Below are 105917 nucleotides of genomic sequence, written 5' to 3' on the forward strand. Positions count from 1 at the left end.
CGGCAACAACCGCGCCGACACGTTCGCCGGCAACAACGACGCCTCCTCCGGATCCAACGCCAACCGCAACTCGGCACCGCCGTCGACGGCGCGGATCTCCGAGACGCGGCCGATGACCATGCCGCGCGCCTTCACGTCGGAGTCCGGCATCAGCTGGTTGCCGGTGGACGCCGCCTCCAGCACCACGTCCACGGTGGATTCGAAGGTCCGCTGGTAGGTGGCGATGGAGAAGCCGAAGAACAGCACGATGACCATCAGCAGCGACAGGCCGAGCAGCCTGCGCCGCACCGTGAACAGCGCGTTGCGAGTACTCATCCCGTGATCCGAACCGTCGTCGTGGTGCCCCAGATCGCGAGGCTGAGGAAGAAGTCGAGCAGCGCGGTCGTCACGATCGCCGTGCGCACCGCGCGGCCCACCGCGACGCCCACCCCGGCGGGACCGCCGCTGGCGCGGTAGCCGTAGTAGCAGTGCGTCATGATCACCACGACGCTGAAGATGAGCACCTTGCCGAACGACCACAGCACGTCCTCCGGCGGGAGGAACAGGTTGAAGTAGTGGTCGTAGGTGCCCGCGGACTGCCCGTAGAGCTGCACGGTCACCGTGCGCGCCGCCAGGTAGGAGGTCAGCAGGCCGAGCACGTAGAGCGGGACCACCGCGACGAACCCGGCCATCACCCGCGTCGTCACCAGGTACGGCAGGCTCGGGACCCCCATGACCTCCAGCGCGTCGATCTCATCCGAGATCCGCATCGCCCCCAGCTGCGCGGTGAACCCGGAGCCGACCGTCGCCGACAGCGCCAGCCCGGCGACCAGCGGCGCGATCTCGCGGGTGTTGAAGTAGGCCGAGACGAACCCGGCGAACGCCGAGGTTCCCAGCTGGTTCAGGGCCGCGTAGCCCTGCAGGCCGACCACGGTGCCGGTGAACAGCGTCATGCCGATCATCACGCCGACCGTGCCGCCGATCACCGCCAGCGCCCCGCTGCCGAAGCTGACCTCGGTCAGCAGCCGCAGGGTCTCCTTGGAGTACCGCGTGACCGACTTCGGGATCCAGGCGAGCGTCCGGAGGTAGAACGACATCTGGTCGCCCAGGTCGTCCAGCAGCTCCAGCGGCCGCCTGGCCAGCCGCTTCGCGCGCTGCGTCATCGTCGTCACGACCGCTCACATCCCCTTGGGCGGCACGACCTGGAGGTAGATCGTGGTCAGGATGAAGTTCACCGCGAACAGCAACAGGAAGGTGATCACCACGGCCTGGTTGACCGCGTCGCCGACGCCCTTCGGGCCCGGCGGCGGGTTGAGCCCGCGGTAGGCGGCCACGACCCCGGCGAGGAAGCCGAAGATCAGGGCCTTCAGCTCGGAGATCCACACGTCCGGCAGCTGCGCGAGGGCGTTGAAGCTGGCCATGTAGGCGCCGGGCGTCCCGCCCTGCATGATCACGTTGAAGAAGTAGCCGCCGAGCACGCCGACGACGCTGACCATGCCGTTGAGCAGCACCGCCACCAGGATCGCGGCGAGCACCCTCGGGACCACCAGGCGCTGCACGACGGAGACGCCCAGCACCTCCATCGCGTCGATCTCGTCCCGGATCTTGCGGGAGCCGAGGTCGGCGCAGATCGCCGAGCCACCGGCTCCGGCGATCAGCAGCGCCGTCACGATCGGGCTGGCCTGCTGGATGATCGCGAGCACGCTCGCGCCACCGGTGAACGACTGCGCGCCGATCTGCCGGGTCAGCGAGCCCAGCTGCAACGCGATCACCGCGCCGAAGGGGATGGCCACCAGGGCCGTGGGCAGGATGGTCACGCTGGCGATGAACCAGCACTGCTGGATGAACTCGCGGAACTGGAACGGCCTGCTGGGCATGTGCCGGACCACGTCCAGCGCCAGCGCGAACAGCCGGCCCGTCTCGCGCAGTCCTCCCGCACCGGGGAAGGAGCGCGCGCGGCTCCCCCGCGACCGCGTGGGCGGTGCGCTCACTGCTCACCACCTCTGCGGCGTCCGAACCAGCGGCGGCGGGCGCTCACCGGTTCCTCGTCCGGCTGCGATCCGCCCGGTAACGGCTGGTCCCCGGGCCGCGGACGCGGCCGGGGCGAGGGGCGCGACGGACCGCGGCCGCGGGGCGCGTCCGGCTCCTGGGCGGCCGCGGGGGCCTGCGGAGTCGTCGGCCGCTCGCCCCGCTCCGGCGCCGGGGCCACCCGGTCCTGGGGCGTCGGGTCCTGGGGCGCCGGGTCCTGGGGCGCCGCCTGCCGCGGCACCCGCGCCACCTCGGTCCGCGCCAGCGAACCGCTCATCGCCGGGGCCGTCGCGGCACGCACCCCGTAGTGCTCCCGGTCCTGCTGCGACAGGCTCTTGAGGATCTCCTGCTGCGCCGCCGGGGTCAGCGTGTGCAGGTTCGCCATCACCCGGTCCTGCCTGCGCCGCACCGCGGTGCGCTCCGGCAGTCCGGGGGTGACCTCCAGCTGCGGCATGATCTGCGGCACCCCGGACTCCCCGCGCAGCTCGGCGAGCTCGGCGGCGGCCTGGCCGGCGTCCTTCTCCTCGCTCATCCCGATCGGGCCCTGGCGGCGGCCGTTGAGGAACTGCTCCACCACCGGCTCGGTCGAGGTCAGCAGGACCTCCCGCGGGCCGTACATCACCAGGTTGCGGCGGAACAGCATCCCGATGTTGTCCGGCACCGTGCGGGCGGTGTTGATGTCGTGGGTGACGATCAGGCAGGTCGCGTCGATCTGCGCGTTCAGGTCCACGATCAGCTGGTTCAGGTACGCGGTGCGCACCGGGTCCAGCCCCGAGTCCGGCTCGTCGAACAGCAGGATCTCCGGGTCCAGCACCAGAGCCCGGGCCAGCCCGGCGCGCTTGCGCATACCGCCGGAGATCTCCCCGGGGAGCTTGGTCTCGGCCCCGATGAGGCCGACCATCTCCATCTTCTCCATCACGACCTGCCGCACCTCGGACTCGTTCTTCCGGGTGTGCTCGCGCAGCGGGAACGCGATGTTGTCGTAGAGGTTCATCGAACCGAACAGGGCGCCGTCCTGGAACAGCACGCCGAACAACTTCCGGATCTCGTAGAGCTTGCTCTCGGAGCAGTCGCAGACGTCGACCCCGTCGATGATCACCGAGCCCTGCTCGGGCTTGAGGAGACCGACCAAGGACTTGAGGAACACCGATTTGCCGGTGCCGGAGGGACCGAGCAGCACGCTGATCTCACCGGTGGGCAGCGTCAGCGTCACGTCGCGCCAGATGGTCTGCGCGCCGAAGGACTTGGACAAGCCCTCGACCCTGACCTCGACACCCATCCGGTACCTCCGCGTTCCTTCGCTGGCCGCGTTTCGCCGGCTTTACGCCGCCCGGTGCAGCAGTGCACCCGGACGGGGAGCCTCGCATATGTGACCCGACTAACCGAGGTCAGGATCATCACACCTGGACAACGAGCGAGCCGCGCACAGGTTACTCACGAGTTCACTTGGATTCCCAGACCTCGGCGCCAACCGTTCCGAACTGTCCGGATTCCTCTTTCCGCAGACCGAAAAAATCAATGAAAATTGCACGGAACGCGAAAAGGCGGGCACCCGCGGTGGGTGCCCGCCTTCTCGTGCCGCGCGATGTTCGACTCGCACCGGAAACCGGTGGGCGCGAACGGATCGGGTGTACCGATTCCGCTGCGTCGAATCGTGATCCGATCGTTCGCGGCGGCGGAAGCGCCGACCGCCCGGATCCGGAGATCCGGGCGGTGCGAGATCACTTCAGGGAGATCTTGGCGCCGGACTCCTCCAGCTTGGCCTTGGCCTCGTTGGCCTTGTCCTTGTCGACCTTCTCCAGGATGGCCTTCGGGGCGCCCTCGACGAGCTCCTTGGCCTCCTTCAGGCCCAGACCGGAGACGACCTCGCGGACGACCTTGATGACCTGGATCTTCTTGTCGCCGGCGTCCTCGAGGACGACGTCGAACTCGTCCTGCTCCTCGACCTCGGCGGCAGCACCGGCGGCCGGGGCGGCCACGGCCGCGACCGGGGCGGCGGCGGTGACGTCGAAGGTCTCCTCGAACTGCTTGACGAACTCGGAGAGCTCCAGCAGCGTCATTTCCTTGAAGACGTCCAGCAGTTCGTCGTTGCTCAGCTTGGCCATGACGACGTTCCTTTCAGATCTGCGCTCGCCTCGGCGAGCGGGTGCGATGTGCGGGCGGGATCCCGGCGCGCGCGGAGCGTTCCGGGCCGGGACGGATCAGGAGTCCGACTCGGCGCCCTTCTTCTCCTGCAGCGCGGCGGCCAGGCGAGCGACCTGCGAGGCCGGGGCGGCGAACAGACCAGCGGTCTGAGTCAGCTTGCCCTTCAGCGCACCGGCCAGCTTGCTCAGGGTGACCTCGCGGGAGTCCAGGTCGGCGATGCGCTCGACCTCGGACACCGAGATCGCGCGGCCGTCCATGTAGCCGCCCTTGATCACCAGGGCCTGGTTGTCCTTGGCGAAGTCGCGCAGCGCCTTCGCCGCGTCCACCGGCTCGCCCTCGATGAAGGCGATCGCGGTGGGGCCGACGAACAGGTCGTCGAGGCCTTCGACCCCGGACTGCTCGGCGGCCCGCTTGACCAGGGTGTTCTTCGCGACCCGGTAGGTCGTGCCCTCGCCGAGGGCGGTGCGCAGCTGGCCCAGCTGCGCCATGGACAGCCCGCGGTACTCGGTCACCACAGCGGTGGTCGCGGTGGTGAACCGGCCCGCGATCTCGTCGACCGCGTCGACCTTCTCCGGCTTTGCCATGTTTCGCCTCCTCTCTTCTGACGACTCGGAATCCGCGAACTGCGGATTCGTCGCCGGTGTGAGGATCCCGAGGAGACGAAAAACGCCCCGGCGCAGCAGGCACGGGGCGATCATCAGCACCGGCGCTGCGGAGCGCTCGGGTGCCGCCACGTCCTCCTGCGCGGGCCGCCCGCATCGCAACGGGACCTTCGTTCCCCGCACGAGGCGAGGAAGACCAGCGGTCTTGGGTGGAACTGCCGCCAGCGTACTCGAACCCCCGGCGCCCCGGACGGCCACCCCCGCTGCTCAGCACCGGTACCCCGCGCGTCGATCTCCGCGCTTGCCCGGCACGGCAAGATGTCAGGCGTGGCCGACCCGAACGAGTCGCACCGCGACGACCGATCCCCCCGCCCGGAGCCGACGCCGAACACCCCCGAGGTGGTGGACGCGGAGCTGGTCGACGTCCAGCCCGGCCCGCGCGCCAGCCCGGCGAGCCCGCCCGCCGACGAGGAGCAGTTCCGGCAGTACCAGCAGTTCCTGGAGTTCCAGAAGTTCCAGGAGTGGCAGCGCGGCCAGGGCACCGCCCCCGGAGCCGCGCCACCACCACCGGCCGGGGCCGCACCGCCCGCGGAGCCGCCGCGCCCCCAGCGCCGGCCGCTGTGGCGCAAGGCGCTGGGCGTCATCTGGTCGGTCGTGCGCCCGCTGGCGCGTCGGCTGCTGTTCCTGGCCGTGGCGCTCGTGCTGCTCCTGCTGCTGCTCGGCTGGGCGGTCCAGCACTACTTCGGCGCGGGCGGCGGCGGAGGGGGAGGCGGTGGCACCGGAGGGGTGCCGCAGGAGGCGGCGCCGGTGACGCCGGAGTCCCCGCAGCGGGTGATCCGCGCCTTCTACGGCTACATCGCCCACCAGCCCGAGCAGGCCTGCGCGCTGTTCACCGAAACCGGCAAGTCCGCGTTCGCCTACCACTTCCAGAGCGGGGACTGCGCCACCGCCGCGAGCAGGGCGCGCGCCCAGGTGACCGAGCCGAACGCCTTCGGCAGCCCCGGGTTCACCAACGACGTCATCCAGCTCACCGGCACGCAGGCCCTGGTGGACTCCTGCTCGCTGCGCGTCTCGGGCGGCCCGCCGCTGGGGAAGTTCTCGATGAGCAAGCAGCCCGACGGCGGTTGGCAGATCGACAACTACGAGCCCGTCTCCTGCTCCTGAGACGCGAAAGCGGGCCGCCCCGGAATGGGACGGCCCGCTCGCTGCGAACTGCGGATCAGGCAGGAGCCTCGGTGAGGTTCCGGGTCGCGCCCGGGTCCACCGGGATGCCCGGGCCCATCGTCGTCGTGAAGGTGACCTTCTTGACGTAGCGGCCCTTGGAGGTGGAGGGCTTCGCACGCAGGATCTCGTCCAGCGCGGCCGCGTAGTTCTCCACCAGCTGCGCGGTGTCGAACGAGGCCTTGCCGATCACCAGGTGCAGGTTGGCCTGCTTGTCCACCCGGAAGCTGATCTTGCCGCCCTTGATCTCGGAGACGGCCTTCGTGACGTTCGGGGTGACGGTGCCGGTCTTCGGGTTCGGCATGAGCCCGCGCGGGCCGAGCACGCGCGCGATCTTGCCGACCTTCGCCATCTGGTCCGGGGTGGCGATCGCCGCGTCGAAATCGAGCCAGCCGCCCTGGATTCGCTCGATCAGATCTTCGGAGCCGACCGCCTCCGCACCCGCGGCTTCGGCCTCAGCGGCCTTGTCGCCGGTGGCGAACACGATGACCCGAACGGTCTTGCCAGTGCCGTGCGGCAGGTTCACGGTGCCGCGGACCATCTGGTCGGCCTTGCGGGGGTCGACGCCCAGCCGCAGTGCCACCTCGACGGTGGGGTCCATCTTGACCTTGGCGGTCTTCTTGGCCAGCTCGACGGCCTCCAGCGGCGCGTACAGCCGCGCGCGGTCGACCAGCTCGGCGGCCTGCTGATATGCCTTGCTGCGCTTAGTCATTCCCTGTCCTTCATGGTGGATCAGTCGTGGTCGCGTAGGGCTGCGCGAGCCCTCCCACAGTGCCGGGTTCGTCAGCCCTCGACGGTCAGACCCATCGACCGGGCGGTGCCGGCGATGATCTTCGAGGCCTGGTCGATGTCCTTGGCGTTGAGGTCGACCATCTTGGTCTGCGCGATCTCGCGAACCTGGTCCGCGGTGATCTTGCCGACCTTGGTCTTGTGCGGCTCACCGCTGCCCTTCTGCACACCCGCGGCCTTGAGCAGCAGCTTCGCCGCCGGCGGGGTCTTGAGGGCGAAGGTGAACGAGCGGTCCTCGAACACGGAGATCTCGACCGGCACCACGTCGCCGCGCTGGCTTTCGGTGGCGGCGTTGTAGGCCTTGCAGAACTCCATGATGTTCACGCCGTGCTGACCCAGCGCCGGGCCGACGGGCGGAGCCGGGTTGGCCTGGCCTGCCGAGATCTGCAGCTTGATGATCGCTGCGAGCTTCTTCTTCTTGGGCGGCATCTCTAGCTTCCTGTGTCTTTCGGTGTCCGTTCGCCCGACCCGAGCACGGGCCGGGCACGGGCGGGGACCACGACGGTGGCTTCGCCCGTTCCCCGCGGCAGGTCCTGCCTGGTCCTGCCGCGGCCGCCGGAATCCCCTCTTCGACCCGTCGCGGGACGCGCGGGGAACCGGTCAGATCTTGGAAACCTGGTTGAACGACAGCTCGACCGGCGTCTCCCGGCCGAAGATCGAAACCAGCACCTTCAGCTTCTGGTTGTCGGCGTTGACCTCGCTGATCGTCGCCGGCAGCGTCGCGAACGGGCCGTCCATGACGGTGATCGACTCGCCGACCTCGAAGTCCACCTCGACCGAGGGCTTCGCCGCGGCAGCGGGCTGCGCGGACTTCCTGCCCTCCGGCTTGGCTTCCTTCTCCGCCTGCGGCGCGAGGAACTTCAGCACGTCGTTGATGCTCAGCGGCGAGGGCTGCGAGGTCGCACCGATGAACCCGGTGACGCCCGGGGTGTTGCGGACCGCGCTCCACGAAGCGTCGTTGAGCTCCATGCGCACCAGGATGTAACCGGGCAGCACCTTGCGCTGCACCAGCTTGCGCTGGCCGTTCTTGATCTCGGTGACCTCTTCGGTGGGCACCTCGACCTGGAAGATGAAGTCCTCGACGTCCAGCGTCTGGGCGCGGGTCTCCAGGTTCGTCTTCACCTTGTTCTCGTAACCGGCGTACGAGTGCACGACGTACCACTCGCCCGGGGCGCGGCGCAGCGCGGCGCGCAGCTCCTCGACCGGGTCCACCTCGACCTCTTCGGCCTCGGCTTCCTCGTCGGTCTCCTCGGTCCCGTCCGCGTCGGACTCCGACTCGGCGGTCTCCGACTCGTCGCTGTCCGCGGCGGACTCGGCGGCCGCGGCCTCCTCGCCGGACTCGGCGGCGGTCGAACCGGTGTCCTCGACGGAGTCGGCGCCGCGAGCGGAGTCGACCTCGTCGGCTCCGGTCGACGCCTCGGCCTCGGCCGACGCACCTGTCCGGCCGGTCAGCTCCCGGTCCTCCTGGGAGGTCCCGTCTCCTGCTGAGGTCACAGTGGGTCTCGCTTCCTCTCGTGCGTTATGCGCCGGGTCGATGGCGCGACAGCGGCCCGCTGTTCGCCGCGGGCCGTGGCGCGCTCAGCCGAACAACCAGAGCACGCCCTTGGCGAACAGCACGTCCAGACCGGCCACGAACGCCACCAGAATGCTGACGAACACGAGCACCACGAGCGTGTAGGTGATCAGTGCCCGGCGTGTCGGCCAGATGACCTTGCGCAGCTCGGCGACGACTTCCCGCAGGAAGCGCCACACCTTGCGGAACGGCGAGACCCGACCCTTCCGGCCGTCCCGTGACGGAGTCGGCCGGCCCTTCGACTCGGTCGTGCGGGTGGCACCGGAGTCCGGTCCGCCCGCCCGATCACCGCCCTGCCGGGCGGAAGCACGGGAGGAGCGGCGCTCGCGTCGTGCGGCGGCGCTGGAGGGCTGAGCAGCCTTGTCCTGCTGCTCGTCCGGCCCCTGCTCGCGGTCGTCGCTCACGCCTGCATCCTCCGCTCACCGTGTGCATCGACGCAGGGGTGACAGGACTCGAACCTGCAACCTGCGGTTTTGGAGACCGCTGCTCTGCCAATTGAGCTACACCCCTTCGCGGCCGTCGGCCGCGACGGAACACACGATACGCCACGCCCGAATTCGACCGCTGTCGAGCTCGGGTGCGGGTTCACCGGCATCCCAAGACGGGAAGTGTACGGGACGCTCCCCCCACCGCCGCACGCGCGTCCGGCTAACCGGAGAAGCCCAGGCGGGGAGCGTGCCGCCGAGCTCCGGCACCTTTGCGAAGATGCCGTCATGGCCACACCAGCAGAGCAGTCCCAGCCCACCACGCCGCCGTCCCGGGTCTCCGCCCGCGTCGGGGGGATCAGCGAGTCCGCGACCCTGGCGGTCGATTCCAAGGCGAAGGCGCTCCGGGCCGCCGGGCGACCGGTGATCGGCTTCGGCGCCGGGGAGCCGGACTTCCCCACGCCGGCCCCGATCGTCGAGGCCGCCGCCGCGGCCTGCTCCGACCCCCGCAACCACCGCTACAGCCCGGCGGCCGGGCTGCCGGAGCTGCGCGAGGCGATCGCGAAGAAGACGCTGCGCGACTCCGGGGTGACCGTGGAGCCGAGCCGGGTGCTGGTCACCAACGGCGGCAAGCAGGCGGTCTACCAGGCCTTCGCCACCCTGCTCGACCCGGGCGACGAGGTGCTGCTGCCCGCGCCGTACTGGACGACCTACCCGGAGGCCATCACCCTCGCCGGGGCGGCCCCGGTCGTGGTGCCGACCGACGACAGCACCGGCTTCCTCGCGAGCGTCGAGCAGCTGGAGGCCGCCCGCACCCCGCGCACCAAGGTGCTGCTGTTCAACTCGCCGTCCAACCCGACCGGCGCGGTCTACCCGCCGGAGCAGGTGAAGGCGATCGGCGAGTGGGCGCTGCGGCACGGCATCTGGGTCGTCACCGACGAGATCTACGAGCACCTCGTCTACGGCGAGGCGCGGCACTCCTCGATCCTCGCCGAGGTGCCCGAGCTCGCCGAGACCTGCGTGGTGCTCAACGGCGTGGCCAAGACCTACGCCATGACCGGCTGGCGGGTCGGCTGGATGATCGGCCCCCAGGACGTGATCAAGGCCGCGACGAACCTGCAGTCGCACCTGTCGTCCAACGTGGCCAACGTGTCGCAGCGGGCCGCGCTGGAGGCCGTGAGCGGGCCGCTGGACGCCGTCGCCGAGATGCGCGCCGCGTTCGACCGCAGGCGGCGCACCATCGTGCGGATGCTCTCCGAGATCCCCGGCGTGACCTGCCCGGAGCCGCAGGGCGCGTTCTACGCCTACCCGTCGGTGCGGGAGCTGCTGGGCAAGGAGATCCGCGGCGTCCGACCGCGGACCAGCACCGAGCTCGCCGAACTGGTGCTCGACCAGGCGGAGGTGGCGGTCGTGCCCGGGGAGGCCTTCGGCACGCCCGGCTACTTCCGGCTGTCCTACGCGCTCGGCGACGAGGACCTCGCCGAGGGCGTGGGCCGCATGGCCGAACTGCTGCGCGAGGCCCGCTGAGCGACTCCCCGCGAAACCGGCCGCCGCCGGGATGCCGGTGGCGGCCGGTTTCGCCGCCCGCATCCCGGCGGACGCGGCGCAGGGCGCCGATCAGCCCCGCGGGGGGCGGACGATCGCGCTGGCGCCGCCCAGGACGCCCTGGTCGCCGCTGCGGGCCGAGATGGAGACCTTCACGGTGCCGTCCTCGTTGACCGCGGCGACCTTGCCGGTCAGCTCCACCCGCGCGCCGATGCCGTCGTCCGGCACCACGACGGGCCGGGTGAACCGCACCCCGTAGTCGATGATCGCGCCCGGATCGCCGGTCCACTCCGAGACCAGGCGCCCCGCCAGCGCCATCGTGAGCATCCCGTGCGCGATCACGTCGGGCAGGCCCACCTCGGTGGCGAACCGCTCGTTCCAGTGGATCCGGTTGAAGTCCCCGGAGGCGCCCGCGTAGCGCACCAGGTCCTCGCGGGTCACCGCGACCTCCAGCGCCGGGAGCTCGTCGCCCTTGGCGACCTCGGACCACCGCACCGTCATGCCTGCTCCCCCTGTTCCGCCGTGCCGCGCGCGACCAGCGTCGAGATCGCCGTGCAGACCGGCTCCCCCTCGGAGGTGCCGATCTCGGCCCGCACCGTCAGGAAGTCGTTGCCCGCGCGGGCCTTGATGTCGTCCACCACGACGACCGTGCGCAGCACGTCCCCCGCCCGGATGGGCCGGTGGTGGGTGAAGCGCTGGTTGCCGTGCACGACCTTGCTGTAGTCCAGGCCCAGCGCCTCGTCGGCCACCACGGCGTCGTGCGCGCGCATCGACAGCAGCACCGCGAAGGTGGGTGGCGCGATCACGTCCGGGTGGCCGGCGGCGCGCGCGGCGGCCGCGTCCCGGTGCAGGGGGGAGGTGTCCTTGATCGCGTCGGCGAACTCGCGGATCTTCTCCCGGCCCACCTCGTAGGGCTCCGTGGGCGGGTACTCACGTCCGATGAATGACTGGTCTAGCGGCACGAACGCAGGCTACAGATCGACGCGCGGGCGAACGCCACCAGACGCGAAGAACCCGCCGCGGCGAGCGCCGGGCGGGTTCTCCGAGTTCGACTGGAGCGCTGGTGTCAGCGGGTCTCCTTGTGAGTGCGGTGCGTCCCGCAGTGGGAGCAGAACTTCTTCATCGCCAACCGGTCCGGGTCGTTGCGCCGGTTCTTGTTGGTGATGTAGTTGCGGTTCTTGCACTCCTCGCAGGCCAAGGTGATCTTGGGGCGAACGTCGGTGGCGGCCACGGAGGTGCCCTTCCTCTCTCGTACTGCGTCCTAGGAGGCTCGCTCGACCAGCGTGGGCGAACCGAAGTGGTAGCGGTGGCCGGACTTGAACCGACGACACAGCGATTATGAGCCGCTTGCTCTACCGACTGAGCTACACCGCCGAGGACAACCTGTCAGGTTCTTCACCGAGGTTACCTCATGCAAAACAGCCGCAGCACCCAGATCCCCGAGCACCGCGACTGTTTTCCGAGCCCCAATACGGAATCGAACCGTAGACCTTCTCCTTACCATGGAGACGCTCTGCCGACTGAGCTATTGGGGCATGTCCTTGCGGAGCGATTAGAACTCTACACACCCGCCCCGGGAGCCCCGCACCGGGGGTCCCCTTTCGGGGAAGTCCCAGCTCAGCCACCGCGGAACGGGCCCGGACGCGTGGAGCGGCGCGCTCCGGACGATCAGTGCACGAGTGTGAGGACGGTCTCGGACTTGGCGCCCCGGGCCTTCACGGTCCGGGCCTGCAACCACGCCTCCAGCCGGTCCTCCGGCAGCGGACGGGAGATCAGGTAGCCCTGCGCGATGTCGCAGCGCATCCCGACGAGCTGGTCCCTCGCCGCGTCGTCCTCGACGCCCTCCGCGACCACGACCAGGTCCAGGGAGTGCCCGAGCTCGACGATGGTGCGCACGACCGCCATGTCGCTGAGGTCGGTGCCCATCCCCAGCACGAAGCTCTTGTCGATCTTGACCTCGTCCACCGGCAAGGTCCGCAGGTACGCCAGCGAGGAGTAGCCGGTGCCGAAGTCGTCGACCGCCAGCACCACGCCCAGCGCGTGCAGCCGCCGCAGCACCGGCATGGAGCGCTCCGGCTCCTCCATCACCGAGGACTCGGTGAGCTCGAAGGTGAGCAGCTCAGCGGGGACGTCGTGGCGCTGGAGCGCCTCGGCGACCCGGTCCGGGAAGGACTCGTCGTTGAGGTTGCGCACCGAGAGGTTCACCGCGACCGACATCCGCAGGTCGCGGTCCATCCACTCCCGGACCTTGATCAGCGCGCGCTCCATCACGAAGGAGGTCAGCGCGTCGACCAGACCGGTCGCTTCCACCACGGGCACGAACTCGTCCGGATCGAGGCGGCCGTACTCGGGGTGCCACCAGCGCACCAGGGCCTCGGCTCCGACGACCTGCCTGCCGGGCAGCGCCACCTTCGGCTGGTAGTGCACCTCGACCTGCCCGGTGTCCAGCGCCTGCCGGAACTGGGTGACCAGCTGGAAGCGGCGCAGGAACACCTGGCCCATCGCCGGGGCGTAGCCGCGGATCACGTCCTTGCCGTTGCGCGCCGCCCGCACCGCCACGTCGGCGTGCTGCAGCAGCGTGTCGATGTCGTTCTCGGCGTCCGCGTCGGCGGGCGCCGAGGAGGCGAAGCCCGCGACGCCGCCCGCCTCCACCACCAACCGGTCCAGCGGGTAGGACTCGCCGATCACCTCGCAGAGCCGGGCGCCCACCTGCTGCGCCTGCTCCTCGGTGCGGTCGGTGAGCAGCACGGCGAAGGAGTTCGCCTCCAGCCTCGCGAGCGGCACCTCCGTTCCCAGCTCGCCGAGCATCCGCTGCCCGGCCGCGACCACGATCCGGTCGCCCCAGGCGTAGCCGAGGGCCTCGCTGACCGTGGTGAGCAGGTCCAGGTCGACGCGCACCACCACGGCGGTGCGCCCGGCCCGCAGCTCCTCGGCCGCCATCTCTCGGAAGCCCGCGCGGTTGAGCAGACCGGTCAGCAGGTCGTGGTAGGCGTCGTGGCGCAGCCTGGCCAGCAGCCGCCGGTTGTCCATCGCGGTAGCCAGGTGGCTGGCCAGGGTGTGCAGCAGCCGCACGTCGGCGCGCCCGAAGCCGCGCCACCGGCTGACCCGGTCGTGCGCCTCCACCGCGCCGAGCAGCTGGCTGGCGCCGCGCAGCGGTACCACCAGGGATTCGTAGGCACCGCGCATCCGCAGCGCGCGGCGCACCTCGTCGGGCGCTTCGAGCGTGCGGAAGGAGCGGACGTGGCTGCCGGGCAGCTGCAGCAGCGGGTCGTCGCGCAGCGCGTGCGGGCCGGCGAGCCGGGCCGCCTCCGGCAGCGGCTCGCCCGCGACCAGGGTGCTCACCTCGCCGCGCGGGTCGAGGCGCAGGCGCAGCACCACCCGCGTCGCGTTGAGCTGCTCGCGGATGCGCTCCGCGACCGGTTCCCACTCGGTGACCGAGGTGGTGTCGTCCTCCGGTTCGGGGTTGCGCACTGCGGCCTGCCCGGACCGCGCCACGCTGAGGCTCACGTCGCTGAGCGCCTCCAGGTCGCGCTGCTCCCGCAGCAGACCGGAGTAGGCCCGGTAGAGGCCGACGACGGCGACCGCGACGAGCGCCACCAGCAGCCAGCCCCAGCGGGTGCTCTTGGCGACCTCGTAGCCGATCAGGCCGACGGAGGTGTTGAGCAGGCCCACGGCCAGCGTGCGCACGGAGAGCCGCCCGGCGGCGCTCATCCGCATCGCCCCGCCGAGCACGCTCAGCGCGGCCAGCGCGAACGCGCAGCTGATCAGGGGGGAGGTGAGGGTGCCGAGCACCGGACCGAACCAGTCCGGGGCCTCCCGCGGCATCGCGCCCTGCACGGCGCGGGCGACCGCGAACGGCACCGCGATCTCCAGGCACATCACGCCGGCGTTGTAGACGACGTGCGTGGCCGCGCGCCGCCCGACCTGGGCGCCGAGGCCCGCGAGCAGGTTGGCCGCGAGCACCACTTCGAACGGCGCGGTCAGCAGCCCGAGGATCAGCGGGATCTCGGTGAAGGAGATGGTCCAGCCGACGCGCTTGACGTCGACGTCGATGGTGAGCTGCTCGGCGACGAGGAAGCCGATCGCCAGCAGGGGCCCGATGTAGAGCAGGCTGGAGTCGTACCGGAAGTCGAGCCAGAACGAGGTCAGCCCGGAGAACAGCAGTCCCGCCATCAGGGTCATCAGCGAGAACGCGGTGAACGTCCGCCTGCGCGCCGGATCGACCTCGGCCCGCACCGGCGGACGCGGGGTGTTCAGCGTCGCCTCCGGATCGAGGGTGTGGTGACTCTCGATCATCCACCCTCCTCCTGTCCGGCGACACGAATGTCGCACCGGATTGCCCAGCCGATCGTGACTCACGACGGGCACCATTGGCCAGGCCCAAGGACCCGAGCACGCGGCGTCAAGATCCCTTCCCGGGCGGCTCGCGAGGCGTGGACCAGCCCGCCCACCTGCGCGAACATCGAACTGACCAGCGTCTTCGGGCCGGAACATCCTCGCGCGCCGGGTGTCGACTTGTCGCCCGCGACGCGTTCCGCGCGATGTGAAAAAGCCCGCAGCAACCGAATCGCGTTCATGCGGAGAGTATCCACTTGACACGATCTGTGACCGAAATTCCGTCAATCGGAGTAACGACTCAGCACAACCCGAGTTCGTCCACGTAATCACGCAGCGCTCGATCGAGATCCGCCAGCCCCGACTCCTCGGTCGGCAGGTGGCCCGCCCCGTTCAGCGACGCGAACCGACCCGCCGAGCCGAGCCGTTCGTAGAACTCCGCCGACAGCCGCGGTGGCGTCCACCGGTCCTCCGCCGGATGGGCCAGCAGCACCGGCGGCCCCGCGTAGTCCTCGGGCTCGGCCGCGGGCGCGGCGATGATGAGGCTGCGCAGGAACCCGAGCGACATCCAGAGCCCACCGCCCAGCGGATCCGCCCAGATGGCGTGGGCGAACTGCGCGTGGTTCGACATCGCCGCGATGTTCACCAGCCAGCGCACCGGTGCCCACGCCGGCGGCAGCGGCACCGGAACCGACCCGGGCAGCAGCCCGAGGAGCCCCGCCCAGCGACCCGCTTCGGGCGTGGTCGCCAGCATCCGGCGCACGTCCTCCCGGCGCGGATCGGCGAGCCCGGTCGCGACCACCCCCGCGATCGAGCCGTCCGCACCGGCGCGCGCGGCGACGTCGTAGGCCAGTCGCCCTCCCGACCCCACGCCCATCAGGACGACGGGGCGCTCGTCCGCTCGCCGTTCCGCCGCCACCAGGTCGGTGACGCACCGCAGCCAGCTCTCGTAGGTCGCGGGCCGCACGCCGCGGGAGGTCAGCCCGAACCCCGGCAGGTCCGGCGCCAGGAATTCGAGGTCCGCGAGCGCGGGCAGCCTGCCGTAGGGCGAGAGCATCCGCCCGTACCCGCCGATGCCGTGCAGCGCGATGACCTTCGCCGGAGCGTCCGGCCGCGCGATCCGGTCCAGGTGCACCTGTCTGCCCCGCCAGGGCCACCAGCTCTCCGCCGGGAACGACCCGCCGACCGGTTCTCCGCCCGGTGTGACGTCGAGGCTGAGCCCGCTGGGGAAGAACTCCTGGTAGCGGAGCCAATGCCGGTGCTCCGCGTAGCTGGGACCGACGACGTTGTCGGATCCTGGTTCGGATACTGCTCGCACAGCTCGACGGTACGGAGTGGACGACGCCATGCGCATCAGCCACGAGCAGGCACGCTACTGGTTCCAGCAGGCCGCGGTCGCGCGGTTGGCGACGGCCGACCCGGAGGCCCGACCGCACCTGGTCCCGGTGACGTTCGCGGTGCGCGGCGACGTGCTGGTGACCGCCGTCGATCACAAGCCGAAGTCGACCACGGCGCTGCGCCGGCTCCGCAACATCGAGCGGAATCCCCAGGTAGCGCTGCTGGTCGATCACTACTCGGCGGACTGGGAGCAGTTGTGGTGGGCCCGGGCCGACGGCCGCGCGGAGGTCCGTCCGGCCGAGCGGCACCCGGAGCTGGTCGGTGCGCTCACCGCGAAGTACGAGCAGTACCGGCACCACCCGCCCCGGCTCGACCTGATCGTCGTCCGGGTGGAGCGCTGGAGCGGCTGGCGCGCCGCCTAGTGATCATTATCACCGACCGCGCCGGCCCGTTCGGGTCACCAGCGTCCCGCGCACCAAGCACCCGCTGGTCCCCGGCGGGGAGCAGCGGCACCCCCGGCCGCCGGCGCAGGTGGCCAGCTGCCCGCAGGTCGCCTCGGGATCCACCACCTCGCCCTCGTGCGCGCGACCTCGGCCCGTCGCGCCGTCCCGCCATCGGCCGGGTCCCCTCGGTCGGCCGCCTGGCCGCTCCGGGCGGGCGCTGCTCCGCCGCCCGGCCTCGTCGGCGGACGGGCGGACTACGCTCCGGTGCGTGTCGGAAGAGCAGGTGCCCACGGCCGAGTTGTCCCGCCTGGCGACCGCGCTGGACGTCCTCGACGAGCGCGCCGCGCTCAACCACCGCTACCGACGGCTGATCACCGACTCCCGCGCGGCGCTGGCCACCCCGCGGATCCGGGCCACCCAGGCGCGCGGCATCGCCAAGAAGCTGATGGTGCTGGCGCGCGCGGCGGGGCCCGGCTTCCCCGACGACCTCCCGGAGCCCGAGCGGGCTGCCCTGCGCTCCGGGCTCGCGCAGGCGGACGAGCTCGTCTTCCACACCTGATCACCACCGGGGCGAGACCTCCCCCGAGCGATCCGCTTCGCGCCGCGCGGCTCCCGGTGCTCGTGCTCGTCGCCGCCCGCAGCGGTGCCGGGCCGGGCCGTGATCACCCGGTTCCGCTCCGTCCGGCGACCGCGCATACTCCAGGGTGCTCGTCCCCCCAGCAGAGGAGGTTCCGGTGGCACCGGAGCGCCAGTCCGACCAGCCCGGACTCACCGGAGAACCGGACACCAGCGGGCCCAGCGCGGCCCGGATGTACGACTACTACCTGGGCGGTTCGGCGAACTTCGCCGTCGATCGAGCGGCCGCCGACGAGCAGCTGCGCGTGCTGCCGAGCGTGGCCACCACCGCGCGGGCGAACCGGGCGTTCCTCAGCCGGGCCGTGCGCTTCTGCCTGGACCAGGGCGTGAACCAGTTCCTCGACCTGGGCTCCGGCGTGCCCACGGTCGGCAACGTGCACGAGATCGCGCACCGGCTCGACCCGGCGGCCCGGATCGCCTACGTGGACCGGGAACCGATCGCCGTCGCGCACTCCCGCAGGCTGCTCGGCGACGAGCGGCGGGTCACGGTCACCCAGGCCGACCTCACCGATCCGAGGGCCGTGCTCGACGCCCCCGGGGTGGCGGGCCTGCTCGACTTCGCACGGCCGGTCGCGGTGCTCGCGATCAGCGTGCTGCACTTCGTGCGCGACGACCAGGTTCCCGGACGCGTCCTCGCCACCTACCGGGACGCCTGCGTCCCGGGCAGCATCCTGGCGCTCTCGCACACCACGATCGAGAACCTCGCCCCCGACACCGTCGACCTCGGTCTCGCGATCTACCAGCGCACCTCGACCCCGGTGTTCCCCCGGCCGATCACCGAGGCGTCCGCACTGCTCGACGGTTACGAGATCCTCGATCCCGGAGCCGTCCCGGTCACGCGGTGGCGCCCCGACACCGAGGCGGACGCGGCGGCACCGGTCGCGAACACGTGGGCGGCGGTGGGGATCCGGCGCTAGACCGCCTCGCCCGGGATCTCCTCGTACCGCTCGCGCAGCTCGGTGAGCCCGGGGTGCGCGGTGGGCCACACGACGTCGTCGGCGGAGCGGATCGGGCGGATCCCGGTGGCGGCGTTCGTGGCGAACGCCGCCTCCGTCCCGGCCAGGTCCGCGAGCGTCAGCGGCTCCTCCACGTCCGGCTCGCCGAGGGCGTCGCGGAGCAGCGCCATCGTCACGCCGGGCAGGACCTCCGCGCGCGGCCACACGATCCGGTCTCCGCGGACGAAGCCGATGTTGGAGGTGGCGAGCTCGGAGACGGTGCCGTCGAGGTTCCGGAAGAGGACGTCGTCGAACCCAGCGCGCCGCGCGAGGCGGCGGTGCCGCATCGCGCCGAACAGGCCCACGTGCTTGATCGACGGTTCCTCGCGCCGGTGCGGGACCGAGCGCAACCGCAACGGCGCCGGAGCACCGCGCGGCGCCGGCCGGGTGGTGACGAGCACGGCCGGTTCCGCGTCCGCGCCGATCGAGCCGAGGTCCAGCGCGGGGTCGTGGATCGTCACCCGCGCCACGACCGGACAGTCCACATCGGACACCACCCGGCGGAGGTGGTCCCGCACCCGTTCCTCGTCGAGCTCGACCCCGAACAGCGCCCGGCAGTCCCCGGCGAGGCGGCGCAGGTGCAGGTGCAGCCCGCGCACCCTGCCGCCCTCGACCAGCATCGAGGTGAAGTGCCCGTAGTTCGTCAGGGCCAGCACCTCGAGGTGCTCCGGGCGCACCGGGGATCCGTTCAGCTCCACGCGGGCAAGCATCGCAGCCCGCAGCGGCCCGGCGGGTCACGGCTCCGCTCGGCCGCCCAGGTGACGGCTGAGGAACCGCTCCAGGGTGCGGTAGAGCTCGACGTTGCTGTCCGGGTTGATGAACCAGTGGCCTTCGCGCTCGTTGAGCAGGTGCTCCACCTCCGCGCCGCGAGCGCGCAGCGCGTTGACGATCCGGTCGGAGTGGCGGCGGGCGACGCGAACGTCGTTGGCCCCGTGGACGAGCAGCACCGGCGCGCGAACGTCCTCGACCCGGCTGATCGGGGAACGAGCGAGCATGTCGGCCTCCTGCACCGGGTCGTCCGGGTCACCGATGTAGCGGAGGTACGAGTTCTGGACGCCACGCCGGGCCGCGGGGATCACCGAGCGGACCAGGTCGGGCAGGTCGGACATGCCCGTGTAGCTGACCGCGGCCGCGAAGCGATCCGGGGTGAAGGCGGCGCCGACCAGCGCGGCGTACCCGCCGTAGGAGCAGCCGTAGATCGCGACCCGGTCCGGGTCGCTCCACCCTCGCTCGACGGCGTGGTCGACCGCGTCGAGCAGGTCGTCCTGCATGCGCCCGGCGAACTCACCGATCGCGGCGCGGGTGTAGGCCTTCCCGTAGCCGGTGGAGCCGCGGAAGTTGACCTGCAGCACGGCGTAGCCGCGGTTGGCCAGGAGCTGCACCTCCGGGTCGTAGCCCCAGCTGTCGCGGTACCACGGCCCGCCGTGCACCAGGAGCACCGTCGGCAGCCCGCGCGGTTCGACGCCGACCGGCAGGGTCAGGTGGCACGGCACGCGCAGCCCGTCGCGGGCCGTCGCGGTGATCGGGGTGACCGGGGCCAGCTGCCCCGGGTCCAGCCACGGGCAGGGCCGGAACAGCCGTCGAGCGCGCCCGGTCCCGTGGTCGTAGCACCAGGTGACACCGGGATCGCGGTCGTGGGTGAAGTCCACCACCCAGCGAGTTCCGGTCGCGTCGCAGGAGACGTGGCCCAGGTCGCCGTCGGAGAGCTCCTCCAGCCTCGGCAGGACCTCGGCGAAGTCCGGGTGCAGCGCGTGGATCACCTGGCGCTCGCCCAGGTAGCGCGCGCCGAGCAGCTCCCCGGTCGCCGGGTGCAGGATCAGCGAGGAGGGGAAGCGCGGGTCCGCCTCGGGACGCGGGGTGTCCAGATCGTGCACGGGGTGGCTGTCCACTCCGGACTGCTCCCCGGTCATCAGGTCCACCCGGACGAGCCGGGTGCGGTCCGAGTCCCGCGACGACCCGATCCACAGCCCCGTTCCGTCCGGGGTGAGGGCGCGCGGGAGCACGGCCAGCGGGTGATCGTGGCCCGAGAACCGCGCGATGGGGCGGCGGTCGCCGCCGTTCCAGTTCTCGAGCAGGTGGTCACCGTCGTCGTCCAGGGAGAAGGTGAACAGCTCGCCCCGCGACGTCGGCAGCCAGTCGAGCACGTCGCCCGGGTTCTCCACGAGCGTGGTGAGCCGGCCGGTGACGAGGTCGAGTTCGTGCAGGTCGGCGAGGTCCGGTCGGCGCGCGTTCAACCCCACGTGCGCGGTGCCCGGACGACCCGGGAGGAAGTGCGCGCCGAGCACGCGGGCTCCGGGGAACGGAGTCAGGTCGACCGCCGGTTCACCGGGTGCCAACAGGTCGGCGCGGTGCAGGTGGTGGTTCTCGTCGCCGTCGGAGTCCTGCAGGAACAGCAGGTGGCGGGAGTCGTCGGCCCAGAAGAAGGTGTCGATGCTGCGACGCTCGTCGGAGGTGACGCGCTCGGCGGCGGGTCCGCCGTCGCTGTCGGCCCAGTCCGAATCCAGGTCGCGCACGAAGACGTTGAGCCGGTCCCGCCAGGGCGCGAGGTAGGCGACCTTCGTGCCGTCCGGGGAGATCCGGGCTCGGCTCCGCGCGGGCAGCCCGAAGAACTCCTGGGCGGTGATGAGCGGCGGGAGTGCCATCGTGCTCCTCCTGGGGCTGGGTCTCGGATGCCCCAGCGCACACCCGGCCGCCGCGGCCACCTCAAGCCCTCGCGGGGTGTGTCCCCCGCCACTTCCGCGCCGTTCGGGACTCCTGGAGCGGGCTGTGGCGCCCCGGGCTTCCGGAGCTCGCGCGGCCGCGGCCCCGCCCGGGCGCTTCGGATCGCCAGATCCGCGCACGGCGGGCGCGGCCGATCGGCCAGGAGTTCGGACCGATCGGCCGACCGGAGCGGCCTGCCGGGGGAAGTGCGCACCTCCCACCGGCTGCGAACGTTCCCGCCGATCGGCCTCCGCACCAGCGGTGGCACCTGGCGCGTCTCGACCGAGGGAGAAGAGCACATGCAGCAGGGACGCTCGGCGCGCGGTTCGGTGGTTCTCGCCGCCGTCCTCGTCGCGGGCTCGTTCACACCGACCGCCCTCGCGGGGCCCTCCGCCGCGGACTCCGCGACGAAGCCGCTGCGCACCAACGGGGCGGCCGTTCCGGCGCTGGACTGGGCGCCGTGCGAAGGCGGGGCCGGCTACGAATGCGCGACGGCCGAGGTCCCGCTGTCCTATCGCGACCCATCGGGCCAGCAGATCCAGCTCGCCGTGGGCAAACTCCCCGCCGCCGATCAGGAGCGGAAGCTCGGCACGATCTTCTACAACCCCGGCGGGCCGGGGAGCAGCGGCAGGTTCCCCCCAGAGCTGACCCCGGAGCTGCACCAGCGGTTCGACATCGTCGGATTCGACCCGCGCGGCATCATCGCGAGCGACGGGTTGAACTGCTTCACCGGTCCCGACGATGATTTCCACTGGATGAGTTCCTTCCCCGCGACCCCGGAGCAGGAGCGGGCCGCGATCGAAGAGACCGCGCACGGGGTCGAGCAGTGCGCCCGGAACGCGGGACCGCTGCTGAAGCACACGTCGACGGCGAACGTGGCGCGCGACCTCGATCTGCTGCGCGAGGCGGTCGGGGAGGACCGGCTCGACTACTACGGCCTCTCCTACGGAAGCCACCTCGGCACCGTGTACGCGAACCTGTTCCCGGAGCGGGTGGGCTCGGTGGCGATCGACGCCGTGGTCGACCCGATCGAGTGGACCACCGGGTACCGGCCGGACGAGGCGACCGAGCCGATGACCTTCCGGATGGGCGCCCACGGCGGTGCCCAGCAGGCGCTGCGCGCGTTCCTCGACGCGTGCGCGGACGACGAGCGCTGCGCGTTCCGGGAACCGGGTGCCGATCTGCTCGGCAAGTACGACGCGCTGCTGGACCGGTTGCAGGCCGAGCCGGTCGTGGTCCCCCAGCCCGACGGGACTTCGAGCGAGGTGACGTACCAGGCGGCGGTGATGAGGACGTGGCGCGCGCTCAACAGCGCCTCGGCATCGGCCGTGCTCGCGGGGTTCCTGCAGCAGGTGCACGAGCTCTCCCTGCCCGGTGCCGCCGGAGCGGAACCGGCCGATTCGGTTCCGGAAGCCTCGGTTCCGGCCGCCTCGCGCGGCGGCGCCCCGGGAATGGAGCAGATGCTCAGCGTGATGTGCAACGACGGCGACAACCCGGGCGACCCCGCGGTGTGGCCGGACCACGCGCGACGGGCCAACGAGGTCGGCCGCGGTTTCGGCTCGTACTGGACGTACCTGACGCTGGGCTGCGCGACCTGGCCCGGCGGGCCCGACCCGGACCGCTACACCGGGCCGTGGGACCGGGAGACGGCCTCGCCGGTGCTGGTCATCGGCAACCGGCAGGGTGATCCGGCGACGCCCTACGACGACGCGCGCAAGACCTCCGAGCTGCTGGCCGATGCCCGGTTGCTCACGTTCGACTCGTTCGGGCACGGCGCCCGCGGCGAGAGCGCCTGCGTCGACGCGGCGTTGAACGCGTACTACGGCGAGGGCGTCCTCCCCGCCGTGGGCGCGGTCTGCGAGCCGGACCGAGGCCCGTTCGACCCCGCGCCCTGACGGCCTGGTGGTCTCGGTCGCCGCGAGCGGGGGGCTGATCGGCCGGAGGTCCCGGCCGATCGGCGGCCCCGGGCGACCGGTCGGACGAGGTGCGCTCCCCTCCCCGGTTGCGACCGTTCCTCCTGACCGATTTCCGCACCAGCGGTGGCGCCGGACGGCGCGCAGCACGACCGAGGGGGAGAACACGTGCAACAGGAGCACATTCCGGCGAGCCAGGCGGTGCTGACGGGCACCGGCCTGGCGAAGCAGTACGGCGAGCACTGGGCGTTGGGCGGCGCCGACATCGCCGTGCGAGCTGGTGAAGTGCTGGCGATCGTCGGCCCGTCCGGCTCCGGCAAGACCACGATGTTGCACGTGCTCGCCGGGATCCTGCGCCCGGATCGCGGGGAGGTCGCTCTCGGCGGGCGCCGCGTCGACCAGCTCTCCGAGACCAAGCGCAGCGAACTGCGGCGGCACGAGTTCGGATTCGTGTTCCAGCAAGGGATGCTCGTCGGGGAGCTGACCGCCGAGGAGAACGTGGCGCTGCCGCTGCTGCTCGGCGGCACCGACCGGCGCCAGGCCACCGGCACCGCCCGCGAGTGGCTGGCCAAGCTGGGGCTGAGCGGCATGGAGCAGCGCCTGCCCGGCCAGCTCTCCGGGGGGCAGGCCCAGCGGGTCGCGATCGCGCGGGCGATGGCGCACGAGCCCAAGGTGATCTTCGCGGACGAGCCGACGGGCGCGCTGGACACCCGCACCGGTGAGGCGACGATGCGGGCGCTGGCGGACGGTGCGAGCCGTTCGGGTGCCGCCGTCGTCGTGGTCACCCACGACCGCGAGCTGGCCGCCCGGTGCGACCGGGTGGTGGAGATCCGCGACGGGCTCATCGTGAACGGCGCGCCCGCGCGCGGCGGGGTGGTGGCGGGATGAATCCCGTGCAACTGGCCGTGCGGGTGCTGCGGCACGACTCACGCACCCGGACCTCGGCGATCCTGACCGCCGCGGGCGTGATGGTGGCGACCGCGCTGATCCTGATCCTCACCGCGCTGCCGCACGCCGCGCAGGCGCGCTCCGAGCGTTCCTCCTGGCAGTACGGGCACCCGGGCGTCTCCGAATCGGGCGGGGTGGAGCTGTCCTCGCAGGACTGGGTGCAGGGCGAGCTGATCACGCGGCTGGACGTCTCCGGCACCGCCGGCGGTGGAGCGGGCCCGGAGCGCCCGGCTCCTGGTGAAGTGCTGCTGTCCCCGGCTCTCGCCCGGAAGGTCGCGGAACTGCCGGACAGCGCGCTCGCCGACCGCTTCCCCGGCCGCGTCTCGGGCGAGATCGCGCCGCGGCAGCTGCGCTACCCGGAACAACTCGTCGCCGTCGTCGGGCACCCGGAGGGCGCTCTGGACCAGGCCGCCGCGATCGCGACCCCCTATTCGCTGGCGGAGATCGAGGCGACCGCCGAGGACGAGCTGCTGCGGCCGATGGCGCTGTTCGGGTTGTTCGTGCTCGCGGCGCCCAGCCTCGTCCTGGTCGCGTCGGCCTCCCGGCTGACCGCGGCACGCCGGGAGCGCCGGATGGCGTCGTTGCGGATGGCGGGCGCGACCCCCGCCCAGGTGATCTCGGCGGTGGCCGCGGAGACCGGGCTCGCCGCGGCGGCCGGGACCGCGGCGGGACTGCTGCTGATCTGGCCGCTGCGCTACCTGATCGCCGTGATCCCCTGGGGCGGCGGAAGCTGGTTCCTCAGCGACATCACCCCGTCGATCTGGTCGGTGCTGGGCGTCGCGATCGGCGTTCCCGCGCTGGTGGTTGTCTCGTCCGTGCTGGGCATCCGCCGGGTCGTGAGCTCGCCGCTGAGCGCGGCCACCGAGCAGCAGCGCAGCCGGCCAAAGGCGTGGCGGCTGCTGGTCATCGCGGTGGTCGCCGGGTTGTTCGTGCTCGGCATGATGAAGTACGACGACGGCGCGGGGTTCCTGGTGCTCGTCGCCCCGATCGCCGGGGTCGTGTGGTCGTTCTCGCTGGTCGGACCCTGGATCACCGCCACCATCGGCCGCCTGTTCACCCGGTTCTGGCGTCGTCCTTCGGTGCTGCTGGCCGGCAGGCGGCTGGTCAGCGATCCGAAGGGCGCCTACCGGTCGTCCTCCGGCATGGTGCTCGCGGTGTTCATCGGCTCCCTGGCGCTCACGGCGTTGCCCGCCATGAACGCCGGACCCAGCTCGATGGGCAGCTCGAACAAGGATGACGTGATCCTCGCGGACGTGCCCAGCGGTCAAGCTCCCGAGCTGCGCCAACGTCTCGCCGACCGGTTCGCGGAGCACGGCGTGCGAGCCGCGGCCGCCAACTACGAGTGGATCCAGCTCGACGCTCCGGACGGCTCCTCCACCTACGGTCTGCTCATCGACTGCCACGCGGCTCGCGAGGTGACCCCGCACCAGCCCTCGTGCGAGGGACCGCCCGGCATCCACGCGCCGAGCGACCTGCCGACCTCCGGACTCACGATCACCCCGGCCGGCGTGGCCTCCGATGACGAGCCCCCCGCCACCCCGGTCCCGCCGGGAACTCCGGTCACCACCGAACCGGGCCTGGGGACGGTGATCGTCGATCCGGGCGCCGTGCCCGCGCTGGAAGGCTCGGGGGAAGCCACCTTGTCGGTGCTCCCGCGCACCGAGGCCGACCGGGTCGAGGCGCGCACCGCTCTGGCGCAAACGGCTCCCGGTGCGGACATCGAGTCGCTCGAGTCGCGCAACGTCGCCAGCGCGGTCATGACCGGAGATCTGCACCGGATCACGGTGATCGGGCTGTCGATCGCGGCGGTGCTCGCGGCGGCCAGCGCGGCGATCACGGCCGCGGGTTCGGTCATCGATCGGCGCCGCACGCTGGGAGCGCTGATGGCAGCCGGAACGCAGAGCCGAGTGCTGGTCCGCGCCCTGCACACCGAGGCCGCGCTGCCAGCGCTGGTCGCGGCCGGCATGGCGACCGCCGGAGGCGCGGGCATCAGCCTCGGTCTGCTCAAGGCCCTGGATCAGGACACCACGCTGACACCCTCGATCCTGGCCCCGATCGTGCTCGGCCTGCTGGTGGCGGCGCTGGCGGCGACGGCGAGCGGGCTGATGCTGCGCAAGATCGCGACGGAGCCCCTCGCCGACGAGTAGCGGAGCACTCGACGGCGGCGGCGAGCGCACCTCGCGCCCGCCGCCGCCGGTGCGCCGGAACCACGTCCGCTCGGCGACCGCTTTCGGCGCGCATTCGGCACAGACTCCCGCCACCGGCCGTGGCCAGCCGGACGCGGCGAAACGGCCCGGTGACCTTGTTCTCACAGGTCACCGGGCCGTTTCGGCTGGTGCGCCAGGTGGAGGATTCGAACCTCCGAAGCTGTCGCGGCTGGATTTGCAGGGCGCCTCCGCAGGGCTCCCACGTGCAAGCATTCCTCCGCACGTCCGGGGGCAGGACGTCGCTGTCGGGCTCATCGGGGCACGACGTCCGTGGACTGGATGCCCAGAGCGCGTGCCACCAACTCCCCGCGGCTGCGCACGCCGAACTTGGCGAAGATCGATTTCAAGTGGTCCTGCACGGTGTGGGGCGACACGGCGAGCGCGGCGGCGATTCCCGTGGACGGCAGGCCGGAGATCACCTGCCGCAGGATCTCCTGCTCCCGCGCCGTCAGCCCGTGGGCCAGCGCGAGCGTCTCGGTGATGTGGGAGGTCGGAGACGGCTGGATGACGATCGAGGCGCCCTGGTTCGGATCTCCGTCGAGCGGCGACCCCCACAGCGACAGCCACCGGCCGGCGCGGGACCGCACCCGCAGGTACGCCTCTTCTCCGCGTCCGGCTCGGGCCGCCGCGGCCACCTCGTGCGGGGGCAGCGTGCCGAGCTCGTCGAGCCAGCGGCGCGCCGTCTCGTTGGCGACGAGGGTGCGGCCCTTCTCGTCGAGCACCAGGACGCCGGGCCCGGGCGTCGCCGACGGCGCTCCCGGTGCCGCGTTGACGCAGGCTCGGCGCAGGGCCACCGCGACCGGACGCGACAGCGACCGCAGCAGCCCCGCCTCGCGTGGGGTGAAGTCAGCCCGCCCGCCGCGCCGGAACAGCGCCAGCGCGCCCCAGCACTCCCCGTCCGCGAGGAAGACGGCGCGCAACTCGTCCTGGGCGTCGATGGCCGGAAGGACAGCCCGGAGGCGTTCGCTTCCGCGCGAAGCGGCGCTGCGGCTGAGGATCCCGACGGTGCGGCCGGTGCGCGCGAGGTCGGCGAACTTGTCCACGTCGGCGACGAGGTACTCGTTGTGCGCCGCGAGCATCGCGTTGCCCGGCGGGATGCCGTCGGACAGGTCATCGGTGACCAGCATCGTCCACGGATCGATGGTGGCGAAGCAGTACGCGTCGTGGGCGATGTCCTGTCCCAGCCGCGCGATCACCCGGGCGCGGAGGGTCCGCGAGTCCAGATCGAGCCGGCAGGTCCGCGCGATGTCGCTCTCCAGCTTCGCGGCGCGCCCCGGAGATCCCCCAGGTCTCGGGGGATCGAGGCGCGCGGAGCCCCGCGCTGGGACGCCGGGCCTGGTCACGCGACGGTCACCGGCAGGGCGACGATGCCGTTCATGAGCAGGCTGGGGTGCCGTCCCGGTTCGGTCTCCGGGTCGACCAGCCGCAGTCGGGGGAACTGGCGCAGCAGGCTGCCGACGGCGATGCGGCCCTCCAGTCTGGCCAGCGGTGCGCCGAGGCAGTGGTGCAGACCGTGCCCGAACGCCAGGTGCGAGGTGGCAGCACGGGTGATGTCGAAGCGGTCCGGCTCGGCGAAGCGCTCCGGGTCCCGGTTGGCGGCCAGGAGCGACGGCAGTACGACGTCGCCGCGGGGGATGGTCACCCCGCCGACGGTGATCGGCTCGGTGGCGACTGACGGGATGGGCACCTGCTTCGGCCCGTCGTAGCGCAGTTGCTCCTCGATGACCGCGGCGAGCCGGTCGGGTTCCTCGCGCACCAGTCGCAGCTGGACCGGGTGGGAGAGCAGGGAGCGCACGGCGCCGGTGATGAGGTTGACCGTTGTCTCGTGTCCTGCGGCGAGCAGCAGGAACACCGTCGAGCTCAGCTCGTCGGCGGTCAACCGGTCGTCTCCGTCGTGCACGTGCATCAGCGCGGACAGCAGGTCGTCGGCGGGTGCCCGGCGCTTGTCGGAGATCATCTTTCGCACGTAGGCGACCATCTCCTCGGCCGCGCGCAGGTAGGTGCCGGCGGGGTGCGCCGAGCCGTTGACGATGACCGACGACCAGCCGCGGAACGCCTCGCGGTGGTCCACCGGGACGCCCAGCAGCTCGGCGATCACGGTGATGGGCAGGGGGTAGCCGAGGGCCGCGACGAGGTCCACGGGTGAACCGTCGGCGCCGGCCCGTCCCAGTGCATCGAGCAGCCCGTCGGTCGTCTCCTGCACCCGGGGGCGGAGTTCCTTGACGCGGCGGGCCGTGAACGCCGAGGTCACCAGCTTGCGCAGCCGGGTGTGGTCGGGCGGGTTGGAGGTGAGCACGCTGGTGTACATGGCGGCGTGCAGGTGATCGGGGGTGACGTCCCGGTGCGGTACGACCTGGTTGTGCTTGGCCATGGCCGGATGTGCCAGCAGTTCTTTGACCTCGGCGTAGCCGGTGACCAGCCACGCTGAGCCGCCGGTGAACAGCGTGATGCGCTGCACCGGACCGGACTCCCGGAGCGCTGCCACGGCGGCGTGCCGGGCTGTGCCGGTGGTCTCGGTGAACGGTGAGGGGGTCGGGTCTTCGGCAGGCATGGAACTCTCCGACGGGGTTCGACGCAGGACATCGACCGGACGAACGTCCCGGAGGGGCCGTCGGTCCCGTCCTCGGCGAGCTCCCCGCGGAACGCGGCCGACGACCGCATCGTCCGACGCCGACGTGGCGGGCGGCTCCGTCACGTCCGCGTGGGGCGGGACGGAGCCGCCCGGTCGACAGGCAGTCTATGGGGTCGGTCCTCGGCGCGGCGGCGTTCGTTTCCTTACGAGAAGGAGACGTCCGCCCGTCGCGGAGCTGCGAACACGCCTCCCGGTCAGCGGTTGGGCAGGTCCTGCGCCGGAACTCCGAGCATCTCCGCCGGAATCATCTGGTCCGCCTCCAGCGGCGGATGGAGGACCGTGCGCCCGCTGGCCTCGGACGCCTGCGCCATGACGTCGAACGAGACCTCCCAGCCGTCCGGCCGTTCCTGCCGCACGTCGCGACCGACCGCTCGGAAGAACTCCTCCAGACCGGAGGGGATGGTCACGGCCACGGTCTCCGCTTCGGACGTGATGCGGTGGGCCATGGGCACTCCGCGCGGTACGACCACGACACCGCCGGCCGACAGCTCGTGGCGTTGCTCACCGACCCAGTAGATGCCGCTGCCGCTGAGCATCACGATGATCTCGTCCTCCTCGCTGTGGACGTAGACCGGCGACGCCGACCCGACCGCGGCGCTGGAGCGGAACAGCGACAGCTTCCCGTCCGTGTGCCGGCCGTTGAGGAGGACGCGCATCAGGCCGCCGCCGAGCCACTCCAACGTCTCGTGCTCGTCCGCCTGTGCCGCGTACGCCGCCCCGGCGGACAGCGGACCGGTGCCCGCGTCGAGCACGTCGTCCGGGCCGAGCGGCGGCCCGAGGATCGTCTGTCCGTTCTCGGCGGCCGCCTTTCCCATGCTGGCTGGAGTGATGCTCCACCCCTCGGGCTTCGGTGTCCGCAGGTCGTGGCCCGCGCCGCGGAAGAAGTTCTCCATACCGCAGGGCGTGCTGAGCGCGAGCATCTCGGCGTCCGCGGTGATGTGGTACGCATGCGGGACCTCGCGCGGCAGGAATGCGACACCGCCCTCCCCCACCTCGAAGCGCTGCTCCCCCACCCAGAAGACGGCGCTGCCGCTGAGCATCACGACGATCTCGTCCTCCCGGGAGTGCACGTGCGCCGGTGACGCCGCCCCGGCGGGCGCGAACGACCGGAACATGGCGAGATCGCCGCCCGTGTGCTCACCGGCCAGCAGGATCTGCATGACGCCACCACCGAGCCACTCCACCTGCTCGTGCTGACCGGCCTGCGCCGCATAGGGGATTGCCATCGAACATCCATCCGATCGATACGTACGACTACTGCTCGGCGAAACGGTACGACCCACCCGCGAGCAGCAACATCCCAGAAATCAGGGGGGTAGGCGTCGTCCGGACGCTGGTCGCAGTCATAGCGAACCGCCCGGTTGCACCCCGGCCACGGAGCTTCGACGGGTACGGCTGCTCAGAGCTGATGGCGGTACGGCAGCGAGACCGCAGCTCGACAGCCGGCCCCGAGCCGCTCGCCGACGCCGAACTGCGGCACGCACATGGCACAGACCCCGTCAACGGCCGTAGCCAGCCGGACACCACCGGACAACGCGAAGCGGCCCGGTGACCCTGTTCTTGCAGGTCACCGGGCCGTTTTGGCTGGTGTGCCAGGTGGAGGATTCGAACCTCCGAAGCTTTCGCGGCAGCTTATTTACAGAGTCCTATCTGCGCCGTTCTCACCAGGCATAACGCCTTGCGAGCCGCGAAGGTGGCCAGAAATTGACCACCTCGCCACAGCACACGAAGGCTGCTCACCCGATTTCGAGATCTGCTCCCGCGCGTTCAGCTCAAGTCGGCGCACCCACGAGCGCGGGTCATCACCGCCTGGCGGGCCACGTCGATCGGCCACGCACCCCTCAACGAGCCCCAAGCTGGGGCCCACCTGGGCATCGCCTGTTCGACGAGCCGCAGTAGTTCCAGCTCCGGACGTGGACATCACGACCGCCCACGTAGCTTCCGCCTACCCAGCTCGATCAGGCTTGCACCCAGCAAGAGCACGAGAAGGATCACGAGCCCCCACAAGACCGGCCCCGGGAGCAAAGACGACGAAGTGGTCGCCGACAGCAAGGCGACCAGTGCCAGCACCACGACGACTGCCCCAGCCGCCAGGAACCGTGACGGTATGCGTTTCATCGGCACCTCAAACCACGGGATTTCCGTTGTCGTCGTAGCACGAACCCAGCACACCGGCCCCGGACAGCCCGTACGTCGCCAGCGAAGGCCAAGGTGCCACCCGAGGCGAAGATATGGCCGCGACCGCGCTCACCGTGGCGGCCGCGGGGGCTTCGCCTCTCCTTGCTGTGGATCAGCCGTGAGCTCGCCATCCGATGGGAAGCGACACCGTGCGGTATCCGGGAGAGCCTGTTTCGCGGAACTCCTTGACCGCCCGCCGCTCAGCCGCCTCCCGGTCGGCGCAAACGGCGACACCGATCGGATCATCCGGCCCCTCGTCAATGTCGCTGCCACCGAGCAACACCACGTGGACGATCTCGCCATCCACCAGCGAAGCCGTCCTGCCCGCGAAACCGTTGAGCGAATGCTCCTCCCAGGAGGCATACCGGCCACGGGCGGAGCTGCGCTCCTTGACTCGCTGGGCTTCGTTCTCTTCAGCACAAACCGCGATCAGCGGCTCTGCGCCGGAGTCCCCGCCAGGCGGGCTCGTGCGTTCGTAGACCAACAGCACGACCGGTTCATGCGCCACAGAGCTGATCTTCCTGGGCCTGATGAGCCCGCGCATAGAAAGTTTCACCACCGTAGACAATGGCGCCAACTGTGGTTTCGGCCCATGTCGTCGAATCAGAACCTTGACACTCCCATTGTAGATACGAGTGGGTTCGAGGGTGCGCGGTCCGAATTCGACACCGGCCGCCGCCGCAGCCGCAGAAGGACTTGCACCCGCAGGAGGCCTAAGAACTCCTAACAGATCGTTTGTGCTGGATGAGGCAGGTGGCGAGTTGGAGGAGGCTGTCCACCGCGGGAGTGGAGCCCACGAGCGAGGGTCGCCGCCTGGGCCGGGCACAGCGTGAGCGTGCTCCTGAGGGTGTACGCGAAGTGCCTCGACGGGGGCGAGCAAGCCGCTCGTGATCGGGTCGGCGCGGCCCTCGGGCCGTGGCCAGGGATTGGCCAGAACTAGCCGTACAGAGTCGGTAGCGGCCGGACACGACTGGACAACGCAAAACGGCCCGGTGACCCTGTTCTTGCAGGTCACCGGGCCGTTTCGGCTGGTGTGCCAGGTGGAGGATTCGAACCTCCGAAGCTTTCGCGGCAGCTTATTTACAGACCACGCGACGCGAGGCTTTGACCAGGTATAACAACCGATTCCTGACAGATTTGGGCACAGATTTGGCACACTGCGCGCGCTGCGAGACCGGAGCGCCCAACTAGATGCTCTCGCTTTCAAGGTCTGCGATCGACCGTTCGTGAACGTCCGGTCGCGGACGGCGCGTTGGTCAGAGGGTCGTGACGGCCACCGGCGTGCCTCAGTGGCAGTCATCGACTGCAACCACGTCTGCAACCACGTCCCGATCGACCCGTCTGTCGCTGGTACTCCAGCCGTAGCTCGTCACGATCGGCCGCGGCTGTGTGCTGGCGGAGTAGCGGCGGACCCGCAGTCGTCGCCATCCTTCGATAGCCTGATCCACAAGTGACGATCTTGATGAGGAGGCGGGCGTGACCGCAGTTTTCCTACACGGGGTTCCGGAAACGAGTGTGATCTGGAACGGCGTGCGTGAGCAGCTCGAGGGCGACGGGATGCCGACCGTGGCCCTCGACCTGCCGGGCTTCGGTGCGCCGAAGCCCGCCGGCTTCGGGGCGTCGAAGGACGAGTACTCGCAGTGGCTGGCCGAGACGCTGCGCGGCATCGACGGCCCGATCGACGTCGTCGGGCACGACTGGGGAGCCGGCCTCGTGCTGCGGGCGGTCACCGCGTTCGACGTGCCGGTGCGCAGCTGGGCGGTGGACTGCGCGTCCGTGATGCACCGGGACAACGTGTGGCACGACATGGCGCAGGTGTGGCGGACACCCGGTAGTGGCGAGGAGTGGATCGCCGCGTTCGTGGCCGCCGAGGGCGGGGCCGGCGGTCAACCCGGTGAACCCGGCTGGCTCAAGAGTGCGCTGCTGGCTTCGTGTCCGACTCCGGCCGACGCACGACAGATCGATGCGAGCATCGACGAGGTGATGGGCGAGTGCATCCTCGCTCTCTACCGGTCGGCGACGCCGAACATCTTCGGTGATTGGGGGGCCGAGATGTCTCGGCCCGCGGCCATTCCCGGTCTTGTGCTGAGGGCAACCGCCGACAACTCCGACGACCCCGCCCGCTCCGCGGAGATGGCCGCCGGGCTCGGCGCGCGCACCGCCGAGCTGGAGGGTCTGAACCACTGGTGGATGATGGAGGATCCCGCTGCAACGGTCACGGCGCTGCGGGCGTTCTGGGCGTCGCTGCCGTAGTACCCGGGGGTTGGAGCGGGCCGACATCAACCCCGCACTCCCGTCGTCCGGCGGAATCGGCTCCCCGGCGCGCCGCCGCTGGCCACACACGCGCGGAAGCGGGGGATTCGAACCCCCGAGTGGTTGCCCACTGCTCGCTTTCAAGCTCTGAGCAGGCATGGTCAGCGAGGTTCACGGGCATTGTTTTACCTGGTGTAGAGGCTTCTCTGTCTTGGGCGAACTAGGCTGAGCGCCCGTGAACGCAACCGCTACTGCAACTCGAACGAGGGCACCGGGAACTGGATCGACGAGCCGGTGACAGTTGACGTGGACGGTACCCACGAACATGCATGCGTACTGCTGCGTACCGTCTTCGATGCGACCTCAAACACGGCGCAGCGGGCCCCACGGCCCAACACGAGCAGCGATACGAGTAGTCCGCACCCGAGCGCAGGAACAGCAACGCTTGTAAAGCACCCACCGTTGTCGGCACCCGGGCCGCCATCGCCCCACTCTTCATATTCCCACGAGCCGTCGTCTGCCTCGGCGTAGTACCACCCACCGTCGTCATCCTCGGCAGACTCCCAACGCCACTGAGACGCGCCGTCCCCTCCGTTGATTGGCAGCTACTGGCTTCGTCGCGAAGTGCCTCGACGGAGGCGAGCAGGCGGCTCGGCAGCGGGTTCAGGACCTGCTCGGCGACGCCTAACTGTGGCACGTATATGGCACAGACGGCCGTGAAACCCCGTAGCCAGCCGGACACCACCGGACAACGCAAAACGGCCCGGTGACCCTGTTCTTGCAGGTCACCGGGCCGTTTCGACTGGTGTGCCAGGTGGAGGATTCGAACCTCCGAAGCTTTCGCGGCTGATTTACAGTCAGCTCCCTTTGGCCACTCGGGCAACCTGGCGCCGCCTGCCAGCGTGCTGGCTTGCGGTAATGAGGATACAGACTCGCGTCACGGGGTTCGGCAGGGGGTGCGGCCGGTAGCGTGTCCGGGCGAGACGTCCCGCCCAACAGGAGGTATGCGAGGTGGCAGACCCGTCGTTCGACGTGGTGAGCAAGGTGGACCGGCAGGAAGTGGACAACGCGCTGAACCAGGCGGGCAAGGAGCTGGCCAACCGGTTCGACTTCCGCGGCACCGGCACGAAGATCCAGTGGTCCGGGCAGGAAGGGATCCTGCTGGAGTCCGAGACCGAGGAGCGGTGCAAGGCGGCGATCGAGGTCTTCAAGGAGAAGCTGATCAAGCGCGGCATCTCGCTGAAGGCGTTCGACGTGGGTGAGCCCGCGAGCTCCGGGCAGGTGTACCGGGTCAGCGGCAAGGTCGTGCAGGGCATCGAGCAGGACGTCGCGAAGAAGATCTCGAAGAAGATCCGCGACGAGGGCCCGAAGGGCGTGCAGGCGCAGATCCAGGGCGACCAGTTGCGGGTCTCCGGCAAGAAGAAGGACGACCTGCAGAACGTGATCCAGCTGCTGAAGTCCAGCGACTTCGACGTCGCGCTGCAGTTCGAGAACTTCCGCTGAGCCGCTGCGGCGACTCCTCGGCGTGACCGGGCCGGGTGTCCCCCGACGCGGGGTCCGCACCCGGCCCGGGCGATGCCTCGAAGATCATCCGCAGCGCCCCTGGTTTCACCGCTGCCGCGCGGACGCCTCCGGCCCCGGGCGATCCGCCGCCGCGGCCCGAGCGAAGCCGCTACGGCGCCCTCAGCCGCTCCCGGCGACGTGCGGCAGGCCACTGCCACCCGGAAACTGCCCTCACCCCCAACCGGGGTTCGTCTACCGTGGTGTCGACCGACGGGCTCGGGAGGGACACCGGTGAAGGGGATCGTGCTCGCGGGAGGCAGCGGTACCCGGCTGCACCCGCTGACGCAGGGCGTGTCGAAGCAGCTGCTGCCCGTCTACGACAAGCCGATGGTGTACTACCCGCTGTCGGTGCTCATGCTCGCGGGAATCCGCGAGGTGCTGCTCATCTCGACCCCCGTGGACCTGCCGCTGTTCCGGCGGCTGCTCGGGGACGGCTCGCAGTTCGGGATCTCCATCGAGTACGCCGAGCAGCCGCAACCGAACGGGCTCGCCGAGGCGTTCGTGATCGGCGCGGACTTCATCGGCACCGATCCGGTGGCGCTGGTGCTCGGCGACAACATCTTCTACGGGCAGGGCTTCTCCCGGGTGCTGCAGCAGAACAGCCGCGACCTGCGGGGCTGCATGTTGTTCGGCTACCCGGTGCGGGATCCGCACCGCTACGGGGTGGGTGAGCTCGACTCCGCCGGGAAGCTCGTGTCCATCGTGGAGAAACCGGAGCAGCCGCGCTCCAACAAGGCGATCACCGGGCTCTACTTCTACGACAACGACGTGGTCGAGATCGCTCGCGAGCTCCGGCCCTCGCCGCGCGGCGAGCTGGAGATCACCGACGTGAACATGACCTACCTGCGGCAGGGGCGGGCGCAGCTGACCGAGCTGGGCCGCGGCTACGCCTGGCTGGACACCGGCACCCACGACTCGCTGCTGGAAGCGGGGCAGTTCGTGCAGGTCCTGGAGCACCGGCAGGGCGTGCGGATCGCCTGCCTGGAGGAGATCGCGCTGCGGATGGGCTTCATCTCCGCGGAGCAGTGCCACGCGCTCGGCAGCAAGCTCGCCAAGTCCGCCTACGGCGAGTACGTCATGGACGTCGCCGAGGCCGCCGGCGCCCGGGCCTGAAACCGAGAGCGGGCCGTCAGGGCATCAGCCTGCGGCCGGCCATGCCCTCCAGCCGCCGCACCCGGTCGCCGATCGGCGGATGCGTGGAGAACAGCCGCGCCATCCGCTCGCCGGGGCGGAACGGGTTCGCGATCATCAGGTGCGACTGGGAGACGACGCTCGGGTCCGGCGCCAGCGGCGCTTCCCGGGTTCCGCGCTCCAGCTTGCGCAGCGCCGAGGCGAGCGCCAGCGGGTCCCCCGTCAGCTCCGCGCCGGAGGCGTCGGCCTGGTACTCCCGGGACCGGCTGACCGCCATCTGCACCACCGCCGCGGCCACCGGCCCCAGCAGCGCGATGAGCAGCATCGCCACCGGGCTCGGCCGGTCCTCGTCGTTGCCGCCGAACATGCCGAACAGCATCCCGAAGTTCGCCAGGAACGTGACGACGCTGGCCAGCGCCCCGGCGACGCTGGAGATCAAGATGTCCCGGTTGTAGACGTGCGAGAGCTCGTGGCCGAGCACGGCGCGCAGCTCGCGCTCGTCGAGCAGCTCGAGGATGCCGGTCGTGCAGCAGACCGCGGCGTTGCGCGGGTTGCGACCGGTGGCGAACGCGTTCGGGGCCCGCGTGGGGCTCAGGTACAGCGCGGGCATCGGCTGCCGCGCCGAGGTCGCCAGCTCCCGCACGATGCGGTACATCGCGGGCTGCTCCGCCTCGGACACCGGGCGGGCGTGCATGGAACGCAACGCCAGCTTTGCCGAATTGAAATAGGCGTACCCGTTCATGCCCAGGGCCACGACCAGCGCGATCACCAGCCCCGTTCGGCCGAACAGGGAACCGGCCAGCAGGACCAGCGCGCTCATCCCGCCCAGGAGCACCGCGGTCTTGAGTCCGTTGAGATGACCGCCCACCGCCGCGCGTCCTCCGTAGCTCTCGTTGCTCACCGTGCCTCCGCCTCCGGGATCGCTCGCCACGTCCACCACCTGCGACATCGCTCGCCCTCGCGGTCGGCGTGCACATGTGGAACGCGCGGCGCGGGACCGAAGTTCCGGCTACGTGGCGTACCTCGCACCACCCGATAGGTCCAGACCGATTCGACCGCGGTGCAAAGATGACCTGCAACGCGGCGATCACACCGCACGGGACGGGAACCCCAAGATCCCTCGGGCCTAGCATGACCGCGCCACCGAAATGAAGAACTCTCCCGACTGGGGGTGGCGGGAGAGCGGAAAGGATCCCAGATGTTCGCCAAATTGCGCAGGCGCCGCGGAAGCAGCGGTGCCACCCCTCGTCCGGGTGCCGGGAACGCAGGCTACCTCCCGGAAACCCCCCTCGACGGCGGCGTGATCAGCTGTCAGGTGCACGACGAGATGGGCAAGCTGCTGCCCGGGGCCACGGTCACCATCACCGACCGGCTCAACCAGCAGATCGCACAGGCGGAGACGGACAGCTACGGCTCCTTCCTCGCGACGGTGCAGCCCGGCCTGCACAAGATCTCGATCAGCGCGGGCGGCTTCAAGCGCAAGAGCGCCCGCATCGAGGTCCGGGTCAACCAGCACACCTCGCTGGGCGGCGTGCGGCTGGAGACGGACAACTCGCTGGCGCTGCCGCAGCCGGGCGTGTGGACCTTCGACCCCACGCACACCGAGATCCACTTCGTCGCGCAGCACGTCGGCATGTCCAAGATCCGCGGCCGGTTCAACTCCTTCGAGGGCCAGATCCAGGTCTCGCCGCGCTTCGAGGAGTCCCGCATCGACGTGGTCATCGACGCGGACAGCATCGACACCGGCGTCAACATGCGCGACACGCACCTCAAGTCCGGCGACTTCCTCGACGTCGAGAACTTCCCGAAGCTGTACTTCAGCAGCACGAAGTTCCACCAGCTCCGCGGTGACCGCTGGCTGATCGACGGCGCCTTCACGCTGCGCGGGACCAGCAGCAGCGTGCAGCTCGACACCACCTACCTGGGTCAGCGCACCTGGCAGGGCCCGGGCTTCGAGAGCGACCGGCGGGCCGCGTGCCGCGCCACGACGACCCTGCGCCGCGAGGACTACGCGGTGAACTGGCAGGCCACGTTGGCCAAGGGCATCGCCGTCGTCGGCCCGACCATCGAGATCGAGCTCGGCGTGCAGGCAGTGCTGGAGCAGTGATCGTGCCGCGCCGACGGTTGCGGGGAACCGTCGGCGCCTCCGCCCGTCCCGGAGCTCAGCGGTGCAGCTCCATCGTGCAGCACTTCGGGCCACCGCCGGACTTGCGCAGCTCCGAGACGTCCACGTGGATCGGCTCGTACCCGCGCGACCGCAGCCGTTCGGCCAGGCCGGTCGCCTCCAGCGGGAGCACCACGTTCCGCCCGTCCGAGACGCCGTTGAGCCCCAGGCAGGCCGCGTCCGCGGCGTCCGCGAGCACCGCGTCCGGGAACAACCGCTCCAGCACCCGGCGGGAGCCCGCCGAGAACGCCTCCGGGTAGTAGGCGATCTGCGGGCGCTCGCCCTGCTCCAGCACGAACAGCGCGGTGTCCAGGTGGTAGTAGCGGGGGTCGACCAGCCGCAACGAGATCACCGGTACGCCCAGCACCTCCTGCGCCTCGGCGTGCGCTTCCGGATCCGTGCGGAAACCGGTGCCCGCGAGCAGCAGCTCACCGGTCCAGGCGAAGTCGCCCTCGGCCTCGTTGATCCGCGACGGCATGACGACCTCGCGGTAGCCGCGCCCGGCGAACCAGCGGCGGAAGTGCTCCGCCTCGGCGGCGCGCTGCTCGGCGCGGAACCGAGCCCCCAGCACGCGGCTCCCGACGACGGTCCCGGAGTTCGCGGCGAAGACCATGTCCGGCAGCCCGGGCTGCGGCGGCACCACCTGCACGGTGTGGCCGAGCCGCTCGTAGGTCCGCTTGAGCTCCTCCCACTGCCGCATCGCCAGCGCGGTGTCGAGGGGCGCGTCCGGGTCCATCCAGGGGTTGATCACGTACTCCACCGCGAAGTGCTCCGGCGGACACATCACGTACCGGCGGAGCGTGGGCGTGCGCGACCCGGGCCGGGGCGCGGCGCACTCGTCCGCGAAGACGGTGGTAGCGGTCATGATACGAAATCTAATCCGGGTCCTGACGTCGTTCAACGCCGCTCTGTTGCGCGAAATGCGGCAGTATGTTGCGCATGGACGCATTGGATCAGCGAATCGTTTCGCAGCTCGTCACCGATGCGCGCGCCAGCTACGCGGAGATCGGCGCGGTGGTCGGGCTCTCCGCCCCCGCGGTGAAGCGGCGGGTGGACAAGCTGCTGGACCTCGGGGTGCTGCGCGGCTTCACCGCGGTGGTGGACCCCGAGGCGCTGGGCTGGGGGACGGAGGCGTTCGTGGAGGTCCACTGCCACGGCAACGTGCCCACGCACCGCATCCGCAGCGGGCTGGAGCCGCTGCCGGAGGTGGTCGCGGCCTACACGGTCTCCGGCCCCGCCGACGCGATCGTGCACCTGCGGGCCGCCGACATCCACCACCTCGAGACGGCGCTGGAGCGCCTGCGGGCGGTGGAGTTCATCAGCCGCACCGTGTCGACCGTCGTGCTCTCCCGCCTCCTGGAGCGGCCGCCGCAGCCCTGAGACCCGCGCCTGCCCCGCGAACCGGCCGGCGCGGGCCTGGCGGCGTCAGCGGGGCGGGTCGAGCGCGGTGGCCGACCGCTCGGCTCCGCCGGTGGTGTCCGCGGGCGCTTCCCGGTCGGCGGTCAGGCGTTCCAGGCGGTGAAGCCCGCTTCCTCGGCGTCGGCGGGAGTGCGGAACCAGACCTCGGCGACGATGCGGTCGTAGTGCGGGGACTCCGGGGAGTGGTAGCGGCGCGAGCTGAAGTCGCCCTTGATCATGCGACCCTCCTGCTGCGAGGGCTCCTGCGGCGCGGCCAGCGACTCGCGCCTGCGGTTGGCCTGCGCCTGCGGGTCGGCGTGCCAGGCTGCGCCCGACGGGCGGGCCGGGGCGGTGGACATGCCCGGACGCGGGCCGGCGCCGGGGGTGCGGCGCGGCAGCGGGGTCTGCTCCGACTCCGCGACCACCGGGATCTCGGGCTGCTCGGTGTGGACGTCGACGAACTCGTGGGCGCGGCTCTCGACCAAGGCGCGCAGGTTCCCGGCGAAGCCGTGCTCGCTCTGCGGCTGTTCGGCGCGCACCGGCTCGGCTTCCGGCGCGGCGGGGGCCGGCTCGGGCTCCGCCCCGGCGGCGGGCTGGCGCTCCGGGGCTGCCGGGGACTCGGGCGCGGGCTGGGATCGCGGGGCTGCCGGAGGCTCGGGAGCCCGCTCGGCCGGAGCCTCGGCGGCGGGCTTCGGCGAGCGGGAGAGGTCGGAGAGGCCCAGCGCCGCGGACAGCTCGGCCGCACCGGACAGGCCGGGCGGGCCGGAACGAGCCGGGGCCTGCTGGGCGGTGGTCTCGGTGGCCGGGGCGCCCTCGTCGGACTCGGCGTTCTTCTGGAACCAGGTGCTCGCGGATTCCGCGGGCCGGTCGGCGACCGGATCGGTGCTCGCGCGGCCCAGGGCCTGCCCGATGTCGGTGGTGGCCGGTCCCTCGTCCGCGGTCTCGTGGTCGGCGGGGATCGTCCACGGGCCGGGCTTGCCGAGCGCGTCGGAGGGCGCGTCCTGCGCTGCCGCGTCCTGGGCGCTCTCGTCCTCGTGCGCCCGGCTCGGCCACCAGCCGCCGCTGGAGCGGCCCGCGTAGGCGGACTGGTCCTCCTTCCACGCACCGGTGGAGCGCGCCGGGGCGACCGGGGAGGCCTGCTCCTGCCCGGGACGGGCCGGCTCCGACCGGCCCTCGTTCACCACCAGGTCGGCGGTCTGCGAGCCGCCGCGCACCGACACCTCGGCGCGGGAATCGTCGACGGGCTCCGGGATCCGGGCGGTGGGCTCGGGGACCCGGGTGGTGGGCTCGGGCGGCGCGGGGGTGCGCTCGGGCTCGTCCTCGCCGAGCTGCTCCCAGCGCGGCTGGACGGTGGTGCGCTCGACCGCGGGCTGGGCCGCCTCGCGCGCCCGCCACACCTGCCGATCGCGCTGCGCGTCCTGCTGCTCGACGTACTCGGTGAACTCGGAGGTGACCCGGCGCAGCCGGCGCCGCAACGGCAGCGCCGACAGCAGCCACGTGATCACGGATCCGAGCAGGAACCCCGCGATACTCCACAGCCACACCTGCGTAAACAGCCACACCACCGGAGACGCCCTCCTCAAAGGCCACGTGGGCACCGTGAGCCCGCACAGGTTACTCCGGACGAGCCACGCCCTGAACGTCGGCGCGGCTCACCCGCGCGGACCGCACCCGAAGTAGCGAGGACGCGACCCCTCGTGCTCACCCGCCGCGCTCCCGGGGGCGCTCCCGCACCGTTCCCGGGGAGCACAACCGCCCGATTTCGCGACGCGACGAGCACGATCCGCAACGACGCGCGATCGGGTGCCGAGGCCCGCCGAAGTCAGCGGGTCCGGGCCACCACGTAGTGCACCAACGCCTCCAGCGCGTCCCGCGCGGAGCAGTCGGGCAGCTCCGCGAGGATCGAGCGCGCCTCCTGCTCGTACTCCGCGAGCTTCTCGCGGGCGCGCCGCATCCCGCTGGACTCGCGCAGCAGCTTCAGGGCCTCCGCCACGTCCTCGTCGTCCTCGAGCTGGCGGCCGAGCAGCTCCAGCAACCGGGGATCGGTGTCCGAGGCGCTCCGGGCGTAGATCATCGGCAGCGTGAGCACGCCCTCGCGCAGGTCGGTCCCCGGTGTCTTGCCGGAGTCCGCCGCGGGGGAGGCGATGTCGATCACGTCGTCGGAGATCTGGAACGCGATGCCGATGCACTTGCCGAAGCGCTCCAGCGCCTCGACGTGCTCCTGGCTGGCACCCGCCGCGGTCGCCCCGAAGCGCCCGGCCGTGGCGATGAGCGAACCGGTCTTCTCGTAGATCACCTGGAGGTAGTGCTCCTCCGGGTCCTGGCCCTCCCGCGCGCCGATCGTCTCGCGCAGCTGGCCGGTCACCAGGGCCTCGAAGGTCGTCGCCATCCGGCGGACGGCGTCGGCGCCCAGGTCGGCCACCAGCCGGGAGGCGTGGGCCATCAGGAAGTCGCCGGTGAGGATGGCAACCGAGTTGTCCCAGCGCACGTTGGCGCTGGTCGCCCCCCGGCGCATGGTGGCCTCGTCCATCACGTCGTCGTGGTACAGCGTCGCCAGGTGCACCATCTCCACCACCGCCGCCGAGGTGATCACCTCATCCGGCGCGGGGTCCGCGAAGTGCGCGGCGAGCAGGGCGAACAGCGGGCGGAACCGCTTTCCGCCCGCGTCGACCAGGTGCAGCGACGTGCGGGTAGCGAAGTCGAATTCGCTGCGGACCGACTCGTGGAGCAGATCCTCGACCCGGGTGATGCCCCCGGAGATCGATTCGGCCAGCGCCGGATCGTCGATGTCGAACCCGCTGCCAGCGACGTTCCTGACAGGTTCACCAGATGGGCTGCTCACGTCACCGTCGCCTTCGCTCCCCCACCGAATCGCCCTACGGGCGGGCACTCTACGACACGAAACCACCCACACCGGCCCAGTCCAGGGCCACCGTGGGAAGCACGCCCAACAACAACGTGACTACCACACCCAACGTGATCGCCGCCGTCGTGAACGCGCCCGGCACGCTGACGGTGGGACCGTCCGCCGCCGGTTCGCTGAAGTACATCAGCACGATGACACGAAGGTAGAAGAACGCCGCAACCGCACTGGCCACCAGGGCCACCACCACGAGCGGGGCCATCCCATCGGCGAGCGCGGCCTCGAAGACCACGAACTTCCCGATGAAACCGCTCGTCAGCGGGATTCCGGCGAGGGCGAACAGCAGGAAGGTGAACACCGCCGCGAGCAACGGGGATCGCCGAGCCAGCCCGGCCCACTGGGAAAGGTGAGTAGCCTCACCCTCCGCGGTCCGCACGAGGCTGATCACACCGAACACGGCGACGGTGGTGAAACCGTAGGCGAGCAGGTAGAACATCGTGCCCGACAGACCTCGCTCGGTGAGCGCGATGGAGCCGATGAGCAGGAATCCGGCGTGCGCGATCGACGAGTAGGCGATCATGCGCTTGATGTCGCTCTGGGTGAGACCGAGCACCACGCCGATCACCATCGACGCGATGGCCACGGCCCACAGCACGCCCCGCCACTCCCAGCTGGAGGTGTGCAGCCCGACCTGCAGCACCCGCAGGATCGCGCCGAAGGCCGCGACCTTCGTGCAGGCCGCCATGAACCCGGTGACCGCGGTCGGCGCGCCCTGGTACACGTCCGGGGTCCAGGTGTGGAACGGACCCACCGAGGCCTTGAACAGCAGGCCGACCACCAGCAGGCCGATCCCGGCGAACAGCAGCGTGTCGGAGCGGTCGCTGCCCGCGGTGGCCTCGGCGATGTCGGCCAGCCGCACCGAACCCGCGTAGCCGTAGAGCAGCGCCAGCCCGTACAGGAAGAACGCCGACGCGAAGGCGCCGAGCAGGAAGTACTTCACCGCCGCTTCCTGCGAGAGCAGCCTGCGGCGCTTCGCCAGCCCGCACATCAGGTACAGCGGCAGGCTCAGCACCTCGAGCGCGATGAACATGGTGAGCAGGTCGTTGGCGGCGCAGAAGACCATCATGCCGCCGAGGGAGAACAGGGCCAGCGGGAAGACCTCGGTGCGCATCACCGCGGGCCCGCGGTGATCGCCGTCGTCCGCGGCCTGCGCGGCCGTCTCGGCGAGGAAGGCCCCGCCGGGTTCGACCGAGCGGTCCGCGATGAGCAGGATCGCCGCGATGCCCAGACCGAGCAGCGTTCCCCACAGGAACAGCGTCGGCCCGTCCACGGCCAGCGCGTCGGAGAGCGTGGTGACCCCGGTGCCGCCGGAGCGCGCGTGCACGCCGAGGGCGATCCCGGCGGCGACGAGCGCCAGCAGGCTCAGCGCGACCTGGGTGGTCCAGCGCGCCCGGCGCGGCACGAAGGCCTCGACGAGCACCCCGACGCAGGCGGCGCCGAGCACGACGAGCACCGGCGTGATCGCCGCGTAGTCGATCGGCGGGATCGGAATCTGCTGTTGCGCGTGGACCGCGACCTGAGTGGCACCCACTGTTCAGTTCCCTCCTTGCGAGGTCACGGGGTCGGAGACGCCGACCTCGCTCATGGTCGCCCCGACGGACGGGGTGATCACGTCCAGCACCGGCTTCGGGTAGACGCCGAGGGCGAGCACCAGCACCACCAGCGGGGTCAGCACGGCGACCTCGCGCGGGCGCAGGTCCACCACCCTCGCCCGGTGCGCGCCGGGCCGGTTCGGGTCGGTGACCGCGCCGGGGCCGCCCGCGGTGCCCACGAGCGCGTCGCCGCGGACCGGGCCCTGCATGATCCGCTGGTAGAGCCGCAGCACGTACACGGCGGCGAGCACCATGCCGATCGTGGCCAGCGCGGTGTAGACGGGTCGTGTCGGGAAGGCGCCCAGCAGCACCAGGAACTCGCTGATGAACGAGTTGGTGCCGGGCAGCGACAGGGTGCTGAGCCCGGCGATGAGCAGCGTGCCCGCCAGCAGCGGGGTGATCTTCGCCATCCCGCCGTAGTCGGCGATCCGGGTGGACCCGCCACGCGCGATGATCATGCCGATGACCAGGATCAGCAGTCCCGTCGCGAGGCTGTGGTTGAGCATGTAGGACACCGCGCCCACCTGGGCCTGCGAGGTGTAGGCGAAGATCCCGAGCGCGATGAAGCCGAAGTGCGCGATGGACACGTAGGCGATGAACCGCTTGAGGTCGGTCTGCCCGAAGGCCTGCAGCGAGCCGTAGAGGACGCCGAGCACCGCCAGCACCAGCACCAGCGGCGCCAGCAGCTGGGAGGCGTCGGGGGTCAGCGGCAGGCTGTAGCGCAGGAAGCCGAAGGTGCCGACCTTGTCCAGCACGCCGACGACGATCACCGCGACGCCGATCGGGGCCTGCGCGGCGGCGTCCGGCAGCCAGGTGTGCAGCGGCACCAGGGGCGCCTTGATCGCGAACGCGGTGAAGAAGCCCAGGAAGATCCACACCTGCACCGCGACCGGCGCGTCCGCCAGGATCGGCACCAGCCTGGCCCAGTCGAAGGTGCCCGCACCGGTGGCCTGCGCGGCGTAGACGTAGGCCCCGATCGCGGCGGCCAGCATGATCAGGCCGCCGAGGAACGAGTACAGGAAGAACTTCACCGCCGCGTACCGGCCGCGCTCCCCGCCGTAGCCGCCGATGAGGAAGTACATCGGGATCAGCATGATCTCGAACAGCACGTAGAACAGGAACACGTCGGTCGCGGCGAACACCGCCACCGTCAGCGCCTGCTCCACCAGCAGCAGCGAGAAGAACCCGCCGTGACTGCGTCCCGCGGGCAGCCGCTCGCCCCAGCTGAAGCCCAGCACCAGCGGCATCAGCAGCGCGATCACCGCCACCATGACCAGCGCGATGCCGTCCACGCCGAACGAGAGCCGGATGTCGAAGGCGGGGATCCACTCGACGGAGCTCGTCAGTTGCAGCCGCGGCCCCGCCGGGTCGTAGGCGGCCCAGGCGGCCGCGGCGAGGGCGAACTCGGCGAGCGAGACCGCCAGCGCGGTCCACTTCGCCGCCGGGGCGTTGCGGCGCAGCAGCCCGACCGCGAGCGCACCGGCCAGCGGCAGCAGGATGAGCGCGAGGAGCAGGGTCATCGGATCTCCTCTTCCACACGGCGCCGCGCGGCGGGCCCGGAGTCGGTCTGGTGGGCGGGGCGGGCGGTCACGGCGTGCCCACCACCATCAGGGCGCCGACCAGCAGCACGCCGCCGCAGAGCATGGACAGCGCGTAGGAGCGCACGAAACCGTTCTGCCTGCGACGTCCCCAGCTGGACGCGGCCTGCAGCGCGACGGCGAGCCCGCCGACGGCGCCGTCCACCGCCGCCCGGTCGAAGGTGACCAGGCCGCGGGTGAGGCCCGCGGTGGGCTTGACGGCGACGAGGTCGTTGAGCGCGTTGCCGCCGAGGTCGGCCCGGGCGGCCCGGACCACCGGCGAGACCCGCTCCGGCCGGGTGACCGGCACCGGCTTGCGGCCGACCAGCAGCCAGGCGGCGAGCGCGCCGAGCGCGGACAGCGCCACCGTGAGCACCGGGATCACCGAGTGCGGCAGCGCTCCGCCGTGCGACTCCTGGAGCTCGCCGAGGCTGGGGGCGAGGAAGGTGACCAGCCGGTCGCCGCCGGCCAGGAACATGCCCGCCCCGACCGAGCCGACGGCCAGCACGATCATCGGACCGGTCATGATCGGCGGGGATTCGTGCGGGTGGTACTCGTGCCCGTCCTCGGACTTCAGCTTCTCCCAGCGCTTCTCCCCGAAGAAGGTCATCAGCACCAGCCGCGTCATGTAGAACGCGGTGAGCGCGGCACCCAGCAGCGCGGCACCGCCGAAGACCCAGCCTCGCCAGCCCTCCTGGCCGAACGCGGCCTCGATGATCGCGTCCTTCGAGTAGTAGCCGGACAGGAACGGGAACCCGATCAGCGCGAGGTAGCCCAGCGCGAAGGTGGCGAAGGTGATCGGCAGGTGCTTGGCGAGCCCGCCGAACCGGCGCATGTTCACCTCGTCGCGCATCGCGTGCATCACCGAACCGGCGCCGAGGAACAGCCCGGCCTTGAAGAAGCCGTGCGTGAGCAGGTGCATGATCCCGAGCGCGTACCCGGCCGGGCCGAGTCCGACGGCGAGGATCATGTAACCGATCTGGCTCACCGTGGAGTAGGCGAGCACCTTCTTGATGTCGTCGTAGGCGCAACCAATGACGCAGCCGACCAGCAGCGTCACCGCGCCGATGATCGTGACGACCAGCCTGCCGTCCGGGCTGAGCGTGTAGAGGGGGTTGGACCGCGCGATGAGGTACACCCCGGCCGTGACCATCGTCGCCGCGTGGATCAGCGCGGAGACCGGGGTCGGGCCCTCCATCGCGTCCGGCAGCCACGCCTGGAGCGGGACCTGGCCGGACTTGCCGCAGGCGCCGAGGAGGAGCAGCAGCGTGATCGCCAGCAGCACGCCCGGGGTGAGCTCGCCGGCGCGGGCGAAGACCTCGGTGTACTGGGTGGTGCCCAGCTTCGCGAACAGCAGGAAGATCGCCAGCGCGAGGCCGACGTCGCCGACCCGGTTCATCACGAAGGCCTTGGTCGCGGCCGCGGCCGCCGACGGGCGCTGCTGCCAGAACCCGATCAGCAGGTAGGACGCCAGGCCGACGCCCTCCCAGCCGAGGTAGAGCGTCACGAAGCTGTTGCCCAGCACCAGCACCAGCATCGCGGCGACGAACAGGTTCAGGTAGCCGAAGAACCGGCGCCGCTCGGTGTTGTCCCGCCCGGCCCGGCCCTGCTGGTCGTGGGCCATGTAGCCGATCGAGTAGAGGTGGATCAGCGCGCCCACCCCGGTGATCAGCAGCACGAACACCATCGACAGCGGGTCCAGCCGGAGCCCGAAGTCCACCTGCAGCGCGTTGACCGGGATCCAGGAGAACACGTGCAGCTCGCGCACCGGTTGCGCGTCGCCCGCGATGCTCGTGAACAGCGCCACCCCGTAGGCGAACGCGGCGATCACCGTGGCGCTGCCCAGCAGGTGCCCCCAGCCGTCGGCGCGGCGGCCCGCGAGCAGCAGCACGGCCGCGCCGAGCAGCGGCAGCGCGATGAGCAGCCAGGCACCGCCCTGGACCGCGCCCTGCGCGGCCTGCACCGCGAGGAGGTCGGGACCGCTGGCCGAAAACGTCGTCGTCACGCCAGGCTCTCCCTACTGTGAGTGCGAACGTGGGGTCGGGTGTGCAGGTGGGGCCCGCGGCCGGTGCGCGGCGGACCAGCCGCGGAGGCGAACACGGCGGACTCCTAGTACTTGAGGAGGTTGGCGTCGTCGACCGAGGCCGAGCGGCGGGTGCGGAAGATCGACATGATGATCGCCAGGCCGACCACGACCTCGGCGGCGGCGACGACCATCACGAAGAACGCCATCACCTGCCCGTGCACGGAGCCCTCGATGCGGGCGAAGGTGACCAGCGTCAGGTTCACCGCGTTGAGCATCAGCTCCACGCACATGAACACGACGATCGCGTTGCGCCGCACCAGCACGCCGACGGCGCCGATGCTGAACAGCAGCGCGGACAGCAGCAGGTAGTAGGTCGGGGTCACTGCCGGACCTCCTCGGGTGACGTGTGCCCGGACAGCCCGTTGTCGCCGTCGCGGGAGTCCCGGGAGGCGGTGCCGGAGGGCTCGGGGTGCTCCGGCTCGGGGGTCTCGGCGGGCCGCTCGGACTCGCGCCCGGTCAGCGCGTGCGGGCCGGGCTCGGCGCCCTCGCCCGCCACGGCCTCGCGCTCGCGGGAGAGGCGCTCCACCGGCAGGTTGTCGAGGATCTCCGAGAGCGACTCCGGCGCCACCGAACCGTCCGGCAGCAGCGCCGGGGTGGCCACCGAGTTCGCCGTCGCGTAGACGCCGGGCCCGGGCAGCGGCGAGGGCCGGTCGCCGCGCAGCCGCGCGTGGACGCGCTCGCGCTGGCTCACCCGCGCGGCGCGGCCCTTCCCGCCGTAGGCCAGCACCATCGCGCCGAGCGCGGCGGTGATCAGCAGCGCGGAGGTCAGCTCGAACGGGAACAGGTAGTCGGTGAAGATCAGCGCACCGAGGCCCCCCGCGCCGCCGCCCTGCGGCGACCACGGGTTCAGCGGGGCCGCGACCGGCACCTCGGTCAGCGAGCGGGCCAGCCCGGTCACCAGCAGCACCGCGAACGCCACCCCGGCGACGGCCGCCCAGAGCCGCTGCCCGCGCAGCACCTCCACCACCGAGTCCGAGGAGTCCCGGCCCACCATCATCAGCACGAACAGGAACAGCATCATGATGGCGCCGGTGTAGACGATGATCTGGGTGAAACCCAGGAACGGCGCGCTCTGCGCCATGTAGAGCACCCCGAGGCTCAGCATGGTCAGCACCAGCCACAGCGCGGAGTGCACCGCGTTGCGGGCGAAGACCATGCCCAGCGCACCGACCAGCGCCAGCGGGCCGAGGATCCAGAACGCCGCGGCCTCCCCGGTGCCGACCACGTCCGCGGCCTGCTCCTGGGCGAGGACCGCCGTTGCCGCGATGCTCACCGCCGGACCTCCTCGTGGCCGGTCTCGACGGTCTCCCCTTCGGGAACACCGCTGCGCCGCGCGAGCTCCGGGCCGCGCACGTAGTAGTCCTGCTCGTCCTCGCCGAGCCGCATCGGGTGCGGCGGCTGCTCCATGCCGGGCAGCAGCGGGGCCAGCAGGTCCTCCTTGGTGTAGATGAGGTGCTGCCGGTCGTCGTCGGCGGTCTCGTACTCGTTGGTCATGGTCAGCGAGCGGGTGGGGCACGCCTCGATGCACAGGCCGCAGCCGATGCAGCGCAGGTAGTTGATCTGGTAGTCCGCCCCGTAGCGCTCACCGGGCGAGTAGCGCTCCTCGTCGGTGTTGTCGCCGCCCTCGACGAAGATCGCGTCCGCCGGGCAGGCCCAGGCGCACAGCTCGCAGCCCACGCACTTCTCCAGCCCGTCCGGGTGCCGGTTGAGCTGGTGGCGACCGTGGAACCGGGGCGCGGTGACCTTCTTGACCTCGGGGTACTCCTCGGTGACGACCTTCTTGAACATCGTCGCGAAGGTGACGCCGAATCCCTTCAACGGATCAAACACTGCCCGCTCCCTCCTTCGAGGCATCGTCGGCCCCGGACGGCACCTCGTGGCGCCGCGGCGGGGTCGGGGGCACTTGCAGGTCCAACGGCGGAACCGGGAAGCCGCTGCCGGCCAGCGGTGCCTCGGGCTCCTCCGGCTTCGCGGGCTTGCGCTCCGGGATCAGGAAGGCCGCGGCGACGAGCACCGCGAGGATCACTCCGCCGACGATCAGGAACTGCGTCGAGGTGAGCGCCTGCTCGTTGCGGAGGGCGCGGATCACCGTGACCACGACGATCCACACCAGGCTCAGCGGCACCAGGACCTTCCAGCCCAGGTTCATGAACTGGTCGTAGCGCAGCCGGGGCAGCGTGGCGCGCAGCCAGACGAAGAAGAAGAGGAACAGCACCGTCTTCAGCAGGAACCACAGGGCGCCCCACCAGCCGGTGTCGAGCACGCCGCCACCGATCAGCGTCAGCGGCCACGGCGCGTGCCAGCCGCCGAGGAACAGGGTGCTGGCCAGTGCCGAGACGGTGACCATGTTGATGTACTCGGCGAGGAAGAACAGCGCGAACTTCAGCGAGGAGTACTCGGTGTGGAAGCCGCCGACGAGCTCGGACTCGGCCTCCGGCAGGTCGAACGGGGCCCGGTTGGTCTCACCGACCATGGACACCAAGTAGACCAGGAAGCTCAGCGGCAGGATCAGCGCGAACCAGCCGTTCGCCTGCGCCTCCACGATGCCCGAGGTGGACAGCGTGCCCGCGTACATGATCACCGCGACGAAGGAGAGCCCCATCGCGATCTCGTAGGAGATCACCTGCGCGGCCGACCGCAGCGAACCCAGCAACGGGTACGGCGAGCCGGAGGACCAGCCCGCGAGCACGATCCCGTAGACGCCGATGGAGGCGCTCGCCAGCACCACGAGCAGGCCCACCGGCAGCTCGACGAGCTGCAACGCGGTCCGCTCGCCGAAGATCGTGACCTCCGGGCCGATCGGGATGACCGAGAAGGACACCAGCGCCGGCGTCGCGGAGATCACCGGGGCGAGGAAGTACACCCACTTGTCGGCCAGCACCGGCCGGATGTCCTCCTTGAACGCCAGCTTCAGCCCGTCGGCGAGCGACTGGAGGATGCCGAACGGGCCGGCGCGGTTCGGGCCGGGGCGGTGCTGCATCCGGCCGATGACGCGACGCTCGGCCCAGATCGTCAGCAGCGTCATCAGCACCAGGAAGGCGAAGATGGCGACGACCTTGAGCAGGACCAACCAGATCGGGTCGTCGGCGAGCAGTTCGGCGGTGCGGGTCATGACCGGCTCCCTTCGGGGCCGCCGAGGCCGAATCCGGTGGGGGTGCGCCCGTTGCCCGCGTGCCCGTTCCCGGTGTGGCCGTTGCCGGTGTGCCCGTTTCCGGTGTGGCCGTTGCCGGGGTTGCCGCCGGGCGCGGCGGGGGCGAGCGCGACGGCCGCCCCGTGCCCGACGCCGAGCACCCGGTTCACCTGGGACGGTCCGGAGCGGGTGGGCAACCACACCACCTCGTCCGGCATCTCGGTGAACCGCGCTTCCACGGTGATCGCGCCGCGATCGCCGCGGATCTCGACGTGCTGGCGCTCCGCCAGGCCGAGCCGCCGGGCGGTGGCCGGGGAGAGCATCGCGACGACGGGGCGCCGGGTGCCCGCGAGGTTCGGCTCCTCGTCCTGCAGGGAACCGTCGTCGAGCAGCTGCCGCCAGGTCGCCAGCAGCGCCCGGCCCGGTCCGGGTGGCGCGACGGGTCGCACCGCCTCCTCGGGCGGCCGCGCCCGCCGGTGCCCGGCGGTGCCGAGCCGGTCCAGCTCGGCGCGGGCGGCGGCCGGGGTCTGGGTGAACAGGTCGGCGTCCATCTCCACCGCGAGCGTGTCCAGCACCCGGCAGTCCGGAAGCGCGTTGGTGCCCTCGATGGTGACGCGGAAGTCGCGGCGACGGCCCTCCCAGTTCAGGTAGCTGCCGGACTTCTCGGTGGCGGGCGCGATCGGCAGCACCACGTCGGCGTGCTCGGTGACCGCGCTGGGCCGCAGCTCCAGGCTCACCACGAAACCGGCCCGCTCCAGCGCTTCCCGGGCGAGCTCCGGGTCCGGCAGGTCGTCCGGGTCGACCCCACCGACGACGAGACCGGACAGCTCGCCGCGCCGGGCGGCGCGCAGGATGCCGGTGACGTCCCGGCCCGGGGACGCGGGCATCAGTTCGGGGCCCACGCCCCAGAGCTCGGCGACCTCGGCGCAGGCGGTCAGGTCGCCGACACCGCGCCCGCCGGGCAGCAGCGTGGGCAGCGCGCCCGCCTCCACCGCCCCGCGTTCCCCGGCGCGGCGCGGGATCCAGGCGATCCGCGCCCCGGTGCGGGCGGCGGTGCGGGCGAGTTCGGAGTACAGCCCGGGGATCTCCGCGGCCCGCTCGCCGACGGCGAGCACCGCGCCCCCGGAGCGCAGCGCTTCCTCGACCTCGGCGGGCAGCTCGGCCAGCGCGGCGGCCTCACCGCCGGGCGGGCAGGGCAGCAGCGCGCCGGTGCGGACCGGGCCGCCGCCGCCCGCGATCCGGGTCGTCTTCTCGACGCCCGGCGAGTTCCACTGGCCGAGGTGGAAGACCTTCGTGCTCCCCTCGCGGGCCGCCTTGCGCAGCCGCAGGAACACGATGGGGGACTCCTCCTCCGGCTCGAAGGCGACGCAGAGCACGGCGGGCGCCGCTTCGAGGTCGGCGTAGGTCACCGCGCCGGAGTCCGGCCCGGTGCCGACCACCGCGGACTCCAGGAACGCCAGCTCCTCGTCCGAGTGCGCCCGCGCGCGGGCGTCCACGTCGTTGGTGCGCAGCGCGAGCCGCGCGAACTTCGCGTAGGCGTAGGCGTCCTCGGTGGTGAGCCTGCCGCCGGGGAGCACCCCGACACCGCGGTCGTCCCGCGCGGCGAGCAGCCCCTCGGCCGCCTTGCGCAACGCCTCGGTCCAGGACGCGGGCCGCAGCTCGCCGTTCTCCCGCACGAGCGGCCGCAGGAGCCGGTCGGAGGCGGTGGCGTAGCGGAACCCGAAGCGGCCCTTGTCGCAGATCCACTCCTCGTTGACCTGCGGATCGTCGGCGGCGAGCTTGCGCATCACCTTGCCGCGCCGGAAGTCCGTCCGGGTCGCGCAGCCCGAGGAGCAGTGCTCGCAGACCCCCGGCGCGGAGACCAGGTCGAACGGCCGCGAGCGGAACCGGTAGGCCGCGCTGGTCAGCGCGCCCACCGGGCAGATCTGGATGGTGTTGCCGGAGAAGTAGGACTGGAACGGCTGCTGCTCGGCGATGCCGATCTGCTGCACCGCGCCCCGCTCCAGCAGCTCGATGAACGGATCACCGGCGATCTGCTTGGAGAACCGGGTGCAGCGCTGGCACAGCACGCAGCGCTCCCGGTCCAGCAGCACCTGGTCGGAGATCGGGACCGGCTTGGGGAAGGTGCGCTTGGTGTCGTGGAAGCGGGAGTCGGCCCGGCCGTGCTTGAGCGCCTGGTTCTGCAGCGGGCACTCGCCGCCCTTGTCGCAGATCGGGCAGTCCAGCGGGTGATTGATGAGCAGCAGCTCCATCACGCCCTGCTGCGCCTTGTCGGCGACCGGCGAGCTGTGCTGCGTCTTGACCACCATGCCGTCGGCGACGGTCATCGTGCAGGACGCCTGCGGCTTGGGCATCGCCCGGCCGTTCATCTCGACCTCGACCAGGCACTGCCGGCAGGCGCCCGCCGGATCCAGCAGCGGGTGGTCGCAGAACCGGGGGATCGTGATCCCCATCCGCTCGGCGGTGCGGATCAGCAGCTCGCCCTTCGGGGCGTCCACCTCGACGCCGTCGATCGTCAGCCGGACGTGCCCCTCGGGGACCGGCTTCGTCTCACGCTCGGATGCCACCGTCATCGGGCCGCTCCTGCCAGTGCGGGCTCGCCCGGCTCCGCGCCGGGCCGGTTCTGCTGACACAGCGCGAGGAACTCCTCGCGGAAGTACTTGATGCCGCTGGTGATCGGGCTGACCGCGCCGTCGCCGAGGGCGCAGAAGGAGCGGCCGAAGATGTTGTCGCAGACGTCGAGCAGGGTGTCGATGTCCTCTTCGGTGCCGTGCCCCTCGACCATCCGCTCCAGGACCTGAGCGAGCCAGAAGGTGCCCTCGCGGCAGGGCGTGCACTTGCCGCAGGACTCGTGCTCGTAGAACTGGGTCCACTTCATCACCGCCCACGGCACGGACACGGTCTCGTTGAAGACCATCAGGGCCGTGGTGCCGAGCATCGAGCCCGCCTCGGCGGCGCCCTCGAAGTCCAGCGGGACGTCCAGGTGCTCCGCGGTGAACAGCGGGGTGGACGAGCCGCCCGGCGTCCAGAACTTGAGCGGGATCCCGTCCTTCATGCCGCCCGCGAGCTCCAGCAGCTCCCGCAGCGTGGTGCCCAGCGGGGCCTCGTACTGGCCGGGGTTCTCGACGTGCCCGGACAGCGAGTAGATCTTCGGGCCGGGCGACTTCTCCCGCCCCATGGTGCGGAACCAGTCCGAGCCGCCGTTGACGATGAACGGCACGGTCGCGATGGTCTCGACGTTGTTCACCGTGGTCGGGCAGGCGTAGAGCCCGGCGGCGGCGGGGAACGGCGGCTTCAGCCGGGGCTGGCCGCGCTTGCCCTCCAGGGAGTCGAGCAGCGCGGTCTCCTCACCGCAGATGTAGGCGCCCGCCCCGGCGTGCACCACGATGTCGCAGTCGAAGCCGGAGCCGAGGATGTCCTTGCCCAGGTACCCGGCCTCGTAGGCCTCCCGCACCGCGTGGTTCAGCCGCCGGATGCAGTGCAGCGCCTCGCCGCGCACGTAGATCGCCGAGAAGTGCGAGCGCATCGCGTAGCAGGCGATGATCACGCCCTCCACCAGCGAGTGCGGATCGGCCATCATGAGCGGGATGTCCTTGCAGGTGCCCGGTTCCCCCTCATCGGCGTTGACCACGAGGTAGTGCGGCTTCACCGGTTCCTTCGGCATGAAGCTCCACTTCACGCCCGCCGGGAACCCGGCGCCGCCGCGGCCGCGCAAGCCCGCGGCCTTCACCAGCTCGACCAGCTCGTCGGGCGAGGCCCGCAGCGCCTTGCGCAGCGCGGTGTAGCCCTCCAGCTGCTCGTAGGTCCGGATGCTCCACGAGCGCGGCGACAGCCAGCGCTTCGTGAGCACCGGGGTGAGGTCGTCGGGCTGGTTCGGGGAGTTCGCGTCGGTCATGACCACCCTCACTCCTTCTCCGGCAGCGGCGGGATCTCGGCGTCGTCCGGCATCGGCGGTGCGGTCCAGCCGCGCTCGCGGGCCAGGTGCGCGCCGCGCACCGTCTCCGGCGCGGCCGAAGGCCCGTCCACGGTGTCCTCCAGCCGGGAGCCCGGCCGGTCGAAGAACCCGGCGAGCTGGCGCTCGGTGCTGCGGAAGCCGGTCAGCGGGGCGCCGCGCGTCGGGGCCGGCTTCTCCCCCCGCTGCAGTGACTTCACGAGTTCGAGGGCCGCCTCGGGGCTCTGCTTGTCGTAGTACTCGTAGTCGACCTGCAGCACCGGCGCGTGGTCGCAGGCCGCCAGGCACTCGGCGTGCTCCAGGGTCAGCGAGCCCGGCTCGCCCGGCTCGCCGGCGGTCTCGTCGTGCCCGACGCCGAGGTGCTCGGAGACCGTCCGGTAGATCTCGTCCCCGCCGAGCGCGGCGCACAGCGTGTTCGTGCAGACGCTCACCAGGTGCTCGCCGCAGGGCTTGCGCTTGTACATCGTGTAGAAGGTGGCGACCGCGCTGACCTCGGCGGCGGAGAGGGCGAGCTGCTCGGCGCAGAACTCGATGCCCTCGGCACTGACGAAGCCCTGCTCGGACTGCACCAGGTGCAGCATCGGCAGCAGCGCCGAGCGCGCCTCCGGGTAGCGCGCCACGATCGCTTCGGCGTCCGCGCGGACGTCCTCGCCGAACACCGTCGGCCCGGGGGTGCCCACCACCTGCTCGGTGGTGGTGAAGTCGAACTGCTCGGTCATCGGTCCACCCCGCCCATCACCGGGTCGATCGAGGCCACTGCCGCGATCACGTCCGCGACCAGGCCGCCCTCGGCCATCGCCGGGAACGCCTGGAGGTTCACGAAGCTCGGTTCCCGCACGTGCACCCGCATCGGCCGGGTGCCGCCGTCGGAGACCAAGTGGTAGCCCAGCTCGCCGCGCGGCGACTCGACCGGCGAGTACACCTGTCCCGGGGGGACGTCGAAGCCCTCGGTGACCAGCTTGAAGTGGTGGATCAGCGACTCCATCGACTGACCCATGATCTTGCGGACGTGCTCCAGCGAGTTGCCCATGCCGTCCGGGCCGATGCTCAGCTTCGCGGGCCAGGCGATCTTCGGGTCCTCCACCATCACCGGGCCCGGTTCGAAGGCGTCCAGGCACTGCCGGATGATCTTGAGCGACTGGTGGATCTCCTCCAGCCGCAGCAGGAACCGCGCGTAGCAGTCCGCGTCGGTGCTCGTCGGCACCTCGAACTCGAAGTTCTCGTAGCCGCAGTACGGCTCGATCTTGCGCAGGTCCCAGGCGATGCCCGCGGAGCGCAGCAGCGGCCCCGTCACGCCCAGCTGCAGGCAGCCGTCCAGCGGCAGGTAACCGACGTCCTTGAGGCGCTGCTTCCAGATCGGCTGCCCGGAGAACAACTTCGCGTAGTCCGGCAGCCTGGAGTCCATGACCTTGATGAACTCCAGCACCTTCTCCCGGTAGTTCTCCGGGAGGTCCTGGGCCACCCCGCCCGGCCGCACGAAGGCGTGGTTCATCCGGAGTCCGGTCAGGAACTCCAGCAGGTGCAGCACTTCCTCGCGGTCGCGGAAGCCGAAGGTCATGCCGGTGGTGGAGCCCAGCTCCATCGCGCCGGTCGCCATGAACACCAGGTGCGAGGAGATCCGGTTCAGCTCCATCAGCATGATCCGGAAGGTCTGCGCCCTGGTCGGCGCCTCGATCCCGAGCAGCTTCTCCACGCCGAGGCAGTAGGCCGTCTCGTTGTAGAGCGGCGCCAGGTAGTCCATCCGCGTGACGAAGGTGACGCCCTGGGTCCAGGTTCGGTACTCGGTGTTCTTCTCGATCCCGGTGTGCAGGTAGCCGATGACGGAGCGGGCCTGGGTGACCGTCTCCCCCTCCAGCTCCAGCACCAGCCGCAGCACCCCGTGCGTGGACGGGTGCTGCGGGCCGAGGTTGATGACGACGCGCTCGGATTCGCCGGCCTCGTCGAGGAAGTCGTCCCAGTCGCCGCCGGTGACGGTGTAGACGCGACCCTCCGTCGTCTCCCGCGATTCCGCGGGGTGCGCCGGGTCCGCGGTGGGATCGGTCAGTGGTTCGGTGGTCATCTTCAGCACCTCTCCGCGTGCTGCCTGCCGTGGCTGCTGGGTGCGCGGCGCCTCATGAGTACGCCCGCCGCTGGTCGGGCGGGGGGATCTCGGCGCCCTTGTACTCCACCGGGATGCCGCCCAGCGGGTAGTCCTTGCGCTGCGGGTGCCCGTCCCAGTCGTCGGGCATCAAGATCCGGGTGAGCGCGGGGTGCCCGTCGTAGACGAGGCCGTACATGTCCCACGCCTCGCGCTCCTGGAAGTCCGCCGTCGGGTAGACCCCGACGACCGAGGGCAGGTGCGGGTCCTCGACGTCGACGGCCACCTCCAGCCGGATCCGGCGCCGGTAGGTCATCGAGGTGAGGTGGTAGACCGAGTGCAGCCGCTGCGGCACCTCCGGCCCGTAGTCCACCCCGGAGACCGAGCTGCACAGCTCGAAGCGCAGCGCCGGGTCGTCGCGCAGCGCCGAGCAGGTGGCCACCAGGTGCTCCCGGGCCACGTAGAAGGTGATCTCCCCGCGGTCCACGGTCACCTGCTGCACCGCCGAATCGACCCCCTGCTCCCGCAGCGCGTCCAGCAGCGCGTCGGCGACGTCGTCGAACCAGCCGCCGAAGGGCCGCTCCGCCGCCAGCGGGACGTGCGGGGGGAGCCGGAGCCCGCCGAAGCCGGAGGTGTCGCCGGTGCCGCGCACGCCGAACATGCCCTGCCGGGCCCGCCCGGCGACGATCGGCCCCTGCGACTCGGCACCGACGCCCACCGGCTCCAGGCCGTCGGGGCGCTCCGCGCTGGAGCCGCCCTCTCCGGGGTCCGGGGTGGTCTGCCTGCCGTCGCTCATCCCGCTCACCTGCCCGCGCCGAGTTGCTGCTGCGTCTGCTCCCGCTGCGCGCGGGTCTCGACCGCGAGCGGGCCCTCCGCGCCCATCTCCTGCCGCTGCGCCTGCTGCTGCCGCTCGGCGCGCTTGCGCTGCGAGCGGTTCTTCGGCGCGTAGCGCTCGGAGGAGGCGACGAGTTCGGTTCGAGCCCCGCTCTCGGCGCGCAGCGCGGCGCGCTTGGCGTTGATCGGCTCGTCCATGATCTTGGCGTGCAGCTTGAGGATCGCGTCCAGCAGCATCTCCGGGCGCGGGGGGCAGCCCGGCAGGTACATGTCGACCGGGACGACGTGGTCCACGCCCTGCACGACGGCGTAGTTGTTGAACATGCCCCCGGTGGAGGCGCACACGCCCATCGCCAGCACCCAGCGGGGCTCCGGCATCTGGTCGTAGATCTGCCGCAGCACCGGGGCCATCTTGTTGGTCACCCGGCCGGCCACGATCATCAGATCGGCCTGCCGGGGCGTGGCGGAGAAGCGCTCCATGCCGAACCGGGCGATGTCGTAGCGGGAACCGCCGACCGTCATCATCTCGATGGCGCAGCAGGCCAACCCGAAGGTCGCCGGCCACATCGAGGTCTTCCGGGTCCAGTTGACGAGCTTTTCCACGTTGGCCAACAGGATGCCGTTGGGCAGCTGCTCTTCGAGGCCCATCTCGGCACTCCTTCCGCTGTCGCCATTGAGAACGGTCAGTGCTCGCTCAGGCCCGGGACTCGCCCGGGGGCCCGGGCGCTAGTTCCAGTCGAGACCTCCGCGCCGCCACACGTAGGCGTAGGCGAACCCCACCGTGGCGATGAACAGCACGACCTCCGCCACCCCGAACAGGCCGAGGGAGTCCGCGGAGACCGCGAACGGGTAGAGGAAGACCATCTCGATGTCGAAGAGGATGAACAGCATCGCCGTGAGGTAGTAGGCGACCGGCATCCGGCCGCCGCCCATCACCGGTTGCGGGGAGGGCTCGATCCCGCACTCGTAGGCATCGAGCTTCGCCTTGTTGTACCGGCGGGGGCCGACCAGTGGGGCGATGCTCACCGAGAACACCGCGAATCCCAGCGCCAGCGCGAACATCAGCACCAGCGGGACGTACGGATCGAGCACGCCCGAAGCGCTCGCGCCGCCCATGACACCGCCCTCCTTCGCTGCCCCCGCCGGGACGAATGCCACGTCCTCGGCGTCGATTGCGCACTCTATGCGGCCGACCGTTCTCGCTCCGCAGTGAGGCGAACCTAACTTTATGACTTCTCACACACCGACGTGACCATCTGACCAGACTCCGACTGTCAGGCGCTAGGGGTGAGGCGAGTAGTGGCGCTGATCACACGGTCCACCGTGTCCCCGTCGCGGCCGTCGTACAGATTTGCCAGCAGTTTCAACACGAAACGCATCAGCGCGGCCCTCGGCAAGCCGTGCTTGGTGGCCATCCGCATCACCGTCGGATTGCCAATCAACTTGCTGAAGATGTTGCCGAGCCGGAAGTAGCCGCCCATCGCCTCCTCGACCGCGGTGGGGTACCGGTGCAACGCGTGTTCCCGCGAGGGGCCGGCGGGGCGCGCGTACGCGTGGACCACGCACTCGGCGGCCAACCGGGCGGATTCCATGGCGTAGGCGATGCCCTCCCCGTTGAACGGGTTCACCATCCCGCCCGCGTCCCCGACCAGCAGCAGCCCGTCCTGGTAGTGCGGCTTGCGGTTGAAGCCCATCGGCAGCGCGGCGCCGCCGATCTTCCCGCTGGCGTTCTCCTCCCGGAACCCCCACTCCTCGGGCGTGCCGTCGAGCCAGGAGCGCAACAGCTGGCGGTAGTCGGTCTTGCCGTAGGCGCTGGAGGTCGACAGGATGCCCAGGCCCACGTTCACGGTCCCGTCGCCCATCCCGAAGATCCAGCCGTAGCCGGGCAGCAGCTTCGGCTCGGCCGGGTTCGACCGGTCCCACAGCTCCAGGTGCGACTCCAGGAAGTCGTCCTTGCTGCGCGGGCTGTCGTAGTAGCGGCGCACCGCCACGCCCATCGGGCGGTCCTCGCGCTTCTGGATCCCCATCGACAGCGCCAGCCGGGCCGAGACCCCGTCGCAGGCGAGCACCAGCGGGGCCCGGTAGGTCACCGGCTGCTTGTCCGGGCCGGTCTTGGCTGTGACGCCGTCGATGCGGCCGGTCCGCTCATCGCGGACGGCCCCGGTCACCGTCGTCCGCTGGACCATCCGGGCGCCCGCGCGCTCGGCCCCGCGGGCGAGCAGGTCGTCGAAGTCGTTGCGCGGGCGAACCACCCCGTAGGGCGGGAAGTCCGCGAGGTCCGGCCAGTCCAGTTCGATCGTGACGCCGCCGCCGACGACCCGGAGGCCCCGGTTGTGCAGCCAGCCCGCCTCCTCGCGGGTGTCGACGCCGAGGTCGATGAGCTGCTTGACCCCACGCGGCGTGATGCCGTCGCCGCAGACCTTCTCCCTGGGGAACTCGCTCTTCTCCAGCAGCAGCACGTCGAGGCCCGCGCGGGCCAGGTACGTCGCCGCCGTCGATCCGGCCGGCCCGGCACCCACGACGATCACGTCGGCGTCGTCGTTCGGTCGGCGTCGGGGGGTGGCGCTGGTCATGACACTCCTTGATTGCCGTGCAGGTGCGGTGTCGCCACGGCGCGGGCACGAGGAACGCGCCCGCCGGCCGGCCGGTGCGGCACCGGCCGGGCTCCGCCGTGGCCCGGTGAACCCGCTTGTGAACGAGTTCACTATCTCCGTGGAGTCTAGGCCTGGGGAGGCACTCGATCGACCCCGGAAGATGGGCCGCTCGGGTGACCGTCCTCGCAGGTGAGACCCATCTCCGCGCGGAACGCGGCGGGGCGGGCGCCGGATCTCGGCGCGCACGGCGGTGGACCGGCTCGTGCGCGGCGGCCCGAGGGGCCGGGCTCGACCGCCGGAGGGGTCGCGCCCTCGCCGGCCGGGAACGGGAATCCCGCCTCCCGCGCGCCGGTGGTGCCCCGGCACCCGGTCCGCTGGTGGCGGCGCCGCTGGCCGGGCCGGCGGAGCGGCCTCGCCGCGGGCGCGACCAGGTACGCCGAGCCGCGCTTCGGCCGGAGGTGGGCGGGTGAGCGGGCGACGCTGATCCCGCTCGGGACGCCCGCGAGCCCGGCGCGATCCGTCACCCGGAGCGGGTGCTCGGGGTGCTGCCGGATCGGCGGAGGGGGATCAGTCGGGCTTGCGGGCCCGGTGGACGGCGACCGCGCCGCCCATGAGGTCGCGCCAGGCGACCTTCGACCAGCCCGCCTCGGCGATCTTCGCCGCGAGCGCGGGCTGGTCCGGCCAGGCGCGGATCGACTCGGCGAGGTAGACGTAGGCGTCCGGGTTCGAGGAGACGGCGCGCGCGATCGACGGCAGCGCCCGCATCACGTAGTTCAGGTAGACCGTGCGGAACGGCTGCCAGGTGGGGGTGGAGAACTCGCACACCACCAGCCGACCGCCGGGGCGGACCACCCGCGCCATCTCGCGCAGGCCCCCGACCGTGTCCACCACGTTGCGCAGCCCGAAGGAGATCGTCGCGGCGTCGAACGCGCCGTCCGCGAACGGCAGCCGCAGCGCGTCGGCCGCCACCAGCGGCAGCCCCCGGCCCTTGCCGACCGAGAGCATTCCCAGCGAGAAGTCCGCGGCCACGCACCAGGCACCGGAGCGGGCGAGCTCGGCGGTCGAAACCCCGCTGCCCGCCGCCAGGTCCAGCACCCGTTCCCCCGGCCGGGGGTCGAGCGCCTGGCGGGTGATCTGCCGCCAGCGCCGGTCCTGGCCGAACGACATCACCGTGTTCGTCAGGTCGTAGCGCTCCGCGACGCCGTCGAACATCGCGGCGACCGCGTGCGGATCCTTGTCCAAACCGGCGCGAGACACGGGGGCAGCTTACGCCGGAGACGGGTTCAGGCGGCCGACCGGTCGGCGGCGGCGCCCCCGATGACCTCCGCGTAGTGGCCGATCAGCTGCTCGCACAGGGCGGGCCAGGTGCGCCGCGCGACCGCGTCCCGCGCCGCCGCGCCGAACCGGGCCCGCAGCTCGGGATCGCGCAGCGCCTCGACCGAGGCGCGCAGCCCCCGGGCGAAGACCTCGGCGTCCCCCGACGGCAGCAGGTAGCCGGTGCGGCCGGGCAGCACCAGGTCCCGGGGGCCGCCCGCGTCCGGCGCCACCGCCGGGACGCCGGAGGCCATCGCCTCCTGCACCGACTGGCAGAAGGTCTCGTGCGGGCCGGTGTGCGCGAAGACGTCGAGGCTCGCGTGGATCCGGGCCAGTTCGTCGCCGGTGCGCAGCCCCAGGAACGCGGCCTCCGGCAACCGGTCGGCCAGCGCCTCGCGCTGCGGACCGTCGCCCACCACCACCAGCCGCACGCCCGGAACGCCGCGCAACGCCGCGAGCCGCTCCACCTGCTTCTCCGGGGCGAGCCTGCCGACGTAGCCGACCAGCAGCTCCCCGTCGGGGGCGAGCTCGGCGCGCAGCGCGGCGTCCCGCCGCGACGGCCGGAACCGGGTGGTGTCCACGCCGCGGCCCCAGCGGTGCACCCGGGGGACGCCGTGCCGCCGCAGCGCCTCCGCCGCCCAGGTCGAGGGCGCGAGGGTCCGGTCGGCGGCGCGGTGCAGCCGCCGCGTCCAGCGCCAGGCGGCGCTCGCGGTGAGCCCGAGCCCGTAGGACCGCGCGAACCCGGCGACGTCGGTCTGGTACACCGCGACCGTCGGAACCCCGAGCCCGCGCGCGGCCGCGAGCCCGCGGGCACCGACCACGAACGGCGAGGCCAGGTGCACCACGTCCGGGCGGAAGTCCCGCAGGGCGCGCAGCAGCCGGCGGGTCGGCAACCCGACCGGAAGCGAGGACACCACCGGCAGGTCCACGGCCGGCAACCGGATGACGGGGGTGCCCTCGTACTCCTCCGGTCCCTCTCCCGGGGCGATCACGAGGGCCTGGTCCCCGCGCCGACGCAGGTGCTCCACCACCCGCAGCACCGAGTTCGTCACCCCGTTGACCTGCGGCAGGAATGTCTCCGACACGATGGCGATGCGCACGGGCCACACGCTTCCCCGCCGCACCGGCGTCCGGGCGACCCGCGCGTGACACCTCCCGGAACACCGGTCGACGAGCGACCCAACCGCGTTCCGGTGCGCCGCGCCGACGGCCGCTGATTCCCCCACGTCCACCTGCGCGCGGCCCGGCCGACACCGGCCGCGCGGACCCTGGCGCGGCACGACGGCCCCGCTTCCCCGGCCCTCCGCCGAACCCGGTCTGGTCCCCCGCGCCCTGGGGGTAGCCAGCCGGCTCGCGAACGCCGCCGCCGTGATCACCGCGACGGCCGGGCGCGGGGCACGACCGGCCGCCTGGGAGTCAGCGTTCGACTGGGCGACCGACACCGGTCGGACCCCGGAGCGGCACACCCGGCGGGTCCTCGGGGAGGAGTTCCCCGGAGTGCCGGTGTTCGGCGAGGAGTTCGGCTCCGGCCCCGCCCGGTCCCCTCGGTGGCCGAACGGCTCCCGGCCCGCTCGGACTCCGCGCGCTACCGCTGGTCGGCGGATCCGGTGGACGGCACCGCGAACTACGTGGCCGGGCTGCCGTGGTGCGCCCGCAGCCCGGCGGTGTTGGACGAGCGGGGGCCGCTGGTGGGTGTGGTGGCCGATCCGCACCGGGCGCAGCTCCAGGCGGCCGCGCGGGACCGGGAGACGCGCGCGCGAACGGGACACCGGTGCGGCTGGCGGGTCGGCGCGAGACCCGGGCCGCCAGCCGCACCGGGCTCACCCGCAACGGGCCGTGGCCCGGTTCATCACCGGCGCCGCGCGTGCCCAGGTCGGGGTGCGGTCGCTGGGTTCGCCCGCGCTCGCGGTCGCGCAGGTGTCGCTCGGGCACGCCGTGGCGGCGGTGCTGGACTCCCGCGCGGAGTGGGACGTGGCGGGCGTGCTGGCGCTGGCGAGTCCGGTGCCGCGGTGCTGGACAGGGCCGCCCCGCGCGCCTCCCGTCGACGGCCTGCTGGTCGCGGGGCCCGCCGTGGCGGGAGACGTGCTCCGCTGGTGGCAGCGGGCCTCCCCCGTGAGGTCAGGCGGGCCCGTGAGGTCAGGCGGGTTCGAGGACCGGATCCGGGTCGCGCTCCAGCAGGGCGGACAGCGGGCGCAGCAGCGGGAAGCGGTCGCGGAGGACGGCCACGTCGCGGTGCACCCGGTGCAGGTCGGGCAGCGCCACGAGCTCCACCACGACGTCCAGCACCTCCTCGGTGACCGCGGTGAACCGCTGGGCGGCCTCGGCGACCTGGGCGCGCACCCGGCGCAGCACCCGCTCGTCACCGGCCGGTCCCGCCGTGCGGCCCACCTCCACGAGCGCCTGCACGGTGGGCAGCTCCGCGTCCATCCGGCGGACCACCATCAGCAGCGATTCGCGCGCCCGCGCCGAGGACACCGACTCCACGGCGCACCGCGCGCGGGACACCGCCTGCTCGCAGCGGTGCAGGTCGCGGAGCCAGCCGTCCACCCGCCCCGGTTCGGGGCGGCCGGTCGCCGCGTCCACCGCCCCGGGCTCGCGAGGTGGAGGTGCCGGGGGTTCGACGGGTGCGGCCTGCCCGGACCGCAGCCGGTCCCACGCCAGCAGCGTCGCCGCCGCGCCCAGCGCTCCCGCGAGCATTCCCGCCACCACCGCCAACCAGAAACCGCTCATCGCCAGCCGTGCCTTCCGCTCGCTTCCCGCGCACCACCTTCGCCCCCCAAGACGGTCCGGCGGACCAACCGGGTCGCTTCCCGGCATCACTCCCCACCTTGCCCGCGGGGCGGCGGCGGATCGTGCGGGAAAGTACTCAATCGACGGAACGGAATCTTCACGAGGTGATCGGGTCGGCGCGCACCAGGTACTGCATGTCGGCGAGCACGAACGGCATCGACTCGGTGTGCGCGCCGTAGCGGCCGCCGGTGCCGGGTGCGGGAGCCGGGCTGAGGACGGGCAGGTCGAGCCGGGCCACCGACAGCGTCTCGTCGAGGGCCGTGAGCACGTCGGCGCGCACCTCGTCCGGCGGCACCGCGCAGCTCGCGGCGGCCAGCCTGCGCTCGACCGGGTGGACGGCGAACAGCTCCCCGGCCAGAGGCCACACCCGGTGCAGCGCGGTCAGCATCCGGGTCCGCGCCTCCGCCTCGCCGTCACCGAGGCGGATCACCCACTGCGCGGCGTGCTCTTGGTGCCGCAGCAGATCCCGGCGGCAGCGGCGCGCGATCGCCGAGAGCACCGGGTCGCGGGTGGCGGCCAGCCGCTCGAACACCGCGTGCCGCCAGGCGCTCATCAGCAGCAGCCGGGCGATCGTGGTGGCGAAGTCGCCGCCGGGCCCGGGACCGCAGTCGATCTCGGCGAGCCGCACGTTGCGGAACCGGGAGCTGTCGCGGTGGTAGGCGAGCAGGTCGGCATCGCCCTCGCCTTCGAGCTCGGCTGCGCGCTCCAGCAGCGAACGCGCCTGGTCCAGCAGCTCCGCGGTGATCGCCGCGAGCGCCGAACCCTCCTCCAGGTCCGGCCCGCGCACGCCCCAGGCGGACAGCCGGTGCGCGAGCAGCAGGGCGTCGTCGCCGAGCATCAGGCAGTAGCGGGCGAGGTCCACCGGGTCCGCGCCCTCCGGCACCGCGCGGTCGGCGATCCGCTCCGGGGAGCTCAGCACCCACCCCCGCGGCTGCTGCCCGGACACGTCGCGTCCGGAGCGCTCGGCCGCCGGGGCGGCTCCCGGGTCGCCGAGGCCGAAATCGGTCGTGCCCATGACGCGCTCACCCACCTTCCGGGACGGCCTGCCGGACGCGGCGCGCCAGGTGCCGCACCGGCCTCCCCGGTTCACCCGCTGCGACGGGCTCACCCGGGTTCACGATGGGCGTCCGCCGAGGAGGGAGGTAGGGACGGAATCCCCGGATCAGGTCGCGGGGCGGCGCAGCATCCAGCGGGCGCCGCCGACGACGAGCCACAGGCCCGCCAGGCACCCGGCCACGGGCAGCAACGAGAGCACCATCCCGCGACCGGCGACCCGGACCAGGTCCGGGTTGCGGGTGTCGTACTCGACCCGCACGAACTGCCCCTCCTGGAGCCCGCCGGGGTAGAGCACGCCGTCCGGCGGGATGTGGACGCGGCCCTCCGGGGTGCTGAACCGGATGACGGTGCGGGTCAGCGAGACGTCGAGCACCTCGGCGACGCCGTCGCCCCGGGACTCGGAGATCGTCCGGTCGTCGATGGCGCACGCGCCGATCACGGACAGACCCAGCACGGTCAGCAGCACGCCGAGCACGAGCACGCCGCGGGCGCAGCCGCGCCGGACGCGCGAGCGGGTCCAGCGCGCGGGCCCGCCCCGGCCCGGCCGCGCGGTCCCCGCCGACCCGGGATCCGCGGTTCCGGTGCCGGTGCCGGTCAGCTCGGCGCCGGTCCGCTCGGGACCGGCGGAGTCGGATCCGTCCCCGTCCGGTTCGGCTCCCCGCCCGGGTCCCTGCTCGCTCGCCACGATCGCCGATTGTAGGAGCCGGGCGATGACCGCCCCGGGCCGCCGCACCTAGGCTCGATGCGTGCCGACACCCCCGAGACCGCTGACCGTGCGCACCGTCGCGATCCCCGAAGGCGACCCCCGGTACGACCAGCCGCTGCTGGAGCTGCTGCCCGACCGCTCCCCGCTGAGCTGGGTCCGGCGCGGGGAGGGCCTGGTCGGCTGGGGATGCGCGGCACGGCTCGACCCCTCGGGACCGGGCCGGTTCGCGGCGGCCGACGACTGGTGGCGGGCGTGGTGCGAGCAGGTGCGGGTGGACGACGAGGTCGGGCTGCCCGGCACCGGGCCGATCGCGTTCACCAGCTTCGCGTTCGCCGACCGCCCCGGACGCTCGGTCGTGGTGGTGCCGGAGGTGGTGGTGGGGTGCCGCGACGGCGTCCGCTGGATCACCACCGTCGGGGAGGCCGCCGAGCACCCGGTGCGACCGGTGGGCCACCCGGGCCGGGTGCGCTTCAGCGACGGCGCCCTGTCCGCCGACGGGTACCGGGACGCGGTGGCGGAGGCGGTGCGGATCCTCCGCACCTCGGACGGCACCGGGGCGGGAGACGACCGGGAGCGGGTGCGCAAGGTCGTCCTGGCGCGCGACGAGGTGGCGACCACCTCGGCGCCGCTGGATCCCCGGCACCTGCTGGGCAACCTGGCGGGGCGATACCCGTCGTGCTGGAGCTTCGCGGTGGACGGCCTGGTGGGAGCGACCCCGGAACTGCTGCTCGAGCGCTCCGGGCGGCGCATCCGCTCCCGGGTGCTGGCGGGGACCAGCTGGCCGCGGCCGGGAGTGGGCGCGGCGGAGCTCGCATCGGGTCTGCTGGGGTCGGCGAAGGACCGCGCGGAACACGCCTTCGCCGCCGCGTCGCTGGCCGCCGAGCTGCGCCCGTTCTGCGGTGAGCTGGCGGTCCCGGAGCACCCCGAGGTGCTCCGGCTGCGCAACGTGCTGCACCTCGCCTCGCACATCACCGGTGAGCTGCACGAGCACGCCGCGAACAACGGGGTCGCCGCGCTGCTGCGCTTGGCGGCGGCCGTGCATCCGAGCGCCGCCGTCGGCGGTACGCCCACGTCGGCGGCCGTGGCGCTGATCGGGGAGCTGGAGGGCGTGGACCGCGGCCGCTACAGCGGTCCCGTCGGCTGGGTCGACGGGGCGGGCAACGGCGAGCTGGGCCTGGCCCTGCGCTGCGCGCAGCTGGAGGAGACCGCGGACGGGGGCCGGGCCCGCCTGTTCGCGGGCTGCGGCATCGTCGCGGCCTCCGAACCGGATTCGGAGGTGGCGGAATCGGACGCCAAGTTCCGCCCCATCCGCGAGGCGCTGGACTCCGATGCCTGATCCCGCCCGGGCCGGGAGCACTCCGCCCCCGGCCCGACCTGGTCAGTGCTCGTGGACCTGCCGGTGGGTGGCGTCGATCTCGGCCACCGCCGGGGGTGCCGGGATCCCGGCCCGGGTGGCCGAGACCGGGATGCCGTTCTCCGGGGTGGCCGCGGGCTTGCCGGGGGTGAACAGCCAGGCCCGGAAGAACTCGTCGAGCTGCTCGCCGGAGCGCTGCTCGGTCAGCGCGATGAAGTCCTCGACGGTCCCGGTGGCGTAGCGCTTCTCGGCCACCCACGTCCGCACCACGTCGAGCAGCGCCTCCTCCCCGATGACGTTGCGCAGCGCGTGCACCGCGAGCGCTCCCCGGTCGTAGACGGCGCCGTCGAAGATGTTCTCCGGCCCGGGGTCGCCGGGAGCGACCTGCCAGAACGGGTCGTCGGCCGGGTGCGCGCCGTAGTAGTGGTCGAACAGCTGTCGCGCCGTCCCGGTGCCCTGCTGCTCGGACCAGAGCCATTCCGCGTAGCTGGCGAAGCCCTCGTTGAGCCAGATGTGCTGCCAGGTGTCGACCGAGACCGAGTCGCCGAACCACTGGTGGGCGTTCTCGTGCACGACGACCGAGGTGTTGGCGCCGGTCAGGAAGAACTTGTGGCTGTAGGTGGGCCGGGTCTGGTTCTCCAGCGCGAAGTTCATGCCCTCCGAGGGGACCACGCCGCCCTGCGCTTCGAAGGGGTACTCGCCGAACAGGCCGGAGAGGAACTCCAGCACCTCGGGGGTCCGCTCGACGCTGGCCCGCGCCGGGCCGTCCAGCTCGCCGAGTCCCTCGGAGTAGGCGGTGACGAAGGGCTGGCCGAAGGCACCCCGCTTGGTGTGGATCTCGTACTGCCCGATGCCGAGGAACGCCAGGTAGGTGGCGGTGGGCTTGGTGGTGCGCCACTTCCAGGTGGTCCGGCCCGCCAACGTGGAGGTGTCGGTGTTCACGCCGTTGGCCAGCACCTCGGTGCCCTCCGGGACGTTCACGGCGATGTCGAAGGTGGCCTTGTCCCGGGGGTGGTCGTTGCCGGGGAACCACCACGCGGAGATCTCCGGCTGCCCGATCGCCAGCGCGCCGTCCGCGGTGCGGATCCACGGCTTCAACCCGTCGACCTCGACGCTGGAGGGCACGCCCTCGTACTCGACGACGAAGGTCGCCTGCTCGCCCGCGGGAAGCTCGTCCGGGGGTGTGACGGTGAGCTCGCTGCCCCGCTGGGTGTGTTCGGAGAGCGCCCCGTTCACCCTGATCGACTTCACCGGCAGCGCGAAGTCCAGGTTGAACGCGGTGAGGTCCTGGGTCGCCGAGGCCACGATCGTCGTGGTCCCGGCGAGGTGGTCGTCCCGCGGGTCGTAGCGCAGCCGCACGTCGTAGTGCGCGACGTCGTAACCGCCGTTGCCGTACTCGGGGAAGTACGGGTCGCCGGCACCCGGGGCTCCGGGGCCGCCGGCGCCCGCGAAGGCCGGGGTGGTCAGCACGGCCGCGGCGCAGCACGCGGCCACCGCCGCTCGCAGACCGGTTCGCTCGAACACGGGGCACCTCCCGGAGATCAGTGGTCTCCAGCAGCGTACGAAGCCGATCAGCGGGAGGCGAGCAACCAGCGAGAGGGCTTTTTTCCCACCGCGCGGTGAACTTCGGGAACGCCCGGCTCGACCGGGGAGGGCGGCCCGGGGCGTTCGTGGAGCGCGGGTGCCCCCGCCCAGCTCAACGCGCCCGCGCGACCGCCATCCGGCCCGGCGAAGCGCTCCGGAGCGGTCCGGCCAGATGCCGCCGTCGTGCCGACTCGCGCTCCCAGCGGCTGGGAACGTCGCGCGTGCCGGTCAGCCGGTCAGCCGGTCAGCCGGTCAGCCGGTCAGCGCCGAGTTCACCGCCGCCTGGAGCCGCGCGTGCAGGTCCCGGGTGCGCGAGCGGTCGGCGCGCACCTCGACCACCCGCAGCCCCGGTGGCCCGTGCAGCGCGGCCGAGAGCTCCGAGCGCTGCGCCACCCGGACGTGCTCCACGCCGTGCGCCGCGCACAGCTGCGCCAGGTCCGTCCCGTGCGGGGTGCCGAAGACCCGCTCGAAGGAGCTGCGGTGCTCCGGGCCGCCCTGCTCCAACAGCGAGAAGATGCCGCCGCCGTCATCGTTGAGGACCACGATCGTCAGGTCCGGCCGCTGCTCCTGGGGTCCCAGGAGCAGGCCGTTGCCGTCGTGCAGGAAGGTCAGGTCGCCGAGCAGCGCGTAGGTCGGTCCGTCGTGCGCGAGCGCCGCGCCGATCGCCGTGGACACCGTGCCGTCGATCCCGGCCACCCCGCGGTTGCGGTGCACCGTCACGTCGCCGCGGTGCCTGGCCGCCAGTGCCACGTCCCGGCTCGGGTTGGAGGACCCCAGCACGAGCAGCGAGCGCGCGGGCAGCTCGTCCACCAGGTCCCTCGCCAGCACCGGACCGTTCGGCCAGCGCTCCAGGTCGAGGGCGGCGTGCAGGGCGGCCGCTGCCTTGTGGTCCGCCTGCTGCCACGCCGTGAGCCAGTCCGGGTCGGCCTCCTGGACCGGTCCCGCGCCGAAGGTGTGCGCGACCTCCCGGACCGCGTGCCCCGGTGACGGCCAGTCCACCTCGCCGCCGTGCGCGAGCAGCACCTCCACCCGGGAGTCGGTGAGCAGTGCCTGCACCTGCCGGAACACCGTCGGCCTGCCCACGCACAGCACCTGCTCGGGCAGGTGCCCCCGGACGAAGTCGGGGTGGTTGAGCAGCCACATGCCGGTGCTGATCGCCGCGTCACCGGGCAGCCCGACGCCGCCGGTCTCGGAGACCACCGGCCAGCCGTACCGCTCGCCCCAGGCCCCGGCCGCGGCCGCCCCACCGTCGGCGGCGAGCACGAGGCCGCGCCGCGCGGCCGGACCCCGGAGGCTGCTCGGGCCGCCGCCTTCGCCGGACATCGCGGTCCAGGGCGCGCCGTCCGGGCGCCCGGCCAGCGGCTCGCACCACGCGGTGTCCCCGGTCGGCACCAGCGGTTCCCGGAACGGGAGGTTGAGGTGCACCGGGCCGGACCGGGCGCTGCCCAGCGCGGCCTGCGCGGCGCGGCAGACCTGGCTGCGCCAGTAGGCCTGCTGCCCCGGCCGGTCCTCGGCGACGCCCAGCTCGTCGAACATCCGCACCTGCGGGCCGAACATCCGGTGCTGGTCGATCGTCTGGTTGGCCCCGGCCGCGCGCAGCTCCGGGGGCCGGTCGGCGGTGAGCACGATCAGCGGGATGCCCGCCTGGGCCGCCTCGCTCACCGCGGGGTGCAGGTTGGCCGCGGCGGTCCCGGAGGTGCCCGCGACCACCACCGGCAGCCCGCTGCGCGCCGCGAGCCCCAGCGCCAGGAACCCGGCGCTGCGCTCGTCGATGCGCACGTGCAGCCGGATCCGCGCGGCTTGCAGCGCGCGGTGCAGCGCGAAGGACAGCGGCGCGTTGCGCGAGCCCGGGGAGAGCACCACGTGCCTGACCTGGTTGCGGATCAACTCATCGACGATGACCTCGGCTTGTGCCGTGGACGGATTCAACCCATCACCCCGGACTCCCTCACACGCTGCCTGCGGACCGCTCCCAGTGTCGCCGGGGCCGCCGGGCCGCTTCGACCCGGTCTCGCCCCGGCTGAGCGACGTGCCGCCGCTCACGCCGACCGGCGGCCTCCTGGTGTTCAGCACATCGAGACGGCGCCTATTGTCCCAGGCGTGCAGAACTCGCGTGTCTCTGAGCTGTTCGACCCCGCCGCGTGGGAGCCCGTGGCGGGTTTCGACTTCACCGACATCACCTACCACCGGTGCTCCGAGGACGGCCCCGGTCGCGGGACCGTGCGCATCGCCTTCGACCGCCCGGAGGTCCGCAACGCCTTCCGGCCGCACACCGTCGACGAGCTCTACCGCGCGCTCGACCACGCCCGGATGTGCTCCGACGTCGGCTGCGTGCTGCTCACCGGCAACGGCCCCTCCCCCAAGGACGGCGGTTGGGCCTTCTGCTCCGGGGGGGACCAGCGCATCCGGGGTCGCTCCGGGTACCAGTACGCCTCCGGTGAGACCTCCGAGACCGTCGATCCCGCACGGGCGGGGCGGCTGCACGTCCTGGAGGTGCAGCGGCTGATCCGGTTCATGCCGAAGCTGGTCGTCGCGGTGGTCCCGGGCTGGGCGGCCGGGGGCGGGCACAGCCTGCACGTGGTGTGCGATCTCACCCTCGCCAGCGCCGAGCACGCCCGCTTCAAGCAGACCGACGCCGACGTCGGCAGCTTCGACGGCGGCTTCGGCAGCGCCTACCTCGCCCGGCAGGTCGGGCAGAAGTTCGCCCGCGAGATCTTCGCCCTCGGCCGCGCCTACGACGCCGAGCAGGCGCACCGGATGGGGATGGTCAACGAGGTCGTGCCGCACGCGGAACTGGAGGCGACCGCCCTGCAGTGGGCACGGGAGATCAACGGCAAGTCGCCGACGGCGCAGCGCATGTTGAAGTACTCGTTCAACGCGATCGACGACGGCCTGGTCGGACAGCAGCTGTTCGCCGGGGAGACGACCCGGCTCGCCTACATGACCGACGAGGCGGTCGAGGGCCGGGACGCCTTCCTGGAGCGGCGGGAGCCGGACTGGAAGCCCTTCCCCTGGTACTACTGACCGTCCGGACGAACGGGGGCCGCGCGCCGGCCCCGGGGGCGCCGGTGGCGGAACCGCGGGGGCTTCCCCGCCGCGGGTTCGACGTTCGCCCCGCGCCGCGGGGGGACACCACCGGACGATCCGGCGCCCGCCGCTCGTTCCCCGCCCGTCGTGCCACCCGGAGAAGTCCATCGTCCGCACCGCCTTCGCTCGCAGGTTCCGCTGATAGCACCATCGACCACCCGAGTCGAACAGTTGAGCGAATCCAGCCGAACAGGTGAGCGACGGCACTCGCGTCCGGCCCGGCGCGCCTCGCGGCCCGGCGGTGGGCGCAAGATGACTGCCATGCCCTCCGCCCGCTCGCTCCGGCCGCTGACCGTCCCGGCCGGTCCGCGGGCCGCCACCGCGCTGCCCGCGCTGCGCCGCGCCCTCGACGGCCAGGGCGACGCGCTGCTGCCGCTGGCCCCGGACCAGGACGCCGCGCCGGTCCTCCGCGCGATGGGCGCCGAGGACCCGCTGGCACCCGGCGAGGACGACCCCGCGGATCCGACCGCGCTGGTCATCGCCACTTCTGGCTCCACCGGCACGCCGAAGGGCGTGCTGCTGCCCGCGTCCGCGCTGCGCGCCTCCGCCGAGGCCACCCACCGCCGCCTCGGCGGCCCCGGGCACTGGCTGCTGGCGATGCCCGCGCACCACGTCGCCGGGATCCAGGTGCTCGTCCGCTCGCTGCTCGCGGGCACCCGGCTGGAAGCGGTGGACGGTTCGGCCGGCTTCCGGCCGGACCGGTTCGCCGAGGCCGCCCGCCGCGGGCTCGCGGCCGAGGGCAGGCACTACACCGCGCTGGTGCCGACCCAGCTGCGCAGGCTGCTCGACGACGCGGACGGCCTGGCCGCCCTGCGCGAGTTCGACGCGGTGCTGCTGGGCGGTGCCGCGACCCCGCCCGCGCTGCGCGAGCGGGCGCTGGCGGCGGGCGTGCGGATCACCACCACCTACGGCATGAGCGAGACCTCGGGGGGCTGCGTCTACGACGGCCTGCCGCTGGACGGCGTGCGGGTGCACGTCGAGGAGTCCGCCGACGGGTCCGGGCCGGTCTCGCTGACCGGCCCGGTGCTGGCCCGCGGCTACCGGGGGCGGCCCGATTCGGCGGCGTTCCGGGACGGCTGGTTCCGCACCGGCGACCTGGGCCGCCGCGCCGGCGACCGGCTGGAGATCCTCGGCCGGGCCGACGACGTGATCATCACGGGCGGGGTGAACGTGGCCCCGGTGCTCGTGGAGCGACTGCTGGCCGAGCACCCCGCCGTCCGCGAGGTCTGCGTGCTCGGCGTCGAGGACCCCGAGTGGGGCCAGGCCGTCCTCGCCGCGGTGGTTCCCGCCGACCCGGCAGACCCGCCCGCGCCCGAGGAGTTGCGGGCGCTGGTCCGCGAGCGGGCGGGGGCCCCGAGCGCGCCGAAGCGGATCGAGTTCCTCGCCGAGCTCCCGCTGCGCGGGCCCGGCAAGCCGGACCGGAGGGCGTTGCGCGCGACTCTCGGCCGGTGACGACGAGTGATGCGCGAAGATGATTCGCATGGCGACCGTCAAGCAGTGGATCGAAGGCGCACGCCTGCGCACCTGGCCCAACGCGATCGCGCCCGTCCTGGTCGGCACCGGAGCCGCGACCGGGGTGGACCGGTGGAGCGTTCCGATCGCGCTGCTCGCGCTGGCGGTCTCGATGTCGCTGATCACCGGGGTGAACTTCGCGAACGACTACTCCGACGGCATCCGCGGCACCGACGCCGACCGGGTGGGCCCGTTCCGGCTGGTCGGCTCCGGGGCCGCGCAGCCGGGCGCGGTGCGGACCGCGGCCTTCGTCTGCTTCGGCCTCGCCGCGCTCGCCGGCGTCGGCGTGGTGGTGCTGAGCGGGCAGTGGTGGATGCTGGCGATCGGCGCGCTGTGCATCGGCGGCGCCTGGTACTACACCGGCGGCAAGCGCCCGTACGGCTACGCGGGCCTCGGCGAGCTGGCCGTGTTCGTGTTCTTCGGCCTCGTCGCGGTGCTCGGCACGATGTTCGTGCAGGCGGGCACCATCAGCGGCTTCGGGGTCGGCGGCGCGGTGGCGATCGGGGCGTTCTCCAGCGCGGTGCTGGTGGCCAACAACCTGCGCGACATCCCGACCGACCGGGTCACCGGCAAGCGCACCCTCGCGGTGCTGCTGGGCGACCGGGACACCCGCACGCTCTACGTGGCGCTGGTGCTGATCCCGTTCCTGATCACGGTGCTGATCGGGCTGCGCAACAGCTGGGCGCTGCTGGGCTTCCTCGCGCTGCCGCTGCTGATCAGCTCGCTGCTGGCGGTGACCCGCGGCTCGACCGGGCGCAAGCTGATCCCGGCCCTGCGCGACACGGGTCTCGCGATGCTCGTCTGGGGCATCGCCACGGGGCTGGCCCTCGCCTTCGGCTGACCGACCTCGCGCCCGGCGCCGAGCGGACGATCCGCGCGTCGCCGGGGCGGGGTCAGCGGGCGGCGGACAGGACGTACTGGGCTACGCCCTGCGCGGTCTCGCAGTCGTCCGACCCCGCCTCGGCGGCCCGGGTGCTGACCTGGAGCGTGGTCCGGCCGACCGGGGCGTACACGGTGCAGTCGCCCGCGCGCAGCGTCTCGGTGCCCGGCTGCTCGCCGAGCCGGACCTCGTGCTCGCCCAGCCGCGCGTAGCCCTCGGGCTGGGTGCCGATCAGGACGGAGCGCACGCCGTGCTCGGCGTGGAACTCGCAGCCCCGCACCGGCGGTTCGAATCCGATCTCCCTCGGCAGCCCGGGGCGCACCGGGTAGGCGAGCTGCGCGAGCTCCTGCGGGGTGACCAGTCCGCAGATCCGCTCCGCCGAGGCGGCGGCGAGGTCGACGCGCCGTTCCGGGGGCACCTGCCGGGTGATCGACGGGGTGACGGACTCGGGCTCGTCGCTGCCGCTGGCCTGCGGGGTGCTGCTCGGCGCCGGCAACGATCCGCCCGAGGTGCAGGCGGCGAGCGCGGCGGCGAGCGCCGCGACCGGAACCAGCACGGTCGCCCTGAGCGTCGGCCTGCGCATGTCCCTCCTCGGGCTCGTGGCTTGATCGCAGCGTACGTGCCGCCGCGCACCGCTCATCCCGCGACCGGCCACGCCCCGCTGCGGTGGAACTCGGCGAGCACGGCCAGCGGCCCGGCCAGGTCGAAGCCCTGCCGGGAGACCCAGCCGTCGTCGTAGTAGGTCTCGGCGTAGCGCTCCCCGCCGTCGCAGAGCAGGGTCACGATGCTGCCGGTGCGGCCCTCCCGGACCATCTCGGCGACCAGCCCGAACACGCCCCAGAGGTTGGTGCCGGTGGAGCCGCCGACGCGGCGCCCGAGCACGTCCTCGGCCCAGCGCACGGTGGCGATGGAGGCGGCGTCCGGAACCTTGATCATGCGATCGATGGCCTGGCCGATGAAGGAGGGTTCCACGCGGGGCCGGCCGATGCCCTCGATGAGCGAGCCGCGCTCGCCGACCAACCCCGCGTCCTGGCGGCACCAGGCGTCGTAGAACACCGAGTGCTGCGGGTCGACCACGGCGAGCCGGGTGTCGTGCCTGCGGTACCGGATGTAGCGGCCGAGCGTCGCGCTGGTGCCGCCGGTGCCCGCGCCGGTGACGATCCACGCCGGGATGGGGTGCCGCTCCAGCGCGAGCTGCTCGAAGATCGACTCGGCGATGTTGTTGTTGCCCCGCCAGTCCGTCGCGCGCTCGGCGTGGGTGAACTGGTCCATGAAGTGCCCGCCGAGCTCGGCGGCGAGCCTGCGGGACTCGTCGTAGATCGCGCCCGGCTCGTCGACGTAGTGGCAGGTCCCGCCGTGCCGCTCGATCAGCGCCACCTTCTCCGGGCTGGTGGAGCGCGGCATCACCGCGATGAACGGGAGGCCGAGCAGCTGCGCGAAGTGCGCCTCCGAGACCGCGGTCGAGCCGGAGGACGCCTCGATCACCGGCGTGTTCTCCGTCACCCACCCGTTGCAGAGGGCGTAGAGGAACAGCGACCGGGCCAACCGGTGCTTGAGGGAACCGGTCGGATGAGTTGACTCGTCCTTGAGGTAGAGGTCGATCCCCCATTCCGAGGGGAGCGGGAAGTGCAGCAGGTGGGTGTCCGCGCTGCGGTTCGCATCCGCCTCGATGATCCGGACCGCCTCGTTGGTCCAGGCCCGGGTTCGCCCGCAGGAGCGGTCCTCGATCCGGCCGGCGTCCGCGGGATCAGTCCTGGTCATCGTCGTGCTCCCGGTCGCCCCGCAGTTGCGCGCGGAGGCGCTCGCGGCGCTCGGCGCGGTGCACCATGCCGGTGGCGACGCGGCGGCGCAACCCGCCGAAGACGACCATGGACAGCGGCATCACCACGACCACGGACACCGCGGCGGCCACCAGCAGCGGCACCCCGCAGAGCGCGAGCACCGCGACCGCGGCCAGCAGCATGGCCAGCCGGACCGCGGTGTAGAGCGCGAGGTCCCGCGCGAGGTTGGTCGGCGGAGTCGGCTCCGCTCCCGTTGCCGTTCGCTGTTCCTGCACGTCAACCAGGTTAGAGCACGCAAGATCCGGTGAACTCTCCCCCGCCTCGCCCGAAGCGCCGCTTTCGTCCCTTACCTGCCCTTTACCTGGAGTCGAATGTTCGAGTACCTGACCTTCGAGGTGCCAGGATGCGACCGGAATGCCCGAAAACCGTCCGCATTGTGGAGGTCCCCTGTGACCGCGACGACTCCCCAGTCTCGCCAGAACGGTCAGGAACAGCTGCTCACCCCCGGTGAGGTCGCCTCGTTGTTCCGGGTCGACCCGAAGACGGTGACGAGATGGGCGACGGCAGGCCGGATCGGTTCGATTCGCACGCCCGGCGGGCACCGCCGGTTCCGCGAGTCCGAAGTGCGCACGCTGCTGGCCGAACTCACCAGCGACGTCCGCTCCGCCTGAGTCGCCCGACGATCGGCTCGCGTCCGGTCCGCCTCCGCGCCGCGGCGTCCGAGGCGGACCGGACCCGGCCCGTCGCCGTGCGAGCGCTCCACCCGGTTCCGGTCCGGCCCCGCGTCGGCCCGGAACCGGTCTCGGCCGTCCGACACCGTTTCGGACGCTGCCCGATCGGCGCACCCCACCACCTCGCCCGCTCCGGCTAATCTCGGGGGAGAGCTCTGGAGGTGCCCCTGATGATCTACGTTCTGGCAGCGATCGGCGCGCTCACCGTGGCCGTGCTGATGTGGCGCGCGTTCGGCCCCGTGCACGACACCGCGAGCGAGGGGCCCAGCGCGCCGCGGCGAGCGGCGCCGCTGGCGCCGGACGACGACCCGGACTTCCTGCGCGAGCTCGGCGAGCGGCAGCGCAAGCGGAACGAGGAGCACGACTGAGCCGCATCCAGCCCTGATCGTTCGCGACGAGCGGCGGCCCGCCCACCGGAGGACCGGTAGGCGGGCCGCTGCGTCGGATCGGTCCCGGTCGCCGGATCAGGCCTGCTGCTGGCGGCCGAAGGCCTGCGGGAAGTCGTCGGCGACGATCGCGGCCAGCTCCAGCAGCGCCAGCCGGGTGGGCGCGCTGAGCTGGTCGAGCTCGACCTCGGCGCCCTCCTCCAGGTGCGGGTCGAACGGGATCCGGGAGACCGCGCGGCACCGCGAGCCGAAGTGGGCGCTGAGCTTGTCCACGTCGACCTTGCCGGAGCCCGGCCGCACCGAGTTGATCACCGCGACGGAGCGGGCGACGAGCTGCCCGTAGCCGTGCGCGTCCAGCCAGTCGAGGGTGGCCGAGGCGCTGCGCGCCCCGTCGATGGAGCTGGACGAGACGATCACCAGCGAGTCCGCGACGTCGAGCACGCCCTTCATCGCCGAGTGCATCAGTCCGGTTCCGCAGTCGGTGAGCACGATGTTGTAGAAGTGCTCCAGCAGCGTCACCGTGCGCTGGTAGTCCTCTTCGCTGAACGCCTCGGAGACCGCCGGGTCCTGCTCGCTGGCGAGGATCTCCAGGCGGCTCGGCCCCTGCGAGGTGTAGGAGCGCACGTCGCTGTACTTGCGCACGCGCTGCGCGTCGCGCAGCAGGTGCCGCACGGTCGCGGTGGTCTCCAGCGGGATCTTCTGGCTCAGCGTCCCGCGGTCGGGGTTGGCGTCCACCGCGATCACGCGGTCGCCGCGCAGCGAGGAGAAGGTGGAGCCGAGGGTCGCGGTCGTCGTGGTCTTGCCGACGCCGCCCTTCAGGCTCAGCATCGCGATCTTGTAGCAGCCCTGCAGCGGCTGGTTGATCCGACCGATCAGCTCCCGCCTGCGCAGGTCCGCGGCGCTCTCCCCGAGGTTGATGGAGCGGCCGCTGACCAGGTACAGCGCCTTGCGCCAGCCGGACTGCGGGGCCCGCTTGGTCTGGCGCAGCAGCTGCGAGGACGCGAGGTCCTTGCCGAACGGGACGACGCCCGGCTGCTGCGGCGGGTGCCCCTGCGGGGCCTGGCCGTGCGGCGGGGGGCCCTGCGGATAGCCCTGCTGCGGGGGAGGACCGGCGACCGGCGCGTACGGGTTCGCCGGGTACGGGCCGGACTGGCCGCCGGCGACCTGGTAGGCCCCGGAGGAGCCGGGGACCTGGTACGGACCCGACTGCCCGCCGGGAACCTGGTACGGACCCGACTGGCCACCGGGGACCTGGTACGCGCCGGAGGGGCCGCCGGAACCCGGGACCTGGAACGGCCCGGACTGGTTCGCCTGCGGCTGCGGCCCGGAGGGCGTGGCCTCGGTGTACCCCGCTCGCTGTCCGCTGTGGACGTTCTGCCCCGGGGCGCCGCCCGGGTAGTACGGCTGCGGGGAGCCGGCACCCTGCGCGGGCGCGTTCGGCGTGGTGCCCGGTTCCGCGTACTGCCGTGCGCTCGCGTCGCCGTAGTCCGGAGTCGCGTGATCTGCTGCGCCGTTCGCCTGCGCCGAGTCCGCACCGGGCGAGGCGGAGCCCGCATCGCGTTGCGTGTCGGGCTCTTCGTACCGTCCGGTCACCGTTCCCGTACCTCCCAATCGGTCCGATCTTTACCGGGATGTGTGAAGGCCACCCGATTCCGCGAGGGAACGGGTGGCCCGGGGCCGCACTCCGGATCGGATCATGAACTCATAGCCCAGCGTACGAGTGAAGACCGGAGACGACGATGTTGATGAAGAAGAGATTGAAGATCATGACGGCCAGGCCGGTGATGTTGATCCACGCGGCCTTGACCCCTCGCCACCCCGCGGTCGCACGCGCGTGCAGGTACGCAGCGTAGACGACCCAGGCGATGAAGGAACAGGTTTCCTTCGGGTCCCAGCCCCAGAACCGGCCCCACGCGGCCTCGGCCCAGATGGCACCCGCGACGATCGCGAACGTCCACACCGGAAAGATGATCACGGTGGCCCGGTAGGCCATCCGGTCGAGGGCCTGGCTGATCGGCAGCCGGGAACCGATGCGAGCCATCTTGAGCGGGTTGTTCTCGTACCGGGCGCGGAGCATGAACAGCACGCTGGCGACACCGGCGAACAGCAGCGCGCCGCTGGAGACGATCGCGGCGCTGACGTGGATCACGATCCAGTAGGACTGCAACGCGGGTTGCAGCGGCGCGGCGCGGGCGTAGAGCACGGTGCCGGACAGGAACAGCAGCACCACGACCGGCAGCAGCACGAACCCGCCCAGGCCGCGCAGCTGCGCGGGAGAGGCGTCCCGGCGCGCGGCGCGGGACTGGCGGAACAGCACGATCAGCCAGGCGAGCACCGCGGCCAGGCAGATCGCGGAGCCGAACTCGTACATGTTGCCCCACGGCGCCCGGCCGGTGGCCACGCCGCGGAAGACCAGCGAGCCCGCGTGCACTAGGGCGCCGAGCACGGTCATCGCCACCGCCATGCCGCCGAACCGCTCCGAGAGCGGGCGCCCGGCCGGGGTGTCGATGCGTCCGACGCGCTCGGCGGGCGGGGCGTCGGCGGCGTCCCCCGCGGTGGTCACCAGCTGCGACTGGCGCGCGCCGGACCGCTGGGCGCGACCGCCGTAGGCGAACTCGGCGAAGTACAGCACCATGGCGGCGATGTAGACCACGACCGAGGTGGCGAAGGCCATGTCGCTGTAGTTGGACAGCATCTGGTCGACCACGATCAGCTCTTCCTTCCGCGTGCGGATGGCTCCGCCCCGGAGCCGTCCGCTCCGAGCAGGTCTTCGGCCAGCCGCGTGAACTCCTCGCCGTAGCCGGCCTGATCGGTGCGGGCCAGTCCGCCGACCTCGACCACGGTACGCGCGGGATCGTCCGGTCCCGTTCCTGGGGCGGGAGTGGCCCGGACCCAGATCCGGCGGCGCTTGATGCTCAGCGAGGCGCTGATCCCGAAGATCACCGCGACGGCGAAGCCGAGCACGTACGGCTGGAACGGGTCGTGCGAGATCTGCAGGTTCGCCCAGCGCTCGACGCCGTCGAACTGGACCCGGGTGCCGTCGTCGAGCCGGATCTCCTCACCCACGCGCAGGTTCTGCCGCGCGACCTTCTGCAACCGCCCGGACTCCACCATCTTCTGGTCCACGCCGAAGATCGACTGCCCGCGCCCGGAGTCCAGCCCGAGGTCGCCCCGCAGCACGTCCACCGCGACCGCCGGGTCCAGCAGATCGGGGAACTGGGAGCTGAGCACCTTGCCGTCGTAGGCCGCTGTCGGGGCGAACAGGCCGGTCACCGCGAGCTGGGTCTGCCGCCGGCGCACCTCGTCGGTGACCCCGGGCTGGTCGAACTTGGTGGCGCCCTGCGACAACATCGTCGTGACGTCCATCGGCTGCCACTGGGTCAGCTGGGTGCGCCGCTGGCCGTCCGGGAAGATCACCGTGAAGCGGGGCGCGTAGCCGTTGCCCGTCAAGTAGATCCGGTCGCCCGCGGTCCGCAGCGGGTGGTTGACCTGCAACTCGTAGGGCCGCCAGCGGTTCGCCTCCAGGTCCTCGCCGGACTGGTAGTCCATCCCGACCCGGTAGCTCGCTACCTGCCCGGTGTGCTGGTACTCCGCCTCGAAGTCGTTGACCCGCAGGCAGAACGGGCTCAGCTGGGTGCCGTCCACGCTCAGACCCGCGCGGAAGGAGTCGTAGTTGTAGGTACCGGAGTTGCAGAACTCGGAGCCGTCCGCGAGCACGATCACCTGGCCCTCGTAACCGAGGATCTTGCCGCCCGCGACCGTCACCAGCAGGCCGACGAGGGCGAAGTGGAACACCAGGTTCCCGGCCTCCCGCAGGTAGCCGCGCTCAGCGCTGATCGAGCGGGAGCCGTCGTCCTCCTCGCGCTCCTCCTTGCGCCAGCCGCGCAGCCTGCGGCGCGCGGCGGCCATCGCCTCGTCCACCGACCCGGCCAGTTCGGCCGATTCGTGGTGCGGCATCCGGGAGAGGTTGCGCGGCGTGCGCACCGGCCTGCCGCGCAGCTGCTTGTAGTACTCGTAGCAGCGCGGCAGCAGGCAGCCGATCAGCGAGATGAACAGCAGCACGTAGATCGAGGCGAACCACACCGAGCTGAACACCTCGAAGGCGCCGATCTTGTCCAGCAGCGGCGCCAGGTCCGGGTACTCGGTGAAGTACTTCTCCACCTCGGCGGGATTCAGCGAGCGCTGCGGGATCAGCGCCCCGGGCAGCGCGGCCATCGCCAGCAGGAACAGCAGCACCAGGGCGGTGCGCATCGAGGTCAGCCCGCGCCAGGTGTTGCGCAGGAAGGCGAGCACGGATCTCAGTCGGGACATCAGATCGGGGTCTCGAATCCGGCGACCGGTTCGCGCAGCACCGCGATCAGCTCTCCCCACAGACCGGTGACGAGCAGGACGCCCACCACGACCAGCAGCGCGCCACCCGCGATCTGGATGGCACGACCGCGCCGCCGCAGCCAGCCGGTGCTGCGCACCGCCCACCGCGCGCCCAGCGCGAGCAGCACGAACGGCAGCCCCAGCCCGAGGCAGTAGGCCAGCACGAGCAGCACGCCGCGGACCGCGGTCCCGCCGCTCACGTCGGTGCCGATGGCCAGCGAGAGCACGCCGGTCAGGGTGGGGCCGAGGCAGGGCGTCCAGCCCAGCCCGAACACCGCGCCGAGCAGCGGGGCACCCCACAACCCGGCGCGCGGCACCGCGTGCAGCCGCACGTCCCGCTGCAGCGCGGGGATCATCCCGAGGAACACCAGCCCCATCGCGACGGTCACGACCCCGCCGACGCGCTGCAGCAGCAGCTCGTTCGCGAGCAGCGCGTCGGACAGGCCGAGCAGCAGCAGCGTGCCAGCGGCGAAGACGGCGGTGAACCCGGCGACGAACAGCAGCGCGGCCCCCGCCACCCGCCAGCGGCCCCGGCGGGCCTGCCGCGCCTCGGCGTCGTCCACCGGCGGTGCCTCGGCGCCGACCACGCCCGCCAGGTACGCCAGGTAGCCCGGCACCAGCGGCACCACGCACGGCGACGCGAAGCTGACCGCCCCGGCGAGCACCGCGATCATGCCCGCGAGCAGCAGCGGGCCGGAGGCGGCGAGCTCGGTCGGGTTCACGGTTCCGAGGGTAGGGATGGCTCTAGCGTGACTACGCACCGGCCCGCATGACGCTGCCCACAACCGCCGCCCGATCCGGCCGCGCCCGGCGATGGACCGCCCACCGGCGAAGATCCCCGCTCCGGAGCGGGCAACGCGCGGTCCACCGCGGCTGGAGGCCCGGGTACGCGGTCAGCTCTCCGGACGCCCCCGCAGCGCGTGCAGGAAGGACGCCCACTGACGGGCGGAGAAGGACAGCGTCGCCGCGCGGGGAGCCTTCGAGTCGCGGACCGCCACGATTCCCGGCACCGCACCGACCTCCACGCAGTTGCTCTCCTCGCCGCTGTGACTGGACTTACGCCAACGCACCGTCGCGCTCACATTCCCGTTCCATCGCCTCCGCCACGTCCGAGAGCAGCGCCGCGGACTCGACCCGGTCCAGCGCGAGCACCGGCAGCCGGGCGGCGGCTTCGAGGAACGGGGCCGTCTCCGCGGCCGACTCCAGGAACGCGCCCCGCCGCCGCTGCTCCAGGTGCACCACCGGGCGCTGCCTGGCGAACTCCAGTATCAACTGGCTGCCGTTGAGCTCCGCGTATGCGCCCGCCGCGAACGGGATCACCCGGACCGAGACGTTCGGCCGACGCCCCATCCGCACCAGGTGCCGCAGCTGGTCGGCCATCACCCGGTTTCCGCCGACCGGGCGGTGCACCACCGATTCGTCGAGGTAGGCGAGCAGCTGCGCCGGTTCGTCCCGGGTCAGCACCCCCTGCCTCCCGAGCCGCAGCGCGACCCGGGACTCCAGGTCGGCGTCCCGGATGCCGCCCGCGCTGAGCACCGCGCGGGTGTAGTCCGGGGTCTGCAGCAGGCCCGGCACCAGGGCCAGCGCCACGTCGGTGATCCGGGTGGCCAGCCGCTCGTAGTCGATCAGCGCGGTGAGCGCGCTCGGCATCCCCGCGTACCCGGCCTCCCACCACCGCGCCTCGCTCGCCGCGCTGACGAGTTCGAAGAGGCGGACCCGCTCGGAGCCCGCGACGCCGAGCACGTCCAGCAGCGCGGCCAGTTCGGCCTCGCTCGGCACCCGCTCGCCGGATTCGATGCGCCCGAGGGTCGCGCGCGACCATCCGCACTTGTGCGCGAGATGTTCCAATCGCAACCCGGCCGTTTTGCGGAGTTCGCGGATCTCAGAGCCCAGGCCCCGCGCTCGCACACTGGTCATAACAGGAACTTATTTCCTGCGCCGAAGGCGTGCCATCGCTCGATTCGGTGAAGCGGATTGCCATTCGAGTGTTGCGAGAGGTCTCATTCCCGGACAGGACCCGCGCTCGCAGAATGGAGTCGACGCGATGCCCCGGCAGCACGGCCTGACCTACGTGTGGCGCCCGATCTCCTCGGGTCGGCACGCCTTCGCGGCCACTGCCCTGGACGCCGCCCCGGACTGCCCGGTGACCGCCTACTGCGGGGCGGAGGCGCGGGCCGCGGACCTGCACGACCGCCCGGAGCAGGAGTGGGTCCGGCAGGGCACCTGCATGACGTGCTGGGGCGTGCTGACCCGCCGGGGGCGCTGAGCACCGGAGCGGACGGCGGTCGCGGACCGCCGCGGGCGCACCCGCCACCGGCGCACCGCCCGGCGGCCCCGTGCGGCCGCAAGGAGGAATTCGCTCGGCCATTCGGGTTCGTGCTCCGAACACCCAGCGGAGGCGCATCCGACACCGGAGTTCCGCGCGGCGCGCGAATGCTCCCTGCCGCGCGTTCCGCGTCGAAACCGGATGCTCATCCAGCGGGTTCGGCGGCCACCTTCCGCACTTCTGGAAGAAGTTCGCTCTCCAGCATTTCCGTGAGGAAAACAGCGGCCACCCGGTGTTGCCGATCCAGAATGATGGTGGAGGGCACCGCACTGCGCGGATAGTTCTTCAACGCGAGCAACGACCGGCCGGACGGATCGAAAATCGACGGGTAGGTCAAACCCCGGTCCCGGTGGAAATCACTCGCCGCGGAACGGCTGTCCCGCACGTCGATCCCGAGCACCCGCACGCCCTGCGCCCCCGTCTTGTCCTGCACCGCCTGCAGGTCGTCGGCCTCCGCGCGGCACGGGCCGCACCAGGAGCCCCACACGTTGAGCACCACGACCTGACCCCGGAAGTCGTCCAGGCCGATCCGGCGCCCCTCCTCCAGCAGGCTGTCCCCGCTGAGGCCGGTGAGCCGCTGCCGCTCGCCCGGGGGGTAGAAGATCCGGGTCTGCCCACCGGGGGAGACGAAGGTGAACTCGCTGCCCTGCTCGACGGCGTCCGTGCCCGCGGTGGCGCAGCCGCCGAGCAGGCAGAGCGCGGCCACCACCAGCGCCGCCCGGGTCGGCAACCACCTCACGCCCCGGCCTCCCGGGGATCGGTCTCGCCCGCCGGTTCGACGTAGGCGACCCGGACGAGCTGCTCGTCGCGGAACACCAGGCTGGTCAGCGAGGCCAGCGAGCACTGCCGGTTGCGCGGGTCGTGCCACATCCGCTTGCCCTCGACGAAGCGGCGCAGCGTCCAGATCGGGAGCTGGTGCGAGACGCACACCGCCTCGTGCCCCTCGGCCGCGGCCCGGGCGCGCTGCGCCGCCGCGAACATCCGGTGCGCGATCTCCGCGTAGGGCTCGCCCCAGGAGGGCCGGAACGGGTTGCGCAGCTTCGGCCAGTGCTGCGGCGAGCGCAGCGCGCCGTCGCCCACCGAGACCCGCAGGCCCTCGAAGAGGTTCGCCGACTCGATCAGCCGATCGTCGGTGCCCACGTCCAGCGCGAAGACGTCGCCGATCGGGGCGGCGGTCTCCTGCGCGCGTTGCAGCGGGGAGGCCACCACGTGCCGCACGTCGCGGTCGGCCAGGAAGGCGGCGACCAGCTCGGCCTGCGCCGCGCCCTGCTCGGAGAGCCGGTAGCCGGGCAGCCGCCCGTAGAGGATCCGCTCCGGGTTGTGCACCTCGCCGTGGCGCACGAAGTGCACGACCGTCTTCGTCCCGCTCATGCCGCGGGCTCCTGGGCCGCCGCTGCGGCCGCGGCCGCGTGCGGGGCCGCCTCCGCGATGCGCTCGAACGCCGCCTCGTCCATCGCGGCGTTGACGAACCACGATTCGAAGGCGCTCGGTGGCGGGTAGACGCCGCGCTCCAGGAAGGCGTTGAAGAACGCCGGGAAGCGCCAGGCCTGCTGCCCCCGCGCCTGCTGGAAGTTCGTCACCGGCTGCTCGCTGAAGAAGAAGCTGACCAGGTTGCCCGCGAAGGCCACCTGGTGCGGCACCCCGGCTTCGGTGAGCGCGGCGCCGACCAGGTCGCCGAGCCGCGCTGCGTTGCGGTCCAGCGCCGCGTAGACGGCGTCGTCGGCGGCGCGGAGGTTCGCCAGCCCCGCCGCCACCGCGACGGGGTTCCCGGCCAGGGTCCCCGCCTGGTACACCGGCCCGGACGGGGCCAGCAGCTCCATCACGTCGGCGCGCCCGCCGAACGCGGCGGCGGGCAGCCCACCGGACATGACCTTGCCGAAGGTGTAGAGGTCGCCCGCCACGCCGTCCAGGCCGAACCAGCCGGCGGCCGAGACGCGGAAGCCGGTCATCACCTCGTCGACGACCAGCAGCGCGCCGGCGGAGCGGGTGATCTCGCGCAGCGCGGCGTTGAACCCCGGCAGCGGCGCGACCGCGCCCATGTTGCCGGCGGCCGCCTCGGTGATCACGCAAGCGATCTGGTCGCCGAACTCGGCGAAGGCGGCGCGCACCGCCTCCACGTCGTTGTAGGGCAGCACCAGGGTGTCGGCGGCCTGGGCGCCCGTGACGCCGGGGCTCGTCGGCAGGCCTAGGGTGGCCACCCCCGAACCGGCGTCGGCCAGCAGCGAGTCGACGTGCCCGTGGTAGCAGCCCGCGAACTTGACGATCTTGCTGCGGCCGGTGAAGCCCCGCGCCAGCCGGACCGCGCTCATGGTCGCCTCGGTGCCGGAGTTGACCAGCCGCACCTGCTGCACCGGCTCGACCCGGCGGATGATCTCGGCGGCGAGGTCGATCTCGCCGACGCCCGGGGTGCCGAAGGACAGGCCCTCCAGCGCGGCCTCCCGCACCGCCGCCACCACGTCGGGATGCGCGTGCCCGTTGATCATCGGGCCCCAGGAGGAGACGAGGTCGACGTAGTCGTTGCCGTCCGCGTCCCACAGGTGGGCACCCGCGCCGCGCACCATGAACCGGGGTGTCCCGCCGACGGAGCGGAAGGCCCGCACCGGCGAGTTGACGCCGCCCGGCGTCACGGCGAGCGCTCGGTCGAACAGCTCCGCCGACCGTGCAGTGGCGTTCGGACTCTTGCCAGGAGTTTCGGCTGTCACGACCCCAGTCTGACAGGCCTCGCCGGGTGACCCGGCGCACCCTCGCGCGCGGGGGTCAGCCTTCCCCGGCCGACCGGCCGGCGCGGGAGCGGCGCACCGCCCACGCGAGCACCAGCTGGCGCACCGCGTCCACCAGCAGCAGCCCGCCCAGCGTCGGAGCGGCGACCGCGAGCGCGACCCAGCTCCCGGACCACCGCGTCGAGCTCATCGGCAACCCCGTCGCACCGGGCACGTCGACCCGCACCTGCGCCCGGTTCCAGCACCACCAGGCGGCGGCGAGCAGCGCCACCACGAGCACCACCTCGGCCGCGGCCACCGCTGCCCGCCACGGCTGCGCCAGCCCCGCGCGCGGTTCGGGCGCGTCGGCGGCGTTCTCGCTGAGCGTCGGCCCGTCGGAGGACCACGGTTCCGGGTAGGTCACCGGGGCAGCGTCTCACGCAGTCCCGCGATCGCGGCGATCAGCTCTCCGGCAGCAGCGGGCGGAGCCGGTCCAGCAGCGTCGCCGGGTCCTTCGCCCAGGCGAGCACGACCCGGTCGTCGGATAACCGCAGCGGAACCTCCCCGGTGCCCTTCGGCGTGGTGAGGCCGCCTCCCAGCACCCGGGAGCCCAGCGGCGCGCCGACGTCGGTGATCGCGGTGATCCCGCTGACCGCCAGGTCCTCGCCGCCGACGGTGAGCACCTCGGGGGTGAGCCGCACCGCGAGCGCCCGCCGCCGCGCGTACACCCACAGCACCGCCGCCGCCGCGAGAGCGCCCGCCAGGGCCAGCCAGACCCCGAGGTTCACCGGGCCAGGCGTGACCAGCTCGACGACCAGCCCGGTCAGCGCGAAACCCGGCCCCCACAGCACCGGCCACCAGGTCGACCCCGGCTCGGCGTAGAGCACCGGTCCGGTCTCGGCTTCACTCATGCTCGCCGGTCACCCACTCCGTGCTGGACCTCGTCCAGCTGCACCAGACCGCGGCGGCGCCCAGGCCCAGCACGACGAGGTTCGCGGCCGAGAAGGTCCGGCTGCCGAGCACCAGCACGAGCTGGACCGCGAACAGCGCGCAGACCCCGACCCTGGCCCACGGCCGCCGCCCGCGGAGCAGCGCACCCGCCAGCAGGTACCCGGCGGCGAAGACCACCGCGATGCCGGTGTCGAGCAGCAGCGCTTCCCGGGTAGCGGTGGCAGCTCCGGCGGCGTCGACGGCACCGCTCTCGACCATCCGCCGCTCCAACCCGGGCCGCTCGGTCCAGGCGAGCGCCGTCCGCACCAGCAGGAACGCGGCCAGCGCGGACCACAGCCCCACGGCGGCGGCCAGCGCCCGCGGCGGGCGGAGGGTACCGGCGATCACCGGCGCCCCGCCTCGAAGTACCGGTTCGCGGTCGGACCGTGCACCAGCGCCAGGAAGGCCACGGCCGCCAGCAGCCCCAGCGCGATCTGCGCGTAGCCCAGCGCGAGGATTCCCGGCGGGGTCGGGTTCCCGGCGGCGAGCCCGCCCAGCAAACCCGAGCCGCCGGTGATGAGACCGCCGACCGAGTACACGGCCCAGATCGCGGCGAAGACGCTGAGCACCACCCGCGCCCAGCGCCGCCCCGCGCGCAGCAGGAGGCCGAACGCGATCCACAGCGCCGTGAGCACCACCTCCAGCGCGAGGAGCGCGACGGCGACCACCGACGAGACGCCCACGATCACCTCGACCGCTTCCGGGGGCGCGGCGGCGCCGACGGCCGCGGCGAGGAAGTCCCGCACCAGCACCGAGCTCACCGCGTGCAACGCGGTGACCAGCAGCGCGGCCGCGACGGCGACCCAGAACGCCGCCTCCACCCGCCCCGGCCGCGCCGGACGCGACCCGGCCGGTGGCGCGGGGAAGCTCTCGAAGGGCGGCCCTGGCGGCGGGCCGTGCACAGACGTCACCCCGGAACAGTAGGAATCCGTCGCGAGCGCTGTCCACCGCGCCCGGCCGAAGGCACCCCACCGCGCGGTGATCTCCACCCGGTCTAGGGCGTCCCGCTGAAGTGGTCCCGGGTGGACCCCAGGTGCACGCACACGGCGGTCGCCACCAGGGCCACCACCTGCGCGACCTCCAGCGCGGTGTGCAGCTCGCCGTGCCAGCGGGTGCCCACCAGCGACAGCAGCGTGGAGACCGCCCACACGAACACGATCATCGTGAGCGCCGCCCGCGCCCAGCCGCGCCCGCGCAGCAGGAGCAGCAGCAGCGCGCCCCACACCGCGGCCAGCATCAGGTGCAGCACGACCATGCCGGTGGTCACGCCGTAGTAGACGGTGCTGATGTCGCCGTCGCGCGGCAGGAAGGAATCGGCCTCGCCCATCGCCTGCACGATGAGGTCGTCGGTGGTGGCGAGCTGCACCCCGAGGATCGCGAAGGCGATCAGGGCGTCGAGGACGCCGAGCCAGCAGGCCGCGAGCACCGCGCGCGGGCGGGCGACCGGGGCCCGCCCCACCCAGACCTCCCCGGCGGTGCCGCCGCAGGCGACCGGCCGCAGCGGTCCCGGGCCCGCGGCGGGCGGTTCGGCTTCGGCCCGCCCCGGATCCGGCCGGGGCGCCCCGGTGAGCCTGCCACCGGAGACCTGCTCGTCCGGCAGCCGCAGGTCGTCCTCGGGGCGCGGGTCTCGCGAGGCAGTCACGCCATCGAGAGTAGATCACCCAGCCCGGGAGGTCGGCCGGGTCGGCGCGGATCGCGACCGGTCAGCGGCGCGGCCGCCGGGTGGGGACCGGTCGAGGGCGCCGCAGCGGTCACCCCGAGGACGACGGGGAGGCGGCGGCGCCCACCGGGCGGGACCAGCTCAGCGCAGGAAACCGCCGCTGCCCGGTCCGCCCGGTGGCACCGGGCGCGGCGCGCGCGCCGCGCGGAAGTAGCGGTTCGACTCCGGCAGGTACATCAGCACCAGCGCCACCAGCTCCACGGCCGTGACCAGCACTCCGAACACCAGGTCCGAGGTCTCGACCCGCACCTGGGTGATCCGGACCAGCTCCGCCTGCCCCAGCTGGGACATCAGCGCCAGCGTCCCCAGCGTGCCGAACGCGCCGAAGCCGGCGAAGACCGTCAGCACCACCCGTGCCCAGTTCCGGCCCCGCACCATCCGCAGGGACAGCGACACGTAGAGCGCCAGCAGCGCGAGGAGGTACAGCAGGTTGAACAGGATGAGCCCGTTGATCTGCTCGTCGAGCTGGACCTGGGAGAGATCCGGCAGCGCGGCGCGCAGGTCCTCCGAGAGCTGCCGCCGGTCGCTGAGCCGCAGGTACGCCCGCACCAGGCCGAGCAGCGCGGCGCCGATCCACAGCCACCGGGCGATGTTCAGCGGGCGCGGCAGCGGCGGCCGCTCCGAGGCGGGCTCCGGCCCCGGGCCGCCGATGCGGTCGGGCTGTCGCGGATGCGTCACCGGAGCCCCGCGCTCTCCCGGTACCACTGCGCGGCTTCGGCGGCCCAGTAGGTCAGCACCACGTCCGCGCCCGCGCGGCGGATCGAGGTCAGCGTCTCCAGCACGGTGCGGCGCCGGTCCAGCCAGCCGCGCGCCACGGCCGCCTCGATCATCGAGTACTCGCCGGAGACCTGGTAGGCGGCCACCGGCACCTCCGACAGGCCGGCGACGTCGCGCAGCACGTCCAGGTAGGACATCGCGGGCTTCACCATCACCATGTCCGCGCCCTCGGCCAGGTCCAGACCGGCCTCCCGCAGGCCCTCGCGGGAGTTGGCGGGGTCCTGCTGGTAGGTGGTGCGGTCCCCGGTCAGCTGCGAGTCCACGGCCTCCCGGAACGGCCCGAAGAAGGCGGAGGCGTACTTCGCCGAGTAAGCGAGGATCGAGGTGCTCTCGAAACCGGTGACGTCCAGGGAGTCGCGGATCACGCCGACCTGGCCGTCCATCATCCCGCTCGGGGAGATCACGTGCGCCCCCGCCTCGGCCTGCGCCACCGCCATCTCGCCGTAGAGCTGCAGGGTGCGGTCGTTGTCGACCGCACCGCCCTCGTCGAGCACGCCGCAGTGGCCGTGGTCGGTGAACTCGTCCAGGCAGGTGTCGGCCATGAGCACCGTCGCGTCCCCGACCTCGGCGGCCAGGTCGCGCAGCCCGGTGTTGAGGATCCCGTCCGGGTCGACGGCACCGGAGCCGGTCGCGTCGCGCTCGGCGGGCACGCCGAACAGCATCAGCCCGCCGACCCCGGCGGCCACCGCCTCGGACGCGACGCGGCGCAGCGAGTCCCGGGTGTGGTGCACCACGCCGGGCATGGAGGCGATCTCCGCGGGCTCGGCCAAGCCTTCCCGCAGGAACATCGGCAGCACCAGGTGCCGGGGCTCCACGCTCGTCTCGGCGACGAGTCGGCGCACGGCGGCGGTGCGCCGCAGCCTGCGCGGGCGGTGCGACGGGTACATCGGCGAGCTCCCTCGCGACGACGAGCGGCGGCCCGCGGGAGGCCACCCGCTCGGATTGATCTTCGTGCGGCCACCCCTCGGGTGGCCGCTTCCTCCCCGCCGAGCGTGCCAGGGCCGCGAAGAACAGCGGCCCGGACCCCGTCGCAACGAGATCCGGGCCACCAGGTCAGCTGCGGCGCGCGCGCTTGGCCTTCTTCGGCGGTGGCAGCGCGCCCTCGGCGCGGAGCCGGGCCGCGTGCTCGGCCAGCGCGTCGACCAGCGCGGGCACCTGCGCCACCTCGGGCTGCACGTCCACCCGCAGGCCGAACTCCTTGGCCGTCTCGGCCGTGTTCGGGCCGATGCAGGCGACCAGCGTCCGCGCGTGCGGCTTGCCCGCGATGCCGACCAGGTTCCGGACGGTCGACGAGGAGGTGAAGCACACCGCGTCGAACCCGCCGGTCTTGATCATCTCGCGGGTCTCGGCCGGCGGCGGCGCGGCCCGCACGGTGCGGTAGGCCGTGACGTCGTCGATCTCCCAGCCCCGCTCGCGCAGGCCCGCGGCCAGCGTCTCGGTGGCGATGTCCGCCCGCGGCAGCAGCACCCGGTCCACCGGGTCCAGGATGTCGTCGTGCGGCGGGAAGTCCTGCAGCAGGCCCTCGCTGGACTGGTCGCCCGAGGGCAGCAGCTCCGGGGTGATCCCGAAGGAGCGCACCTTCTCCGCCGTGGACTCACCGACGCAGGCGATCTTCACCCCGGAGAAGGCGCGGGCGTCCAGGCCGAACTCGCGGAACTTCTCCCACACCGCGCGCACCGCGTTGGTCGAGGTGAACACGACCCACTGGTAGCGGCCGTCGACGAGGCCCTTCACCGCGCGCTCCATCTGCGCGGGGCTGCGCGGCGGCTCCACCGAGATCGTCGGCACCTCGTGCGAGACGGCACCGTGCGACCAGAGCCGCTCGCTCATCGAACCGGCCTGCTCCTTGGTGCGCGGCACCAGGATCTTCCAGCCGTACAGCGCGCGGGACTCCCACCAGGACAACCCGGAACGATCACCGGCGACGGCACCGATCGTCACCACCAGCGGCCCCTGCAGCTCACCCGCGTCCGCGGGCAGCGAGGCCAGGGTGGTGTCGATGGTGCGCTGCGTGACCGTGGTGCCAGCGGAGGTCACCGCGACCGGGCTCTGCGGAGCCAGGCCGTGCTCGGCCAGCGCCGAGGCGGCCTCGGCCAGGTTGCTGCCCGTGGTGTGCAGCACCAGCGGGCCCGGGGCGGCGGCCAGCGCCGCCCAGTTCACCTCGCCGCGCACGTCGACCTCGGTGTGCCCCGCCCCGAGCGCGACTCCCGCGTAAGCGGGCACCGCGCTCCCGGGGGAGACGCCGGGCACCACGTCGAACGCGGCACCCGTCTTGGCCACCTCGCGGACCTCGCGGACCACGGCGTCCGCGGTCAGCGGGTCACCGGCGACCAGCCGGACCACCGAACGCCCGGTGGCGGCCTCGTCGGCCAGGTCCTTCGCGACCTCCACGGCCTCGCCCACGGCGGGCCGCACCTCGGCGCCGTCCGCGGCCAGCGCGGCCACGTCGGCGGGAACGTCAGGATCGGTCACCACGAGCGATGCTGTGGTGAGCACGTATTTCGCCCGAACGGTGAGCAGTCCCGCATCACCGGGGCCGGAGCCCACGAATGCGACCCGTCCGGGGCTCTTGCGTGTCATCAGGGCACTCCCCATCAACTACTACCGGGACCGCTGAACAAAGCGTCCCTGGCATCGAGCAGATCGGCGGCCAAGGCCTTGCCGAGCTGCTCTGCGGCGGTCGTCTCACCAGTGTTGGAGGCGCGCACCAAACGGTTCCCGTCGGTCGCCACGACCCCGCGCAGGGACAGCCGCTGCGCCACGCGGCCGTTCTCGTCGAGGTCCTCCACCACTTCGGCCAGCGCGCCGATCGGCGCACTGCAGCCTGCCTCCAGCGCAGCCAGCATGGCGCGCTCGGCGGCCACCGCGGCGCGGCTGGCCTGATCGTCCAGAACGGACTGGAGCAGGTGCTCGGTGTCCACGTCGTCGACGCGGCATTCCACAGCCAGCGCGCCCTGGGCGGGCGCGGGCAGCATCTGGAGTGGATCGAGCGATTCCGTGATCACCGCGAGCCGGCCGACTCTGGCCAGCCCGGCGCGGGCGAGCACGACGGCGTCCATCTCACCGTCGGTCACCTTGCGCAGGCGGGTGTCCACGTTGCCGCGGATGCCGCGCACCTCCAGCCCGAGGCCGAGGGCCTCCAGCTGGCTGGCGCGGCGCGGCGAACCGGTTCCCACTAGGGATCCCGGGGGCAGTTCACCGAGCGTCAGACCGTCCCGCGCCACCAGCGCGTCCCGCGGGTCCTCCCGGACCGGGACGGCGGCCAGCGACAGCCGGGGGTCTTGTTCGGTCGGCAGATCCTTGTAGGAGTGCACGGCGACGTCCACCTCGCCGTTCGCGAGCGCCTCGCGCAGCGCGGAGGTGAACACGCCCACCCCGATCTCGGCGATCGGCGCCATCGAGCGGTCGCCCGGGGTGGAGACCTGGACGAGCTGGGTCGGGTGGCCCGCGGCCTCCAACTGCTCGGCGATCATGCTGGTCTGGGCCATCGCCAGCGCGCTGGCGCGGGTGCCGATGCGCAGCGTCTTGTTCACCGGGACTCACCATCCTGTCCGTCCCCGTCGGCGACGGGGTTGTCCCGCAGCAGCGCCCGCGCGGAGCCGGCGCCGGTCACCGGCACCTCCTCCGCGGAACGGGGCGTGCGGATCGCGGTCGGGGCCTGCGGGTCCAGCTCGAAGAGCTCGCGCAGCGCCTCCGCGTAACCGGAGCCGCCGGGGACCGAGGCCAATTCCTTCACCCGGACCGTCGGCGCGTGCAGCAGCTTGTCGACGACGCGGCGCACCGTGCGGGAGAGCTCCTCGCGCACCGGGCCGTCCAGTTCGGGCAGCCGGGAGTCCAGCCGTAGCAGTTCGGCGTCCACGACCTCGGCGGCCCGCTTGCGCAGCGCCGTCACCGTCGGGGTGACCTCGGCGGAGCGCTGGGAGGCGAGGTAGCCGCGCACTTCCTCGGCGACGATCGCCGCGGCGCGCTCGGACTCGCTGCCGCCGCGCTGCGCGGTGAGCCGCGTCTGCAGGGTCTCCAGGTCCACCACGGCCACGCCCGGCAGCTCGGCGACCTCGGGCGCGGTGTCCCGCGGCAGGCCGAGGTCGCAGAACAGCAGCGGTCGCCCGGTGCCGGAGCGCTCCCGCAGGGCCTCCGCCACCACGTCCCCGGTCACCACGGCGCCGACGGCTCCGGTGCAGGTCACGACGAGGTCGGCGGCGGCGATGGCGGAGCTCAGGCCGGTCAGCTCGGCGGTGCTCGCGGGGATGCCCTCGGCGCGCAGTGACTCCGCGAGCCGCTCGCCGTTCGCGGCGGTGCGGTTCGCGATCGCGACCGAGCCGATCCCGGCGCGGCGCAGCTGCGCGGCGGCCAGGCCGCCCATCGATCCGGCGCCGACGAGCAGCGCGTGCCGCCCGGCCACGCCGCCCAGCACGGCCTCGGCGTCGGCGAGCGCCTCGGAGACCACGGAGGCCCCGGCGGCGTCGATGCCGGTCTCGGCGTGCACCCGCTTGCCGACCCGCAGCGCCTGCTGCGCGAGCTCGTGCAGGGCGCGCCCGACAGTGCCCGCCTGATCGGCGACGCCGTAGGCCTGGCGCAGCTGGCCGAGGATCTGGGCCTCGCCCACGACCATCGAGTCCAGCCCGGACGCGACCGAGAACAGGTGCTCGACGGCGGCACCGGCGTAGTGCACGTAGAAGTGGTCGGCGAGCTCGGAGACGTCGGCACCGGCCTGCCTGGCCAGCACCCCGGTCACGTCGTTGAGGCCGCCGTGGAAGGTCTCGGCGACCGCGTACACCTCGACGCGGTTGCAGGTGGAGACCAGGAAGGCCTCGCTGATGTGCGCCCGCCCGAGCAGCTCGTCGAGGATCTTGCCGACGTCGTCGGCGCCGATCGCCACCCTCTCCAGCACCCGTACCGGGGCGCTCCGGTGGGAGAGCCCGACGGTGAGCAGGTTCACGGCCGAACCACCATCCCGTCCACATCACCGCGCTCCAGCGCGGAACCCGAGTTCCCGTTCCCGTTCACCCGGCCGGGCGGACCGACGGCGGGGTCCCCGGCCAGGCCGGTCACCATCGCCTCCTGGTTCCGCCGCGCCACGTGGAACGAGAGGATCTGCATCTCCACGGCCAGATCCACCTTGCGGACCTCGACGTGCTCGGGGACCTGGAGGACGACCGGGGCGAAGTTCAGGATGCACGCCACGCCGCCCGCGACGAGGCGGTCGCAGACCTCCTGCGCGCCCTCGGTGGGCGTGGCGATGACGCCGATGGTGACCTCGCGCTCGCGGCACACCTCGACGATGTCGTCAACGGCGCTGACCGGGATGCCACCGACGGGCACGTCCAGCAGGTCGGGGTCGAGGTCGAACAGGGCGGCGACCGGGAAGCCCCGGTTGAGGAAGCCGCCATAGTTGGCCAGCGCGTGCCCGAGGTTGCCGATGCCGACGACGGCGACGCGGTGCTTCTTGGTGAGCCCCAGCGTCCGCTCGATCTGGCCGATCAGCACGGCGACCTCGTAGCCGACGCCGCGGGTGCCGTAGGAGCCGATGTAGGACAGGTCCTTGCGCAGCTTCGCCGAGTTCACCCCGGCGAAGGCGGCGAGCTCCTCGCTGGAGACCGTGCGGGTGCCGCGCTCGTCCAGGTTCGACAGGACCCGGAGGTACACGGCGAGGCGGGCGACGGCCGCCTCCGGGATGGCCCGCGCGCGCTCTCGCGCCGCGGGGACCGCGATCGTTTCGGGTGACCTCGACCCGGACGGGTCCGCCGGATTCCCGGCCGCGTCCCGTTCGCCCTGTTCGTGGGCCGTCACTGGCTCTCCCTCGACCTGCCTTGGTGGTGCTGTCCGCCGCGCTCGCCCGGCCGGGGCGGCGCACCGGCGCGTGGCGGGTGCGAACCCTGACCTCGATGACACGGCTCGCCGACCACCGTAGCCACTTGTGAAGACAGGCACAAAGTCCGCCCGCGACTGCCGGAGCAGGCGCGCGACCGCCGGACACCATGATGTCGGATGGGCCCCTCGCCATCCAAAACGCCTGGTCAGAGCGATGCATTTCGGGGTCCGGGCGCCCGCTCGGGCGGCTCCCGCCGGGACCGGCGAAGATCGGCGGCGCGGGCCCGGTGCGCAATGACACACGCCCCGGGCGGCGCGGCGGTCAGCGGCCGAGGGCCGCGCGCAGCCGGTCCCGCTCGACCCGCCAGTACCCGTGCTCGACGCCGTCGACGAGGATCACCGGCACCCGGTCGCCGTACTCGGCGCGCTGCTCGGGATCGGCGTCCACGTCCGCCGTCGACCACGGCACGCCGAGCTCACCGCACACCTCGCGCACCGCGTCGAGAGCCTCGTCGCACAGGTGGCAGGGCTCCCGCACCAGCAGCGTCACCTCGTGCCGCTCCGCCCCGCCGCGCTCCGCTCGCCCGGACACCAGACCTCCTCGCACCGACTCCGCTCCACGCTACTGGGGCTCACCGCGGGTTCCCGACCCAGCCGGGCGCTGCCGGGGCCCGCCACCGGCCGGCCGCGCTCGCGCTCAGGAGACGGAGATCCGGGACGCGGGGTCGCGCAGCGCCCGGCGGGCGATCTTGCCGGTGGGCGAGTGCGGGAGCTCGCCCGCGAACTCGACCTCGCGGGGCACCTTGAACTTCGCCAGCCGGGCCGCGCAGTGCGCCCGCACCGCGTCCTCGGTGAGCTCCGCCCCCGGCTCGGCGACGAGGACGGCCTTGATGGCCTCTCCCCGCGCCTCGTCCGGCACCCCGACCGCGGCCGCCTCGCGCACCCCGGGCAGCTCGGCGAGCACCTCCTCCACCTCGCGGGGGTAGACGTTGAACCCGCTCACGATAATCAGATCGGTGGCCCGGTCCACCAGCCGCAGGTCGCCGTCCTCGTCGAAGTAGCCGACGTCGCCGGTGCTGAACCAGCCGTCCTCGTCCGGCCCGTGCGCCCCGTCCGGCCAGTAGCCGCGGAACAGGTTGGGCCCGCGCACCGAGACCCGCCCGGTGTCGCCCTCGTCGATCGGTGAGCCGTCCGAGTCGACCAGCCGCAGCCGCACCCCGGGCAGCGCGCGGCCCACCGACCCCGGCTTCGCCCGGCCTCCGGCCAAGGTGCTGGTCAGCACCGGCCCGGTCTCGGTGAGCCCGTAGCCCTCGAAGACGTCCAGCCCGGTGGCCGCCCGCACCGAGGTCGCGACGTCGGCGCCCAGCGGCGCCGCCCCGGAGGTGAGCAGCCGCACGGTGGCCATGTCCTCCCGCAACCGCTCCGGCGGCAGCCGCAGCCAGGCGCGGTACATCGGCGGGACTCCCACCACGCAGGTGACCCGGTGCCGCGCCACCGCGGCGAGCGCCTCCTCGGCGTCGAAGCGCGGCAGCAGCACGGCGGTGGCCCCGACCGCGGCGACCTGCAGCATTCCCGGCCCGAGGCCGAAGGCGTGGTACATCGGCAGCGCCAGCAGCACGCGGTCGGCGGCGTTGACCGGCATCGGGCGCAGCTGCCCGCACTGGCGCACGTTCGCCAGCAGCGCGGAGTGCGGCAGCATCGCCCCGCGCGCGGGCCCCGAGGTGCCGGAGGTGTAGCAGAGCACCGCGAGGTCGGCCGGGGCGCGGGGCAGCTCGTGGTCGGAGCGCTCCCGCCCGGTCGGCGGGTCCAGCTCGGCCACCCCCAGGTGCTCGCCGACCTCCTCGGCGCCCGCGGCGGTGACCAGGAGCCGGGCTCCGCTGTCGGCGAGGACCCGGCGCCGCTCCGGCCCCGGCGCCGAGGGCGGGAGCGGGACGGCGACGGCCCCGAGCCGGAACGCGGCGAACAGCGCGATGCAGAACTCGAACCCGGTGGGCAGTGCGAAGGCGACCCGGTCACCGGGCAGCACGCCCGCCTCGCGCAGCCGCCAGCCGTAGCCGGTGACGGCCGAGTCCAGCTCCGACCAGCTCAGCTCGTGCCCGGCGAGGTCGATCAGCGCGGGGTGCTGCGGCCCGCGATCGGCGGCCGCGCGGACCAGGTCGGCCAGGTTGAGATCGGTCGCGGTGGCATCGATGGCCGGGGGCGAGCCCGCTTCGGTCGACATGGGACACCTCCATCGCCGGGCCTGCGGAACCGCAGGAGCCGTTCTCCCCGCAGTGTCGCAGGGAGTGTTCGAAATCACCCAACGGTGCGTCGCCCCGCCGAGGGAACCGCGATGAATCCGAAACCTCGAAGCACTACCTACTTATGAGTAACAACACGTATGCTCCGGCGAAACGCCCCCGACGCACCCCGTGCACCAGACCAGCACGCCCCGGTGATCCGCCCGCCCGACGACGCGCGGAGATCACCACCACGGCAGGAGGTCGGTCGAGACAATGCTCACCAGCACGTTGCCCATCCCGGTCCAGCAGGCCGCCGCACGGCACGCGCACCTCCCGGTCCCCCCGCTGCCCGCCGGAACCCCCACCCACCCGCCCGCGCCCGAGGCGGGCGAGAACTGGCGCCACGTCCGCGCCGCGCAGGACGGCGACACCGACGCCTTCGGCAAGCTGTACGACGAGTACGCGCACGTGGTGTACCGCTACGTGCTGTTCCGGGTCAGCGATCACTGCCTGGCCGAGGACATCACCAGCGAGACGTTCCTCCGCGCCCTGCGCCGGATCGCGACCGTCAGCTACCAGGGACGGGACGTCGCCGCCTGGTTCATCACCATCGCCAAGAACCTGGTGCTCGACCACGTCAAGTCCAGCCGCGCCCGGCTGGAGGTCCCCATCCCCGAGCTCACCGAGTCCCAGCACCGCCCGCAGGCCCAGTGCGGCCCGGAGCAGCACGTGCTCGACGCGGCCACCCAGCAGGAGCTGCTGCGCTGCGTTCGCCAGCTCAACCCGGACCAGCGGGAATGCATCCGCCTCCGGTTCATGCAAGGCCTCTCGGTGACCGAGACCGCGCAGCTCATGGGTCGCGGCGAGGGGGCGGTGAAGGCCCTCCAGCACCGGGCGGTGCGCCGCCTCGCGCAGCTGCTCCCGGACGACGTCCGGTGACCTCCGGCGATCACGATCAAGTTCCGGCGCGGCGGCTCGGCGTGGACCTCGCCAACGCTCCGAGGGGGAGCCTCTAAGCTGGAGGCCTGCTGAGCCGGGTCGCGCACAGCTGGAAACGACCCGCTCAGCCGCCCTGGCACCGTCCGGGGACCGATCCGAGCAACGACGACTCATCCAGCCGGAGCAAGACCGGGAGGCGCGGCGGTGCCGACAAGTCCAGGCCCAGCCGAAGGCCGCGACCACGACGGCCTGGAACAAGGCGGGCCCGACGCTGCCGAGCGCGAGGCCGCCGGGCCCGAACTCGTCGAGCCCGCGCCCCGGACCGCGCGGTCGGCGATGGATCCGGCCGAGGGCTCGTTCGACAGCGCGAAGCTCGCGGGCCGGGCCTCCGCCGAGGCGGCCGTCGCGGGCGCCGAACCGGGCGGGTCGCTCACCGCGCCGCCGGACCTCACCGCGGCGGCGTTCTTCGACGTGGACAACACGATGATGATGGGCGCCTCGCTGTTCCACTTCGCCCGCGGCATGGCGGCCCGGAAGTTCTTCACCGCGTCCGACCTCGCCGGGTTCGCCTGGCAGCAGCTGAAGTTCCGGATCGGCGGCCGGGAGAACCCGGAGGACGTGCGGGCGAGCCGCGAGCAGGCGCTGTCCTTCGTGGCCGGGCGCAAGGTCTCCGAGCTCGTCGAGCTCAGCGAGGAGATCTACGACGAGCTGATGTCCGACCGCATCTGGTCCGGCACCAGGGCGCTCGCGCAGATGCACCTGGACGCGGGCCAGCGGGTGTGGCTGGTGACCGCGACCCCGGTGGAGCTGGCGCAGATCATCGCGCGGCGGCTCGGGCTCACCGGAGCGCTGGGCACGGTCGCGGGGCACGTGGACGGCGTCTACACCGGACGGCTCGTCGGGGAGATGCTGCACGGCCGGGCGAAGGCGCACGCGGTGCGCGCGCTGGCCGCCAGCGAAGGGCTGGACCTGCGACGCTGCACGGCCTACTCGGACTCGGCCAACGACGTGCCGATGCTGTCCGCGGTGGGCACGGCGGTGGCGGTGAACCCGGACCAGCGGCTGCGCGACATCGCGCGCTCCCGGGGCTGGGAGATCCGGGACTTCCGCACCGGCCGCAAGGCCGCCCGCATCGGCGCCCAGTCCATGCTCGGCGCCAGCGCCGTCGCGGGCGCCATCGCGGCAGGTCTCGCCTACCGCCGCCGAGACCGCTCCTGACCTTCCTCCGCCGGAGGCCGGGACCGGCCTCCGAGGATCCGCTGCCCGCGGACCGGGCGGAGCACCGGAGGACCGCCGAGGTGCCGCCCGGTGCGACGGCCGGTTCAGCGCCGCGGACTCACCCGAGGAAGATGTTCTGCCGTTGGGCCAAGAGCCGGTAGAGGGTCTGCTGGATGGTCTCGCGGACCTGGTCGCTGAGGCTGAACACGACCATCGGATCGTCGGCCGCGCCCTCCTCGTAGGCCCCGGTCGGCACCGGTTCGCCGAACTCGATGTACCACTTCGACGGCAGCGGCACCGCGCCCAGCGGCCCGAAGTGCGGGAACAGCGGCGTGACCGGGAAGTACGGCAGCCCCAGCAACCGGGCCAGCGGCCGGATGTCGCCGAGCTTCGGGTAGATCTCCTCCGCCCCCACGATGGAGCAGGGCACGATCGGCACCCCCGTGCGCATGGCCGCCGAGACGAACCCGCCGCGGCCGAAGCGCTGCAGCTTGTACCGGTCCCGGTAGGGCTTGCCGACGCCCTTGAACCCCTCCGGCCACACGCCGACGAGCTCCCCGGCCCGCAGCAGCCGCTCGGCGTCGGGGTTGCAGGCCAGGGTGTGCCCGGCCTTGCGCGCGAGCGAGCCGAGCATCGGCATCCGGAACACCAGGTCCGCGCCGAGCATCCGCAGGTGCCGACCGGGGTCGTGGTGGTCCCGCAGCGCCACGGTGGTCATCAGCGCGTCCAGCGGCAGCGTCCCGGAGTGGTTCGCCACCACCAGCGCCCCGCCCTCGGGGATGTTCTCCAGCCCGGTCGCCTCCACCCGGAACCACTTCTCGTACAGCGGGCGCAGCGGCGGCACCACCAGGTGATCGGTGAGGTCCTCGTCGAAGCCGAACTCGTCGACCTTGTAGTCGCCGAGCAGCCGGCGGCGGGCGAAGGCGAGCGCGTCGGCGACGGCGTCCTCCCAGCCCGCCCGCTCCTCGGGGGCCGGCACGGGTTCGGGCCGCGCGCGCCCGGCCGCGCCGCCGGGCCGCTGATCCGCCGGGTGCAGCGGGATCACTCGGGCGTCCGCCATCTGGGCTCCCATCTACCGCAGTCGGGCGAGCAGGTCACCGACGCCGCGCTCCCAGGCGACGACGCGGTCCGGGTCGAGCACCGGGTGCAGGTCGCGGCCGCGGACGAAGTCGTCGAAGGCCTGCTGCGTGGTCCAGCGCGGGGTGAAGCCGAAGTGCTCGCGCAGCTTCGAGGTGTCCACGACCCGGCCGAAGTTGAGGAACCGCATCTGCTCCGGGGAGAAGTCCACCAGCCGCGCGCCCCGGAAGAACCGGCTCACGGCCGGCACTCCGGAGCGCGGGACCGGCACGGCTATCCGCCCGGCGCGCCGGATCGCCTGCGAGAGCATGAGCACCCCGTCGGCGCCCGCGTTGTAGACCCCGGGCAGCGCCCGGGTGGCGGCCCGCTCCAGCACGGCCAGCGCGTCCTCCGAGTGCAGCAGCTGCATCCGGGCGTCGTAGCCGAGCACGGTCGGCACCAGCGGCAGCGCGAAGTAGCGGGTGAGGTCGGCGTCGATGCGCGGGCCGATGAGGTGGGTGAACCGCAGCGTGGTGATGTCCACGTCGGGTCGCCGCCGGCCGAAGCCGCGCACGTAACCCTCGATCTCCACGGCGTCCTTGGCGTAGCCGGAGGAGGGCAGGTCCTTGGGCTCCATGTCCTCGGAGAACACGGCCGGATCGCGCGGACTGGCGCCGTAGACGGCGGTCGTCGACTTGATCACGAGCCGACGCAGCGAGGGGGCCTGCTGGCAGGCCGCCAGCAGCTGCATGGTGCCGATGACGTTGAGCTCCTTCATCGCGGCCCGCCCCTCGGGGCCGGACTGGGAGTTCACGGCCGCGTGCACCACGGTGTCCACCCCGGCGCCCGCGATCACCTTGGAGATCAGCGGGCTGCGGATGTCGGCGCGGACGAACTCGGTCCGCCCCATCCGGCGGCGCAGGTCGGGTCGCGGCGGCGCCGTGTCCACGCCCAGCACGCGCTCGATGTTCTCGTCGGCAGCGAGCCGAGCGGCCAGGTGACCGCCCAGGAAGCTGCTGACGCCCGTCACGAGCACGACGTTCGGCACCATGGTTCTCCCCGAGGGTCCGGCCGGAGGGGTGGTCGTCCGCGCGCAGCCGGTCGATTCCGGCGGCGGAGCACGCACGCCGTTCGCGATGCTACCCAGCGCGATCGGTGCGCCAGGTTACGCACCGGGAAACGCGAGCGATCCTCGTGCACCCCACCAGCGGAGCGCCCGCCCGGCAACTGGAACCGCTGAGGACCACCTGACGGGGAGTGGAAAAGCAACCGCCGCCGACCCGAGCGGCCGGCGGCGGCGAAGGGGCGAGACCCGGAAGCTCTGGTCTCGCACCGCGCGGGCGGAGCCGGAGTCCGGCAGTCCCCTTACTTGCCCAACTTGCGACGCTGGACGCGGGTCCTGCGCAGAAGCTTGCGGTGCTTCTTCTTGGACATGCGCTTGCGGCGCTTCTTGATGACCGAGCCCATGCGGAATCCTTCGCTGTCGGCGTTGGTACGAACGTCTTCTCGTGCCCGCCCCTGGCGCACCACCGGTGGGAGCGCCGGCATCAGGCACGATCGACCCCGGAGCCTACCCGCCCACCGGTCGCCCCCTGACGGAGTGGTCCGTCAGGGCGGTTCCGCGCCGGTGGGCGCCGCGGCTCCCGGGTGGCGACGCCGACCCGTCAGCCCGCGTTGTAGTAGGCGTTCTCCAAGTAGTTGTGCACGTCGTTCTCCGCCACGCGGAAGGAGCGACCCACCCGCGCGGCCGGGAGCTCACCGGCGTGCACGAGCCGGTAGACGGTCATCTTCGACACCCGCATCAACCGGGCCACTTCGGCCACGGTGAGGAATTGCACCTGCCCGACCTGAGGCGGGGCTTGCTGGCTGGGTTCCGAGTTCGCAGACATGCTTCACCGAGTCCTCCGCACGTGACGCGCCGTCGGCTTCCCCTCCGACGGACTCCACACGCACGTGCTCCGTCGAGAGTAGCGGGACGCCTGGGAATCCTGCGATGCGCAAACGTCCCGGTCTCGTCCCCGGACCGGGGGCGCGGGCGGGCGGAACCCGGTGCTCAGGCCCTCAGTCGTGGGCGCGGCCGAGTTCCGCGGAGCGGTCCCGGGCCGCCTCGATGGCGTCGATGAGCGCGGCCCGGACGCCGTGCTTCTCCAGCTCCCGGATCCCGGCGATCGTGGTGCCCCCGGGCGAGGTCACGGCCTCGCGCAGGATCACCGGATGGCCCTCGGAACCGTCCCGCAGCATCGTCGCGGCGCCCACGGCGGACTGCACGATCAGGTCGGCGGCGGTGGCGCGCGGGATGCCCAGCAGGATGCCCGCGTCGATCATGGCTTCGACCAGGTAGAAGAAGTAGGCGGGTCCGGAGCCGGAGAGCGCGGTGACCGCGTCCTGCTGGGTCTCGGGGACCCGCACGACCTGCCCGACGCTGCGCAGCAGCTCCTCGACCAGTTCGAGGTGGCCCTCGGCGGCGTGCGATCCGGGCGAGATCGCGCTCATCGCCTCGCCGACGACCATCGGCGTGTTCGGCATGACCCGCACCACCGGGGTGCCCTCGGGCAGCCGCCGCTCGAACAGCTTCGTGGGCAGGCCCGCGCACAGCGAGACCACCAGCGTCCCGGGGGCCAGCGCCGGGGCGGCCTCGGTCAGCACCGGCTCGATGTCCTGCGGCTTGACGGCGATCACGAGGACGTCGGCGCGGCGGACCGCCTCGCCGATCTCCACGTGCTCGATGCCCAGCCGGTCGGTGAGCTCGGCGGCGCGCTCCGGGTGGCGCTCGGTGAACAGCAGGTCGGAGGGCTCCCGCCCGGCGTGCAGGAGTCCCGACAGGAGGGACTCGCCGATCTTCCCCGCACCCAGCACCGCGATCGAACTCATGCTCCACAGGGTGCCAGAACGTCCCCTCCGGGCCCTCCCCCAGGCACCACCAGCGCGGTTAGTGTGGCGGCAGCCACGACGCCGCTTGCCGCGGAGCGCCCCAGGGCGCGGACGAGGAGGTCCGATCCCGATGCTGAGCACCATGCACGACGGCCCGCTGTCGATCGCCCGGCTCCTGGAGCACGGCAGCGGCGCCCACGGTGCCTCCGAGGTGATGACCTGGACCGGGGAGCGGGCGAGGCACCGCAGCTACGCCGAGGTGGGCCGCCGGGTGGCGCGGCTCGCGCACGGGCTGCGCGAGCTCGGCGTCACCGGGGACCAGCGGGTCGCGACCTTCATGTGGAACAACGCCGAGCACCTGGAGGTCTACCTGGCGGCGCCCGCGATGGGCGCGGTGCTGCACACGCTCAACATCAGGCTGTTCCCCGAGCAGGTCGCCTACATCGCCGATCACGCCGAGGACCACGTGGTCGTCGTGGACGCGAGCCTGCTGCCGCTGTTCCAGAAGATCCTGCCGTCGCTGAGCTCGGTGCGCCACGTCGTCGTCAACGGCGACCCGGCCGCGCTGGAGGCCCCGGCGGGCGTCCAGGTGCACGGCTACGAGGAGCTGCTGGGCGGTCGCCCGGACACCTTCGACTGGCCCGAGCTGGACGAACGCACCGCCGCGGCGATGTGCTACACCTCCGGCACCACCGGCAACCCGAAGGGCGTCGTCTACTCGCACCGCTCGATCTGGCTGCACTCGATGCAGGTGTGCATGTCGGACGGGATGGCGCTGGCGCAGGCCGACCGCGGACTCGCGGTGGTGCCGATGTTCCACGCGATGTCCTGGGGGATGCCGTACGCGGCGTTCATGGTCGGCGCCTCGCTGGTGATGCCGGACCGGTTCCTGCAGCCCGCCCCGCTGGTGTCGATGATCAGCTCGCTGCGCCCGACGATGGCCGCCGCGGTGCCGACGATCTGGCAGGGCGTGCTGCAGCACCTGGAGCAGGACCCGCAGGACATCTCCTCGCTGCGGGAGGTCGTGGTGGGCGGCTCGGCCTGCCCGCCCTCGATGATGCGGACCTTCCAGGAGCGCTACGGCATCCCGGTGCTGCACGCCTGGGGCATGACCGAGACCTCCCCGCTGGGCAGCGTGGCCCGGCCGCCCGCCTCCGCGACCGGCGAGCGGCAGTGGCCGTACCGGGAGTCGCAGGGCCGGTTGTCCTCGGCGGTGCGGGCCCGGTTGATCGGTGACGACGGCCGGGAGCTGCCCTGGGACGGCACGAGCGTCGGGGAGCTGGAAGTGCGCGGCCCGTGGGTCGCCTCCTCGTACTACCGCGACGACGACCCCGGCAAGTTCCACGACGGCTGGCTGCGCACCGAGGACGTGGGCACCCTCTCGCCGGACGGCTACCTGCGGCTCACCGACCGAGCCAAGGACGTGATCAAGTCGGGCGGGGAGTGGATCTCCTCGGTGGAGCTGGAGAACCACCTGGTCGCGCACCCGGCCGTGGCCGAGGCGATGGTGGTCGGCGTCCCGGACGCGAGGTGGGACGAGCGCCCGCTGGCCGCCGTGGTGCTGCACGAGGGCGCGAGCGCGGACGCGGCGGAGCTGCGGGAGTTCCTCGCCGAGCGGGTCGCGAAGTGGCAGCTCCCGCAGCACTGGACGTTCCTCGCCGAGACGCCGAAGACCAGCGTCGGCAAGTACGACAAGAAGCGCCTCCGCCAGCAGCACGCGGATGGTTCGCTCACCCTCGAACAGGCGTGAGGGCCGGGTCCGGGGGGGGGGGGGGGGGGGGGGGGGGGGGGGGGGGGTGGGGGGGGAGGGGGGGGGGGGGGGGGGGGGGG

Annotated in this window: 100 protein-coding genes, 4 tRNA genes and 1 pseudogene; 24 read left to right on the forward strand and 81 right to left on the reverse strand. The window is 72.5% G+C overall.

Annotated elements, in window-relative coordinates; genetic code table 11:
* The 6 genes from ACL03H_RS19145 to rplJ form a co-directional block, all read right to left on the reverse strand.
* A partial coding sequence (locus ACL03H_RS19145) for an MlaD family protein (RefSeq protein ID WP_412812647.1) occupies positions 1 to 315 on the reverse strand: 315 nt, incomplete at its 3' end.
* A complete protein-coding gene (locus ACL03H_RS19150) occupies positions 312 to 1142 on the reverse strand; it encodes an MlaE family ABC transporter permease (protein WP_412812739.1) in 831 nt (276 codons plus the stop codon). The genes ACL03H_RS19150 and ACL03H_RS19145, both read right to left, overlap by 4 nt.
* A gap of 15 nt (positions 1143 to 1157) precedes the next feature.
* On the reverse strand, positions 1158 to 1970 hold the full coding sequence (locus ACL03H_RS19155; RefSeq protein WP_412812648.1) for an MlaE family ABC transporter permease: 813 nt from the start codon (positions 1968 to 1970) through the stop codon (positions 1158 to 1160).
* Entirely contained in the window at positions 1967 to 3286 is a 1320-nt protein-coding gene (locus ACL03H_RS19160; protein WP_412812649.1) for an ABC transporter ATP-binding protein, read from the reverse strand. Before ACL03H_RS19160 ends, ACL03H_RS19155 begins: the two co-directional genes overlap by 4 nt.
* Positions 3287 to 3728: 442 nt before the next feature.
* Complete coding sequence (gene rplL, locus ACL03H_RS19165) at positions 3729 to 4112, reverse strand: 50S ribosomal protein L7/L12 (protein WP_412812650.1); 384 nt, start codon at positions 4110 to 4112, stop codon at positions 3729 to 3731.
* A 96-nt stretch (positions 4113 to 4208) separates the two neighbouring features.
* Positions 4209 to 4736 carry a 50S ribosomal protein L10 gene (rplJ, locus tag ACL03H_RS19170; RefSeq protein ID WP_412812651.1) on the reverse strand — a complete coding sequence of 176 codons (528 nt, stop codon included), beginning with the start codon at positions 4734 to 4736 and terminating at the stop codon, positions 4209 to 4211.
* Positions 4737 to 5081: 345 nt separating this feature from the next.
* Here rplJ and ACL03H_RS19175 point away from each other — a divergent pair, with 345 nt between their 5' ends.
* Positions 5082 to 5918, forward strand: coding sequence for a hypothetical protein (locus ACL03H_RS19175; RefSeq protein WP_412812652.1), 837 nt, complete (start codon positions 5082 to 5084; stop codon positions 5916 to 5918).
* Between the two features lie 55 nt (positions 5919 to 5973).
* Here ACL03H_RS19175 and rplA read toward each other — a convergent pair whose 3' ends face one another.
* The 5 genes from rplA to ACL03H_RS19200 all read right to left on the reverse strand — a co-directional run bounded on the left by rplA (position 5974) and on the right by ACL03H_RS19200 (position 8847).
* Positions 5974 to 6687, reverse strand: coding sequence for a 50S ribosomal protein L1 (gene rplA, locus ACL03H_RS19180; protein WP_412812653.1), 714 nt, complete (start codon positions 6685 to 6687; stop codon positions 5974 to 5976).
* A 71-nt stretch (positions 6688 to 6758) separates the two neighbouring features.
* Positions 6759 to 7193 carry a 50S ribosomal protein L11 gene (rplK, locus tag ACL03H_RS19185; protein WP_412812654.1) on the reverse strand — a complete coding sequence of 145 codons (435 nt, stop codon included), beginning with the start codon at positions 7191 to 7193 and terminating at the stop codon, positions 6759 to 6761.
* Positions 7194 to 7364: 171 nt separating this feature from the next.
* Positions 7365 to 8258 carry a transcription termination/antitermination protein NusG gene (gene nusG / locus ACL03H_RS19190; protein WP_412812655.1) on the reverse strand — a complete coding sequence of 298 codons (894 nt, stop codon included), beginning with the start codon at positions 8256 to 8258 and terminating at the stop codon, positions 7365 to 7367.
* Positions 8259 to 8342: 84 nt separating this feature from the next.
* Positions 8343 to 8741 carry a preprotein translocase subunit SecE gene (secE, locus tag ACL03H_RS19195; protein WP_412812656.1) on the reverse strand — a complete coding sequence of 133 codons (399 nt, stop codon included), beginning with the start codon at positions 8739 to 8741 and terminating at the stop codon, positions 8343 to 8345.
* Between the two features lie 33 nt (positions 8742 to 8774).
* A tRNA-Trp gene (locus ACL03H_RS19200) sits at positions 8775 to 8847 on the reverse strand.
* Positions 8848 to 9050: 203 nt separating this feature from the next.
* Here ACL03H_RS19200 and ACL03H_RS19205 point away from each other — a divergent pair.
* Positions 9051 to 10289 carry a pyridoxal phosphate-dependent aminotransferase gene (locus ACL03H_RS19205; RefSeq protein WP_412812657.1) on the forward strand — a complete coding sequence of 413 codons (1239 nt, stop codon included), beginning with the start codon at positions 9051 to 9053 and terminating at the stop codon, positions 10287 to 10289.
* 90 nt (positions 10290 to 10379) lie between these two features.
* On the opposite strand, the gene ACL03H_RS19210 is transcribed toward ACL03H_RS19205, so the two are convergent.
* The 7 genes from ACL03H_RS19210 to ACL03H_RS19240 all read right to left on the reverse strand — a co-directional run bounded on the left by ACL03H_RS19210 (position 10380) and on the right by ACL03H_RS19240 (position 15960).
* Positions 10380 to 10808: a MaoC family dehydratase gene (locus ACL03H_RS19210; RefSeq protein ID WP_412812658.1), complete on the reverse strand. Its 429-nt coding sequence runs from the start codon at positions 10806 to 10808 to the stop codon at positions 10380 to 10382.
* Positions 10805 to 11269 carry a MaoC family dehydratase N-terminal domain-containing protein gene (locus ACL03H_RS19215; RefSeq protein WP_412812659.1) on the reverse strand — a complete coding sequence of 155 codons (465 nt, stop codon included), beginning with the start codon at positions 11267 to 11269 and terminating at the stop codon, positions 10805 to 10807. Before ACL03H_RS19215 ends, ACL03H_RS19210 begins: the two co-directional genes overlap by 4 nt.
* A 104-nt stretch (positions 11270 to 11373) precedes the next feature.
* Positions 11374 to 11538 carry a 50S ribosomal protein L33 gene (rpmG, locus tag ACL03H_RS19220; RefSeq protein ID WP_358432516.1) on the reverse strand — a complete coding sequence of 55 codons (165 nt, stop codon included), beginning with the start codon at positions 11536 to 11538 and terminating at the stop codon, positions 11374 to 11376.
* Between the two features lie 67 nt (positions 11539 to 11605).
* Positions 11606 to 11681 (reverse strand) — tRNA-Met (locus tag ACL03H_RS19225).
* A gap of 88 nt (positions 11682 to 11769) precedes the next feature.
* Positions 11770 to 11842: transfer RNA gene (locus ACL03H_RS19230), tRNA-Thr, on the reverse strand.
* Between the two features lie 133 nt (positions 11843 to 11975).
* Positions 11976 to 14603: a putative bifunctional diguanylate cyclase/phosphodiesterase gene (locus tag ACL03H_RS19235; protein WP_412812660.1), complete on the reverse strand. Its 2628-nt coding sequence runs from the start codon at positions 14601 to 14603 to the stop codon at positions 11976 to 11978.
* Positions 14604 to 14943: 340 nt separating this feature from the next.
* Positions 14944 to 15960: an alpha/beta hydrolase gene (locus ACL03H_RS19240; protein WP_412812661.1), complete on the reverse strand. Its 1017-nt coding sequence runs from the start codon at positions 15958 to 15960 to the stop codon at positions 14944 to 14946.
* A 28-nt stretch (positions 15961 to 15988) separates the two neighbouring features.
* Here ACL03H_RS19240 and ACL03H_RS19245 point away from each other — a divergent pair, with 28 nt between their 5' ends.
* The 3 genes from ACL03H_RS19245 to ACL03H_RS19255 all read left to right on the forward strand — a co-directional run bounded on the left by ACL03H_RS19245 (position 15989) and on the right by ACL03H_RS19255 (position 17976).
* Positions 15989 to 16402 (forward strand): TIGR03668 family PPOX class F420-dependent oxidoreductase, encoded by a 414-nt coding sequence (locus ACL03H_RS19245; protein ID WP_412812662.1) that lies wholly within the window; start codon positions 15989 to 15991, stop codon positions 16400 to 16402.
* A 289-nt stretch (positions 16403 to 16691) separates the two neighbouring features.
* The gene (locus tag ACL03H_RS19250; protein ID WP_412812663.1) at positions 16692 to 16982 is read left to right on the forward strand and encodes a hypothetical protein; all 291 of its coding nucleotides are present in this window, start codon (positions 16692 to 16694) and stop codon (positions 16980 to 16982) included.
* A gap of 175 nt (positions 16983 to 17157) precedes the next feature.
* A complete protein-coding gene (locus tag ACL03H_RS19255) occupies positions 17158 to 17976 on the forward strand; it encodes an SAM-dependent methyltransferase (RefSeq protein WP_412812664.1) in 819 nt (272 codons plus the stop codon).
* Here ACL03H_RS19255 and ACL03H_RS19260 read toward each other — a convergent pair.
* Positions 17973 to 18752 carry an aminotransferase class IV family protein gene (locus ACL03H_RS19260; protein ID WP_412812665.1) on the reverse strand — a complete coding sequence of 260 codons (780 nt, stop codon included), beginning with the start codon at positions 18750 to 18752 and terminating at the stop codon, positions 17973 to 17975. The genes ACL03H_RS19255 and ACL03H_RS19260 overlap by 4 nt on opposite strands.
* Before the next feature lie 36 nt (positions 18753 to 18788).
* On the reverse strand, positions 18789 to 20696 hold the full coding sequence (locus ACL03H_RS19265; RefSeq protein WP_412812666.1) for a S9 family peptidase: 1908 nt from the start codon (positions 20694 to 20696) through the stop codon (positions 18789 to 18791).
* A 357-nt stretch (positions 20697 to 21053) separates the two neighbouring features.
* On the opposite strand from ACL03H_RS19265, the gene ACL03H_RS19270 reads away from it, so the two are divergent.
* From ACL03H_RS19270 to ACL03H_RS19280, 3 genes are all read left to right on the forward strand, one after another.
* A complete protein-coding gene (locus ACL03H_RS19270) occupies positions 21054 to 22649 on the forward strand; it encodes an alpha/beta hydrolase (RefSeq protein WP_412812667.1) in 1596 nt (531 codons plus the stop codon).
* A 186-nt stretch (positions 22650 to 22835) separates the two neighbouring features.
* A complete protein-coding gene (locus tag ACL03H_RS19275; protein ID WP_412812668.1) occupies positions 22836 to 23555 on the forward strand; it encodes an ABC transporter ATP-binding protein in 720 nt (239 codons plus the stop codon).
* Positions 23552 to 25762 (forward strand): FtsX-like permease family protein, encoded by a 2211-nt coding sequence (locus tag ACL03H_RS19280; RefSeq protein WP_412812669.1) that lies wholly within the window; start codon positions 23552 to 23554, stop codon positions 25760 to 25762. The genes ACL03H_RS19275 and ACL03H_RS19280 overlap by 4 nt, the downstream gene beginning before the upstream one ends.
* A gap of 311 nt (positions 25763 to 26073) precedes the next feature.
* Here ACL03H_RS19280 and ACL03H_RS19285 read toward each other — a convergent pair whose 3' ends face one another.
* The 4 genes from ACL03H_RS19285 to ACL03H_RS19300 form a co-directional block, all read right to left on the reverse strand.
* The gene (locus tag ACL03H_RS19285; protein WP_412812670.1) at positions 26074 to 27018 is read right to left on the reverse strand and encodes a LuxR C-terminal-related transcriptional regulator; all 945 of its coding nucleotides are present in this window, start codon (positions 27016 to 27018) and stop codon (positions 26074 to 26076) included.
* Between the two features lie 143 nt (positions 27019 to 27161).
* Positions 27162 to 28373: a cytochrome P450 family protein gene (locus ACL03H_RS19290; protein WP_412812671.1), complete on the reverse strand. Its 1212-nt coding sequence runs from the start codon at positions 28371 to 28373 to the stop codon at positions 27162 to 27164.
* 275 nt (positions 28374 to 28648) lie between these two features.
* Positions 28649 to 29680: a cupin domain-containing protein gene (locus ACL03H_RS19295; RefSeq protein ID WP_412812672.1), complete on the reverse strand. Its 1032-nt coding sequence runs from the start codon at positions 29678 to 29680 to the stop codon at positions 28649 to 28651.
* A 1064-nt stretch (positions 29681 to 30744) separates the two neighbouring features.
* Positions 30745 to 31122: a hypothetical protein gene (locus ACL03H_RS19300; protein WP_412812673.1), complete on the reverse strand. Its 378-nt coding sequence runs from the start codon at positions 31120 to 31122 to the stop codon at positions 30745 to 30747.
* A 986-nt stretch (positions 31123 to 32108) separates the two neighbouring features.
* Here ACL03H_RS19300 and ACL03H_RS19305 point away from each other — a divergent pair.
* Positions 32109 to 32885: an alpha/beta fold hydrolase gene (locus tag ACL03H_RS19305; RefSeq protein WP_412812674.1), complete on the forward strand. Its 777-nt coding sequence runs from the start codon at positions 32109 to 32111 to the stop codon at positions 32883 to 32885.
* A gap of 808 nt (positions 32886 to 33693) precedes the next feature.
* Here the strand turns inward: ACL03H_RS19305 and ACL03H_RS19310 are convergent.
* A tRNA-Tyr gene (locus tag ACL03H_RS19310) sits at positions 33694 to 33774 on the reverse strand.
* Positions 33775 to 33896: 122 nt separating this feature from the next.
* On the opposite strand from ACL03H_RS19310, the gene ACL03H_RS19315 reads away from it, so the two are divergent.
* Positions 33897 to 34388 (forward strand): YajQ family cyclic di-GMP-binding protein, encoded by a 492-nt coding sequence (locus tag ACL03H_RS19315; RefSeq protein WP_412812675.1) that lies wholly within the window; start codon positions 33897 to 33899, stop codon positions 34386 to 34388.
* A 291-nt stretch (positions 34389 to 34679) separates the two neighbouring features.
* Positions 34680 to 35561, forward strand: a complete 882-nt coding sequence (gene rfbA / locus ACL03H_RS19320; protein WP_412812676.1) for a glucose-1-phosphate thymidylyltransferase RfbA — start codon at positions 34680 to 34682, stop codon at positions 35559 to 35561.
* A 16-nt stretch (positions 35562 to 35577) separates the two neighbouring features.
* Here the strand turns inward: rfbA and htpX are convergent, their stop codons facing one another.
* Positions 35578 to 36447: a zinc metalloprotease HtpX gene (gene htpX, locus ACL03H_RS19325; protein WP_412812740.1), complete on the reverse strand. Its 870-nt coding sequence runs from the start codon at positions 36445 to 36447 to the stop codon at positions 35578 to 35580.
* Positions 36448 to 36879: 432 nt separating this feature from the next.
* Here htpX and ACL03H_RS19330 point away from each other — a divergent pair, with 432 nt between their 5' ends.
* Positions 36880 to 37686: a YceI family protein gene (locus ACL03H_RS19330; RefSeq protein ID WP_412812677.1), complete on the forward strand. Its 807-nt coding sequence runs from the start codon at positions 36880 to 36882 to the stop codon at positions 37684 to 37686.
* Between the two features lie 55 nt (positions 37687 to 37741).
* Here the strand turns inward: ACL03H_RS19330 and ddaH are convergent, their stop codons facing one another.
* Positions 37742 to 38608: a dimethylargininase gene (gene ddaH, locus ACL03H_RS19335; RefSeq protein WP_412812678.1), complete on the reverse strand. Its 867-nt coding sequence runs from the start codon at positions 38606 to 38608 to the stop codon at positions 37742 to 37744.
* Positions 38609 to 38682: 74 nt separating this feature from the next.
* Here ddaH and ACL03H_RS19340 point away from each other — a divergent pair, with 74 nt between their 5' ends.
* Positions 38683 to 39123 carry an Lrp/AsnC family transcriptional regulator gene (locus ACL03H_RS19340; RefSeq protein WP_412812679.1) on the forward strand — a complete coding sequence of 147 codons (441 nt, stop codon included), beginning with the start codon at positions 38683 to 38685 and terminating at the stop codon, positions 39121 to 39123.
* A 122-nt stretch (positions 39124 to 39245) separates the two neighbouring features.
* Here the strand turns inward: ACL03H_RS19340 and ACL03H_RS19345 are convergent, their stop codons facing one another.
* From ACL03H_RS19345 to ACL03H_RS19435, 19 genes are all read right to left on the reverse strand, one after another.
* Positions 39246 to 40706, reverse strand: coding sequence for a sunset domain-containing protein (locus tag ACL03H_RS19345; RefSeq protein WP_412812680.1), 1461 nt, complete (start codon positions 40704 to 40706; stop codon positions 39246 to 39248).
* 257 nt (positions 40707 to 40963) lie between these two features.
* Entirely contained in the window at positions 40964 to 41983 is a 1020-nt protein-coding gene (locus ACL03H_RS19350) for a polyprenyl synthetase family protein (protein ID WP_412812681.1), read from the reverse strand.
* Positions 41984 to 42032: 49 nt separating this feature from the next.
* Complete coding sequence (gene nuoN, locus ACL03H_RS19355) at positions 42033 to 43595, reverse strand: NADH-quinone oxidoreductase subunit NuoN (RefSeq protein ID WP_412812682.1); 1563 nt, start codon at positions 43593 to 43595, stop codon at positions 42033 to 42035.
* Positions 43596 to 43598: 3 nt separating this feature from the next.
* Entirely contained in the window at positions 43599 to 45176 is a 1578-nt protein-coding gene (locus ACL03H_RS19360) for a complex I subunit 4 family protein (RefSeq protein WP_412812683.1), read from the reverse strand.
* A gap of 67 nt (positions 45177 to 45243) precedes the next feature.
* A complete protein-coding gene (gene nuoL / locus ACL03H_RS19365) occupies positions 45244 to 47196 on the reverse strand; it encodes an NADH-quinone oxidoreductase subunit L (protein WP_459561779.1) in 1953 nt (650 codons plus the stop codon).
* 146 nt (positions 47197 to 47342) lie between these two features.
* Positions 47343 to 47642: an NADH-quinone oxidoreductase subunit NuoK gene (nuoK, locus tag ACL03H_RS19370; RefSeq protein WP_200068963.1), complete on the reverse strand. Its 300-nt coding sequence runs from the start codon at positions 47640 to 47642 to the stop codon at positions 47343 to 47345.
* A complete protein-coding gene (locus ACL03H_RS19375) occupies positions 47639 to 48592 on the reverse strand; it encodes an NADH-quinone oxidoreductase subunit J (protein ID WP_412812685.1) in 954 nt (317 codons plus the stop codon). The genes nuoK and ACL03H_RS19375 overlap by 4 nt, the downstream gene beginning before the upstream one ends.
* Entirely contained in the window at positions 48589 to 49149 is a 561-nt protein-coding gene (gene nuoI, locus ACL03H_RS19380; RefSeq protein WP_412812686.1) for an NADH-quinone oxidoreductase subunit NuoI, read from the reverse strand. Before nuoI ends, ACL03H_RS19375 begins: the two co-directional genes overlap by 4 nt.
* Positions 49142 to 50431, reverse strand: coding sequence for an NADH-quinone oxidoreductase subunit NuoH (gene nuoH, locus ACL03H_RS19385; protein ID WP_412812687.1), 1290 nt, complete (start codon positions 50429 to 50431; stop codon positions 49142 to 49144). Before nuoH ends, nuoI begins: the two co-directional genes overlap by 8 nt.
* Positions 50428 to 53022, reverse strand: coding sequence for an NADH-quinone oxidoreductase subunit G (locus ACL03H_RS19390; RefSeq protein WP_412812688.1), 2595 nt, complete (start codon positions 53020 to 53022; stop codon positions 50428 to 50430). The genes nuoH and ACL03H_RS19390 overlap by 4 nt, the downstream gene beginning before the upstream one ends.
* On the reverse strand, positions 53019 to 54344 hold the full coding sequence (gene nuoF, locus ACL03H_RS19395) for an NADH-quinone oxidoreductase subunit NuoF (protein WP_412812689.1): 1326 nt from the start codon (positions 54342 to 54344) through the stop codon (positions 53019 to 53021). The genes ACL03H_RS19390 and nuoF overlap by 4 nt, the downstream gene beginning before the upstream one ends.
* A gap of 8 nt (positions 54345 to 54352) precedes the next feature.
* Positions 54353 to 55120: an NADH-quinone oxidoreductase subunit NuoE gene (gene nuoE / locus ACL03H_RS19400; RefSeq protein ID WP_412812690.1), complete on the reverse strand. Its 768-nt coding sequence runs from the start codon at positions 55118 to 55120 to the stop codon at positions 54353 to 54355.
* Positions 55117 to 56460 carry an NADH-quinone oxidoreductase subunit D gene (locus ACL03H_RS19405; protein WP_412812691.1) on the reverse strand — a complete coding sequence of 448 codons (1344 nt, stop codon included), beginning with the start codon at positions 56458 to 56460 and terminating at the stop codon, positions 55117 to 55119. Before ACL03H_RS19405 ends, nuoE begins: the two co-directional genes overlap by 4 nt.
* Positions 56461 to 56512: 52 nt before the next feature.
* Positions 56513 to 57274: an NADH-quinone oxidoreductase subunit C gene (locus ACL03H_RS19410; protein ID WP_412812692.1), complete on the reverse strand. Its 762-nt coding sequence runs from the start codon at positions 57272 to 57274 to the stop codon at positions 56513 to 56515.
* Positions 57275 to 57279: 5 nt separating this feature from the next.
* On the reverse strand, positions 57280 to 57960 hold the full coding sequence (locus ACL03H_RS19415) for a NuoB/complex I 20 kDa subunit family protein (protein WP_412812693.1): 681 nt from the start codon (positions 57958 to 57960) through the stop codon (positions 57280 to 57282).
* 78 nt (positions 57961 to 58038) lie between these two features.
* Complete coding sequence (locus ACL03H_RS19420; protein WP_412812694.1) at positions 58039 to 58428, reverse strand: NADH-quinone oxidoreductase subunit A; 390 nt, start codon at positions 58426 to 58428, stop codon at positions 58039 to 58041.
* A gap of 158 nt (positions 58429 to 58586) precedes the next feature.
* A complete protein-coding gene (locus ACL03H_RS19425) occupies positions 58587 to 59885 on the reverse strand; it encodes a geranylgeranyl reductase family protein (protein WP_412812695.1) in 1299 nt (432 codons plus the stop codon).
* A 588-nt stretch (positions 59886 to 60473) separates the two neighbouring features.
* Entirely contained in the window at positions 60474 to 61163 is a 690-nt protein-coding gene (locus ACL03H_RS19430) for a demethylmenaquinone methyltransferase (protein ID WP_412812696.1), read from the reverse strand.
* Between the two features lie 26 nt (positions 61164 to 61189).
* Positions 61190 to 62305, reverse strand: a complete 1116-nt coding sequence (locus ACL03H_RS19435) for a glycosyltransferase family 4 protein (RefSeq protein WP_412812697.1) — start codon at positions 62303 to 62305, stop codon at positions 61190 to 61192.
* A 543-nt stretch (positions 62306 to 62848) separates the two neighbouring features.
* Here ACL03H_RS19435 and ACL03H_RS19440 point away from each other — a divergent pair.
* A pseudogene (locus ACL03H_RS19440) lies at positions 62849 to 62905 on the forward strand (hypothetical protein); the annotation flags it as partial.
* A gap of 451 nt (positions 62906 to 63356) precedes the next feature.
* Here the strand turns inward: ACL03H_RS19440 and ACL03H_RS19445 are convergent.
* From ACL03H_RS19445 to ACL03H_RS19455, 3 genes are all read right to left on the reverse strand, one after another.
* Positions 63357 to 63950 (reverse strand): hypothetical protein, encoded by a 594-nt coding sequence (locus ACL03H_RS19445; RefSeq protein WP_412812698.1) that lies wholly within the window; start codon positions 63948 to 63950, stop codon positions 63357 to 63359.
* Between the two features lie 157 nt (positions 63951 to 64107).
* Positions 64108 to 65025: a 1,2-phenylacetyl-CoA epoxidase subunit PaaC gene (gene paaC / locus ACL03H_RS19450; protein ID WP_412812699.1), complete on the reverse strand. Its 918-nt coding sequence runs from the start codon at positions 65023 to 65025 to the stop codon at positions 64108 to 64110.
* Between the two features lie 147 nt (positions 65026 to 65172).
* On the reverse strand, positions 65173 to 65751 hold the full coding sequence (locus ACL03H_RS19455) for a DUF3592 domain-containing protein (RefSeq protein WP_412812700.1): 579 nt from the start codon (positions 65749 to 65751) through the stop codon (positions 65173 to 65175).
* A gap of 61 nt (positions 65752 to 65812) precedes the next feature.
* On the opposite strand from ACL03H_RS19455, the gene ACL03H_RS19460 reads away from it, so the two are divergent.
* Complete coding sequence (locus ACL03H_RS19460) at positions 65813 to 67108, forward strand: isochorismate synthase (protein WP_412812701.1); 1296 nt, start codon at positions 65813 to 65815, stop codon at positions 67106 to 67108.
* A 42-nt stretch (positions 67109 to 67150) separates the two neighbouring features.
* Here the strand turns inward: ACL03H_RS19460 and ACL03H_RS19465 are convergent, their stop codons facing one another.
* Positions 67151 to 68650, reverse strand: coding sequence for a M1 family metallopeptidase (locus ACL03H_RS19465; RefSeq protein ID WP_412812702.1), 1500 nt, complete (start codon positions 68648 to 68650; stop codon positions 67151 to 67153).
* Between the two features lie 312 nt (positions 68651 to 68962).
* Positions 68963 to 70639: a 2-succinyl-5-enolpyruvyl-6-hydroxy-3-cyclohexene-1-carboxylic-acid synthase gene (gene menD, locus ACL03H_RS19470; protein WP_412812703.1), complete on the reverse strand. Its 1677-nt coding sequence runs from the start codon at positions 70637 to 70639 to the stop codon at positions 68963 to 68965.
* Positions 70640 to 70810: 171 nt separating this feature from the next.
* Here menD and ACL03H_RS19475 point away from each other — a divergent pair, with 171 nt between their 5' ends.
* From ACL03H_RS19475 to ACL03H_RS19485, 3 genes are all read left to right on the forward strand, one after another.
* Positions 70811 to 71734, forward strand: a complete 924-nt coding sequence (locus ACL03H_RS19475; protein ID WP_412812704.1) for a 1,4-dihydroxy-2-naphthoyl-CoA synthase — start codon at positions 70811 to 70813, stop codon at positions 71732 to 71734.
* Between the two features lie 324 nt (positions 71735 to 72058).
* Positions 72059 to 73249, forward strand: a complete 1191-nt coding sequence (gene menE / locus ACL03H_RS19480; RefSeq protein WP_412812741.1) for an o-succinylbenzoate--CoA ligase — start codon at positions 72059 to 72061, stop codon at positions 73247 to 73249.
* Positions 73250 to 73277: 28 nt separating this feature from the next.
* Positions 73278 to 74150: a 1,4-dihydroxy-2-naphthoate polyprenyltransferase gene (locus ACL03H_RS19485; protein WP_412812705.1), complete on the forward strand. Its 873-nt coding sequence runs from the start codon at positions 73278 to 73280 to the stop codon at positions 74148 to 74150.
* Positions 74151 to 74202: 52 nt separating this feature from the next.
* On the opposite strand, the gene ACL03H_RS19490 is transcribed toward ACL03H_RS19485, so the two are convergent.
* Genes ACL03H_RS19490 through ACL03H_RS19500 form a run of 3 tightly spaced genes read right to left on the reverse strand, consistent with a single transcriptional unit; the run spans position 74203 to position 76245 of the window.
* Positions 74203 to 74772, reverse strand: coding sequence for a DUF3558 family protein (locus ACL03H_RS19490; protein WP_412812706.1), 570 nt, complete (start codon positions 74770 to 74772; stop codon positions 74203 to 74205).
* 53 nt (positions 74773 to 74825) lie between these two features.
* The gene (cds1, locus tag ACL03H_RS19495; RefSeq protein ID WP_412812707.1) at positions 74826 to 75950 is read right to left on the reverse strand and encodes an L-cysteine desulfhydrase Cds1; all 1125 of its coding nucleotides are present in this window, start codon (positions 75948 to 75950) and stop codon (positions 74826 to 74828) included.
* On the reverse strand, positions 75937 to 76245 hold the full coding sequence (locus ACL03H_RS19500) for a DUF4229 domain-containing protein (protein WP_412812708.1): 309 nt from the start codon (positions 76243 to 76245) through the stop codon (positions 75937 to 75939). Before ACL03H_RS19500 ends, cds1 begins: the two co-directional genes overlap by 14 nt.
* Positions 76246 to 76419: 174 nt before the next feature.
* Here ACL03H_RS19500 and ACL03H_RS19505 point away from each other — a divergent pair, with 174 nt between their 5' ends.
* Both ACL03H_RS19505 and ACL03H_RS19510 read left to right on the forward strand, forming a co-directional pair.
* Positions 76420 to 76641, forward strand: coding sequence for a BldC family transcriptional regulator (locus ACL03H_RS19505; protein WP_412812709.1), 222 nt, complete (start codon positions 76420 to 76422; stop codon positions 76639 to 76641).
* A 230-nt stretch (positions 76642 to 76871) separates the two neighbouring features.
* Positions 76872 to 77069 carry a hypothetical protein gene (locus ACL03H_RS19510; protein WP_412812710.1) on the forward strand — a complete coding sequence of 66 codons (198 nt, stop codon included), beginning with the start codon at positions 76872 to 76874 and terminating at the stop codon, positions 77067 to 77069.
* Positions 77070 to 77165: 96 nt separating this feature from the next.
* On the opposite strand, the gene ACL03H_RS19515 is transcribed toward ACL03H_RS19510, so the two are convergent.
* The 6 genes from ACL03H_RS19515 to ACL03H_RS19540 form a co-directional block, all read right to left on the reverse strand.
* Positions 77166 to 78680 carry an AAA family ATPase gene (locus tag ACL03H_RS19515; protein ID WP_412812711.1) on the reverse strand — a complete coding sequence of 505 codons (1515 nt, stop codon included), beginning with the start codon at positions 78678 to 78680 and terminating at the stop codon, positions 77166 to 77168.
* Between the two features lie 109 nt (positions 78681 to 78789).
* Positions 78790 to 79797 (reverse strand): c-type cytochrome biogenesis protein CcsB, encoded by a 1008-nt coding sequence (gene ccsB, locus ACL03H_RS19520; protein ID WP_412812742.1) that lies wholly within the window; start codon positions 79795 to 79797, stop codon positions 78790 to 78792.
* Positions 79797 to 81398 (reverse strand): cytochrome c biogenesis protein ResB, encoded by a 1602-nt coding sequence (gene resB, locus ACL03H_RS19525; RefSeq protein WP_412812712.1) that lies wholly within the window; start codon positions 81396 to 81398, stop codon positions 79797 to 79799. The genes ccsB and resB overlap by 1 nt, the downstream gene beginning before the upstream one ends.
* On the reverse strand, positions 81398 to 82180 hold the full coding sequence (locus tag ACL03H_RS19530) for a cytochrome c biogenesis CcdA family protein (RefSeq protein ID WP_412812713.1): 783 nt from the start codon (positions 82178 to 82180) through the stop codon (positions 81398 to 81400). Before ACL03H_RS19530 ends, resB begins: the two co-directional genes overlap by 1 nt.
* A 171-nt stretch (positions 82181 to 82351) precedes the next feature.
* Positions 82352 to 82528 carry a DUF397 domain-containing protein gene (locus ACL03H_RS19535; RefSeq protein ID WP_412812714.1) on the reverse strand — a complete coding sequence of 59 codons (177 nt, stop codon included), beginning with the start codon at positions 82526 to 82528 and terminating at the stop codon, positions 82352 to 82354.
* Positions 82515 to 83375 carry a helix-turn-helix domain-containing protein gene (locus ACL03H_RS19540; RefSeq protein WP_412812715.1) on the reverse strand — a complete coding sequence of 287 codons (861 nt, stop codon included), beginning with the start codon at positions 83373 to 83375 and terminating at the stop codon, positions 82515 to 82517. Before ACL03H_RS19540 ends, ACL03H_RS19535 begins: the two co-directional genes overlap by 14 nt.
* A 127-nt stretch (positions 83376 to 83502) precedes the next feature.
* Between ACL03H_RS19540 and ACL03H_RS19545 the strand changes: the two genes are divergently transcribed.
* Positions 83503 to 83724: a hypothetical protein gene (locus ACL03H_RS19545; protein ID WP_412812716.1), complete on the forward strand. Its 222-nt coding sequence runs from the start codon at positions 83503 to 83505 to the stop codon at positions 83722 to 83724.
* Positions 83725 to 83929: 205 nt separating this feature from the next.
* On the opposite strand, the gene ACL03H_RS19550 is transcribed toward ACL03H_RS19545, so the two are convergent.
* The 16 genes from ACL03H_RS19550 to ACL03H_RS19625 all read right to left on the reverse strand — a co-directional run bounded on the left by ACL03H_RS19550 (position 83930) and on the right by ACL03H_RS19625 (position 98002).
* Positions 83930 to 84523 (reverse strand): TlpA family protein disulfide reductase, encoded by a 594-nt coding sequence (locus tag ACL03H_RS19550; protein ID WP_412812717.1) that lies wholly within the window; start codon positions 84521 to 84523, stop codon positions 83930 to 83932.
* Entirely contained in the window at positions 84520 to 85155 is a 636-nt protein-coding gene (locus ACL03H_RS19555) for a histidine phosphatase family protein (RefSeq protein WP_412812718.1), read from the reverse strand. The genes ACL03H_RS19550 and ACL03H_RS19555 overlap by 4 nt, the downstream gene beginning before the upstream one ends.
* A complete protein-coding gene (gene hemL, locus ACL03H_RS19560) occupies positions 85152 to 86486 on the reverse strand; it encodes a glutamate-1-semialdehyde 2,1-aminomutase (RefSeq protein ID WP_412812719.1) in 1335 nt (444 codons plus the stop codon). The genes ACL03H_RS19555 and hemL overlap by 4 nt, the downstream gene beginning before the upstream one ends.
* Before the next feature lie 55 nt (positions 86487 to 86541).
* Positions 86542 to 86907: a hypothetical protein gene (locus ACL03H_RS19565; protein WP_412812720.1), complete on the reverse strand. Its 366-nt coding sequence runs from the start codon at positions 86905 to 86907 to the stop codon at positions 86542 to 86544.
* Between the two features lie 37 nt (positions 86908 to 86944).
* Positions 86945 to 87394: a hypothetical protein gene (locus ACL03H_RS19570; protein WP_412812721.1), complete on the reverse strand. Its 450-nt coding sequence runs from the start codon at positions 87392 to 87394 to the stop codon at positions 86945 to 86947.
* Entirely contained in the window at positions 87387 to 87821 is a 435-nt protein-coding gene (locus ACL03H_RS19575; protein ID WP_412812722.1) for a hypothetical protein, read from the reverse strand. Before ACL03H_RS19575 ends, ACL03H_RS19570 begins: the two co-directional genes overlap by 8 nt.
* Positions 87818 to 88384, reverse strand: a complete 567-nt coding sequence (locus ACL03H_RS19580; protein WP_412812723.1) for a hypothetical protein — start codon at positions 88382 to 88384, stop codon at positions 87818 to 87820. The genes ACL03H_RS19575 and ACL03H_RS19580 overlap by 4 nt, the downstream gene beginning before the upstream one ends.
* 83 nt (positions 88385 to 88467) lie before the next feature.
* Complete coding sequence (locus ACL03H_RS19585; RefSeq protein WP_412812724.1) at positions 88468 to 89115, reverse strand: hypothetical protein; 648 nt, start codon at positions 89113 to 89115, stop codon at positions 88468 to 88470.
* Positions 89116 to 89274: 159 nt separating this feature from the next.
* On the reverse strand, positions 89275 to 89871 hold the full coding sequence (locus tag ACL03H_RS19590; protein WP_412812725.1) for a hypothetical protein: 597 nt from the start codon (positions 89869 to 89871) through the stop codon (positions 89275 to 89277).
* Entirely contained in the window at positions 89868 to 90857 is a 990-nt protein-coding gene (gene hemB, locus ACL03H_RS19595) for a porphobilinogen synthase (protein WP_412812726.1), read from the reverse strand. Before hemB ends, ACL03H_RS19590 begins: the two co-directional genes overlap by 4 nt.
* 166 nt (positions 90858 to 91023) lie before the next feature.
* A complete protein-coding gene (locus ACL03H_RS19600; protein WP_412812727.1) occupies positions 91024 to 92550 on the reverse strand; it encodes a bifunctional uroporphyrinogen-III C-methyltransferase/uroporphyrinogen-III synthase in 1527 nt (508 codons plus the stop codon).
* Positions 92551 to 92564: 14 nt separating this feature from the next.
* Positions 92565 to 93503 (reverse strand): hydroxymethylbilane synthase, encoded by a 939-nt coding sequence (hemC, locus tag ACL03H_RS19605; RefSeq protein WP_412812728.1) that lies wholly within the window; start codon positions 93501 to 93503, stop codon positions 92565 to 92567.
* Positions 93500 to 94909, reverse strand: coding sequence for a glutamyl-tRNA reductase (locus ACL03H_RS19610; protein ID WP_412812729.1), 1410 nt, complete (start codon positions 94907 to 94909; stop codon positions 93500 to 93502). Before ACL03H_RS19610 ends, hemC begins: the two co-directional genes overlap by 4 nt.
* Positions 94906 to 95760: a redox-sensing transcriptional repressor Rex gene (locus ACL03H_RS19615; RefSeq protein WP_412812730.1), complete on the reverse strand. Its 855-nt coding sequence runs from the start codon at positions 95758 to 95760 to the stop codon at positions 94906 to 94908. Before ACL03H_RS19615 ends, ACL03H_RS19610 begins: the two co-directional genes overlap by 4 nt.
* Positions 95761 to 96103: 343 nt before the next feature.
* Positions 96104 to 96373, reverse strand: coding sequence for a glutaredoxin family protein (locus ACL03H_RS19620; protein ID WP_412812731.1), 270 nt, complete (start codon positions 96371 to 96373; stop codon positions 96104 to 96106).
* A 105-nt stretch (positions 96374 to 96478) separates the two neighbouring features.
* On the reverse strand, positions 96479 to 98002 hold the full coding sequence (locus ACL03H_RS19625) for a class I adenylate-forming enzyme family protein (RefSeq protein ID WP_412812732.1): 1524 nt from the start codon (positions 98000 to 98002) through the stop codon (positions 96479 to 96481).
* Positions 98003 to 98276: 274 nt separating this feature from the next.
* Here ACL03H_RS19625 and ACL03H_RS19630 point away from each other — a divergent pair, with 274 nt between their 5' ends.
* On the forward strand, positions 98277 to 98942 hold the full coding sequence (locus tag ACL03H_RS19630; protein ID WP_412812733.1) for a sigma-70 family RNA polymerase sigma factor: 666 nt from the start codon (positions 98277 to 98279) through the stop codon (positions 98940 to 98942).
* A gap of 336 nt (positions 98943 to 99278) precedes the next feature.
* Positions 99279 to 100160 (forward strand): HAD family hydrolase, encoded by an 882-nt coding sequence (locus ACL03H_RS19635; RefSeq protein WP_412812743.1) that lies wholly within the window; start codon positions 99279 to 99281, stop codon positions 100158 to 100160.
* Between the two features lie 118 nt (positions 100161 to 100278).
* On the opposite strand, the gene ACL03H_RS19640 is transcribed toward ACL03H_RS19635, so the two are convergent.
* The 5 genes from ACL03H_RS19640 to proC all read right to left on the reverse strand — a co-directional run bounded on the left by ACL03H_RS19640 (position 100279) and on the right by proC (position 104087).
* Entirely contained in the window at positions 100279 to 101220 is a 942-nt protein-coding gene (locus tag ACL03H_RS19640; protein ID WP_412812734.1) for a lysophospholipid acyltransferase family protein, read from the reverse strand.
* A 12-nt stretch (positions 101221 to 101232) separates the two neighbouring features.
* The gene (locus tag ACL03H_RS19645) at positions 101233 to 102267 is read right to left on the reverse strand and encodes an NAD-dependent epimerase/dehydratase family protein (RefSeq protein ID WP_412812735.1); all 1035 of its coding nucleotides are present in this window, start codon (positions 102265 to 102267) and stop codon (positions 101233 to 101235) included.
* 314 nt (positions 102268 to 102581) lie between these two features.
* Positions 102582 to 102683: a 30S ribosomal protein bS22 gene (locus ACL03H_RS19650; protein ID WP_003402602.1), complete on the reverse strand. Its 102-nt coding sequence runs from the start codon at positions 102681 to 102683 to the stop codon at positions 102582 to 102584.
* A 197-nt stretch (positions 102684 to 102880) separates the two neighbouring features.
* Positions 102881 to 103105 carry a helix-turn-helix domain-containing protein gene (locus tag ACL03H_RS19655; protein WP_412812736.1) on the reverse strand — a complete coding sequence of 75 codons (225 nt, stop codon included), beginning with the start codon at positions 103103 to 103105 and terminating at the stop codon, positions 102881 to 102883.
* Between the two features lie 172 nt (positions 103106 to 103277).
* Positions 103278 to 104087 carry a pyrroline-5-carboxylate reductase gene (gene proC / locus ACL03H_RS19660; RefSeq protein WP_412812737.1) on the reverse strand — a complete coding sequence of 270 codons (810 nt, stop codon included), beginning with the start codon at positions 104085 to 104087 and terminating at the stop codon, positions 103278 to 103280.
* 130 nt (positions 104088 to 104217) lie between these two features.
* Between proC and ACL03H_RS19665 the strand changes: the two genes are divergently transcribed.
* Positions 104218 to 105837, forward strand: a complete 1620-nt coding sequence (locus tag ACL03H_RS19665; RefSeq protein WP_412812738.1) for a long-chain fatty acid--CoA ligase — start codon at positions 104218 to 104220, stop codon at positions 105835 to 105837.
* Positions 105838 to 105917: the final 80 nt, after the last annotated feature.

Origin of the sequence: Saccharopolyspora antibiotica, assembly GCF_047200635.1 — a bacterium.
Classification (GTDB): Bacteria; Actinomycetota; Actinomycetes; order Mycobacteriales; family Pseudonocardiaceae; genus Saccharopolyspora_C.

Bases quoted from the DNA above. Each gene is read 5' to 3' on its own strand.
- menE (WP_412812741.1), top strand. From the start codon at position 72,059: ATGCCCTCCGCCCGCTCGCTCCGGCCGCTGACCGTCCCGGCCGGTCCG.
- cds1 (WP_412812707.1), bottom strand. From the start codon at position 75,950: ATGACCAGGACTGATCCCGCGGACGCCGGCCGGATCGAGGACCGCTCC.
- ACL03H_RS19600 (WP_412812727.1), bottom strand. From the start codon at position 92,550: ATGACACGCAAGAGCCCCGGACGGGTCGCATTCGTGGGCTCCGGCCCC.
- ACL03H_RS19390 (WP_412812688.1), bottom strand. From the start codon at position 53,022: ATGACGGTGGCATCCGAGCGTGAGACGAAGCCGGTCCCCGAGGGGCAC.
- rplJ (WP_412812651.1), bottom strand. From the start codon at position 4,736: ATGGCAAAGCCGGAGAAGGTCGACGCGGTCGACGAGATCGCGGGCCGG.
- ACL03H_RS19540 (WP_412812715.1), bottom strand. From the start codon at position 83,375: ATGACCAGTGTGCGAGCGCGGGGCCTGGGCTCTGAGATCCGCGAACTC.
- ACL03H_RS19410 (WP_412812692.1), bottom strand. From the start codon at position 57,274: ATGAGCGACGGCAGGCAGACCACCCCGGACCCCGGAGAGGGCGGCTCC.
- ACL03H_RS19160 (WP_412812649.1), bottom strand. From the start codon at position 3,286: ATGGGTGTCGAGGTCAGGGTCGAGGGCTTGTCCAAGTCCTTCGGCGCG.
- rplA (WP_412812653.1), bottom strand. From the start codon at position 6,687: ATGACTAAGCGCAGCAAGGCATATCAGCAGGCCGCCGAGCTGGTCGAC.
- resB (WP_412812712.1), bottom strand. From the start codon at position 81,398: ATGTCCCGACTGAGATCCGTGCTCGCCTTCCTGCGCAACACCTGGCGC.
- ACL03H_RS19635 (WP_412812743.1), top strand. From the start codon at position 99,279: ATGGATCCGGCCGAGGGCTCGTTCGACAGCGCGAAGCTCGCGGGCCGG.
- nuoH (WP_412812687.1), bottom strand. From the start codon at position 50,431: ATGACCCGCACCGCCGAACTGCTCGCCGACGACCCGATCTGGTTGGTC.
- hemB (WP_412812726.1), bottom strand. From the start codon at position 90,857: ATGTACCCGTCGCACCGCCCGCGCAGGCTGCGGCGCACCGCCGCCGTG.
- ACL03H_RS19280 (WP_412812669.1), top strand. From the start codon at position 23,552: ATGAATCCCGTGCAACTGGCCGTGCGGGTGCTGCGGCACGACTCACGC.
- ACL03H_RS19655 (WP_412812736.1), bottom strand. From the start codon at position 103,105: ATGTCTGCGAACTCGGAACCCAGCCAGCAAGCCCCGCCTCAGGTCGGG.
- ACL03H_RS19645 (WP_412812735.1), bottom strand. From the start codon at position 102,267: ATGGTGCCGAACGTCGTGCTCGTGACGGGCGTCAGCAGCTTCCTGGGC.
- ACL03H_RS19420 (WP_412812694.1), bottom strand. From the start codon at position 58,428: ATGGGCGGCGCGAGCGCTTCGGGCGTGCTCGATCCGTACGTCCCGCTG.
- ACL03H_RS19295 (WP_412812672.1), bottom strand. From the start codon at position 29,680: ATGGCAATCCCCTATGCGGCGCAGGCCGGTCAGCACGAGCAGGTGGAG.
- ACL03H_RS19245 (WP_412812662.1), top strand. From the start codon at position 15,989: ATGCGCATCAGCCACGAGCAGGCACGCTACTGGTTCCAGCAGGCCGCG.
- ACL03H_RS19510 (WP_412812710.1), top strand. From the start codon at position 76,872: ATGATCTACGTTCTGGCAGCGATCGGCGCGCTCACCGTGGCCGTGCTG.
- ACL03H_RS19150 (WP_412812739.1), bottom strand. From the start codon at position 1,142: ATGACGCAGCGCGCGAAGCGGCTGGCCAGGCGGCCGCTGGAGCTGCTG.
- ACL03H_RS19415 (WP_412812693.1), bottom strand. From the start codon at position 57,960: ATGGGCCTCGAAGAGCAGCTGCCCAACGGCATCCTGTTGGCCAACGTG.
- ACL03H_RS19555 (WP_412812718.1), bottom strand. From the start codon at position 85,155: ATGAGCGGGACGAAGACGGTCGTGCACTTCGTGCGCCACGGCGAGGTG.
- ACL03H_RS19235 (WP_412812660.1), bottom strand. From the start codon at position 14,603: ATGATCGAGAGTCACCACACCCTCGATCCGGAGGCGACGCTGAACACC.
- ACL03H_RS19290 (WP_412812671.1), bottom strand. From the start codon at position 28,373: ATGCCTGCCGAAGACCCGACCCCCTCACCGTTCACCGAGACCACCGGC.
- ACL03H_RS19270 (WP_412812667.1), top strand. From the start codon at position 21,054: ATGCAGCAGGGACGCTCGGCGCGCGGTTCGGTGGTTCTCGCCGCCGTC.
- rplK (WP_412812654.1), bottom strand. From the start codon at position 7,193: ATGCCGCCCAAGAAGAAGAAGCTCGCAGCGATCATCAAGCTGCAGATC.
- ACL03H_RS19210 (WP_412812658.1), bottom strand. From the start codon at position 10,808: ATGACGGTGCGGTGGTCCGAGGTCGCCAAGGGCGACGAGCTCCCGGCG.
- paaC (WP_412812699.1), bottom strand. From the start codon at position 65,025: ATGGGCACGACCGATTTCGGCCTCGGCGACCCGGGAGCCGCCCCGGCG.
- ACL03H_RS19665 (WP_412812738.1), top strand. From the start codon at position 104,218: ATGCTGAGCACCATGCACGACGGCCCGCTGTCGATCGCCCGGCTCCTG.
- ACL03H_RS19650 (WP_003402602.1), bottom strand. From the start codon at position 102,683: ATGGGCTCGGTCATCAAGAAGCGCCGCAAGCGCATGTCCAAGAAGAAG.
- ACL03H_RS19630 (WP_412812733.1), top strand. From the start codon at position 98,277: ATGCTCACCAGCACGTTGCCCATCCCGGTCCAGCAGGCCGCCGCACGG.
- ACL03H_RS19570 (WP_412812721.1), bottom strand. From the start codon at position 87,394: ATGAGTGAAGCCGAGACCGGACCGGTGCTCTACGCCGAGCCGGGGTCG.
- ACL03H_RS19340 (WP_412812679.1), top strand. From the start codon at position 38,683: ATGGACGCATTGGATCAGCGAATCGTTTCGCAGCTCGTCACCGATGCG.
- ACL03H_RS19205 (WP_412812657.1), top strand. From the start codon at position 9,051: ATGGCCACACCAGCAGAGCAGTCCCAGCCCACCACGCCGCCGTCCCGG.
- ACL03H_RS19545 (WP_412812716.1), top strand. From the start codon at position 83,503: ATGCCCCGGCAGCACGGCCTGACCTACGTGTGGCGCCCGATCTCCTCG.
- ACL03H_RS19445 (WP_412812698.1), bottom strand. From the start codon at position 63,950: ATGAGCGGTTTCTGGTTGGCGGTGGTGGCGGGAATGCTCGCGGGAGCG.
- ACL03H_RS19265 (WP_412812666.1), bottom strand. From the start codon at position 20,696: ATGGCACTCCCGCCGCTCATCACCGCCCAGGAGTTCTTCGGGCTGCCC.
- ACL03H_RS19625 (WP_412812732.1), bottom strand. From the start codon at position 98,002: ATGTCGACCGAAGCGGGCTCGCCCCCGGCCATCGATGCCACCGCGACC.
- ACL03H_RS19490 (WP_412812706.1), bottom strand. From the start codon at position 74,772: ATGCGCAGGCCGACGCTCAGGGCGACCGTGCTGGTTCCGGTCGCGGCG.
- ACL03H_RS19485 (WP_412812705.1), top strand. From the start codon at position 73,278: ATGGCGACCGTCAAGCAGTGGATCGAAGGCGCACGCCTGCGCACCTGG.
- ddaH (WP_412812678.1), bottom strand. From the start codon at position 38,608: ATGACCGCTACCACCGTCTTCGCGGACGAGTGCGCCGCGCCCCGGCCC.
- proC (WP_412812737.1), bottom strand. From the start codon at position 104,087: ATGAGTTCGATCGCGGTGCTGGGTGCGGGGAAGATCGGCGAGTCCCTC.
- ACL03H_RS19640 (WP_412812734.1), bottom strand. From the start codon at position 101,220: ATGGCGGACGCCCGAGTGATCCCGCTGCACCCGGCGGATCAGCGGCCC.
- nuoF (WP_412812689.1), bottom strand. From the start codon at position 54,344: ATGACCGACGCGAACTCCCCGAACCAGCCCGACGACCTCACCCCGGTG.
- ACL03H_RS19425 (WP_412812695.1), bottom strand. From the start codon at position 59,885: ATGACCAGCGCCACCCCCCGACGCCGACCGAACGACGACGCCGACGTG.
- ACL03H_RS19360 (WP_412812683.1), bottom strand. From the start codon at position 45,176: ATGACCCTGCTCCTCGCGCTCATCCTGCTGCCGCTGGCCGGTGCGCTC.
- nuoE (WP_412812690.1), bottom strand. From the start codon at position 55,120: ATGACCGAGCAGTTCGACTTCACCACCACCGAGCAGGTGGTGGGCACC.
- ACL03H_RS19405 (WP_412812691.1), bottom strand. From the start codon at position 56,460: ATGACCACCGAACCACTGACCGATCCCACCGCGGACCCGGCGCACCCC.
- rplL (WP_412812650.1), bottom strand. From the start codon at position 4,112: ATGGCCAAGCTGAGCAACGACGAACTGCTGGACGTCTTCAAGGAAATG.